The organism is Saccharophagus sp. K07, assembly GCF_014336955.1.
Taxonomy (GTDB): Bacteria; Pseudomonadota; Gammaproteobacteria; order Pseudomonadales; family Cellvibrionaceae; genus UBA5868.
Genome location: NZ_QRAI01000007.1, coordinates 1 through 115,343, shown reverse-complemented (window position 1 = coordinate 115,343; position 115,343 = coordinate 1). Strand labels below are relative to the sequence as shown.

Sequence of the window (115,343 nt, the reverse complement as noted above, 5' to 3'; positions counted from 1 at the left end):
TAACGCTGCCGTCGCCATGCCATTCGCCCTGCACGTCGGCGTCCTGCGCGAGCATATGACTGTCGATGCCCATCACCGCCAAGACTTTTTCCGATGGGAAGTCCTGCAGCTGCAAATAACCTTTGAGGTCAAAATTGGCTTCGTCGCGCGGGTTGCCATCGCCCTCAATGACAAGATGGAACGCCTGCTCGCCTTCGTCCACCGCAAAAGCGGTTTCTAGGCGGTGGAAGGTAGCGTCGTTTTCCAGGCGGATATGGGGAACGGAAATATCGGTGGTCAGACCGCTGCGGAACAGGAGTTTCAAATGGGTTTGCGCCAGCTCCACCCGCCGGCCGAACAAAAATATATCCATAGGATCGGTGATGCGGTCCTTGTCATCTTCTGCTTTTTCTTCGTCGAGCCGGCGCGCCAGTCCCTGAACCCACCAACGCCCGGACTCGTTTTGCTCCAGGGTGGCATCCAGGCCTCGAAAGCGAATCCGCCGGAAGCCCAGCCTCCAATCGCGCATAGTGGCAAGCAGGCTTACCTCGGCGTTGGCGCTATCGGCACTGAAAACCAATTGACCTTCCGCATTGCGCACGGACACGCCGGTAAAAGTCACGCGCGGGCGCAAGCCGGTCCACTCAGCGCGGATATGGTCTATGCCCACCTGCACCCCCAGGCGGGATGACAGTTGCTGCTCCACCTCGGACCTGTAGTCATCCAGCATGGGGAACACAGTGCGCCCCAACTGCACCACCACCGCCAGGGTAATGATCAGAAACAGGGCTGATCCCCAGACGGTGCGAGCCCAGAAGCTCAGATGACGTTTAACCCAACGCACTACCGCACCTCAGGAACTGGAATCAATAAAAACGGGAGGTGCATATGGGGTTTCACACCAAAATAATGTCGTACTGCTCCTGGTTATAGATGGTCTCAACCTGGAATTGAATAGTGCGCCCGATAAACGCTTCAAGATCGGCCACATTGGCGGACTCTTCATCCAACAGCCGGTCGATTACCACCTGCGAGGCGAGCACCAAAAAGGTAGACGCATCATAGGTACGCGCCTCGCGCAGAATCTCGCGGAAGATTTCATAGCAGACGGTTTCCGGTGACTTTAACCGACCGCGACCGCGGCAGACCGGGCATGGCTCGCACAAAATCTGTTCGAGCGATTCCCGCGTGCGCTTGCGCGTCATCTCTACCAGCCCCAGCGCCGATACTCCGTTAATGGTGGTTTTAGCGCGGTCTTTCTCCAGCGCCTTTTCCAAAGTACGCAAGACCTGGCGCTGGTGTTCCGGGTCGGTCATATCGATAAAGTCGATGATGATGATGCCGCCCAGATTGCGCAGGCGGAGCTGGCGGGCAATCGCCGCAGCTGCCTCCAGGTTGGTCTTGAAAATGGTCTCTTCGAGATTGCGATGGCCGACAAATGCACCTGTGTTGACGTCGATGGTGCACATGGCTTCGGTCTGCTCGATGATCAAATAGCCGCCGGATTTCAGCACCACCTTGGTATCCAGCGCCCGGCGCAATTCTTCTTCGACACCATAGATATCAAACAGTGGCCGCTCGCCCGGGTAATGCTCAATGCGCCCGCCGATCTCCGGCGCATAGTGTTTGGCGAAACTCGCCATGCGCTGAAAAGACTCGCGCGAATCGATTCGCACCTTCTGAATTTGCGGCCGCATCAGGTCGCGCACCGTGCGCATAAACAGCGGCAGATCCTCATAAATGATGGCCGGCGCTTTGGCGGCTTTGATCTTGTCCGCCAGGTCGTGCCACAGCTTGTAGACAAAGGGGATATCCGCGCGCAGTTCCTCTTCGGTCACACCCTCCGCCACTGTGCGCACAATAAATCCGCCTTTGTATTGGTCGGCGTATTCGGCCGCGAGCTTCTCCACCAGCTTGCGCAGACGCTCGCGTTCTTCCTCGTCCTCAATGCGGTTGGAGACGCCTATATGGTCGGTCTGCGGCATATAAACCAAATAGCGTGCCGAAACGGACAGATGCGTCGTCAGGCGCGCGCCTTTGTTGCCGATCGGGTCCTTGGTCACCTGCACCAGCAGCGACTGGCCTTCATGCACCAGCGAGCGAATATCCTCCACTTCGGTGGTGCGCTCTTCCATACCGTTTTTGTTGAGCGGCGCTATATCCGCCGCGTGAATAAAACCGGCGCGCTCCTGACCTATATCAACAAACGCCGCCTGCATGCCGGGCAATACGCGCACCACTTTGCCGAGATAAATATTGCCGACATAACCTTTGCGTTTGACACGCTCAATGTAGATTTCCTGTACGACGCCATTTTCGATCAAGGCCGCGCGGGTTTCCGTCGGACCGAAGTTGACCAGGATTTCATCACTCATGCTCTGCTCCACACCAAATCGGCACCTGGAATTCCGCCAGCAGCGCCTGTGTCTCCGTCAACGGCAAGCCGACCACATTGCTGTAGCTGCCCGCCAAATGCGCAACAAATACCGCACCGTAACCTTGAATACCATAGCTGCCCGCTTTATCCCGCGGTTCGCCGGTCGTCCAATAGAGTTCCGCCTCCTCCGGACTGATAGCGCGAAAACGGACTTCACTGGTCACCGTCTCCACGCGGAAACGCTCGCCTTGGCAGACGGCTATGCCAGTGATCACCATATGAACATTGCCCGACAAGTCCGCCAACATAGCCAGGGCATGTCCACGATCGCACGGTTTTTCCAGAATACGGCCCTGGTGCACAACCACCGTATCCGCGCCCAACACCGGAAGGTCCGGTCTTAACTTTGAGCCAGCGCGGGATTTGGCCAGAGCCAAACGGCGGACATATTGTTCGGCGGTTTCACTGGGTTCAGGCACTTCCGGCACATCAACGCGAATCACTTCAAAGCGAACACCTATCTGGCGCAGAAGCTCCTGGCGACGGGGGGATTGGGAGGCAAGCAAAAGGTCGGGCGGCGACATGGTAGTTCTCTTTATCTTTATGCAGGGACGAAGCCCAAGTTATACAGAGGCAGTGCCAAGGATATACAGGGACAATGCCAGGATATACAGGGCCGTCGGAACGAAGCTCAAACGATTGTTATAGACATTAAGAGCTGGCTTCCATTCGCACCCGATGCGTCAGAAAGCTCTATGACGCCGCAACAAGAGGAACATCAACAGTACCAGCAAAGGCCAGCAAACTGCCGATACAAACGCCGAGATCACCATATAACGTGCTGGCGCGGCGTATCCAGATAATCCTTGAACCCAATTGACAAACAACTGGTGGATACCGACAAAAATAAAGATCCAGAAGGTCTGCTGGCTGATGGAGTAAGAGCGCAAACGCCGGTAGGACATCAGACTGATATAAGCAACCAAAGCCAGCGCCAGGGCGTGCCCACCCCAAACGCCATCTTCCACCAAATCCTGCAGCAAACCCACACACCAGGCTATACCAACCCCGATCTGGTGAGGGCTGTGCATAATCCAGTAAATCACCAACAGGCAGAGCAGCTCAGGTCGGTAGACTGACAAATTGGGCGACAAGGGATAAACCGCCGCCAGTAAAGCCACCAGCAGGCTGAACAGCATCACAAAAATGAGCGGCATAGGATTCGGCATTTCAGTTGCCGCTGGCAGGCGCTGCGGGCTCGTCCTGCATGCTGTGACGATCGAATACGAGCAGAACATGGCGGTTGCGGTTCAACTCCGCCATGGGGCGCGCCGTGACTGTGGCGAAGGGTTTGCCCGGATCGTGAGTGACTTTTTCCACCTGCGCCACCGGATAGCCAGGCGGGAAACGCTGGCCTAAACCGGAGGTGACCAGCAGATCACCTTCCTGAATATCCATAGTGCTGGAGACAAACCGCAGCTGCAATTCAAACAGGTTGCCCTGGCCTTCCGCCACCAGCCTTATGCCGTTGCGATTGATCTGCACCGGCAGCGCGTGGCTGGAATCGGTGATCAGCAGCACCCGGCCTGTATGTTTGCCGACTTCCACCACCTGCCCCACCAGACCATAGGCATCCACCACCGGTTGGCCAATGTACACGCCATCCGCCGTGCCGCGGTTGATCATTACCTTATGTTTCATAGGGTCGGGCGAAACACCGATCAACTCGGCGACCAGGACGCGGTCTTCAATGGTATCGGCGGAATTGAGCAGTTGGCGCAGGCGGGTGTTTTCGGCGGTGAGGGCGGCCATTTGCTGGAGTTTGCGCTTTAACACCAGAACTTCGGTGCGCAGTGCGCGGTTTTCTTCCTGCAGATCGACTTTGGAAGCCAAGCGATCCTGCGACCACCGGCCTATGTCGCCCGGGATGTCTGCCAGCCAATAGATGGGGACGGTCACATCCACGAGACGCTGGCGCACGCCATCCAACCAGGTGGTCTTGCTATAGATCAGCGCGATCGCCAAGGCGAGCAGCGCCAACACCGTGAGTCTAGCTCCCGGTGATGGACCCTTGGCAAACATCGGTTTGATAGGAAGACCTCAACGAACAGGGTGGATCAATAATGTAAATGGATGGCTCGGCTATCCATGAGTTCCATTGCCTTACCGCCGCCGCGGGCGACGCAGGTCAAGGGGTCTTCCGCAACCAGCACTGGCAGGCCGGTTTCCTCCATCAACAGGCGGTCGATATCGCGCAGCAGCGCGCCGCCGCCAGTGAGGACGATGCCGCTTTCGGCAATATCAGAGGCCAATTCTGGGGGAGATTGTTCGAGAGTACTTTTAACCGCCTGGACGATACCGGACAGGGGTTCTTGCAGAGCTTCGAGGACTTCGTCGCTGTTCAGGGTGAAACTGCGCGGCACCCCTTCGGCGAGGTTGCGACCGCGCACATCAATTTCCAACACTTCGCTGCCAGCGTAGGCACAGCCGATTTCTTTCTTGATGCGTTCCGCCGTCGCGTCGCCAATAACGGTGCCATATTTGCGGCGCACGTAATTCACAATTGCTTCATCGAAACGATCGCCGCCGATGCGAACTGAATCGGACAACACAACACCATTCAAGGAAATAATGGCAATTTCAGTGGTGCCGCCGCCTATGTCCACCACCATGGAGCCGGTCGCTTCTGCCACTTTCAAACCCGCACCTATGGCTGCCGCCATAGGCTCTTCGATCAAACGCACTTCACGCGCACCAGCGCCGAAGGCCGATTCACGAATTGCGCGTTTTTCTACTTCAGTCGATAAACAGGGCACGCAGACCAATACGCGCGGACTTGGTTGAAACCAGCTGTTTTCATGCACTTTGCGAATGAAATGCTGGAGCATTTTTTCGGTGACCTGGAAGTCGGCGATTACGCCATCTTTTAACGGGCGAATTGCCGTGATATTTCCCGGTGTACGACCCAGCATACGTTTTGCCGCCATGCCGACAGCTTCTACTGATTTTTGGCCGTTGTGATTGCGGATAGCGACGACGGAGGGTTCGTTGAGAACAATGCCGCGTTCGCGGACATAGATGAGGGTGTTGGCGGTACCGAGGTCAATAGAGAGATCGTTGGAAAAAATTCCGCGCAGACGCTTTAGCATAGTGGTGGAAAAACCTTATTTAGATGTCAACCCGGTGAGCGGGCGAATATTCCGCTGGCAGCTGTGTTTATGTAGGAAAACAATGCGGAATCGTAAATCGTGGCACTCTAGCAATGCCGGGGATTTAGAGCAAGGCGCAAATGTGGTAACTTAGCGCGCCTCGCAAATCCTTCACATTATAGATGAATTTAGGTGCGGCCACCGCGCGAATGCGCGCCGGGGTAACGCACGGGAGACCTTCTGTGGACCGTTCCGAAATTGAAAAACTTGCGCATTTGGCGCGACTGGAAATTCGCCCCGAAGAAATCGACGAAGTCGCCACTCGTATCAGCAACGTGCTCGCTCTGGTGGACCAACTGCAGGCACTCGATACCGGCAATGTTGCCCCTATGGCCCACCCACTCGATGCAGTGCAACGCCTGCGCGCCGACGAAGTGAGTGAACCCAATCGCCGCGATGAATTTCTCGCGATTGCACCCGCCACGGAAAATGGCCTTTACCTCGTCCCCAAAGTCATCGATTAATTTTTCTCGCGGAAAAACCGCAGCGGATATTCGACTCATGCATAACCTCACCATTGCCCAGATGATCCGGGAGCTGCGTCAAAAAACGTTCTCCAGCGTGGAATTGACGGAACATTTTCTGGCTCGCATCGAGCGACTCGACAGCAATTACAACAGCTTTGTTACAGTTACCCGCGAGCAAGCGCTGCAGCAGGCCAGACAGGCCGATGCGCGTTTAGCGGCAGGCAACGCTCCAGCTCTGTGCGGCATTCCCCTCGCCCACAAAGATATTTTCTGCACCACCGGCGTGCGCACCAGCTGTGGCTCCAAAATGCTGGACAATTTTGTCCCGCCTTACGACGCCACCATCGTGGAAAATTACCTGCGCGACGGCGTAGTCATGTTGGGCAAAACCAATATGGATGAATTTGCGATGGGTTCATCCAACGAGACCAGCTACTACGGTCCGGTGAAAAATCCCTGGGCACTGAATTGCGTACCCGGCGGTTCTTCCGGCGGCTCTGCCGCCAGCGTTGCGGCGCGCATCACGCCTGCAGCGACCGCCTCCGACACCGGCGGCTCCATTCGCCAGCCTGCCAGCCTGTGCGGTATCACCGGCATTAAACCCACTTACGGCCGCGTTTCCCGCTGGGGCATGATCGCCTTTGCCTCGAGCCTCGATCAGGCAGGCTTGATGACCCGCACCGCCGAAGACGCAGCTCTGTTGCTGAACACCATGGCGAGCTTCGACGCCAAGGACTCCACCTGCGTCGATGAACCCATTCCGGATTACACCGCGACACTGAATGAATCCTTGAGCGGGTTAAGAATCGGTGTGCCGAAAGAATATTTTGGCGAAGGCTTAAACGAAGGAACCGCGCGCGCTGTTGAAGACGCGATCAAAACCTTCGAAAAACTCGGCGCTTCTGTACATTCCGTCAGCCTGCCGCACAGCCATATCGCAGTGCCTGCCTATTATGTGATCGCACCTGCCGAGTGTTCCGCCAACCTCAGCCGTTTTGACGGTGTGCGTTACGGTTACCGCTGCGCCAATCCGCAGAGCCTGGAAGATCTCTACAAGCGTTCACGCAGTGAAGGTTTTGGTGAAGAGGTAAAACGCCGCATCATGGTCGGCTGTTATGCGCTTTCCGCAGGCTATTACGACGCTTATTACGCGAAGGCGCAAAAAGCCCGCCGCTTGATCAAACAGGATTTCGTCGACGCCTTCAAAACCGTCGATGTGATCATGGGACCGACCGCGCCATCACCGGCGTTTGAGTTCGGCGCCAAGAGCAAAGACCCGGTCGCCATGTATCTGGAAGATATCTATACCATCGCCACCAACTTGGCGGGCCTGCCGGGCATGTCGATCCCCTGCGGTCTGGTCGATGACAAACCTGTGGGACTGCAAATCATCGGCAATTATTTTGCCGAGGCGCGCATGCTGAACATCGCGCATCAGTTCCAGCAAAACACCCAATTTCACGATCTGGCGCCCGCCGGTATTTAAAAAGGTACATACAAAATGGAATGGGAAACCGTCATAGGTCTCGAAGTCCACGTACAGCTGGCGACCCGCTCGAAAATTTTTTCCGGTTCCAGCACAGCATTCGGCGCTGAGCCCAACACTCAGGCCTGCGCGATCGACTTGGCAATGCCCGGCACCCTGCCGACCGTCAATGCCGAAGCGTTTCGCATGGCCACCATGTTCGGTCTGGCGATCAATGCTGAAATCAACCGCCGCTCCATCTTCGAGCGCAAAAATTATTTCTACCCCGATCTGCCGAAGGGCTATCAGACCACTCAGTTGGCCAGTCCCATAGTCGGTGCAGGCTATCTGGATCTGACTCTCTCCAACGGGGAAACCAAACGCGTACGCATTCATCACGCTCACCTGGAAGAGGACGCGGGCAAATCTCTGCACGAAGACTTCCACGGCATGTCGGGCATCGACCTCAATCGCGCTGGCACACCTTTGATCGAAGTGGTAACCGAGCCAGATATGCGCTCCGCCGAAGAAGCTGTGGCCTTTGCCAAAAAGCTGCACGGCCTGGTGACCTCTCTCGGCATCTGCGACGGCGATATGTCACAGGGCTCCATGCGCTTTGACGTCAACATCTCCGTGCGCCCCAAAGGCCAGGAAAAACTCGGCACGCGCACCGAGACCAAAAACCTCAACTCCTTCAAATTCATGGAAGAAGCGATCGAGCTGGAAATCGAACGGCAGATCGATGTGCTGGAATCCGGCGGCAAGATCGTGCAGGAAACCCGTCTGTACAACGGCGACACCAAAAAAGCGCGCTCCATGCGCACCAAGGAAGATTCCAACGATTACCGCTACTTCCCCTGCCCGGATCTACTGCCGGTGGTATTGGACGATGCCTTTATCGAAGACGTGCGCCGGCAAATGCCAGAGCTGCCAGAAGCCAAACGCGCGCGTTATATCGCCGAACTGGGCCTGCCCGAATATGACGCCAGCATTCTGAGCAGCGACGCTGCGACAGCAGCTTATTTCGAGGAAGCCGCACAACTGTCCGGCAAACCAAAACTGGCCGCCAACTGGGTGATGGTGGAACTCGCCGCGCAACTGAACCGCCAGGAACTGACGATTCAGCAGTCGCCCATCAGCGCTGCCGCCTTAGCCGGTCTGATCCGCCGTCTGGACGATGGCACTATCTCCAGCAAGATGGCGAAAATCGTGTTCGAAGCCATGTGGAATGGCGAAGGTGACGCCGACACGGTTATCGAAACCAAAGGTTTGAAACAGGTGTCCGACACTGGAGCGCTGGAGAAAATCGTTGACGACATCATCGCCAACAATCCCCAGCAGGTGGCCAATTACCGCAGCGCTGCGGAAGACAAACGGCCGAAGATGCTCGGGTTCTTTGTCGGCCAGGCGATGAAAGCCTCCAAAGGCCAGGCGAACCCGCAAGAATTGAACAGGATTTTGCTGGAGAAACTGGGGGGGTGACCCCTCCCAACCTCCCCTTGCCTAGCCCTTTACACCGAGGAGAGGGCTGGGGCGGGGTAAACTCTCCACATCCATTTTGCCGATACAGGAATATTTATGAGCCTGAAAAAAGACAAAGCCAAAGTTCTCGGCGAGCATTTTGACGATGATCGCATTCGCACATTTCTCCATGTCGAACCTTACGGAAATCTCGACCCGGATTACTGCGCGCTGGAAAAAGCCTACCGCGGCATGAATGCGGAAAACTTCGCGACCTTTATTCGCTTTTTTGTCGAGGAAGGGCGCAATATCAACGCCTCCAACGGCGAAGGCAAAACCTTTTTGCAGGTGATCAAATCTCATCGCCATGCCGAAGAATATGTAGAAGCGCTGGAAGCTGCTGGCGCTAAAGACGAGGGCGCCGTCTGACGCCCTCATGCATCACGAGCTGCCCCGCAATAGCCCGATCTCCGGCGTCCATTATTTTCTCCGCGGTTTGCGCTTGGTTTTCCATCCGCAACTGCGCCTGTTTGTTCTAGTCCCGCTCGCTATCAATATCGCCCTGTTTATTATTCTCACCACCCTGCTGGTGCAGTACTTCGACGAATTGACCAATTGGCAAATACCGCTGCCGGAAATTCTCCAATTTTTGGAAAAAACTCTTAAATGGGTCGCGTGGTTTTTGATTGTGGTGGTGGTGCTGATTGGCTACGGCTACTCCTTCAATATCATCACCAATATTTTGGCCGCGCCCTTTTACGGCCTGTTAGCGCAAAAAACCGAAGAATTGGTAACAGGGCAAAAATTGCCGGATGAATCGTTGTTGCTGATGATTCTGCGCACCGTTGTGCGGGAAATAAGAAAACTGGTTTATTTTTTAACGCGCGGCCTTTTTATTTTTTTGGTGATGCTGCTGCTCGGCCTGACATTTTTTTTGAATTTTCTGGTACCTATAGTCGGCACTCTGTGGAGCGCCTGGTCCATGTCGATTCAATACGTGGACTACGCTGCGGACAACCATAAAACGGATTTTGGTCTTTTACGGCGAATTCTGCGCAAACGTCGCTACAGCAGCGTTAGTTTTGGCGGTGTGGTATTGGGCTGCAGCATGATCCCGGTTTTGAACATTATCGCCATGCCGGCAGCGGTTATTGGCGGTACTTTATTTTGGGTGAATGAAGTAAAAGGATTGCAGGTGACTCGGCCACCTGCAGAAAATAAAAAATAAGCTCAGCGACGCGACCGGCGTTTATTATGCCCACCGGAATGATGCGGGCGCCCGCTATTGCGACGATCTTCCGCGTGCTGGGCCTGCAACGCCAATTGCTGCTCCGCCGGAATGGGCTTTAACAAGTTTTCCGGCGGTTGTTCGCAGCGAATCGAGCGCCCGAGCAACGCCTCGATCGCCGGCAGACGAAATGCATCGTCCTCACAGGCAAAACTGATGGACGTCCCGTGACTGCCTGCGCGCCCGGTGCGACCGATGCGGTGCACATAATCTTCCGGCTCTTCCGGCAAGGTGTAATTCACTACATGCGATACGTCGTTGATGTGAATGCCGCGCCCTGCAACATCAGTTGCGACTAACACTTTCAGCTGACCATTTTTAAAAGCGTCCAGCGTTTTAACGCGCTTGTTCTGATCGATTTCACCCGACAGCAAACCCACTTTAAAACCGAGGCTGCGCAAGGCGCCGTGGAGTTTGCGGCATTGATCGCGACGATTCGCAAATACCATCATGCTGTCGACATTGGTCTGCTGCAAAAGATTAAACAGCATGGTGTCTTTTTCATCTGCGGACGCGAGATAAATATGCTGTTCCACCGTTTCCGTCGCCACACTGGTCGGCTCGATCTCCACGCGCGCAGGCTCGAACATCCACTGATCCGCCAGATTCAATACATCGGAAGAAAATGTTGCGGAAAACATCAGCGTCTGGCGATTTTCCCGTCGCGGTGTCAAACGCACTATGCGGCGCACCTGCGGAATAAATCCCATATCCAACATACGGTCCGCTTCATCGATAACCAAAATTTCGACCTGATCCAAAAATACGTCGTTGCTATCGCAAAAATCGATCAGGCGGCCGGGAGTTGCCACCAGAATATCCACCAGCTCGCGCTGTAACTGGGTGCGCTGCTTGCCGTAATCCATGCCGCCCACCAGGGTATGGATATGCAAATCGGTAAAGCGGGTCAGCGCTTTAGCGTCTTCGGCAATCTGCAAAACCAGCTCGCGTGTGGGCGCCAATACCAATGCGCGCGCTTCACCGGCATAACGAGGGCCTTTGATGGGGTTTTTCAGCAGATCTTCGATCACGCTAATCAAAAACGCGGCTGTTTTGCCGGTGCCTGTCTGGGCGCGTCCCAATACATCGTGACCGGCCAAGCTATAAGGCAGTGATTGCGCTTGAATGGGGGAGCAGTAGCGAAAACCGAGTTCTTGAATTGCCCGCATCACCGGGGCCGAGAGGGGGAAGTCGTGAAAACGTATTTTGCCCTGGGCGGGCGGGACTTCGAATTGCTCGATGTGCCAATCTTGGGCATCTGCAGGAGAGTGTTGTTTCTTCAAATGATCTTCCAGTACTTGTGTGTCAACGGTGGGTTCAGGTTGAACCTGTCCAATAAACGCGCAGTTTAGCACGATGTCGCGGCCTGTCTGCACAATCAATAACAGCAAGCGATATCAGGTGGCAAGTAATACTTGTGGCACCCAACTTAACAGGTGTGTCGCCATATCCAGCAAGCCCCGGTTTTGCCCGGTTTCATCTTTCTCAAAGCAAGCTATGATGCCGCATCCGGCGAATCGCCGAGACTTTTGCGTATTCCGACTACACTAATAGTAGCTATAACAATTTAGCCAGAAGCTATAACAACAATTTAGCGAGTAGCTATAACCATTAGCACTATAAAAATAGCGGACGGGTTCTGAAGTCTCGACACCAGCCAGAACTCTCCACCGTCAGCGCCCGATAACAAGATTTTGAATCGACCCTTAATGGAGGAAACCATGAACCGCGCTTCGTCATCATTAAATCTATTAAAAAATCCTCTATACACGGCAATTTCCCTTATTTGCGCAAGCAGCGTCGCCCTGGCGCAGACCAGCGAACCTAAAATTCTTGAAGAAGTTCTGGTGACCTCTCAAAAACGTGTTCAAACCCTACAGGAAGTTCCGATTTCTGTCGCCGCAGTAACCGGCGAAAAAATCGAACGCATGGGCATCGAAAATCTAGAAGACCTGACCGCTTACGTTCCCAATATCCATTTCACCGAAACCGGCCTGAGCACGCAGATGCGTATTCGCGGTATAGGTTCCGATAACAGCCAGGGATTTGAACAATCCGTCGGTGTTTACAAAGACGGCATTTATCACAGCCGTGCGCAACTGTTCCGCGCACCGATTTTTGATGTGGAGCGCGTGGAAGTCATGCGCGGACCGCAAGGCACTCTATTCGGCAAAAACGCCATTGCGGGCGCTCTGGATATTATTACTGCCAGACCGACGAATGAATTCGAAGGCCAAATCACCGCAGGTTACGAAACCGAATTTAAGACCAAGGAAGTTAATGGATATATCTCCGGCCCGCTGAGCGACAACTTACAAGGTCGCATCGCCGTGCGTTATTACGACGACCCGGGTTTTATGTTTAACACCACAAAAAATCGCGACGAACCCGACAGCGAAGAAAAATCCGTGCGAGGATCTCTGGCCTGGCAACCCAATGACAAATGGGACATATTGCTGGTTGCAGAACATAATAAGTTTGATGTTCAGGGGCGGGCGATCGAAATTACCCAGGATGTCGCTTCCATTTCTACCACCCCACCCCCAGGTGGTGTTGGCGGTCTCACTTTCCAGCAAATATTAGGAGCTAGCTTTGGCGCCAGCATCGATAGCGAAGCGGACTATAGACGCCAAATCAACTCCCCTGAGATCAGCAACAATAAAATCGATTCACTGACACTCCGTGCTGACTACCACTTGGGTGACTACACCATCACCTCTTTGACGGGCGGACTGCGCTTTGAATACGATGAAAATTGCGATTGTGATTTTACGCCAGTCGATTTCTTCAGTTTGGATATGTACGAAGACTACAAGCAATTTAGTCAGGAAATTCGTATTGCTTCACCAGAAGATAGAGCCGTAACCTGGATTGCTGGAGCCTTCTATCAAACTTACGATCAAAGTTTTGACGACGACTTCAATATTCCGCTCACCAGTCCGCTACAAGTATTAGTCAGAGACCGAGCAATACCTGCCTATCAAGTACAGTTCCCATTCCTGCAATATTCACCCCGCTTTGGTGGCAGCCAAGTTGCAAGACGCTTTAATCAAAGCTCGGATATTTGGGCGATATTTGCTGAAGCCACTTGGCGAGCTACTGATCGGTTGTCTTTGACATTAGGCGCGCGCTTTACCGAAGAGGACAAAGACGCAGACAAAACTATTAATGTGCTGGATATTGCGACAGGCGACATTATTAACGATACAGATCTTGCCAATATCTTCGCCATTATTTTCCTTACCGATACCGAACAAGGTACTGGCCACAACGTCAGAGGATCCAGAAGCGAATCGGCGTTTACACCGGCGTTTACCATCACCTTTGATGTCAATGACGACATCATGACTTACGCCAAAATCTCCAAAGGATTTAAAGCCGGCGGTTTCGACCCGCGCACCAACAAAGCATCTCGCTTTGAATTTGAGGAAGAAAAAGTTACTGCCATCGAACTCGGCAGCAAAATGCGCTTCCTCGACGGTCGCAGCGAGATGAACGTCGCCGTTTTCCATATGGATTACGAAGACCTGCAAGTCAGCCAATTTGACGGCGCAGTAGGATTTAATATCGGTAATGCGAACAGCACTATTGTTCAAGGTATTGAAATCGACGGCCGAGTACAGTTAACCAATAATTTATTGGGAACCTACGGCGTTGCTATCCTCGACTTCGAATACGACGATTTCACCAACGGCAACTGCTATTTCGGTCAACAACCAGATTCCACCGTCGGCAATGATAAATTCTGTGATTACACTGGCCTACGCGGCGTTTATACACCGGAAGTTACCATCAACGCAGGCTTGCAATACATTCAGCCTATAGGCTCCTTGGAATTGGCCGCCTCATTGGACGCACAGTGGGTTGATAAACAGCAAGTGCACGTCAACTTGGATCCGCGCGGCGAAATTGACTCCTACACCATGTTGGATGCACGCCTCGCATTGGAAGCAGAAAATTGGGTAATCGCATTACTTGGCAAAAACTTGCTGGATGAAGAAATTATTTCCTACTCCGCCAACGTACCGCTGAGCGAAACCTTCTTCCAAACCAACACTTACTACAGTTTTTTGCGTAGACCACGCACGATTGCTGTGGAGGCGACTTATAGATTTTAATTAGATCGCTTACAAAAAAGAAAAGGGGCAACGAGGTGCCCCTTTTTTATTTCACAATGAAAGGACTAGGTTTTCCGCTCCAAGTCACATAAAGGCCCCTGACCGCCCGGGTCCCAGCTACGTGCAATAAAGCTCGTTCTGAAATCTCTGCTGATCGTTTTTCCACAGGGTCATCAGATTTATTCAAAGCGAAATCCAAAGGCATCACACCGTCACGAACACCTACCAAAAAGACCACTTTAAACTCCAATCCTTTTACGCGATGCATATTCGCCAAGCGAACTCCTGGTATCTTAGAGTCATCGGAAGATTCTCGACTCAGATTGTGAACAACATGGCTACGATGAGTTAGCTCATGGGAGACAGTCTTAACTTGGCTGATCGTTCTTCCTACTACACAAATATCCTGAGATTCCAAACCTTGTTGTAATAGTCGTTCAATCTCATCTACAACCCAAACCGCTTCTTCTTGCTCATTCTCAAAACCTTTTAACACCGGAATATCGCCGTTAACGAGCGATCTATAGCCGACCGTGGTATCACTACCATCATCCATATCGTCAATACTTACTCCCTCTAAAATTGCCGTCGCAAATCGTCTAATTTGTTCAGTCGTCCGATAGTTGATACGCAACTTGCGGCCGCGACCACGGATATTAATACCGCATTTCCCCAGTGATGACTTACGACCATAGATTCGCTGGTGTCCGTCGCCGACGATCATCAAATCCTCGGGTTGTGCATCAACCAAGCTACGCAATAGTCGCAAGGTTTCTTCACCAAAATCCTGCGCTTCATCCACGATAACAGCGCGATATGGAGGCGTTTTTTGTATCAACAAATCAAGTGCCGCAAAAGTCGCATCGGGTAATGTCACGATATTGGCTTGATGCATTTGCAAACGCATTTCTTCAAAAATCGGCCAGACTTTAGCTCTTTGCTGCCGTGATAAAGGCACTCCCCTGCCGATCCGGCTGGCTTTGAAATAATCCATTTGCGAAAGTACCCGCTGCGGCAAAATCACCCGCTCCCATTCGTCTTGATAAAAACTATCTGGCAGCTCTAATGAGCCATCCTGCAACGCCAAGGCTTTTTGCCAACACCTCTCATAATCATCCATATCGCTGTAAACAATGCGTACATTCTGCTTTTCTCGTTTCAAGAAGCGCATAACCCAAGCATCAATATTGGCAACTTCAATTTTCTTCATCTGCTCTGGTGTGCAGATTTTTCGGAGATTGAATTCAATATCCGATGCCAAATTTCGAGTGAAGGTAGTCAGTAATAATTTTTCACCGGGCTTGAGAACCTGTTTTACCAAATAACGAGCGCGGTGCATGGCGACCACGGTTTTCCCCGTACCTGCCCCACCCAGCACGCGTACTGGCCCATTCCAAGAGCGTTCGACCAAACGCCGCTGCGTGGGATGAAGAAACACTCGCCACTGGGAGAGTGGTGCCTCCAGCATCTGCTTGAGTTCCAGCTCGTCCGTCACCACCGTAAAGCGCCGTTGAGTTGGCACCCGCGCAAGGGCAACGGCAATATCTTCCGGGTCTATCGCTACACCATCCGGCACGGCGTATTCTTGCATTACCTCCTCCAAGGGAATGCCGTCTGCCAAAAAACTCAACGCCTCGAATGCTTCTACAGGCAATTGCGCTTTAATGGCCTCTAATTCGGCCATGGAGGCCAGAGCTTTTACCTTAGATAAAAGCTCCTCCGGTACACCGAGGCGTAAGAATTCCCGATCTCGCAAAGTAAGTAGGGCCTGCGCTTCTTGCAATACCGCTGTAGGTTCCGCAGTAGGGGTTCCAACCACAACTTCGTAAAGTTGTAGCGTGCCCGTTTCTGGGTTGATCTGGCATTTATGACGCCGGGCCCAGTCGTAAGCATCATCATGCTTATCCACCCACATCAATAAATAAACATTACCTTTTTCGGGCTTTAGCACAATGCCCCGATATTCCTGATCTATACGAACAGATCTATACCCTGGATTGGCGGCATCATTGATTTTTTCGTAGTTTATGCCAGATGCCTGTGGGTTGTTGCGAAACTTGCTAACAAACTCCTGCACCTTCTTTTGTTTTGCTCGAGGAATATCCGCGAACGCATTAAAGAAGTCCTGGGATATTGCTACTTGTATTTCACTCATGCAAAGACTCCATTTCCAATCATTTCTTTAATGGCGTTTACCATACGATCATTCGCTTCAACCATTCGCCAGCCTTCAAGCTCGATGGTGACAGGTCCATTGATAACTGCCACTTTCGCCTGTTGCCAGCACAACTCCACCAAATCTCCGCTATACACCACCTCGCCGTCCTCTGTCGTCAAGTCCATACCCACTTCAGGCTCAGGAATATCCATGGCGGCCAGTTCCCTCAGCCATTGAATATCAATCACAGAAAGCTCAAATACCGTCTTCCATTTGTCTACTGACCCGCTGGCAACTGAGGTTACTCCTTTTAATGAATACAGCGCCGCGTACATTTGCTCCATTTGCCCATTGGCTATGGATTGACGTGTGGCCATGGAAAAGCCTGGTAAAAATTGCAACTGATTCACCGCGTGCCAGAATCCTCGCCATGCAGTTTTATAGCTCTGGCTAAGAGTGGTGTCCCAGTCATCAAAACAAAGATGCAATACGGTCTGGGAGAGCATATCGGCAAGGCGCCCGGTTCGAATCGCGGTCATAGGTAAAACCACCGCCAACTCTACTACACCAGGTGAATTACCCAGAGCATCCATAAAGCCGCCTGGAATCTGCGTATCCGCATCCAAGTTCAACTTATCCCGCACCGCAGCCGGTGCATTTTCCATCAGCTCATACACCATTTTCTGCCGCAACGCACTGTCCTGCATTGCTGTCGGCACAGTCGCCGTTAATGCGCGAAACAAGGCGCGCTGTGCAAATAAGCCTTGTGCATTCCCCGGATTGCGTAAAAGCTTGTCTAACCACGCCAAACTTCCCAGGGGGTGTGCCATAGAGTGCTCAGCAGCAGAAGCCCATTGTTGTGTATTCGCCGCACCGTCATACAGCTTTGCCATTGCTGCCTGCATCAAACCATCCAAACGCATTAAATCGAGATCGTGCGCAGGCGCAGTCTTTCCAGACTGTGGCAAATCATCCCAGTTCAAGGAGTAGACCCAATATTTCCCGCTGAGCAACAACGCGGACCGTTTGCAAACATCATCCGCCACTATGTCGTGGTGATATTGCAAACCATCCAAATAAACCGCGATAGGCCGATAAATATTTGCATCTTCTTCGCGAGCAGGTGTTAACAGAACATCAACCGCAGTCTGCAACACCACCCCCTGTTCTGGCCCCAGATTCACCTGATGTTCCACCAACCAAGAAACGGGTTTGCCTTCCTCCCCCGGCAAACTGAGCAGAGCGCCCGACTTGCCCCGGATCAATCGCGGTGTCATGCGTGCACCAGGTAGCTGCGCTAAAGCATCGAGAAATTTCTGCTCCAATTTGCTTTCTATTAGAACGTTAGTGGAAATTGAATTCAGCTCAGCAACAGGCTCAAATTGTTCTCGCTGGGCCAAAATATCAGCCAACAATTCCGCAGCAGCATGACGGGAAATAGAGGGCATATTGCGGCTATCGCGATAGGCCAAAATGCACTTGTAACAACCATCACGATTTTCATCTTCTATACAAGTGCAAGTGGTGAGTTTATGCCATGCGCTATGCAAAACGCCGAAAAGGTTCTCCGGCGCACGCATCAACTCTTTTAAATAGCCAGTTCCACCAGGTATGCGGTCGTAAATCACCAGATAAATTCGCTCACCACTGTCTGTGGTTGGTGGCTCGCGCATATCAGTCACTTCCAAATGCTGCACATTGCCGTGAAAGTACACTCGCAAACCCAAATTTAACGCTGCAATAAATGAATGCAGTTTCTCATCTGAATAGGCCACCTCACTTAAAGGCAACAGAATACGCACCGCCTCGGATTCCAATTCCCGATACAGATACAGACTCGAGAAAAAATCCTCCTGCGTCGCGAGCCCTGGATTTTTGAATAGTTTGCAGGTATACGCATGCGGCTTTTCGTTGCGCCGCTCTTTTTGAACCTGTCCGCAATGCCGGCAAACATGGAACCCCGCACGCGGCATTTCTCTCCCAGCCACCGCAAAATTATGTAAATCACCTCCGATCGGACCGAAATTGACTTCGCGCAAAATTGTCCTCTGCAAATATTCAAAACCAAAGGGTAGAGTTTCGCTTTTCAGGCGATAGCCGCCCTGACCTGCACCGGCGGGAATACTTACCAACATTTGCCGATTGAAAAACTTCGGCTCGCGCTGCTCAGAGGAATCGTCAATGCGGTTTTTATAATCATCGACAGTGGAATAAACTTGGCGCAACTTCAGCACACGATGTTTCTGTCCGCTGTCCGCCCATTGCGGACTACCACATTTAGGGCAAGCACTGTGCTTGTCAGCAATATCCACCCGCTCCGTGTACTGGCAGCGGTCGCAAAAACGCCAGTCTTCGGATTCCGATAATTGCAGATCAATCTGGTCGATCTCCATTTCATGACTAATCGCATAAAACCGACTTTCCGGTGCCAACTCGCTCAACGCTGTTTGCGCCGGGCGCTGAAATATATAGGGAATTTTCTGGTAGGCGCTCTCGCCGTTTTGCACTGTTTGACGCGGCTTACGCCGCAAAATCACCGAGCGCAGAGTTACGCCTTCTTCAGGGAAGGCATAATTGGGCAGCAAACCTTCATCCGTGAAGAAATTGAGCACAGACTGAGAGTTCATGCTGTAAACCAAACTCGTCAGCGCATTGCGTTCGCGCTCCAATTCATCTTTTTTCGCACGCGTAGCTTCATCATCGGGCGCAGTCTGGTAGCCAGCTAATCCCGCATTGAGCTGCTTGATCTTTTGTAAAATCACCACTCGCTCTTTCGCCAGCTCTTGCAAACGGTTGATCAGCCGGCGCGCCAGGGTCTTTTCCCCCCGATCATGAATAAATTGCGCCAGATGATCCCGCGCATTTTCGTCCAACCCGTGAAATAGCCGTAAAAAACCGGAGAGTAATTCGCTGCGGTTGCGACTGATAAAACCGAGCAGCGTATGGGGAAACTGCTCCAGGCGTGCGTGTTCCACCGCATCCAACACTTTGCGCATTTGCGCCGGAATGGCCGATTCACCTATGCCCGTGGCAGTCCACCGGTCAAAACAATAGGCGGTCAGCTGCCGCTCCAGAACGGCGGTGGCTTTTAAAAATACACCGGGCGTATGTACGCTTCCGGCCATCATTTCCATTGGGTCTTCGTAAAAATATAAATCGTGGTTTTGACCATTCGCCACCGTCACTGCCAATGCATTGCCATCGCGCCGGCCTGCCCGCCCAATACGCTGCAAATAATTGGCTTGGGCAGGTGGGACCGAGCACAGAAATACCGACGACAACTCGCCTATATCAATACCCATCTCCAAGGTGGGTGTGGCCGACAAACAATTGATATGCCAAGGCTCTTTGCCATTGATAAAGGAATGCTCGACCGCTTCCCGCTCTTCTCGTGGTAATAATCCTGTGTGTTCGTGCGGGGCTAGGCGGCGCGGTTCGGTGATGCCGTAGTCGCGGGTAGGCGCAGATGTCACTGTCTGTTGCAAACTGCCACGGCAGTGCCTGCGTAAACACGGCATCCCGGCGAAATGGCGGGCCAGTTCAGGGCTAGTATTGAGACTGTGACGACAGTGATCGCAGGCAATTGTTGAGAGGTTTTTCTCCAGCAAAAGACGATTGGGATTGAGCATCCACAAGGGTTCGCCGCTCGCCTCTTTTTCCACCAGCCAGCCGGCACGAGTGAAATGCTTTAGCAACAATTGAAAAACTTGTCGTGAATCAGCGGCAGCGAAAATAGACTCGACAGCCAAGGTCTTTTTCAACCAATCGGTGGACCAAGTTTCCGTTCCGTTGGCGACCAACGCCTCAAAGTTTGTGGTCAAATGATTGAGTGTGACAGCTGCCGGCGGTCTTTGGGAGCGTCCAAAATTCGCCATCCAGGGAATTTTATTTAGCAGAAATTCATTCCCTTTGTTGCCCAAATAACCATCCAAAACCGAATCATAGATGGCGCCAATTTTGCGCAGATGGTGTAGCCATCCCAATACAAAATAAATAAATGCAGTATCACTCACCTCCCGCAGCTGCCCCAACTCTTCCCGGCATTGCGCAGCGACTTTTGCGATATCCGCCATCAGCGGCTGTGTATCCCAAACCGTTACCGCTACACCTGTGCGTTCCAGGGAACGTCCAATGGCACTGCGCCGACCGAATTCGGCTATACACTCCCACGCCAAACGCTTATGCACCATATCCGGTAATTCACTGCTGGCAGGCAGCGTGCCTTGCTCCACTAATTGGTGGTAATCCGAATGCCATTCTAGGTTGGGAGGAATAAATAAACCGCAGAATTTCCGGTCATCGCCGATCAGATCGCGCCAGCTCCCCGGCATCAAATCCGCCATTTCCCGTAGGCTTAACGATACCGATTGTTTTTGCAGCCAATGCACCATGGCTTGGCGCACCACCTGCCGCCAAGTATTGGCACCGAGAAAACCCGCCCTGTGAGCCGCGTCCTGAACTGAATCAGAAAATGCAATAAGTTTGTAATCATCGTTATAAGGTGTGGCGAATAGCCGCGCAGTCATAACGCTAATCAGCGTTGCGGCGCGATACCCCAAAATGGTCATAGAGTCGCGGGCGCCGCACTCCGGGCAATTATGGTGGCACTGAATGCGTTCGTTTTTCCTGTCCGGACTCACAATATCCGGCATCCATATTTCTATCAGCGCGTCGCCGCTGCATTCCACGCAGCTTATGGATTGCGTCGCGGGCTGTAGGCGCAGACATTTAACGCATAATTTACGGGTTTGCACGGAGCCCGCTTTTTCGTTGGCGCTGCGGGGCACCAATAAATGACATTGGGGCGAATGACTAAACCAAGCCTGATAAAACCTTTGCAGATCCGCCTTGGCATGGTTATCGCCCGCAGCCACCACTGTACCCCAACCAGCCAGGTTACATTCGCGGCAATGCAACAATGGTAATTGCAAAGGCTCTTCCAAGCTTTTTAAGTCGTCAGCAAACCTCAAATGCGGCACACCGCCGGACTTAGGTACCTCGCAGACCAGTCGGCGCAATTCCCGCAGCCATAACTGCTGCCTTACATTCAGCAGCGGATTGCACCATTCCTTGGGGTCTTTATTATCTTTGTCCTTCCACACCCGCGCCACCGCCACCAGCGACAGTAAGCTGCTCAATAAAGGGATCACCTGGGCGGAATTAGATAACCCCAGATGCTGTTGCCATCGTTCGGCAATAGAATTGATTTCGACCAAAGTATCGGCCGCGCGAATCAACTGGTGAAAAGCCTCATGGCGATGTAAGAGTTCCCCCAGCTCGACCGCAGCCTCTGCCCGAATAAAAGCGTCTTTGGCATCCAACTCGGGGAGGGTAGCCACCTCCTCTGCAAACCAAAGGCGAGTTTGGTGAAATAGATAATCTTCCTGCGTCTGATATTGACCGGGATCCAGACGCCGATCGTCCGCCTGTGGCCAATGAAAATAGATAATCTGGTTTTTCCTCGCGATGCGCTCCTCTGGCGTTTTACCTAGCAAATATTCATCAGCGGAGAGGCGGTCTTCGGTAATGATGGCCGCATCATTAAATGGCGTAGCGAAAACGTCGCTCGCGTAGCGCAACAATTCACTGGCGGAATCCGCTCCAATAGTGGCAGAAGTGCCCACGCAGGCCAGCTCCGGACCCACTTGCAAACGGTCGCGCAGGCGGCGAATCAAACACGCCAAATCCGTACCCTGGGCACCGTCAAACGTATGTAACTCGTCCACCACCAAGTAACGCAACATACCGGGCGTGTTGTAGCGCCACAGGGGCTGATCGATGGGGCGAATCAGCAAAAAATCCAACATTTTGTAGTTGGTCAGAAGTATGTCTGGAGGGTTTTTACGCAAGGTCTTTTTGCAAGTGATGACATTCTCTGGGCCCATGGCCGTTTCAGCTTCACCCTCATCCCCACCCACAAACAAGCCCACGGTCAGTTTGGTATCCAGCTTTGCCACAGCCTTGGCAAAGCGCTTGGCCTGGTCCGTCGCCAACGCATTCATGGGGTAAATCACGATGGTTTTGATGCCCTGTACGCGCCGGTTTAAACAATCATCCAGTACCGGGAACATAAAACATTCGGTTTTACCGGAGCCGGTACCTGTGGCCACCAATGTGGATTGCGGCATTTCCGCGGCTAAACGCTGAAATGCCAATAACTGATGTTGATAAGGCGTAAAAGGCAAACGCAATTTGCGAAAGGGCAAAGTGCCACTTTGAGCTTGGCGAAAAGGTAACTTGATATCCAAATAAGGGCCTTTGAATAAGGCGCCTGGGCGATTAATTAAATCCTCAATTAAGGCATGCGCACCTGCTGGCGCATTTTCCGTCTGCTGAAAAAGGCGTCGCAATAGGGAATGCACTGCGCAAAAACTGGCTGACGGCCTCACGCATCTCGTTGGCGACTAATGTGGGCAGCATTTTATTTTTCCGTTGTTATTTTGTTTTTAATTAAGTGCGATTGAGAAGTTGATTTAACACCGTCTCCAATTTATCAACTGCCTCCGCATGCCGCGCTTCTGGCATTTTTGCCAGGTTTTGCAACTTCCAGCGCACGGCTGGCAGGGCTTCAACATCCTTTAAAGGTAGCAGGCTCCAGTTGGGCTGCATGCGCTTGAAGGACAGCAGAAATTCTGCGTCCTGCTGGGTTATATGTTGGCGGATGGTATCCATCAACCGCTCGCGGGTCTGCTCCAATAATTCAAATGGAAAATCCTGGCGAACCATGCCCTTAAATTCCGCAGTAAAAGACTGCTCCATAGGCTTCCAGCGCGGGCAAAGCACCTCGCTCAAAGGGCGTGGATGGCCGAGCAAATACACCAGAAAGCCAAGAAAAATGTCTCGACTGAATTCTTTCGCGTCCAGCAATTGCAGCACATCAAACCAGTCGCGCGGGTGCTGGCGATCCAAAGCCGCACAAATCTTTCCTCCGTAGAGATCTGCCAGGGATACCACAGGCATTTCAGCGAAGCCGTATTCCTCCTCCACAACATCCACCACTCGGCGCAACTCTGGAGGATGTAATGTGCCGCGTAATACGGGTGATATTTCTATTTTGATTCGGCTGGTGCCATTGCTAACCCACACGCGCAATTCATCCGCACGGTTGGTCTGACGTTGAGCCGCAAAGCCCAATTGTTTGTGAATGGCTGCAGCTATGCGGTCGAGCGCTGCAGCACATGCAGACAGAGTTTCTGCACGAGGAAGAACCTGCGTAAACGCTAAATCGATATCCACCGATAATCGCGGCATGGGGCGTACAAACAAATTGATGGCCGTACCGCCTTTTAACGCAAATTGCTTTTCCTGCGCCACAAGGGGCAGCACCTGAACCAATAACTGCACTTGCGCTTGATAACGCGGATCAATCGCCATGGGTAAATCGCTCCGGCACCGTAATAAGAAACTCATTATCGAGTTTACCGCCAGGAATCAACTGGCGTTTACCCTTGCCTAAATCCAGGTGTGTTTTATCGAGATGCGCATACCAGGCATGCCCGCTACAACGGGCCAGCAACAAAAACACTCTTTTTAAACGAATAGAGCGGCAAGCTTGCAGCAACGCTTGCAGGCGCTTAGGCCTGAGGTTCACCAAGCCATTGAAAGTATCGACAACGGAATCGCTGAACAATAATTCATTGGGCAGCACATGCAGCCATTCCAGAATCGCCATTTCCGGGCAGGAGATGTGGATCTGGTAATCCCTGCCGGGCGGTGAATAGGGCACAAAAAGTCGGCCATCCGGCTGCACCACCGTCGCCTGGCTAACCTGAAGGTCCACCCCCCAATCTCTGCTGGAAAACCATTTGGCCAAGCGCCGACCGGGTTGACCGAACAAATAAAGACGCTCCCGGCCCAACATCAGATAGTGGCTGTATCCGGCCAAATGCAGCGCTGTCAGGCCACCGGGCCAAAACGATAGGTCCGGCGGTGATTCGTCATATTGCAAACCCGCTACGCCCCCCTCCCAGGTCAACCTATCGCCCGGTCGGGCATAAGCTCCCCCGCCCAGCCGTAGCAAGTTGCCCCGCGCAGCATTTTTACCCGCCGCCCGACTCGAAAGCCCCGCCGAATCAAGCCAAGCCTGCGTAACAACGGCGCCGACAGGCCATTTTTGTAGAGCTTGGTTTATTTTCGTCACTTTTACGGCCTTTCATGGACCAAAATTGAATTCAAAATAAACCACAATCGGTTTATCTGCAATGCAAAAACAGTCCATTTTGGAGGATTATTGCTGCTAAACTAAACCCGAGAGCACCGCTTGTTGATCCATCTGTCGATTACTGCCCAGTCTGTGCTGGCATTTAAGCGTGCATCTAATGGTTGTATTGAAACCTCCGTATGATTTCCAGGCGCTCCGTCTCTGATATCAAACACGCAAACGGGCTGCTTTTGCGATAAAAGTCCATTTCCTCTCCTTGCTTGCAGATCAGATCCGCAATTTCCAGGGTGGACAGACCGTCTATAAGCTGCTGCCATTTACCGGCCCAGCCTTCGGCTTGGGTGCCGGGCATGCCGAGCCAATGATTGAGCACAGCATGTACTTCAGCGATGCGCTCGGGTTGCGTGCGCAAAATCTCTGCCGCCTTTTCATGAAAGGCATAGGTTCTTAAATCCGGGATATGGGGTTCTCTTGACATACCGCGCTCCGATTTATGTCAGACCTTCTTTGATTTTCGTCAACGCTTCCGCAGCCGTGCATAAAATAAAATCTCGACCTCTACTTATATGCTCTCCGCAGAAAAACTCCAAACCTTGCGGATGGGATAGGCCCATTCCCGCTGCGTCATAATCCTGGAATTCGAGCCAATCCCCATCGTCCGCTGCTGCGGGAATTTTTCCGCAAATACAACACACTGCTGGCGTCATCTTTAAACCGTGGTCCATTATTTTTTATCGTTCTTGAGAAGTTTCATTATCTTTCTTCGCTCTTCCGGCGTGTATTCTTCCAACTCATCAGGGAATAGCTCCGCATCGGTTTTGTCAAAGTTTTTAATATCGCCAAAAATCGGGCCGCGCTCATCAAAATCAGCCGGTTTATAGTTATCGCCAAATGTATCGTCCATATGTTTCTTTGCCCGGGATTTGAGCCATTCTTTGAATTCGGGCGAGTCTACTGGAGGTCTGTCTGGCTTTTTATCAGTCATATCAAATCCATGTAGCAATAATCGCCACGTTCGTTGTAGGAAAATCCGCGCTTATTGCGAAGTGCCGGCGGCAAGCCTTCTTGAGCTGCTTCAAGGGAAGTTTGCCGAAGAGAGGCATAAAGGCATTTGACTTGTTCGTAAGGTATTTTCTTTATCGCAGTCATTTTCCGTCCTTTCATTTTTAAATCTGTAGATTCTACGCTGACGTGAACACCCGCCAAGCAATCGCATAATCCTCCTCGCGATCCGGGCGGAAGAATGGGGCTTTGTATTCGATGGTGCGTTGTACCGGGCCGCCGGGCAGGGTGTCGTCCATAAAGGTTTTGGTCACTGTGCCTTCGGTCATATGCTGAATATCTTCCCATCCCAGGGCAATTTGCTGTTCATTGCGGGTGGGGGATTGAATGCCGTAGTAAATACCTTGCGCAAGGTCGGATTTTCGCGCTTTGCGGGGCAGGCCGACGCCGACTAGGCCTTTGCTGGGGGTAAAAACAATTCGGCCATTTTGGTCGTACCAGGTATCGGCTTCGTATTGGCGCATAACTGGGAATTGCATGCGGTAGATAGTGAGCAGTTCATCCAGTGTTAGACCGAGGGCTTGGGCAACCAGAACATCAATTTCCAGCAGGGCTTGGCGGCGGCTGTAGTCGGTGCGTAGGGCGTTATTGCGCTGCCATTCTGAGGTGAGATTTTGGAAAAAATTTTGGGGTAAAACGGCAGTGCCAGGATGAAGTTCTCGACCATTTATACGCTGCGTAAATTGAGTAATGGTCCACTTTTGATCTTGAAAGTCTTTTTGCCAGTTAGCTTGCCAAAATTCAGCGTAGTGCTTTGTCAGACAGTTGAGAGACAAAAGTCTTGCGACGCCGGAAAGATACCGATCACCTTCACTTAACAAGGGAATCAGCCGCGAACTTCCTGAAGTAAAATCTGCTTGCCCTGTCGATTTCACTAAAAAATCGAAGCTAATGGATGTGCTTACCAATAAAGCATTTGCAAGGGTCCTAGTGTCTTTAAATGATGATGTTTGCACAGTAAATATGTGGGAGACGTTCTTCGGCAAAAGCACCGGGATTAGTGTTCGTTCTCCAGATTGACTTAAACGCTTACGCAACCCCAACCGATAATACTCCGTCACCCTCTTCGGCTCAGTTTCTCCCTCTCCTATCCAAGGCACTCTCGGTGTACGAGCGCGATAGGTGTCGGGATCGCAGGCGGGGATATAGTTGGTGCGCGGGAGATAGTCGTCGGGAAGAATTTCTAGATCAAGGTTATCGTAGGCTTTGTTGGTGTTACAAACCGCACGAGGAGTGTTGTAGAACGGATTACCGACAAAAAAATGAGGACCTGAAAGAATCCACTCATCGGGCGACACTGGGAATTGGGTTTCGCGTTTTATGGTTCCATCATTTTGAGCATTAACTTCATTCCAATGCTGGGTTGAATAATATTCACCTTTTAGATTTTCTAATCGCTTCGGTTGCTTGGCGAACTTCTCCAGCACTTTCATGAGCTGCACCGCATGCAAAGCCGGCAGCCTCGCCTCCAGCGCAGGAGTGCCAGCTTCATCATACAATCTGGCAAATAGTGCCAATTCGTTTTCCGTAATTTTGACAATACGATCTGCATGCCCCTCAAAGTTCCACTTAACCTTCACCCTGCCATCCGGCAGCTCGATCTCTTCTTTTATGCCAGGAACAATCCCAGATCCGTCATGCGCAAACGAAGAGTCCAATGTTTGTGGAATAAATAAATTAGACACATGAACAAATTTTGGAACACCCCTTGGACCATAGACATTTATGCTGAACAACGTTTGATTGTGCACATCTGAAAACAGTTTCGTTTCATTTATAAATTGAAAATGCGCCCTCAGCCTCGGATAAACTTCCCGCCGAAACACTCCTCCATTCGGATCATCATAAACCCCCTCCGGATGCAAAAATCCGCTAACACCTTTTTCACTGCTATTGGCCCAAGCGCGCGGCAAAAAACATTTATAAAGATTGGTCTGCACACCTTTTAGTTGCGGGTAATTACACAAAGCATTCAAAAAATTCTGCGTCCCCTCACTCTCCTCAAACTCTTCCGTCCAACCATTCTTTAATTCCGGAATTCGCTCAAAGGTCTCATCCCGCAGTTTGGCCAATTGTGGAGCGGACATTTTGCGGATTACAAAGCGGGGCTCGTAGTCGCCCAGCACATCGCCGCTGCTCCATTCCACTTTTAGCCATGGCGGATTTCCTAAAATCAAATCGAAGCCGCCGCGCTCGCGGAAAATATCGGCAAACACCAGTTCCCAATGGAAGAATTTGCGTTTGCGAGCGATAAGGTCGACTTGTTTAAGGCGCGGGAAGGCGGCAAACAAAATATTGAGATTGACCACGCCGTTCTGGCTGACAAAGCGTTTGCCCTCCTCCGGGTTTTGCTCGCCGAACAGGTTAAGGCTTTGGCCGGGGCGTTCGGTTTGTATGGTGTCGCCGAGCAGTAGATTTTCCAGGTCCATCAGCCATTCTTCCCGGTCGGGCAAGTCGCTTGCACTGCCGATGGGCCAGAACCACAAGGCGCACCAATAATCCATCACCAGCTTTAAACGTCGGTAGGCGCTGGTATTTTCCAATTGGTTGAGGCGCAGTTCCTGCTCCAAGGCGGTGTCTTTAAACTGCAGGCTGGTGCGCTCCCCTTTAGCTTCGCGGCCGAAAATAGCGTAGGGGTCCGTTGTCCGATGGCGCAGGCGTGCCAGGCTCTCGGCGTGTTCGTCCCACAATTGGGCGATGCGCTGGCTGAGTTTTTCCAGCCGCGCTATTTCAGTTTTATCAAAAGGTTTGGTGAATTGTTTGCGCCACTCCGCAATGGTTTTAATGGCCTGCGGGTAAAGGGCTTTTACATCCTTGTCGGTATAGTTGGCCATGTCGGAATCCGGCAGCAAAAAATGCCAGATTTGCCCTAGGCCACGGGCTTGGCCCAATGGCAAACGCTCGGGCGCGGATTTAAGCCAGCTTCCGTCTTGTTTGTTAGTCAGTTGTTCTGCGCGGAACACTTCGCGGCGGGCGCCGATCAGGGAGTTGCCGTTGTGCAATTGCAAGCCAAACCAGGGCACAAAGCGGTCGCCGCTCAACGCGTTGAGCCAGAGGGAAACTTCCGCCAGCTCCACCGCCACCAGGTTTAAGTCCACCCCGAAGACGTTGTTATCCGCCGCAGCGTTTGGAGGCCGTCTTCATTGCGGTCGAAGACTTTTTCGTCTTCGTCATAATCCGCCAGCGCGGCGGCGGAGACGAAATAGCCAGTGCCCAAGTCGTCTGCCGCTTCGCCTTTGGGTTTCACCTCATAGAGATCGTCCTTGGCGAAAAAGCCCCGGTAGCTGAGCAAGGCCTCATACACCGCGCCCAATTGGTTGATGCCCAATTGCGCATAAGAGATGCGCCCCCGGCGTTTGCGCCCTTTGGAGGGGCGGCTGAGGGACATCAATTGAATAACCCGTTGCAATAAATGATTGGGGAACCGCACGCGGTTCAGCAAGCGGGTGCGATCCGGATCGAACAGGTGGCTTTTAAGCGCAGGAAGGTTAAAGGCATCAGCGCCGGACTGGACTGCGCCATTGGCAAGCAGGTCCGCCTGAGGTGTAGATGCCGGGGTATAACCTTCGTGAATCAGGCGGAACAGCATGTTCAGGCTGTCATTGAAATAATGGCCATTGCGCTCAGCCTCGGTCGTCAGAGGCACCAACTCCAAATCGCGCAGATGCTCCAGGGAATAACCTTTTAAATAGACGCTACTGTCCACTGGCGCGTAGCCCAGCTCCGGACGGGATTCGATATAAAACAGAAACAACAGCCGGTACATATAGCGCAGGCATTCCAGGCTGAGTTCGCCCGGGTCCAGCGCCTCGCGGCCGGAATAAATGCTGCGGTTTTGCGCGCGGGCGCGCTCTTCCAACTGGCGGGAGGCTTCATTGCCCAGCAGTTCGATACATTCCCGCAGGGCGTATTTGAGGTCTTCCGATACGCTGTAGGCGTGCTTATGGGCGTTTTCGTCCAGCGTTTCCAACAGGCTCTGCCCCTGGCTGCCGAGCAAAGAATCCTTGTGAAGCAATACGCTGACCGCTTTGAGGGTTTCCGTTTCCCGACGGCTGAGCAGCTCCACCCAGTCAAAGCGCAATAACCGGTGCTGCGCGAATTTGGCGCGGTCCAGCAATAGCCATTGGCGTGGGCTGACCAACAATACCCAGCGCGGCGGCTGGGACTGGGCGAAAATCTGCTGGCTCAAGCGTTTTTGCCAGTCGGCAGCATCGTCCGCGGTGATGTCTTTCGGCAGAGGGTCATCGCTAAGGCTGGTGCACTGCTCCGGCACAATGCGGAAACTGAGCGGGTCCTGGTCCGGCTCATCACTGGCACCGTGCAGGGATTCGATCATCCACAACAAGGGTTCACCTTGTGCGCTAAGCAATTCGCCCAGCAGCGGCACCGGGGTGCCATCTTCCAGAATTTTTAAGTGTGGGTGGTTGGGCAGCTCGAATATTTGCAGTAGCCTTCCCGTCAAATTGCGGCTCGCCTGTACCCGCTCCAGCGTTTTGCGCAGGCGCTCGCTCTCCTCCAGCCGTTGCAAGATTTCCCGGGCCTGACTCGCCAACTGGTTGGCCGGCGTGCGATAACCGGTGTAGCGCGTTGCGCCTTCTGGAATATCTCCCTTAGCCGCTTCCCGAGCGTTGTTTTCTTTTTGCTGCCATGCCTCCAATATTTGGCGAATATCGCCGCTGAAAATCTCGGAGAGGTAGTGGTCTGAATAAAATTCGTTTTCGTTAAGAAGACCGTAAAACGCCATGATTACGCTTCCTGTCCGGTGAATATCGCCAAAATTTGCAAGTATGGGTCGTCTTCCATCGCCTGGGTGTTATCCAGCCAGTTTTGGTAGTCGTTAAATATGCGATCGATGTGTTGTTGGCGCTCGTCGCGGCGGCGGGTTTTAATTGCGTCGGGTTGATCCGAACGAGCGAATTCCAAATCCAATTGGCTCTGGTGCTGTTTTTTTAATTCAGCCAAACGCTGCCGCTGGCCTTCCAGCGTGGATTTGCGTTCGGCTTCGAATGCCGCTTTCAGGGCGCGCAAATGTCGATAGGCATCGTCCACCGCCTGAGGCAGCAGCGCCTTCAAAGATTGTTTGTCACCCGGCACTCCGCGATTGCGCAATTGCCCAGGGCGCAATTGCAGCTCGTTCTGCAATTCCTGCCAGCTCAGGCGGGCGATGATATTGCCGGCGCGAATGCGTATACCAAAACAATCCTGCACCAAGACATGACCGCGCCGGCTGGGGAAACCGCCATGAACCAAGACGATGTGTTCATCTGCGGCCAATAAATTCTGCACCCGCACCACGGGTGCGGCGTGACGGCCAAACGCATTGAGCGCCCGATCTGCCAGCCATTCCATCACCGGATGCAGCGCCCAGAGAAAATGCACATTAGGCCATGCAGCATCTTCTTCCTGACGGGTGCGGCGGATCTCTTCATCAATGCGTTTTTTATCGGGCGTCAGCAGAAAACGGTCGTGTTCAGGGCGGACTTCGCGCGGCAAAAAATTAAGCCGTTGTTTCAGGCTGGGCGGCGCGGTAATGGCAAAGATATCGCCTTCAATGGAGGCATCCAATTTTTCCCTTCGCTCAGCAAACCACTGCAGCGCCGCGCGCGCGTATTCCAAACCATTGGCAAATACACGGGGCAACTCCTGTACAGCTTTCGCTGGGTTATTCACCGGAGGCACGGGGATAAATTTATCCAGCGGATTTTCACTTTGCGTCGCTTGTTGGTTTAATAGGGCAGCAAATTCTGCAGCGAAGTCGAAGCCTGTGTTCTGTTCAATGGCTTCCGCGACTTTTTCCTCTTCGGCGGCCTGATCAAATACACCGAGAAATTCCGAGGGATCGCCGATGTTTTTGCCCGCTTGTTCATCCTTTTCAATCAGCACTTCGAGAATGCGCATATCGCCGCGCACTTTAGGATGGGAACTTTCGGTCAGCAAATAGCGAATTTGTGGCTGCCGGGTTTGACCATAGCGATCAATACGACCATTGCGCTGCTGGAATACCATTAATGACCAGGGAATATCGAAATGCACCATGCGATGGCTGAGGTGATGAAGATTAATCCCTTCGGACGCCACATCGGAACAAATCAGCAAACGCAATGGACTTTCGCGGCGATTGAACTGCTCCACTACATCCATTAATTCCTTGTCCCGCATATCGCCGCGCATTACTGCGTATTGGTTTTCCTTTAATTGCAGGTCTGCTGGTAAATTGGCTGCTAGAAATTGCAGCGTTTTTAGGCTCTCGGTAAAAATAACCAGGCGATCTTCTGGATCTTTTGGGGTCCATTGCAGATCTTGCGTCAATTGCGTTTTCAGCAATTGATATTTGCTGAAATATTCAGGCGTGATGGCGCGCAGTGATAAACGCAGATCTTCCAGCGTATCTATATCTTCCAACAGTGTGGTGCGTAGCTCTTCGTCGCGAGTTTTTTGCAAGCGCTTCTGCAAACGCTCGATACGGTTCTCCACCGTCGATAAGCAAGCAGCGGGACTGGAAAATAAGGCTTTTTCCAAGGTGGTGCGGAATAACTGGCCGGCGCCCTGCCCTCGACCATCGAGATTGTGGAAGGAAACTTCCATCAGCCGTTGATAAGCAGCTTCTTCCACCGACGTGGCAGGCGTTTTAACGACTTGGATTTGCCGCTCTGGAAAACTGCCCTGCAATTGGTCGCGCACATCTTTTTAAAGCGCCGGATCACCAGGCCTTTATCTCGATAATCCTGCTGTGCATAGTCTTTAGGACTGGCGATGGCAGTTGGGTCCAGCATATTGACCAGACTCGCAAAGCTTTCTGCCCGACCATCGTGCGGTGTGGCGGATAACATGATCAAAGTATCCGACCGTGTAGCCAATAACTTCGCCAAACGAGAACGCTGGGAATGGGTGCCCCGCTCAGCCACATTGTGGGCTTCGTCGATAATGATGATGTCCCAATAGGCACGCTCAAGATGATGACGGTACTCAATATCCTGTTTGAGGGTATCGATGGAAATAATCGAGCGATCAAAATAGAGAAACGGATTGTGATTGGCCGGAATGCGATTGCGCACACGTTGAAGACCAACGGAACCCAAACGCACCAGAGGAATCGTAAAGCGATTCCAAAATTCCTGCTGAAATTGGGTGAGCATGGATTTCACCGCCAGCACCAAAATCCGCTTGCCGCGGCCGCGGGCAATTAATTCGCTAACCAGTATCCCTGCTTCGAGTGTTTTACCGAGACCGACCGCATCCGCAATCAAAATTCTTTGCCGGGGTTTTGCCTTAGCGCTTGCAGCGTTGGATCCAACTGGTAAGGCAGTTGGTCAATGGCGGCACGTTGTCCCACGTGGATTCGCTCGTCCGACGGCGCCGTTTTGCGCAAAACAGATTCGATATAGAGCAAACTCGCACCGTAGTTACTGGAGGAATCTTCCACCAGCTCCGTGTCTTTGGGGTCGAGCACACGGATGGATTCTTCAAGCTTGCTAAGGAAAAGCGCCTCTTTTCCCTGAACCAACTCAGACAAACCCTCACAAGTTAATAGATATCCACCATCTGAGCTATAATCAACACGCTTAAGGCGCCATTCCGCGTCACGAATTTCCAGGCGTGCTCCCGGTGCGTAATGTGGTTGCATTTTTATTCCGTTGAATTTTATTTTGAAATAAATTTCAGAAAATTTAGGGCGAAATCCAGACGTATTCTCGAAATTTCGTTATAGCAGTGCACTAACGGCTTGCACACACCGCACAATGACTATCCCTCTTCAACTTCAACTCCCGCCATTTCCCCTGAAAAGCATCATAGAGCTGAATTCTCCCCGTGAGCGGCTCGCCAAATCCGGCAATTAATTTAATGGCTTCCACCGCCTGAATTGCGCCGATTACGCCGACCAAGGGTGAGAGCACGCCGCTTTGGGCGCAGGTTTCGCCTTCGCCACCGGTGACGTCGTACAGGCAGGCGTAACAGGGGCTTTCGGGATTGCGGAAGTCGAAGGTGGTGATTTGGCCTTCCAGGCGGATGGCGGCGCCGGAGACCAGGGGTTTCTTGTGTTGGACGCAGGCTTGGTTGATGGCTTTGCGGGTGAGGAAATTGTCGGTGCAGTCGAGCACCACATCAACGGATGCGACCAGTTCGCTTAATTCAGGCTCTTCTAATACGTGTGGAATTTGCTGCACTTCAACATGCGAATTTAACAATTGTATGGCGCGTGCGGCGGATTCGACTTTGAGAAGTCCGATGGTTTGTTGATGGTGAATAACCTGACGCTGCAGATTGGATAATTCCACATGGTCGTGATCGGCGAGCACTAATTTTCCGACACCCGCAGCAGCAAGATATTGCGCAGCAGGAGCGCCGAGACCGCCGAGGCCGACAATTAAAACGCTCGCATTGGCCAGCGCCAATTGGCCGTCCACATCAATTTGCGGTAGCAAAATATGGCGGCTGTAGCGGAGAAGTTCGTCGTCATTAAAAGCTGTTTTGCTCATAGCCATCGACCTCCGCTAACGCGTTCATTACCGCCGCAATCTTTGCGGCTGAAAATGGCGGAAAACCCGCGCTCGCGCAATAATTCTCTGACCGCTTCAGCCTGCTGCCAGCCGTGTTCCAACAACAACCAACCACCTTGCACTAAATAAGTGGGCGCGCCAGTTATTATCTGACGAATATCCGCAAGTCCGTCTTCCTGTGCAACCAACGCTGAACGCGGTTCAAAACGTAAATCGCCCTGCACCAGATGCGGATCGTCCTGAGCAATATAGGGTGGATTGCTGACGATTAAATGGAAATTCCCATCGACTTCCGACCACCAATCACTGCGACGAATTTCCACATTGTCACAGCCCAATTTCTGGCGATTGCGTTCCGCGAGCGCGACTGCTCCCGGCATTACATCAGTCGCCAGCACTTGCGCGCGCGACAGTTCGGAAGCGAGCGCCAAGGCAATTGCGCCAGTACCTGTGCCTAAATCCAAAATGCGCGGCGCTTCTTCAATTCCGCTTAATAATTCCAAGCCGATTTCTACCAGCAATTCTGTGTCTGGTCGGGGAATTAGCGTATCCGGTGTGACTTCCAATTCGAAGGTCCAAAAACCGCGATGCTGAAGAATATGGGCGACCGGTTCGCCCGCCAGGCGGCGGTTGAACCAGTTGTTGAACAGCTCGGCCTGCTCGTCCGTCAGGGGACGCTCGGACCAAGTGTAGAGATAAGTGCGGTCGCGCCCGAGGATTTCTGCTAACAGCAATTCCACATCGAGCTTGGGGGTTTCGCTATGGATTAATTGATGTGCTTGAAGTAATGCCTCGGCAATTGTCATCACTCAGAAAGCGCCGCCAGTTGGTCTGTCTGATATTCGTTGATTAAGGGTTGGATCACATCGTCCAAATCGCCTTCCATGACTTCTTCCAGCTTGTACAAAGTCAGGTTGATACGGTGATCGGTTACGCGACCCTGCGGATAGTTGTAGGTGCGAATACGCTCCGAGCGGTCGCCACTGCCCACCAAACTTTTACGCTCGCTGGCCTGTTCCTGTGCCGCTTTTTCTTCTGCCATGTTATTAAGTTTGGTTGCCAACAAGGCCATGGCTTTGGAGCGGTTTTTATGTTGCGAACGCTCCTCCTGACATTCCACCACAATACCCGTGGGGATGTGGGTAATACGAATCGCGGAGTCGGTTTTGTTGACGTGCTGACCACCGGCACCGCTCGCTCTATAGGTGTCGATGCGCAAATCCGCTTTATTGATAGCGATTTCTTCGCTCTCATCCGCTTCTGCCATCACCGCCACTGTACATGCAGATGTGTGAATACGACCCTGGGATTCGGTTTCCGGTACACGCTGCACGCGGTGCGCACCGGATTCGAACTTCAAACGTGCATATACTCCGTCGCCGACAACGCGGCTGATAATTTCTTTATAGCCGCCGTGTTCGCCGGGACTTTCAGAAATAATTTCCACCCGCCAGCGCTGTGATTCCGCATAGCGCGAATACATGCGAAATAAATCGCCGGCGAAAATCGCCGCTTCATCTCCACCTGTGCCCGCACGAATTTCCAAGTAAACGTTTTTGTTATCGCGCGGATCTTTGGGCAACAATAATTTTTGCAATTCCAATTCGAGTTCGGCGAAACGGCCTTCGTTGGTTTCGATTTCTTCCCGCGCCATTTCGCGCAATTCCGCATCGCCTTCTCGTAATAATTGACGAGCTTCTTCCAGATGACTTTTGATGCGGCGGTAGTCTTTGAAACAATTCACCACCGGTTCGAGCTCGGCATATTCTTTCGAGAGCTCGCGAAACCGATTCTGATTGGCAATGGTCTCTGCATCACTTAGCAAAGCCCCCACTTCGACATATCGCTCTTGCAGGGACTCCAGCTTTTCTAAAATGGACGACTTCATGAATTCTCGCTTTTATCGATGTCTCGGGGCGCAGAATTTTCGCCGCCGGCTATATCCAACTCAAACAAACGGTGCATGCTGGCAATTAAATCGTAATCTCCCGCAATACTCGCTTTTTTAAGTTGCTGAGTTGGTTTGTGCATAATTTTGTTGGTGAGATTGCGAGCGAATTGTTGCAGTACTTCTTGCGGATCGGCGCCGCTTTGCAACAAGCGCTGCGCTTTGGCCAATTCCACATCACGCAATTCTTCCATGCTCTGACGAAATACTTTTACCGTGGCTACAGCATCCTGCGCACGCAAATCTTCCGCGAAACTGTTAACGCCTTCTTCGATGATTTCTTCGGCGATTTTTGCCGCCTGCTCGCGCGACCGCATATTTTCGTCGATCACGTCGCGCAGATCATCCACGGTGTACAGGTAAACGTCGCTTAGTTCCGCCACCTGCGCTTCTATATCCCGCGGCACCGCAATATCCACCATAAACATGGGTTTATGGCGGCGTTTTTTCAGAGCAGCTTCAACCGCGCCTTTACCGAGAATTGGCAATTGGCTGGCGGTGGAGGAAATGACGATATCCGCCCGGTGCAAATGTTCTGGAATATCCGCCAGCAAAATGGCTTCGCCATCAAATTGTTTGGCCAGCTCAACCGCGTTTACCAAAGTGCGGTTGGCCACTATGATCTTTTTTAATCCCTGCTGGCTGAGATGACGAGCGACGAGCTCGATGGTTTCCCCCGCGCCGATCAACATTGCCGTGTCTTTTTTCAGATCCGAAAAGATCTGCTGCGCCAAGGAAACCGCAGCGTAGGCCACCGAAACCGGATTTTCCCCGATCGCCGTTTCAGAGCGCACGCGCTTGGCGATGGAGAAGACTTTGTGAAAGGTCGCGTGCAACTGCGATCCCAAACTGCCAGCGTCATTGGCGACCGCATAAGCCGACTTCATCTGGCCGAGAATCTGCGGCTCGCCCAGCACCAATGAATCGAGACCGCTCGCCACTTTCATCATATGGCGGGCTGCTTCAAGCCCTACGTAGCTGTAATGGCAGGAGGTCAAGCGCGCCGCATCGGTTTGGTGGAACTGTGCCAGCCATTCCAACAGCGCCACACAATCTGTGCCGTCCAACTCGGCATAGATTTCCGTGCGGTTACAGGTGGATAGAATCGCCGCCTCGCGCACCTTGGCATTTTGTCGCACGCTTTCCAATGCCTGCTGCATCTGCTCCGGCGCAAAAGCGACGGCTTCGCGCACCTCCACCGGTGCCGTATTGTGATTGATACCAAAGGCGATCAGGGTCATACCGGGTAATTTACTGCCTGCGTGCGACTAAACCGTGCATTGTCTTGTTTACGTATACCACTGGCAAGTAGGGTTGTGATGAACCTGAAGACAGGTCTCGAGTCTTAGTCCGCATCGCACTCCACATTGCAGCCCCCGAGTTTGGCTTTCGTCACCCTCCGGTTTACGAAATTCAACGCCCTGCTCGGGGCAATTGGATTATAGTTTTTCTTGGGAGGCCGCCTGATTGGCGCCAATTCGTCCACCTAGTGAACCCGCAAGATGCCCATGCCTCGCCAACATTGTTCTGCAAGTCCGTCCTTACACGCTGCTCTTTTGGGCAGACGGTTGCGCTTGAGACTTGCCCTAGCTGGTCTGGCGCTTATTGCCGGGTGCGCCAGCAACCCTGCGAAAAAGGCCGAAGAACCATTAGCGCCTGCCGAGCCAGCCGCTCCCGCCTATGTTGAAGACCGCCCCTTCAGCAGTGATTCGCTCTACGCTCTATTGGTGGCCGAAATTGCCGGAGAACGCCAGCGTTTCGATGTGATGCTGGCCAATTATGTGCAACAGGCAGAAGCCACCAACGATCCGGGGGTGACTTCGCGCGCAGCACGCTTAGCCCGTTATTTGAATGCTCACGACGCAGCCCTTGCCATGGCGCGCCATTGGCTGAGCCTGGAACCGGACAGCCTGGAGGCCCACTTCATTGCCGCCGCAGAGCTGGTGCAAAACGGCGGCCTAATGGAAGCGGTTCCACATGCGGAATTTCTCCTGCAACACAATGAAGTATCCGGTCTCGATGCCATAGCCGCCCAGGCGCAGCAAATCAACGACCCCGCCCTATCAGCCAAACTGCTCACCGAATACGAGCGCCTGCTGAAGGAAAACCCCGGCCAACCGGCCTTGATGATCGGCGCAAGCCTGCTGTACCAAAGCCTGGATCAACTGGAACCAGCCCTGAGCTACGCCCAGGCGGCGAGTAAACTTCTGCCAGAGGATTTTCAAGCTGCAGCTCAGGAAACCCGCGTTCTGCAACAAATGGGACGCCATGAACAAGCGCGCCTAAAACTCAGTGAACTGGTCGATCGCAACCCCGACAACGCTCATCTGCGGCTGCAATATGCCCGCACATTATTGAAGACCGATCTTCCAGCGGCGCAGAAACAGTTCGAACAGCTTTTAGAACTAGCGCCCGGCGATGAAGACCTGACGCTGACCATCGCGCTGATTGAGTTGGAAAGAGACCAGCTCGAACCCGCCAAACAACGCCTGCAAGCCCTGCTCGGCTCCCGCCACCGCTCAACGGCCCACTATTACCTGGGGCGCATATCAGCGGCGGAGGACGACAAGGTCTCCGCCATGGATCATTTCCGCCAAGTTGAGCCCGGCAGCGATTACCTGCCCGCGCTGGCGCAACTCGCCGACCTGATGATCGAAACCGGCGCGCAACAACAAGCCATTGAACTGGTGCGGCAAAAACGTGAACAGACGCCGGCCAACAAGGCAGACCAAAAAGAAGGCCTTTATTTGCTCGAAGCCCAGGTACTATCCCGGCAAAACCTGCTGGCGGAAGCCCTGACGCCATTGCATCAAGGTTTGGCACAACATCCTGAATCCACCAAACTTCTCTACGCCCGGGCCATGTTGTTTACTCAATTGGATGACTTGCCCAGGGCAGAAGCGGACTTCAAAAAGATATTTGAGCTCGCACCAGATCATGCCGCCGCCCTCAACGCCTTCGGCTATACCTTGGCGGACCGCACTGACCGACTAGAGGAAGCTTACAAATACATCCGCGAAGCCTATCGCTTGGCACCGGACGATCCAGCGGTCATCGACAGCCTCGGCTGGATCGAATACCGGCGCGGCAACCACGAAGCCGCCATCAAGAATTTGCGCAACGCCATGGAATTGATGCCCGATCCCGAGATAGCTGCACACCTGGGAGAAGTTCTGTGGGTGGTGGGCAACAAAAAAGAAGCGCAACAAGTGTGGCAACGCGGCTTGCATCTGCAACCGGACAGCCCGATCATTCTCAACACCATTAAACGCCTGCAAGCTCGCCAGTGAGACGCAGGCGCCGCTGCGGATCCCCTTGAATGACCAATCCCCTGCTGCGCCTATGGGCGCCTGTTCTCGCTCTGTTCCTGCTGACGGCTTGCGAAACCACTCCGCGCAAGGCAACCGGCGGCGCCTTGCAAGAGAGCCATCTCTACACGATCGACACATGGTCAGCGGAAGGCAAAATTTCCCTGCAGATGGGCAATGAGCGCGAGACAGCTTCCTTTAACTGGTCGCAAGAGCACGACAACTATTCCGTCCACCTCTTCGGCCCCTTCGGCCAAGGCGCAACCTGGCTGCGCAAAACGCCGAGCGGAGTCACACTGGAAAACGCCAAGACGGGCGTGCATCGCGCCAAAACCGCCGAAGCCCTGATGAAAGAGGTACTGGGCTGGCAAGTGCCAGTTTCCAACCTGCAATTCTGGTTGCGCGGCCTGCCCGCCAAGCGCCCGAAACCCTCCTACCTGCAGAGGGATGAAGCAGGACTTATCACCGAACTCCGCCAGGAAGGATGGGAAGTGGCTTACAGCAAACACCAATTTTTCGATGGTTGGTGGCTGCCGGGCAAAATCGTGGCGCAACACGGCGAGTTGCGTTTGACCATCGCCCTTAAAAACTGGCGCCTACCACCTTCACCGATTCAAGCTCCCTGATTGGATAGAGACCTCTATGACGCTGGTATTGCCTTGCCCTGCCAAGCTCAATTTGTTTTTGCTGATTACCGGTCGCAGGCCGGACGGCTACCACAATCTCCAGACTCTATTTCAACTGCTCGACTACGGTGATGACCTGCAGCTCGACATAGACCCCTCGGGCGCCATTACCCTGACGCCGGACTTTGCCGATATCCCCGCAGACCAAAATCTGGTTGTCCGTGCAGCCAAGTTATTGCAACAAACCACTGACTGCCGACTCGGCGCGCGCATGCACCTTGTCAAACGCCTGCCCATGGGCGGAGGTATCGGCGGCGGCAGCAGCGACGCCGCCACCGCACTCGTTGGCCTTAACCATTTATGGCAAACAGGACTGAATGAAGATCAACTGGCGGAACTGGGACGTCAGCTGGGCGCCGACATTCCGGTATTCGTGCGCGGTAAAAGCGCCTGGGCGGAAGGAGTTGGTGAGCAGTTGCAACCACTGGAGCTGCCGGTTAAGTGGTATGTCGTGCTCGCGCCTAACTGCTCTGTTTCCACTCGTGAAATTTTTTCCAACGAGGGTTTGACAAGGAATTCAAAGGGCATTACAGTACGCGCCTTCCTTGAGGAGGGCGGGAAAAATGACTGCCAGAAGGTAGTCGAAGAACTCTTCCCGCAAGTTAAGGATGCGGTTGATTGGCTAGGTCGTTTTGGACCTGCGCAAATGACGGGAACAGGGGCTTGCGTATTTGCACCCTTTGAGACTGAAGAAGAAGCGCGGGATGTTTTCGCCAAACGACCGACACAGTTGAACGGCTTTGTTGCCAAAGGTGTTAACGAATCGCCACTGCATCAACGCCTCCTAAAATAGCGTTGTCCCTGGGGTGTCGCCAAGCGGTAAGGCAGCGGGTTTTGATCCCGCCATTCGGAGGTTCGAATCCTTCCACCCCAGCCATCTCGTTAAGATTCGCCACACCCTTCACTGACTCTCTCCTCGCTCATTTATGAAAGTGATTCGATTAGAGGTGTCTCGTGGCGGACTTAATGGTCTTCTCCGGTAACTCCAACCCGGAACTCGCAGAAAAAGTCGTCGATAGACTCAATATTCCCCTGGGTGATGCCTCTGTGGAGCGCTTCTCCGACGGCGAAATCAATGTCGAAATCAACGAGAACGTGCGCGGTCGCGACGTCTTCGTGATTCAGTCCACCTGCAATCCCACCAACGACCACATCATGGAATTGCTCCTGATGGTCGATGCACTGCGCCGTGCATCCGCCGGTCGCATCACCGCTGTTGTCCCCTATTTCGGTTACGCCCGCCAGGACCGCCGCGTGCGTTCGGCGCGCGTTCCCATCAGCGCCAAAATCGTTGCGGACATGATGGCTTCAGTCGGCGTCGACCGTATGCTGACCGTCGACCTGCACTCCGAACAGATCCAGGGCTTTTTCGACATTCCCGTGGATAACGTCTATGGTTCACCGGTGCTTCTGGCGGATATAGAACAGCGCCATTTTGAAGACCTGATCGTAGTATCTCCTGACATAGGCGGCGTGGTACGTGCACGCGCGGTTGCCAAACAGCTGGATATAGACTTGGCGATCATCGACAAACGCCGTCCGGCGAAGAACGTCGCCGAAGTGATGAACTTGATCGGTGAAGTGGAAAACCGCACCTGCTTGCTGGTGGACGACATGGTGGATACGGCTGGCACTCTGTGTAACGCCGCCAACGCGTTGAAAGCGCACGGCGCCAAAAAAGTTGTGGCCTACTGTACGCACCCCATTCTCTCCGGCCCAGCTCTTGATCGACTGCAAAATTCTCATCTGGATGAATTGGTGGTGACCGATTCCATCCCGTTAAGCCCTGAAGCGAGCGCCTGCAACCGCATCCGCCGTTTGACCTTGGCGCCAATGCTGGCCGAGGCTATGCGCCGCATCAGCAATGAAGAATCCTTGAGCGCAATGTTTCGCTCATGATGACCGGAGTGCTTCGGCACTCCATTTAAACCGCCGGTTCACCGGCTTTTATCAACCCCGCTGATCTTCTGGTCGCGGAGACTGCGGGATTAAAAGAGGACATATCCATGTCTACCGACTTTCAATTGAACGCCAAAGTGCGAGATGTTGCAGGGAAAGGTGCGAGCCGCCGCCTGCGCCGTCTCGCTAACGAAGTACCCGGCATCGTCTACGGTGACGGCAAAGCCCCACTCAACATCAGCATCAATCAACACGAGTTGCTCCGCAACTTGGAAAACGAAGCGTTCTATTCACACGTGATCTCTCTGAATGTCGACGGCAAAACTGAAAGCGTCATTCTGAAAGATCTGCAACGCCACCCATCCAAAGCGCAACTCCTGCACGCAGATTTCTTGCGCGTTTCCAAAACCAAGAAAATCGTTGTCAGCGTACCTCTGCACTTCATCAATGAAGACACTTGTAAGGGTGTCAAACTCGGCGGCGGCAGCATCGCTCACAACCTGACTCAGCTGGAAATTTCCTGCTTGGCTTCAGATCTGCCTGAGTACATCGAAGTTGACCTGGCAGATGTTGATGTTGGCCAGATCCTGCACATCTCTGACCTGAAACTGCCCAAAGGCGTTGAGTCTGTGGCCCTGAGCCACGGTGCCGACCACGACCTGCCTGTGGTCAGCGTCAACAAAGCCAAAGGCGGCGAAGAAGAAGCACCCAGTGCTTAATTCTTCCCCGGTTGTTACTGACGCAGCATGAAATCAACGCCAGTACAACTGATCGTGGGCCTGGGCAATCCAGGCCCCGAATACTCCCAAACACGCCATAATGCCGGCCAGGATCTGGTCGAACACCTAGCTCGCCAGCACAATATTTCTCTGACTCCCACGCCCAAATTTTTTGGTTATAGCGGACGCGGTTCCATTGCCGGACAGGATGTACGCCTTTTGATCCCGACAACCTATATGAATCGCAGCGGCCAAGCGGTGGGAGCACTTGCGCAGTTTTATCGCATTCCGCCGGAAGCGATTCTGGTCGCCCACGACGAACTCGATTTGCCGCCCGGCGTAGCCCGCTTCAAATTCAGCGGTGGCCACGGCGGTCACAACGGCTTGCGCGATATCATCAGCGCCCTGGGCAACAACAAGGATTTTGCCCGTATACGCATCGGCATCGGCCATCCAGGTAACGCCAAGATGGTGGCGGATTACGTATTGAAAAAAGCCCCCGCTGCCGAGCATGATCAAATTCAACAAGGTATTGAGCGCAGCCTCTCCGTCATGCGTGATATCGTCACCGGCGACTGGGAGCGAGCAATGCGCACCTTACACACTCAATAAATCTGATACGAGACTTCTACTATGGGTTTCAAATGCGGCATAGTGGGCCTGCCGAACGTCGGCAAATCCACTCTTTTCAACGCGCTTACCCAATCCGGAATAGCGGCGGAAAATTTCCCGTTCTGCACTATCGAACCCAATGCCGGTGTGGTCCCGATGCCCGACCCACGCCTGGACGCGCTGGCGGAAATCGTCAAACCAGAACGCGTAGTGCCGACCACCATGGAGTTTGTCGATATCGCGGGTCTGGTGGCTGGCGCCTCCAAAGGTGAAGGACTGGGCAATAAATTCCTCGCCAATATTCGCGAAACTGAAGCTATCGCCCACGTGGTGCGCTGCTTCCAGGACGACAACGTGATTCACGTAGCCAATAAGGTCGATCCCGCAGCGGATATTGAAATCATCAACACTGAACTTGCGCTCGCGGATCTGGAAACGGTCGACAAAGCGCTCCTGCGTTACAGCAAAGCAGCAAAAGGTCAGGACAAACACGCGCTGGCAATGAAAAGCCTGCTGGAAAAAATCCAGCCGCACTTGAACGAAGCCAAACCACTGCGTTCATTCGGCTTGAACAGCGAAGAATTGCTCCTGCTGCGCGAGCTGAATCTGCTCACCGTCAAACCGACCATGTATATCGCGAATGTGGCGGAAGACGGCTTCACCAATAATCCGCTTCTGGCGGCAGTGGAAAAAATTGCTGCCGAAGAAAAAGCCGTGGTAGTTCCTATCTGCAATAAATTGGAAAGTGAAATCGCCGAGCTGGACGACAGCGAAAAAGCCGATTTTCTCGCGGAAATGGGTATGGACGAGCCAGGGCTGAACCGCGTGATTCGTGCGGGTTACGGACTCTTGGGTTTACAAACCTATTTCACCGCAGGCGTAAAAGAAGTCCGCGCCTGGACCATTCCTGTGGGCGCAACCGCCCCCAAAGCCGCATCCGTGATTCACACGGATTTTGAAAAAGGATTTATCCGCGCCGAAGTGATCGCCTATGAAGACTTTGTGAAATACAAAGGCGAAGCTGGTGCCAAAGACGCGGGCAAATGGCGCTTGGAAGGAAAAGACTACATTGTGCAGGATGGCGATGTAATGCACTTCCGCTTTAACGTCTGATGAAATCTCCGTGTCAGCATCCGGCTTTAAATCGGATGCTGACGAAACTACGTCATCTGAAATTCACGAAATAAGTGGCAGCGACGAAACCTGCCATTAATAGAAAAAATAATAAATCCGCTTTTATAGAAACCCATCCATACTTTTTAACGATGATCGATGTCACCACGTGACCAACCAGATATGCAAGCCCTGGTGCGATCAACAAACCGTACAATCCTGCCAATTTAAATCCGGCGACCAATAAAATCACATTCGCAACCGCAATCACCCCGGTGCTGAAAAAATTTTCTTTACTCTGCCCTATCGACAGCAATGCATTTTGATAAAACATCGGCAGGGTTCGCATTGCACCGACAAGCGCCATAACAGCCAGTATAGGACCTGCCATGGCATAACGGTCGTCATACAGAATGGCAACAACGACATTGGCCAACACCGACAAAAAACCAAATAAAGGCACCGTGGTGAGAATAGCGACAGATCGAATGCGCGACAGCATTGCGGGAAATTGGTCAGGTTGATCGCGATGCACGCGAGAAAGCGTTGGAAATACTACGGCGCCTAAATAACGCACCACCAACTCCCCTGCAATCCACGCCAATGTTCCGGAGATGGCAATCATGGCAAGTGATTCAGTGGAAACCATGGCACCCTCAATAGCGCGCATGCCCTGCCCGGTAAAATAAGTAAATACCGTACTCCAAAAAATCCACTGACCAAAGCGAAATAATTTCCGGACATATTTTGAGTCCAGCAAGAAACTATGCTTGTGACCGCGAAATACTTTATGCCCCATCACCACATCAAGGACGCAGCCAAACACAGCACCGATCGCCAGCGCCCATACGGATTGATAAAAATAAGCGAGCACTGCGGTGACTATGAGCGATGTTAGCTGCCCAAATGTTCGCATGATCATCAACTTTTTATAGTTGATATCACGTTCGGCCAGGATGATATTGATGGATTGAAATCCCATGATAATGGCGGTAGAAGCGACGGCACATAAAAGGCCCAATAAAAGCGGCTCTTTATAAAATACTGACGCGGGATAAGCGATAAGACAAACAACAGCAGCGACACAGAAGCCGCGAATAATCTGTAAGGTCCAGGCAGTATTAAGAAAGCGCGGGTCGTCCGTATCTTGTGATTGGATAACACTAGGCCTGATACCAATATCACTGAACATTTGTACGCCAGCCATAAAAGCATAGACAATTGCCATCAAGCCAAAGGCTTCAGGATAGAGAATTCGAGTGAGCACCAAATTGCTCAGCAGCTGAAAACTTTTTTGTACTCCAAAACCAAAAATTACCCAGAAGCTTCCCGAAACGGATTTCTTATTCTTCAATGAATGGAATCGTTCTCGCAGCTTGGAAATCATAGAAGTAAAAACCAACACATGGTGGAGCCGCATCATAGCAGATGCACGCGCTCATCAAACATGAAGATGAGTAATGCGTTATCAACTGAATCAAGATGCTATAGTCGCGCTCCAATTTTTTGGAATTAATCTTATGCTTCCGCTCGCTGTTTGGGGACTTGCATTCGGACAGGCATTATTGGTGACTGGCAGCATTTTGTTGATTTCAGTCGTCGCACTTATTGGTCACCAGCTTGCATCCGATTCCAGCCTGGCGACACTACCTGTCGCCATACAATTTATCGGACTTATGGCAGCCACTTTACCTGCCGCACAGCTGATGCGGATTTTTGGCCGCAAGATTGGCTTCAGCCTCGGCAATAGCGTAGGCATAGGCGGCGGGATATTGGCATGCGTGGCAATTAATCAGGAAAGTTTCACCCTCTTTTGCATGGGAAATCTGCTGCTGGGTGTTGCCATAGGTGTAGGCCAGCAATACCGTTTCGCTGCATCAGAAGCATGTTTACCACCAGATCGTCCGCGCGCAATCAGTTTGGTTATGGCAGGAGGAGTCGTCGCCGCCATTCTAGGACCCAATCTCGCTATCTGGTCCAATCACTTTTGGCCTACTCCACCATTTTTGGGAGCATTTATTGTTCTCGTCATTCTCTATGGGATAAATCTGCTTCTAATCGCAGTCCTACCGCTGCCCCCTCCCAACACCGAAGAACGCTCCGGCTCCACGCGGCCCTACAAGCAGTTGCTGCGCACCCCAAAATTGATCACCGCGGTGGCGGCTGGCGCCATTGGCTATGGCGTCATGATTTTGGTGATGACAGCAACGCCGCTGGCGATGCACGAACATCATCACGACTTTTCCGCTACCGCCAGAGTCATCCAGTGGCACGTGCTCGGGATGTTTCTGCCTTCATTTATTACCGGCCGCCTTATCAGCCGCTGGGGAGAAATTGCGATTATCCAGTGCGGCGCCACCTTGCTGGCAATTAGCGCATTGATTGCACAAATCGGCCCTGGTTACTGGGAGTTTTGGTGCGCGCTGGTTGCACTGGGGATAGGTTGGAACTTCACTTTTATCGGCGCAACCTCTCTGCTCACCGCCACCTACCAACCAGCGGAAAAAGCGAAGGTGCAAGGAATGAACGACTTTTTAGTGTTTGGCTTTTCCGCTGCGGGAAGTTTGTTGGCGGGGCAGATGCATACCCATTTGGGGTGGCAAACGCTCAACTTGGGCATGATACCGGCGATTGCCTTGACCATGTTATTGGTGTGGTACAGCAGCCGAACCAATAAGCTCAGCTCAATCAAGTAGAAGAGCGCGCGAGCTCGTAAGTAGCATCCAGCTCTTGAATATCCACTTCAAAGCCGTTGAGATCGCCCTTATCTGCCACCACCATGGCGAATGGAATATTCAGCGGATCGGCGTACTCTTTTGCCCCTACGACAAATCGATCCGCCGCAACGATTGCAAGCAGAAATCCATCAGATGCCATTGCCGCCAAGCCGTGCAGCAATCCGCTGCCTTCCACCCCCGCAACACAGCGGGCGTCCTTTAATTCATAGACCAACTCGTCAACGCTCATTTTGCTCGGATCAACGATGCTAAATCCGCGTTGCTGCGCCCATTCGATGCAGGCCTGCTCGTTGGCCAGAACCCGCGCCTGCCCGGAGCGGCCACGAACCACAAATACATCGTGCCCACTTTTACGTCCTCGCGAAGCTCGGACTCGATCGCGCAGTTTTCGATAGCGCGCGGCTTTTTCCGGCGAATGCCCCCAGTCATCGATCACAACCAATTCATCAAAGGACGCCCGTACGACTTCCTGATATTGCAGCTGAAATAATTCGATGTAGCGAGCCGCGTGCCCGTAAGCGGGTGTTCTCACCATGGAGAAGGGTTGCTCACCCAGCTCTTCTGCCAACAATACTCGAGAAGTGTTTTCAAACAGCCAGTCGCCAAAATACAGCAGCCCCTGACGAGTCGATGTCAGCATTCCGCGACGTACGCGGGTGAGTGACTTTCCAAGAGAACGCTTGAATTCCTCCGCAATGCCTACCCCCAGCAGGGACTCCCGTTTTCCGCCACCATAAATCGTAGCTTGCTCTATTCGCGCGTTCGCCAATACATATAGGGTTGTAGCCAAATGAACTATGGGCCCGCCCAGGGCTATACCCTTCTGATAGTCCATGGTTGAGGTGGGCATAGTGGCACGCGCACGGTCGATCTGTCCGGGAAGCATGATCCCCGCAGGTCTGACGCCAGTCCTTTCAGGAGTCAGAATCTGAGAGTGGACGGCTTGCACATTCAAACGCAAAGCGACGTCTCGTTGTAACAGACGCCCCAATACACACTGCCAACGGGGATCGAGCATCACCACACCTGGTTACATCTTGTAAGGCATTGGCCCCAAATAATCTTTTTTGCCCAGATCGACGCCGTTATGCCGCAGAATGGAATAGGCCGTTGTGACATGAAAATAAATATTAGGAATGGCGTGCTGAATGGCGAATTCAAGACCAGTCAGATATTTTCCTTCCCAACGAGGTTGGGAAATAGTTCGCTCCTCCGCTCCCTGAAAATCCTCGGGAGAAAATCCAGCCAAATATTCACGAACAGACTCGATGCGCTTCAACAGCTCATCCAGGGTCGTTTCGGTATCGGGGTGAACAGGCGCACTTTCCACTTTTCCTGTCAGGCGTGCGACACCCAACTTTGCCGTGTCACAAGCGATTTGCACTTGGCGAATCAAATGAAATTGATCCGGAGCCAAGCGGGAATTTAACAGCACTGTCACATCAATTTTTTTTGCATCGGCAAATGCGGCCCCCTTCTGCAGGATGGCACTCAGGTTGCCCAACATTTTGCTGAATTGCACAACGGTTAAATCGTAGAGCATAGGTACTCCTAAGTTGCACAGAAAAACAGGGGCTGCACTATGACATTCTTATGCAAGGAAACATAGTGATGTATGCACAGAAATGAACAGTACACCCCCGACATTATTCATATCACTGAGCGCGCTTGAGTAACGAATCTTTTAAGCGATCCTTAGCGCTGGATGTAGCGTCGGACAGTTTTGCGCTCAGCATTTCCTGGATGTTCTGCTGAACACCTTCCAGTTCAGACTCCTGTTGCGTTAATGCCGTGAGCCACTCGGGATGGGCACCCAGTTGTTCGCTCAATTTATTATCCAATTGTCCGCGCAACTGTTTTTCCAAATCGGCAATTTTGGTTCTGGCTTCGCCGAGAATAGCCTCACCGATTACCCGATCGAGCGACGAGCGCACGCTAATATCTGGCTTGCTGAGCAAACCATGGGCGGCAATTTGCAGCGGAATCTGGTCTTGGCGATCCAAAACCTCAACCAGCTGTTGCATATATCGATTATTGGAGGGCGCAAACTTCGGTTGCCGCAATAACACTTGCGCTTGCTGTGTGAGCTGATTGTTATGCAGATTGAGCTCCCCCGCTGACATCAACATCCCTTGAGTGAGACTCAAGGCTGTGTCACCGCTGCCAAGGGCAACCGGCTCCAGCGCGAGACCATCCAGACGCCAACTCAAATTAGTCACCATCTCTTCCAAGATGGCGAAATCCCCATTCACTTCCAGCGCAACCAGACGTGGAAGCTCCGCCACACTCAAATGAAAGCGGGTTTCCGTATTAATAATGGAATGCTGGGTTGTAATATTTTGGAATTGAACCACCGCATCACCGCCGCCGATCAACCAATGCACACGCGCATTTTTGATCCAAAAATCCGGATAGGGCTGATTGGGCAACGGCAATATGCGATTTGGCAAAGTGGGCTCCGGCTCTTCAACCGTCTCAGTACCCGAACCGATTTGCTCCGGGATATAGGGTTTGACTAAACGATACAAGCTCTCCAGCTGGGCAATTTTGCTACCCCAAAAATCTCCCAACAAAATCTGGCTCAAGGGCGCCAATCCCCCTTCACTCAGATTGGCCAATTGCTGGATCCGCTGCCAATCGTCCGCACTTGCCGCACGCAGCCTGCCAACTGACAATCGGAGATCTTCGCGCATTTGCGCCAATTCTTGTTGCACCTGACCGACGTTATCGCGCTCCTGTTTCAGCCTGTCCTGCAATTCTTTGAGCTGCTGGGTTTTTCTCGCCAAATCGGCAGCATCTTCAACTTTGCTTTCAGTCAGTTCTTTAATTTGCCGTTGAATATCCTCAAGCGTTTCCTTTTTCGGCAAACGCGCTTTCAGGTTTTCCACTGCCTGTCTCTGCGCGGCAATTTTGTCCTGCAATTCTTTGCCTAATTGAGTGCTTTGCAGATTCACCCGCGCCATCAACTCGTTTGCATCCGGCAAATCCAACTTGAGCACACTCTCAAGATCAATCGGCTCTGCCGTATCAGTGCTTTCACTGCGATACACCTTTCCAGGACGTTTTCTTGCGGAACCAAAAGCGAGGCCATCAAGCGATAAATCCTTTACCACGTAATAGCCCAAAAGCGCTGGCCACAACTCTAGCTCTGCGTTGGCTTTGGTAAAACTCACACTATTGTGAGTCGGCTGATGTTTGTCGGTGATCTGCAGATCATCGATTCGAACAGCAAGGGGCGCCAAACTTACGGAGACGCCTTTGATATTCACCTCGGCGCCAACGGCTTTTTCGAGGGTGTAAACCATGCTGAGACGAATCGCAAAACCCAAAAATACGTAGACCAAGACAAAGACGGTTGCGAGCAGAGCGATAAAAACGAGCAAACCAGATTTACGGATCATGCGTCTAACCTCAGTTCAATTTTTCGTAGATCTGGACCAGCTTGCTGGCCTTCAATGCTTGCACCACTTTCCATTTCTTGATCTTCTCCATCACCGTTCCGCGGTATTGCTTTACCAATACAGTGGTCAACCAAGCCACCGGAATCAATAAAATCATTCCCACTACAAATGCCCCCAATACCAGGGTGTGGTGCAAATGTAATAACTGAAGTGGTTCCGCCGCCAGCAATTGCAGCAATGCGGGATCCTGGGCTTGCTGCCAAGTAAATGCCTCAAGAGCGTCGCCAAAGATCAACATCAAGCCACCGGACACCCCCCAAACCAGCAAAAATGTCGACAGATTGACCGTAAATAGACATACCACCAGCAGAATGAGAACAGTGAGAAGTCCAAACGGCAGCAACCCGGCGAGCAGTCCAAGACCGACAGCCCAGCCGATTTGCCATGGTGAGTCCTCGGAATTCAGAACTTTGAGAATCTTCGCAAGTATGGTCAGCATAGAGAATCCTTGTTGATCACAAGTTGAGTGGCACATATGACCACCATTAAACGCAGCAGGCTTGATACCTCAAGTAATCCCATTTGGTCAACGCCATACCCCCCTCCCCCTTTCGCATTGCTCACTAGCCAGCCCCATGTCGAGTTGCCCATCCCGGCACAACCATGTCATTACTTAAATCGCCCCGAGGTACCGACAACGGATAGTCGTCACAAAACCGATAGGTGATAACGAGAAAAGCTATACAGCCCATGTGAAGTTTTATGAGAATTGAGAATTCCGCAGAGTAGGTGTTGCAGATACGCAACGCCCTAAACGTCGTGAAGAAAGTGCACAAAACAAAATAAAATTGTTTAGCTTATTCGCGAACTATTAAAGTGCAATTAAATGCATGGAGGCACAGAAATGAATCATTTGATGGACCACCACTTCAATCTCACCCTATCTCGTTCAAAAATTAAATCAAAACCATTTATTTTGTATGGCTTTGGCCAATTAAACCCATCCTATTTGAACCTCAATCAACATCTTTAATGCCTGTTTTTTACGGCGCAATTTTCAACACATTTCGCCGACTTATATTTTTTGTTTCTAAAAAACCAAATTATATGGATATAAAACATGTTTTTTATTTCTATTTATTTCTGACTGTCGCGTAAATCCTATTTTTTCCGATTAAAACTTTTTGCATGGCAGCAAGTTTTTCCGATAAAACGACGTGTGAAACTTAGCAACTTGTCGTCATACTTTTCCTTCCATCACACCCCAACCAAACAGAGGTATCTAAAATGTTGTCAACCGCACCGACCACTAGCTCTTCCATTGATCTTGCGTCTAACAAGGATATTTTTCCAAACCAGGAGGAAAGACCTCAATATCACAGCATTCGAGCATATGGCCCACTTTTAGATTCTGTATATGCACTCAGATATCAAAGTTATAGTGCCGAAAAATACATTGAAGAAAATGAATCAAAACGATTTATGGATGAATATGATTCGCAACCAAATTGCACCTCTTATTTGACCTATTACGGAAATAAAATAATTGGCTCCATCAGGTTATGCGCTTATCGCCCTGGAGAAGAATGGAATATTCCCGTGATGAAAATATATGAAAAGGAAATTGCCGCAGAGGTCGGAATGGATAAAACCTTTATAGAAGCAAACCGCTTTGTCGTTCACCCAGACTTCCAACGCAAAGGCGGCATACAAGCACGCTTCAGTATTTATAAGAACATCATTACCGAAGCCGACAGAGTCAATGCGGATTGCGTTTTGGCCGCGGTTCGCGAAGAACATGTCAGGTTTTACCGAATGGTGAACTTTGCGCCAATTTCCGAACTGAAGGCTTACCGTGGGTTAAAGTTTAAGACTATACTCATGGCTTGCTTCGATCTTGATCAAAGCCGAGAATTTGTCTTAAACCAAACCGATAATAGAGCACAGGCGAAGCATGACTCTTTACCTCATAATCGCCGCGGTCGACTTTCTGATCGGGCTATTGGCGCTATCTAGGAAGGCCCAAAAAGGTGTCATTGCCCTGGCGCTGGTTTCCTTCGGCGCCTGCCTTTGGTCAGTAGAACTATTTTTATTGACTTATATTGAGGACAGGGACGTCCTCAATCCGTGGTTTCATCTCACTCGTCTTGGCGTGTTTTTAATCCCGCCGTCGCTTGCTTTATTAGTTTGGCAATTAGTGGCCTCACGATCGCAATATTTCAAATCCACAGTTGTCATCCCTGGCTTCATATTGGCGGGAATTTTATTTGTTTTAAATAATTCCGTGATGCCGTCCACGCTCAAGGAGACAACAACCGGCTATTTGCCAGAAGTGGATACTGTCTATTACGGATTTATTTCCTGCTTCCTGCTGTGCTTGATCGGTTCAATAGTATTTACAGCGAAAATTTTCCGCTCTGCAGCAACCCGTGACAAACAACGAATTCAATGGCTGCTGATCACCCTCAGCATCAGCTTTGTGTGCGGTCTTCTCAGTCTGATGCTGGTGGCATACGACTTCTATTTATCAAAATTCATCGGCGCCTCGACCAACATCATCTTTATGTTGTTGCTCTTCTATTCGACCGTCGCCCACCATTTGATGGATTTCAAACTGGCCGTGAGCTTGGCTGTGTCACGCATGCTGCTGGTTGTCTTCCTCGCCTGCCTTTATTTCGCCACAGTTCCGACAATCATCAATATTTCTGGCGAGTCCAGTAAATTTGTTCTGCTGTTCGCGCTGTTCATGATCACACTGGAACTTTATCCGCGAACTCTCAAATGGCTCGAGCCGAATGCCCGCCGCCTGCTGGCCTCCCAGACCTACGATTATCAGAAGGTAGTAGACGAAATTCGCGATAATCTGCGCAGTTGTAATGATCTGACCCAGCTATCCCAACTTCTGAACTACGTGTTTTACAACGTGTTGCGCGTCAAGGAATACCATCTGTGCCGCATGGACGACCAGGACGGATCAATGCACAGCGCCATCTCCATTTCGCACAACCAAAAATCCATCCAGCTCGGCAAAGAATTATTAGCCCATAGCGGACAGCGCTCTCCCGTGATTATGGTGGATGAGACCCAGGCCGACATTCGGGAAAAATTGGCCGCGCTCTCTGCCGCTTGTTTTTTTCCGGTATTTTGGGAAGGCAAATTATTGGCGATCGTTCTGATTGGCCGCCCCATCTCATCTTCCTTTTTCCGCTACGACGACATCCGTCTGATGGAGTGGATGGTGACCGAACTCGCGCAAACCCTGCACCGCATAGCCATGCTGGAAAAACTGCATCAGGAAATGGCCGATGCGAAGAAAAAGTTGTCGCTGCTGAATGTCATGAATATCTATCATCACGACATCAAAGCCCCTCTCTCTATTATTGATGGTGTGGTGTCCAACGATCTGTACGACGAAGAAAAGCGGCGACAGGTTATTCTCGAACAGGTCGCCTGGGGTTCGCACCTCATAACAACTATGGCGCAACTGCTCAAAGGCGGTCGGAAAATTAAAGTCGAGAGCTTATCGCTGGAGCAGGTGCTCAACGACTGCGCCTTGGTTTTTGGTCGCACCATTCCCAATCTGCGCCGCAATTTTGGAGGCGTTCCGGATATCAAAGGCGACCCGGAAGATCTCAAGATCCTGTTTATCAACGTGTTGAAAAATGCTTACGAAGCCTGCCGGCCAGGTTCTGAGCTGGATATAGAGGTGAATACCTGGGCTGATGCAGACTACGCCTATGTTTCCATCACGGACAATGGTGTCGGCATGTCAGATACGCAGCTGGGGCACCTTTGGGAAGGTTTGGAGAGCACTAAAAAAGGCGGCAATGGCATAGGACTGCAGACGATCAAACGGATTGCTGACGAGCATGGCGCCTCAATTCAGGTGAAGAGCGCTCCAGATCAGGGCACAACCTTCACCTTCCGCTTCCCTTTGCAGCGTTAACGCCATTTACGCTTCTGAATAACTCGCCGGCGCCAATTGCTCCAACAACTCTACGAGCTTTGCCTTGGAAAAGGGTTTGTCCAGCGCGCCATCCACGCCCAACTCCTCCAGCTCATCGGGCGCGAGTGGCATATTGGAAACCAGGATAACGGGTATACGACGGGATCCAGCGCGCAGCGACCGGGCAAAACTTTTTGCATCCATTCCAGGCACCACCAAATCCAAAAGAATCAAATCAAAAGACTGGGCCGAATACAGTTCCAGCGCTTCAGTCAAACTACTCGCAATGCTGAGTTCGTAGTCATTCCCCAATTGTTTCCGCGCAATTTCCTGATGGATCAGCTCGTCCTCCACCAAGAGAATTTTTCGCACCCGACCTGCGGCCAGCTTTTGTTCTGGATTGGCTCGCGGCACGCTCTGCGCTTGCCGCACCAGGATCGACGAAAAGCCTTGGATCGCTTGGCGTATTTTGTGAATGTCGGCGTCAAGCGCCGCTGGCAAACCGGCCAGCACTTGCAGCTTATCGACACTAGGTAATTTTGCCTGGTTTTCACAATAGGACAGAACCGCGGGCAGATAAGTGGACAAAACCTGCAGATTGAGTTGCAAGGTAGCCAAGGGCGTCGCTATGTCGTGTACAAGCGCACGACCGGCTGAGTCGAGGCTTTGTGTTGAATCAGAATCTTGCACCGAACCCGGGCTTTGCGCTGAACCAGAGTCGACACTCGTTGCAGCTTGATCATCGGACATAAGGGTCTCCCGCACGCTCTCAACCAACGCGTACTGCTGAATGGTTAACAGAGGCGCGAGTGTATAGCGCAAGAGCTCCGCCAGAAAAGTATGTCGAATGCCACTCAGCCTTTTTCTGATGCTAAGACCATTGGCGTTCTTTTAAAGAGGTCACGCTTTTCAACAGCGACAATTGCCAGCATTCAAACAAACCAATAAGATGCATATAAAATACATCTTTATATGGCACGAGGAATCAACATGAGTTTATATGAGCGAATTGGCGGAGAACCCGCTGTAGATGCAGCAGTCGATATTTTTTATCGCAAAGTTCTCGCAGATGATCGCATCTGCCATTTCTTTGATACGGTCGATATGGACAAGCAGGCGGCCAAACAAAAAGCCTTTTTAACCATGGTATTTGGCGGTCCGAATCATTATTCCGGCAAAGATTTGCGCGAAGGCCACAAACATATGGCGCTCACTGAAATTCATTTTGATGCCGTCATCGAGAATCTTGCGGCTACACTACAGGAATTAGGAGTCGCCGCAGAGGATATTCAAGAAATCGCTGCTATCGCCAATAGCGTTAAAAATGATGTGTTAAATCGCTGACCCTGTTCGAATTAGCGCACCGCAAATTCGCGTTTACGGTTTCTCACCAACTCTAAGAAGTATTTTTTATGGTCGAAATCCGCTTCGGTGAACACACAGTTTTGCTAAATGAAGGCGAATCGGTTCTCGACGGTTGCCTGCGCAATGGTCTGCACATTCCCCACGGATGTAAAAGTGGCGCATGCCAAAGCTGTATGCTGATTGCTGATGAAGGAAATATTCCCGTAACGGCGCAAAAAGGTTTAAAAAATACCGAGAAGGACTTGCGCTATTTTTTAAGTTGTCAGTGCATTCCGCAAAATACTCTACATATACGCCAGGCAAATCAAATGCAAGATATTCAACACAGCCGGGTTTTGGCTCACGGCTTAATAAATAAAACTGTCTTGCAACTGCGACTCGAACCAGTCTTCACTTACAAACCCGGCCAATATTTGAATATTTGGCAAAAAGTGGACAATGAAAAAACCGAATGCGTTCGCAGTTATTCAATCGCGAGCGTGCCGGAGATCGATGATTTTATTGAACTGCATATCAAAATCATCGACTCCGGAAAATTTAGCCAATGGGCAAAAAACCATTTGCGCATCGGCGATACGCTCCAGCTACAAGGTCCGCTCGGCCAGTGTTTTTATGCTGCGGAAAATCCTGAGCAGCCCTTACTGCTGATTGGCGTTGGCACAGGCTTAGCCCCACTGATTGGCATAGCGCGGGACGCATTGCAAAAAGGGCACTCAGGCAAAATTGATCTGATACATGCCGCCCGCGAGGCGCACAGTTTTTATTTGCAAAATGAGCTGGGTAATCTCGTGCGGGATTATCCTCAATTCAACATCACTTATGTGTGCCAAGCTGATGATCAGACCGCCGCCTCCGCTTCGCCATACCGAGTTAATGGAGACGTTTATGCCTACGTCAAACAGCATTTTCCTTCCACAAAAGGCATGAAAGTCTATGTGTGCGGGGCGGCGTCATTCGTGCGCAAAATAAGCAAACAAGTCTTCCTGAGCGGCGCTTCCAGCCGCGATATACACGCAGACTCCTTCCTGCCGTGCAGTTGAACAAGTCTCATATTACTCGCCGCCGCCTTGCCTAGCGGGCGAGGCTAGGCTAACTTACCCCTTTTCGAGCGCTGACTCCGCTCGCCCTTTTTCTCTCGCGACGCACCGAGGATATTGCATGAGTTTTTCCCTAAGTGGGCGCCAATTTCCCGCCACTCGTTTAAGACGTAATCGTTTCAGTGAATTTTCCCGTCGGTTGGTAAGAGAAACCTCATTGTCCGCCAGCGATTTTATTTTTCCCGTTTTCGTAATCGAAGGCTCTAATCAGCGTGAGCCTATTGCCTCAATGCCGGGCATCGAGCGCGTTTCTATCGATGAATTAAAAAGAGAAGTCGAGGAATTACTCGAATTAGGCGTGCCTGCAATCGCACTCTTTCCGAAAATCGATGCAGCACTGAAAACACCAGATGGTTCCGCCGCATTTAATCCCGCTGGCTTGGTGCCACGCGCGGTGCAAGCGATTAAGGACAACTTTCCAGAAATGGGGATTATCTGTGACGGCGCGCTCGACCCCTACACAACACACGGTCAGGACGGCATTATCGACGACAGCGGTTACGTATTAAACGACCCTACTGTCGAAGCCCTGCGCAAACAAGCTTTAGTGTGCGCGCAAGCCGGCGCAGACGTAATTGCACCGTCCGACATGATGGACGGGCGCGTCGGCGCTATTCGCCAGGAACTGGATCAGCACGGCCTGATCAACACGCAAATCATGGCCTACTCCGCCAAATACGCCTCGTCCTATTACGGTCCCTTCCGCGACGCGGTAGGATCTGCTGCGAATCTGGGGAAAAGCAATAAATTCAATTATCAAATGGACCCCGCCAACAGCGATGAAGCCTTGCAGGAAATTGCGCTTGATCTGCACGAAGGCGCCGATATGGTAATGGTGAAACCCGGCATGCCCTATCTCGATATAGTGCACAGAGTCAAACAAACCTTTGGTGTACCTACGTTTGTTTATCAGGTCAGCGGGGAATATTCGATGCACAAGCTGGCAATCGAAAAGGGATATCTCTCTCCCGATGTAATGCTGGAATCCTTGCTGTGCATCAAACGTGCAGGAGCCAATGGCATTTTGACTTACTTCGCTAAAGACGCCGCCAAACTGTTAAAACAAAATTCGTAAAATCTTTCTCACCTAACGCGCCCCAACTAAGCGGGCGCTCACTCTCAACAAAAGCTACGCTTTTCAAAACCAAGCTCGTCTAAAACTACTTTTTTGTTAAAAATTAGTGTCACCTGACGATCGTTGTTTTCATCTGTCACCACTATCTTCAGTTAAATTCGATATATTCCCACTTTCACCAATTCAAACCTCGGTTATAATCGCACGCGGTTATTAACTAGTTATATTCGACCATTTTAATTATGACCAACTAACGTTCGACTCTATGTTGCTCTTTCAAGACAATCTACCATCCACCTCGGTTGCCAGTCTAAGCAAGGGCATGTGGTATGTCTTTAATGATGGAAACAATACGATTCGTGCTTGGGGCTCGAGCTGGACTGGGTTGGAAAGGGTCTACTTCAACGATGATCTGATCGCTCGCAGCAATCATTTTAAACGGCTCGAGCAGATTATTTTCGAACGGGACGGTCATCAATATCGCATTCAGTGCTCAAGCACGAGCATACAAAAATGGCAGGTACGCTGTACCCTTTGGCGGGACGATCAAAAGATCGCTTCGCTTAAATGCAAAAGACGTAAAGTCTTTAACATACGTCCCTCCCTCGCACACCTTCTCGCAGGCATTATGGTCGGCATCCTCGGCGGACTGTTGGATACCCCGGCCATTTTCGGCATTTTATTTATTGTCATCTCCATTATCGTCACTCTGGTTACTACCATGAAAACCAGCGACTTTGTCATAGAGCAGGACTCTCCCATTACCGATCTTCATTAAAATCCGCAAAATTGCTCTTTCCATCCACAAGCGAAGCAAATTCGTTTTATCTTGCCGAATTTTAAAAAAATCCGTGGCATTCAATTTGCTAAAAACGGATTCGTTATGCTGCTTTTATTTTTTGGTGCGTAAAAATTTGTTTTACGCGTTTTACCTGTAAAGGCTACATATAAATCTTGTACGAATTACAGAAGCCGGGAGGCACCTATGATAAAAATACTATCCTCAATGGCGCTTTTATCTCTGTTCGCCATCACTACAGCGTGTTCATCCGTAAAACCACCCAATAGTTTGGCCACCCAGGCACGCGAGCGAATCATTCAAGCAGAAAGTATCGGTGCGGATCAGGAAGCTCCGCTAGAACTGCGCGAAGCCAGCCAATATTTATCCGACGCTGAAGCCTCTATGCAGCGAAATCGCCATGAAGAAGCCCAGCTTCTGTTGGAAAAATCTCTGATTACTTCCGAGCTTGCTATAGCCCGCACTAATTCTCAAAAAGCTCAACAAGCAGCGGCACAAATTGAAAAAGATCTGGATTTATTGCGGCGGGAATCCACGCCCAATACTCAATCAAATTCTACTTTTGAAAATTAATGAGCGAGGGCCTGCATATGCGTAAATTTATAATGACATCGCTTTTGATTCCCGCGTTTTTATTTGGCTGCGCAAGCACTCCGAGAGATAACAGCCAAATCAGCAGTTTGCAGCAGCAGATTGACCAATTGGATACCAATCCCGAGGGTAAACAATACGCGCCGGTTGCCGTTCGCCAAGCGCAGGAATCGCTGGATAAATTGAAAACTTTGGCAAACAAAGGTTCGAAGAGTGATGAATATCAGCATCAACTTTTCGTGACAGAAAAACAAATTGAAATTGCCAGAGAAACCATCAACCAAAAACAAGCGGAAGAAGTGGTCGCAACAGCGGAATTACGCCGCAAAGATATTCTTTTACAAGCTGAGCAGCAGCAATCCGAACAAGCGCGCAGTTTAGCGGCGTCCATGGCCGGGCGCGCGCAAGCTTTGGAGCAACAAGTCAGCGATCTTCAAGCTCAAGAAACGGACCGCGGACTGGTGCTAACGCTAGGCGCAGTTTTATTTGAAACTGGGAAAGCGACGCTGCAGGAAGGCGGCCGGCGCACAGTCACCAAAATTGCGGAATTCCTTAACCAATATCCTGAACGCAATATTTTGATTGAAGGATTTACGGATAGCACTGGCTCTGAGGACTTTAACCAACGCTTGTCCGAACAGCGCGCGGAGGCAGTTAAGGAACTGCTGGTATTAAATGGTGTTGAGGCCAACCGCATCGAAGTACAGGGTCACGGCGAGGCCTATCCAGTAGCGAGCAATGAGAACGCCGCTGGACGCCAGCAAAACCGCCGGGTCGAGATTGTCATCGGTAAAGAAAACGGTGCGCGCGTATCTGATCGAGCTGACGAGTTTTAATCATGTTACTGTGTGCCAGTTCTACTGGCACACAGCCTTCCACCCCTTCCGAAAATGTGACCATTTACTGAAAATCGGTCACCGTCTTACGTCTCGTCTACAATTCTTATAATTGCCGCTAACCAAGCGCTTTGCTATCGCAGATAATTGCGCACAGCATAATAACCAGAGCGAAACCCCGCCAGGAGCATAGTCATGCGCCGGTTTATTGCCATTTTGATCAGCCTTAGCCTTATCTCCATCGCCTGTACCGCCTGCGGTGGAAAGAAGAAGAACGTCGGCCTGGATGAAGATCTTTCTAATATCCACCCCTATATCGTTAACAGTCCATACGCAGGTGTACTTAAAAAGTGCGTTACTGCTGCTCCGTATCAATCATGCACTCTTAACGAACTCCCCCCGCTCGGCATGCTCAGCTCACCTCCCGACCTAGACGACATCATGGGACGAGTGGTGGTTTCCCATAACTGGATGGGAAAGCGGTTTAAAGATGTCTTGGAGGATATGCCGGACGACCTTTATTACCTGTTTGGGGCATTAACTGCCGTTGTGATAGACGATGATATACGCCCCTCCTATTACAACCCGAGAACAGGCGCCATCTACCTGGACCCTGGATACCTTTGGCTCAGTGAAACAGAGCGCTCAGTCATCAATCCAAAAGAAGATTTTCGCGGTGAGTACATTCGGCGCATGGCTTACCAACCAGTCTGGCGTTACACCGGCGGCCCAAAGGCAACAAAACGCACGCTGCAGACGATTAAATTGGATATGGCGCAGCTGCTGTTTCATGAGTTGGCCCATGCAAATGATATTTTTCCGCCCGCGACATATGCATCCGTCGATCCATCACTACGCATAGAGGTGGTTATAGATCGCCTCTACGACGACTTTCCGTCGACCCAGCTGCTCACACACGCCCCGCTTCAATCCACCATGATGTATCACCTGGCCGGGATCCTCTATCGCGGTAATAACGCCAGCTCTACTGACCGGGCTATTACTGCAGAGCAAGTGGGAGCTTACTTCGAGCCAGATGGAAGCAATGACGACTACAACTATTCCTCGCAATACGAAGATGTCGCCATGCTGTTTGAAGAAGCCATGATGAAACGGCATTTCAATCTGGACCGCGATGTCGGCTTCGTCAATGCCACCAACTCACCTTACTGCAATGACTACATCCTCGGCTGGGGCATGCGCAACCGGCTCGGTGTGGAGAAAGTGAAACAGCGCGCCCGCTGGGTTGTTGCCCAATTACTCCCAGCGGAAAGTAATTACGACGAGTGGTTCGATTCACTGCCCGAAGCCCGCGCGCTTCCGACCGGAGTGGGCTGGTGTGACAGCGAAAAATCGCTTGATGTCGTTATGGAAAAGAGCTTCCACACGGAAAGCGAGCCTGAGTTGATCGACCCACGTCACCTGCTGCCCGCCGGACACTTATTAAACATGCCCTAATTTGCGAGGGCCCTGCCCTCGCTTTTGATCCCGCTCCCTTTTGCAACTTTCGTTACTAACGCAATTTCTAATAACCATCCGTCGGCATTTTCAAATTTAATAGACCTAAATATCACAACAAAGCTTGCCACTGACTCAGCTTCGCCATTACCCTTGCTGAATTCCGGACCGGGAGGGTCCGGTGTGGGCGGGCCCTCCCGGTGCATCGTTATATATTGCACCCCGCAAGAGCTGTTGCACATGCGTTACACATCCATTCTCGAGACTATCGGTAATACCCCCTGCGTTCGCTTACAAAAAATCGGGCCGCAACACATTAATCTTTTTGTCAAAATTGAATCTTTCAACCCTACCGCATCGGTAAAAGACCGCACAGCGTACGGGATTATTGAGCACGCAGAAAAAATCGGGGCTTTATTGCCCGGCCAAACCGTCGTCGAAGCGACCAGCGGAAATGCGGGAATTGGTTTGGCAATGGTGTGCGCACAAAAAGGCTATCCGCTCGTGGTGGTGATGCCAGAAAATTTCAGCGTTGAACGCCGCAAATTAATTCGTTTTTTCGGCGCTCGCGTAGTGCTCACTCCCGCTGGACATAAAGGCTCGGGCGCGCTGGCTAAAGCCCAGGAGCTGGCAGAACGCCACGGCTGGTTTTATTGCCGGCAATTCGATAACGACGCTAATACCAATATTCACGCGCGCACAACGGCGAAAGAAATCCTGCAGGATTTCAGCGATATGCCGCTGGATTATTGGGTTTCGGGTTATGGATCCGGCGGCACCCTCAAGGGTGTCGCACAAATGCTGAAGCACCACAGCCCTAAAACAAAAGTTGTGGTCTGCGAGCCCAACAACGCGCAACTGCTCGCCACCATTGGCGAACACTCTCGTTTTACCAGCCCGCCGCAGAGCAACTCCCATTTTCAGCCGCATTTAATGCAAGGCTGGACGCCGGATTTTGTATCGCGTCTCACAGAAGATGCTCAGCGTGAAGGCTGTATTGATCAATTACTTCCTGTCGATGGTAATCGCGCCATTCAGTTATGCCGGGATTTGGCGCAAAAAGAAGGAATTCTTACCGGTATCAGCGGCGGAGCCACTTTAGCTGGTGCATTGCAAATTGCAGAAGAAGCGGAACCCGGCAGCAATATTTTGTGCATGTTGCCCGACACTGCCGAGCGTTACATCACTACGCCGCTGTTTGATGAAATTGGTGCAGAAATGAATGGCGAAGAGCGCGAAATATCTGAGTCCACCCCCAATTTCCGCTTCGATGCCCCGCCAACTCCACTGCCTGTGATGGAAGTGGATGAGCAGGAGCCGCTGATTACCGAAATTACCCAGCAAATGTTGCATCAGATTATTAACAATCCCAAACGCCCCGTTGTTATGTTTGGTTTGGAATGGTGCGAATTTTCCTGGTCAGTACGGAAACTCTTTAAAAAACTTTGCATTCCATTTCATTCCGTGGATTTGGATTCCAGTTCTTATCAAAACTGTGGTCTCGGAAAAAAATTAAAAGCCACCTTAATTTCCCAGACCAATTGCAGTACTTTGCCGCAGATTTTTGTTGGTGGAGAATTTTTAGGGGGCTGTATTGAACTGTTTGATGCCGTCAACAATCGCAGCTTTTATCGCAAATTAGATAAAGCCGGCATAACTTTTAATAAAGTTATTGATATAGACCCCTACACTCTTCTGCCCGGCTGGATGCACGGCTCACGCCTGGATTAAATTTTTGCAAACGTAACGAGGCCAGTTAATTTCCGCGTATATAGCGAGTTTAAATAAAATTCCTCACTGAACTTCGCAATTAATTTGGCCTCCAATAAGCAAAGAAATTAAATCATCTATACTTATTCCAGAAAACGGACCTTACCCTGTTAACGGCAGCGATGCCGTCCAATTAACGACCCGCAGCATTTAAACGCCCGGGAGGTCATTATGTCCGTCTCTAAAAATGATATAGAAACATTGAGAGAACTCATTCAGACGCTCAACGACGGCGTGGAGTTTTATCGCGCTGCGGTTGAAAAATCTGAATCGGCTGATCACCGTCTTATTTTTCAGCGAGTCATTCGCGCCCGTGTCGCAGCTCTGGACTATTTACAGCCTTATATGGTGCAAGAAGAAGGTTCGCCGGAATTTGGCCATACCTTTGGTAGTGTTCTACACAAAATGTATCCGGATATTTTGTACGGTTTGAATACCGACAAGGACAAAACTCTCATCCAACAGCTGGAAGTTGTTGAGGACGAAACCTTAAAAGCCATGCGCAAAGCACTGCATAACATCGAATCCCCCATGCTGAAATCCGTTATTTTGGACCTCTACCCTCGCCTTAACCGCTGCCATAACGATGTCTGGCGGCTCGACAAAGCCTGCTGAACCGCCTATCGTTTATTTGTTTCGTTTCGCTGTTTTTATTACTTTTTAAGCTGTTTTTATGCTGTTCGAACTTCTGTTGCCTGCTCGCAAGGGCGGGCTTTTTATTCGTTATACGTCGGCGGTTGTCCTTTTGTTGGTTTTCGCAGCATTAACGGCATGTGCCACCCATGGCGCATCAATCAGCCCGGTGGAGCGACACGGGCAACTTGCGGTGCTCGGCAATCGCATTGTCAATCAGCATAAACATCCGGTCTCCCTTGCCGGTCCCAGTCTGTTTTGGGCAAACAAAGGTTGGCAAGGGGATTTATTTTTTCACCCTAAAACTGTTGCCTACCTAAAAGAAGAATGGCGGGCTTCCATTATTCGCATTCCTGTAGGAGTCGAAACCAACGGCGGCATATTGCACGATTGGGACGGCCGCATGGAGAAAATAAAAACGGTTATAGATGCCGCAATTCTCCACGGGCTATATGTGATCATCGACTGGCATAGCCATTTTGCCGAAGAAAATCCGGACGCAGCGCTGCGGTTTTTCCGCGAGATCGCGCAAGCTTACGGAAACTATCCCAATATCATCTACGAAATTTACAACGAGCCTTTGGATGACACAGATTGGAGCACTGTCATAAAACCTTATGCCGAGTCTGTGATTGCTGCGATTCGCGAGCACGATCCGGACAATATCATTGTGGTGGGAACACAAACCTGGTCGCAGGACGTCGACAAAGCGGCCAATGATCCCATCACCGGATTTTCCAATATCGCCTACGCATTGCATTTTTATGCGGGTACTCACAAACAAGAATTGCGCAATAAAGCCATGTATGCGCTGAATAAAGGATTGGCGTTGATGGTGACCGAATGGGGAACCGTGGACGCAGATGCCGATGGTAAAGTGGCCAAGGAAGAAACGCTGCGCTGGATGGATTTTCTGCAGCAAAACCAACTGTCCCATTGCAGCTGGGCTTTTAACAATAAAGCCGAAGGCGCATCCATCTTGGCCCCCGACACAGACCCCGCTGGCCCCTGGTCGGATTGGGACCTGACTGAATCCGGATTATTGGTGAAGGATATTATTCGCCGCTGGTAGTTTTGAATTAGTCGCGCTTTTGACAGCGATAAAAATTACTGTCCGCTACCCGGTGGTATTGACCGATCATTCCGCGTATCTTTACCGCGTTCTATTCTCACCACCGCCCCGGCACCAGTGGCACACACTCAGTTATTCCATCCGTTAGGAGACTCGCATGGCTACCGTTACCCTCAAAGGCAATCAATTAGAAACCGTCGGGGAACTTCCCAAAGTCGGTTCCCCCGCACCTGGTTTTACCTTGGTTAAACACGATCTTTCTGAAGTGTCCTTGCAAGATTACAAAGGAAAAAAACTGGTTTTGAATATTTTCCCGTCCATTGATACAGGTGTCTGCGCTACGTCCGTGCGCACCTTCAATCAAAAAGCGGCTGATTTGCAAAATACGGAAGTACTGTGCGTTTCCATGGATTTACCCTTTGCACTGGGACGTTTTTGCGGAGCGGAAGGTATCAATAATGTCAGCACCGCTTCAGGTTTTCGCTCCAGCTTTGGCAAGGATTACGGTTTGACGTTTTCCACCGGACCGCTGAAAGGTCTTTATTCGCGCAGCATTGTCGTCATAGACGAAAACGGCAAAGTGAAATACACGGAGCAGGTCGCAGAAACAGCGCAAGAGCCCAATTACGACGCCGCTTTGGCAGCGCTGTAATTTTGTAGAAAAAGGACAAATCGAATACGGAAGAAGATCCGGCGCTGAGCGCCGGATCAAAAAATCAGCGCAACTCGCTGGCACGCTCTTTTAACATTTCCTGGCGGAAAAATTCTCCCTGTTCCGACAGAGTGTAATTCCAGTCCTTGATCATCACCGGCGACCACTCAGCATCAAACACCCAAATGGTGTAGGAAATGCCTTTGTTGCGCATAAATTCCATGATGTTGGGGCCGTAAGTGCCGTCGTTATTAATAACGGGTATGTGTGCACCGTAATCCGTTTCTTTCGCCCAACCCAGCTCGGTTGCAATCATCGGGTAAGAGTCAGCCACATAACCCCAGGTTTTTTCCCACATGGCAAAGAAATTTTCTTTGCTGGGAATTTTGGGTTTGGCTTTTTGCGGATAGGGGTGCACGGCGTAAGCCACACCTTCACGCCGAATAGGCGCATCGGCAACCGGTGTTAAATCGTAGGCCCAGTTATAACCGGCGACTAATGGAATCGCATTGGGGTTATAGGCATAAATCAGATCGATATAGCCTTCGAGCAATTCACGCCATGTCTCCCAAGACCATTTGCCAAGTGAACCTGGGCCTGTCCCCATGTAGTCATGAGTCGGCTCGTTAAAGATTTCGTAGACCGCAACGGTGGGTACATTTTTGTAGCGCAGCGAAATTCTGCGCCAGAAATCGGCGGTTTCCTGGCGCGTCGTTTCATACATGACGTGCTGATACATCTCGCTTTCCAAATTGCCGATGCTGTGCCAATCGATAATCAAATACATATCGAGACTGTTAGCCCAGCGCACCGCTTCGTCCAGGCGCGCCATAAACCACTCACTGCCGTGCGTGCGCCATGAGAGCGGATGAATCGGGATGCGGACGGTATTGGAACCCAGGCGGTGAACTTCTTCGAACAGCGCTTTATTCCAACGCTTTTGGGCACTCAATTTCCCCGGGTCGGCAATATTCACGCCGCGGAAAATAAAAGGTCTGCCGTTTTCAGTCACAAAGCCTTTGCCTTTTACTTTGATCAGGCTTTGTTTTTTCTCCAGCGTGGCAGGGTTGAATGACTGCGGATAAGGGATATTCCACCATTCATCTGCGGACGCTTGTACAGCGGTAAAGCCGTGATTCTGTCCGGTGACCTGCGCAGATGCAGGTTCGCCAGTGCTGGCGCAGGCAGACAACAATAGATGCAGCGCAAGAATAGCGAGCCCCTTTGTCAGTAGAGGAATAATTATTTTCATCATTTCGTTCCTATTTATTTTTTAGGCGGTGCGAAGCGCGCCTATAGGTAGGGTCAGTCACCGGAACCAACCCCTATAGAAAACGGCCATAGCGGACGGACGAGCATAGCCAAGCCCCACAGACCAATCGGGCAAGAGAAGTTCAACCGTCTTCAAACCCTCATGCCTCGGCAGGCTAGTTGACGCGGACTTATAGTCTAAACGTCAAACACCTGCTTGGCGGGCAATTTAACAAAACAATACTCTGGTTGCCATGTTTAACCGTCGGAACCTACCCCGAGCCGAGGAATAGTGGCGCAAAATATCCGGAAGACGTAACGCCAGCCATCTATAGTGAATATCGGGTTCTAAAGGTTTTGCGCTTATAGCGGTGCGAAGCACATAGCGCTGCTTAATGCGCATTGAATGGTTTGGTGAGTCTAGAGTGAATATTGTTCTTGGCATTGTTGTCGTCATTGGCTGCATCCTTGGCGGCTTCGTCATGCACGGGGGTAATGTCCTCGCCCTGTTTCAACCCAATGAAGTTTTAATTATTGGTGGCGCCGCATTCGGAGCCATGATTATCTCCAATCCTTTATCCATTACCTTCGGTGTCATCAAATCCGCTGGCGCACTGCTGACTCCCTCCAAATACACCAAGGTCCTGTATCTCAATCTGTTGAATTTGATGTATGACCTGCTCAATAAAGCGCGCCGGGAAGGACTGATGGCTATGGAGGCAGATATTGACGATCCGGCTGCCAGTCCGATTTTCAGCCAGTACCCTGAATTGTTAAAGCATGAAGAGGGGATCGAATTTATTTGTGATTACCTGCGCATCATGATCAGCGGCAGCATGGCAACTCATGAGCTTGAAGCTCTGATTGACCAGGAATTGGAAGCCCACCACCAGGAAACCGCACAGATTCCTAACGCTATTTCCAAGGTTGCAGATGGTTTACCGGGGTTTGGGATCGTCGCTGCCGTACTCGGGATCGTGATCACCATGGGCAAACTCGGCGGGCCGCCGGACCAGCTCGGGCATTCAGTAGCTGCAGCGCTGGTGGGAACTCTGTTGGGGATTTTGTTTGCCTACGGCTTTGTCGGCCCTTTCTCCGCCTATCTCGAACATAAAAACCGGGATGAAGCCCGCTTTTACGAGTGCATCAAAGCCTGTTTTATCGCCTCCATGAACGGCATGCCGCCGCAGCTGGCGGTGGAATTTGGCCGCAAAGTATTGTTCCACAGTGTGCGCCCGACCTTCGCCGAATTAGAAGAGCAATACCGTGGCAAAAGGTAAACCGGGACAAGGCGAGCAGCCGATCATCGTTATCCGGAAAAAGAAAGGACACGCACACGGACATCACGGTGGCTCCTGGAAAGTGGCGCTCGCCGATTTTATGACCGCCATGATGGCGTTCTTCCTGCTGCTCTGGCTGCTGGAAACCGCCACCCCCAAAGAATTGCAAGCTATTGCCGGTTATTTCCAGGCACCCGCCAGCCGCCATGTGCTCGGCCCCGGCGGTGCCGATGCCGCGGCGATCGAGCTAAAAGCGCCCATGGAAGAAAACCCGCAAATGGTTACCGACCAATCGAGTCCGCTGGACTCCGCCGGTATTCTGGGGGACACGCCGGACAATATGGATGAGGAAAGTCGCCGTGAAGAGGCGGCTCTGGCAGAAGTGGAGCGGCAGCAGCTGGAAGCCTTGGAAGAGCAGCTGCGCGACGAGGTCAATAACACCGCCTCGGCGCTCAATGTGCTCAAAGATCAGATTCGCATGGAGCTGACCGAACTCGGGTTGAGCATTCAGATCATCGATAAAGAGCGGCGCAATATGTTCGATGAAGGCAGCGCGATCTTAAAGCCCTACTCCGAGGACGCGCTTTACGCCCTCGCCCCCATCATCAACAAGGTACCTAATTCCATCAGCATAGTCGGCCACACGGACGCCAAGCCTTACAGCGCCGGCTCGCGCTATACCAACTGGGAGTTGTCGACCGACCGGGCGAACAGCGCGCGGCGTGCACTGCTGGAAGGGCTTTATCCCGAACAAAAAGTTGTCGCCGTTCAAGGCATGGCCGCCATAGCCCCACTGGTGCCAGAAAAGCCGCTGGATCCCAGCAATCGGCGTATCGCCATCATAGTGCTGAAAAAAGCCGTGGAAGAGGCTATGCGGAAAGTCGATCCTACCGTTGGTCAACACCTGTTGCCGAGCAAACCGCGGGTGATGAGCGAATTGGAAATCGAGCAGGCGATAGAGCGCGAACGCGCCAATGCGCCGCGCTCGAAGTAAAGGCCGTTTAATCGCGGAAATTGGTGAATTGGAAGGGCTGACCCAGTTTGGCCTCACGCACCAGAGCGATGGTCGCCTGTAACTCATCCCGGCTTTTGCCGCTGACCCGCACCTGATCCCCCTGAATGGACGGCTGTACTTTGAGCTTGCTGTCCTTGATCAACTTGCTCAGCTTTTTCGCCACTTCCTGGTCAATCCCCTGCTTGAACTTAACAGCGATACTGTAGGTTTTACCAGAGTGGACCACTTCACCCACATCCATGGTGTCCACATCCACATTGCGCTTGAGCAGCTTGTTGCGCAGTATGTCGAGCATTTGTTGTAACTGAAAATCCGCTTCTGCGGTCAGTTTGGTCTCATCCTTGGTCCACTCGAATTTCGCTTCGACACCGCGGAAATCAAATCGCGTCTCCAGCTCGCGCTGCGCGTTCTCCACCGCGTTACGCACTTCCTGCATATCCACTTCGGACACTATGTCGAATGACGGCATGGCAATGACCTCCTAATGAAATGAGCCGGCAAAAGCGCGCTAGTGTAACAAACCTGCGTTTACCTGGGACTCCGTCAGAATTGCGAGGAGGCGGTGATCACCCACTGGAACTTGTCGACGTATTGTTTATCCGCCAGCGGGAAGGCGAGGTCCATATGGAGCACTTTGCCGGTTTTGGCCTTGCTGGAGCCGAGTCGCAAACCTATGCCGACGTTGCTGAGATGAGTTGCCTCGGAGTATCCGGCGCCCCTGGCACGCCCGGCATCCAGGTAAACCACTCCGCCCATACGCAGCAGGTTGAACAGGTGGATATTGGAAATGTAACGGCGTTCTATGCGAAACACGTAGCGGCGATCGCCGCGCTGATAATCCACCGGGTAACCGCGCATGTCATAGCCGCCGCCGGTGGTTAACTCGCGGTGCTCGGCCAGTTGGTGTCCCTGGTCGTAGCGCAGTTGGATATACCAGCGGTTTTTGTCGCCCATCAGATAGTGATAGCCGATATCACCGCCCCATAAACGTTCATCCGGCATAGCGCTGCTGTCGTAATAACGGCCTGTGGCATAGGCCTGAAATTGCAGCAGATGCTGGTCGCCCACACCCAGCAGATCGCTGTAGCTGAGGTCATACTGGACAAAATCCTCGTCATTTCCCAACCATCCGCCGCCGTGGCCAAGGCGTAATTTCAAATCCTTACCCGTGGCTATATCTTCCGTCTGATGCAACAAATACAAATTGCGGTAAACCGCAAACTGGTTTTCTACATACTGATACTGTAACCAGACGTACTTGAGATTCTCATTGGGCGGCAATTCCCCTTGCGTATCCTCCACGGGACGGAAGACCTGGCGATCCTGGGTTATCCCGAACCACAGGCGTTGTGCATGGGTGTTGTGGCGGTCGAACGCCCAACCGAGATAGGTTTCGTGATACTGCTCCTGCAATTTGTATTCGTTGATCTCCTGATCGCGGTAGCGAATGGTTTCCTCTTGCGTCAGATCCCAATGGGTCGTCCCCATCGCCCATACGGTTTGCACCGAGTAGAACGGCTGCTCGAAAGCCAACTGCGTCTGCTGGCCGTCGCTGGTATCCGCAAAGCCCAGCTTGGCAGCAAAGCGGGAATTGAACAGGTGGGGGGTATAAAGACCAATGGATGTACTGGAGCGGTCGCGATCTTTGTCATATCCAATCGTGAGGGCCGTACCAGTCCCGAACAGGTTTTCCTCACTAAAACCAAAGCCGTGCTGGTTTTCGCCCCCTTCCCTGCCCACCGACACCTGCGGCTCCAAAGTCCAGATATCCCGAGTGACCACCAGCAAGGCGACGCTGTCGCCGCAATCGGCGTCCACCTGGATGTAGGCGTCGCCCAGATAGGGGCGTTTGCGGAGTAAGCGCTCCGATTCGGCGAGGATGTCTACATCCAGCGGATCACCCGGTTTAAACAGCAATTGCGGCGCTATAACGCTCGGGCGCGTATTGATATGCAGCCAGTTAAAGAATCGATAAAGGGTATTGTTTTCGCGCGGGTCACTGGTATCAAAAACATCTTTGGCATTGAAGCGAATGGAGGCAATGGTTTTGCCCGCATAGCGGCGATAGTCGGCCCGCAAAGGAGTTTCGGACGCCTCATCCAGGGCGCAGGCGTCCTGGCGCACTTCGGCTTGCTCATCCTGCGCTGCCACCCCCAGGCTGGCGCCCAGGCAAAAAAATCCGAACAAAAGTGAGCTTTTGAATTTTTTACCAGCCAACAGAACGCGCTGAGACCCGGAGAATAATCCGGCGAGCTGTTTCACCATCTGAACCGCTCCTGCTCCATGCTCCTCCGTTCTGCTGATACTCATGAAATGCCTTTGTCTATCGCGCTCAAGCGCTATTTTTGTTGTGCATTCCATGCATTTTACGTACGCGGCCGGAGCAACTTGCATTGCCGGTGCAGTTGCGCCTACAGTCCAGCCCACCATGGGCAAAGAGGATCGATTATGCGCCTGCAGAACTTCCTAAGTCGCGTAGAACAAGCGGGCAATCGCCTACCAGCTCCCACCTTGTTGTTTATATACCTCACCGCAGCGGTGCTCCTGCTGTCCGCTGTCGCACATTGGCTCGCTCTCGCCGCGACCCACCCCGTTACCGGAGCAGTCATCCCCGCGGTCAATCTGTTGAGCCGGGAAGGCCTGGACCGCATTCTAAGCAGTACAGTCACCAACTTTACCCAATTTGCCCCCGTAGGTACGGTCCTGGTCGCCGTTTTGGGCATTGGCATAGCCGAGCATTCCGGACTGCTGGGCGCCGCCCTGCGCGCCACTGTACTGCGCGCGCCGCGCAGCCTACTCACCTTTATGGTGGTGTTGTGCGGCGTCTTGTCCAGCATTGCCCAGGACGCCGGTTACGTCATTCTGGTGCCGCTTGCAGCCATTCTCTTCCACGCGGCGGGACGACATCCCTTAGTGGGTATCGCCGCCGCCTTTGCCGGAGTTTCAGGCGGCTACAGCGCCAATCTGCTGATCACCCCCACCGATGCCATTCTCGCCGGCATCAGCACCGAAGCTGCCCAGCTGACCACCCCCGGTTACCGGGTGAACGCGGCTGGTAATTATTACTTTATGGCCGCCTCTACCCTGTTTATCTCACTAGTTGGCACCTGGGTAACCCACAAAATCGTTGCGCCTCGCTTTACACAGTATGGCGCAAAAACTTGTGATCAGGGTTCACCCGAGGCAAGGGTTCCGCCAAGTATTACTGAACATTCTCTACTTCCTGAAGAAATCAAAGGACTCTGGTCTGTTGCTTTATTTAGCCTCGCCATTTTTGTGCTCCTGGCAATAGGTTTTATTCCGGAGCACGGATTTTTCCGCCACCGCGAAACCGGACAAATTCTGCAATCCCCTTTTATGAGCGGCATAGTCACAGTGGTCTCCTTATACGCTGCCCTCGCCGGAATTTTGTTTGGCAAAGTGAGCGGCCGCTACAAACAAGCCGGCGATTTTGTTGCCGGTATGGAACAACATATGGCAACCATGGCGGGTTATTTGGTGTTGATGTTTTTTGCAGCGCAATTTGTTAGTTATTTTGCGTGGAGCAATTTGGGCAGCATTATCGCCATCAGTGGTGCAAGCGTTTTACAACAGCTGCAAATGCCGGTCGCGGTAACCCTGGTGCTGTTTATTTTGTTAACCGCGTTTATCAATCTTTTTATCGGCAGCGCATCAGCGAAATGGGCATTGATCGCGCCCATTTTCGTTCCTATGTTACTGCTCGCTGGGATTTCGCCAGAGGCGACTCAGGTTGCCTATCGAATTGGTGACAGCAGCACCAATATCATCACACCCTTGATGCCCTATTTCGGGGTGATAGTCGCATTTGCCCAGAAATATCAAAAAGACATAGGCGTTGGTTCTGTGATCGCTATGATGCTGCCGTACAGTATGGCCTTTTTAATTTTGTGGTCATGCTTGCTTGCCGTGTGGATATTGTTCGGATTACCGCTTGGACCAGGAGCGGAGATTCTGTTGCAACCCTAAAAATCATAAGAATAAGGTAATGACACACTCACTCGAAAATTCTAAACCGCAAAATAATGTCGAGATTTTTTACAAATTATTTCGATAGCGCTGTTTTTGAAGTCGCACATTGAAAGCGTTTGCAGTCACAAAGGTATGTGATCAATTGCAAACCGACGACTGACCTTTTTTGCAACAAATCTTTACTTTAAACTGCTCGCACCCTATTGCCTTTCTCTAAAGCGGGAACCCAACTTAGAGCTCGGGAAAACCATTGCTGGTTGGCTATATTTAACGAGTCGCTGGAAACAGCTCTGGCCAATATACCAGTACAAAAAAGGGACAAAAAAAGAGGCACCACATAACAAGCCCCTCAAAATAACGAAGACAGGTTTTTGCGAGATCCGACACCCACGTGGGTCGGAAGACATTAGACCTTAGAGAAGAATCTTGCGAATGATTGACGTCAGCCATCTGACCCGATTGATGGAAAATCGGGGAGTCGCGCGAAAATCTGAACTTATCGGCGTTAGTGATGCAGAAATCCAGTCTCTGGAAAATCACTTCAGTTTGACCTTCCCCGCCAGTTACCGTGAATTTCTCCGCAGCTTTGGCCGCTCCGCCGGGTTTTTATCCCCGTGGATGGCAATCTATTTTGATGATCTTAAGGAAATTCGCGAACAATTCGACTGTCTGGTAGCCGCCGGCAATTTGAAATTCCATCTGCCGGAAAATGCTTTGTTGATTGCCAATTGGGAGTCGGTGTTCGATTTTATTGTGTGCAATGAGACCGCAGATCCCCCGGTTTATCGCATCGATATCTATCAGACAGATCGCGCCAACCTGCGCATTTATGCGGAGAGTTACAGCGAGTATTTGCAGAATATGATTGAGACGGCGGACGCCAGCGCATTGCCGAGCGATTTTTTTGAAGACGAAACGGTCGAAGCTCTAAACGACACGATTCATTATTGATTTTCGAACCAAGCGCGGTGGCCCGCACCGCGCCAAGTTGTTTTATACACTTTTAAAACTGATCTTCTTGCAACGCCATCAGCGTGCCACTGTCCCGCTGCAAACTGGCAAACAATCCCTCAATACGCGGCAGCAAATGCGCAAAATAAAATTGTGCGGTTTTGATTTTGCCATCGGTAAATGGCGACGCGTCTGCACGACTGGCGACGCAGGCCATGCGCGCCCAGAGGTAGGCGTAACTGACATGGCCGAGCAAATGCAGATATTCCACCGCAGCTGCGCCTATATCACAGGGATTTTGCGCGGAACGCGTAATCACAACTTGAGTTATTTCGCCCAATTTAACCACAGCATCACGCAGCGCTGCGGTTAATCCCAATGAATCCAAGGTGTCCCGCTCGGTATCCATAAATTCATTGATTTCCAGCAGATATTCCGCCAGCAATGCGCCGCCGCAGGCAACGGTTTTGCGGCCCATCAGATCCATCGCCTGAATGCCATTGGTACCTTCATAAATTTGCGTGATACGAATATCGCGCACAAATTGCTCCTGCCCCCATTCGCGAATATAACCGTGCCCGCCAAACACTTGCTGACACGCCACCGCCGCTTCAAAAGCCATATCGCTGATAAAGGCTTTGGCAACCGGAGTCAAAAGGGCTATGCGATTTTCCGCCAATTTTTTGCGCGCCGGATCGTCGGTGAATTTGGCGATATCCAGCCATTGGGCAGCGTAAACATAAAATGCGCGCCCGCCTTCGTTATAGGCTTTAGCGGTCAATAACATGCGGCGCACATCCGGATGAACCAGTAGTGGATCTGCTTCACCCGCGGGATTTTGCACACCGGTTGGGCTGCGGCTCTGTATACGTTCGCGCGCGTATTCCACCGCGTTTTGGTAGGCCCACTGCGCCGTTCCCAACGCTTGAATGCCGACCACAACGCGCTCGTAATTCATCATGGTGAACATGCAGGCAAGGCCCTGATTCACTTCCCCGACCAGCCAGCCCTGCGCGCCGTCAAAGTTCATCACGCAGGTCGCCGAGCCTTTAATCCCCATTTTCTTTTCCAGCGCGCCACAACTCAGAGCGTTGCGCGCTCCTATAGCACCATCCGGCGTGGGGATAAATTTGGGCACCAAAAACAGGGAAATGCCTTTGGTACCGGCAGGGGCATTGGGAAGTTTGGCGAGCACCAGGTGGACGATATTTTCCGCCATATCGTGCTCGCCCCAGGTGATAAAAATCTTGGTGCCATAGAGCTTGTAAGTGCCGTCGCTCTGAGGTTCGGCGCGGGTGCGGATCATGCCGAGATCAGTCCCGGCGTGAGGCTCGGTCAAATCCATAGCGCCAGACCACTCGCCGCTGTACATCTTGGGCAGATACAAGGATTTGAGGGATTCGTCGCCGTGGGCGTCCAGCGCCAGACAGGCGCCGGCGGTCAGCATAGGCGCGAGTCCGAAGGACATACAGGCGCCCTGCAGCATCTCTTCCACAGCGGACACCAGGGATTTGGGCATGCCCATGCCGCCGTATTCCGGGTTGCCGCCCAGCGCGCCCCAACCGCCTTCGTTATACACACGATAGGCGTCGCGGAAGCCAGGCGGCGTGGTCACCCCTTCGGCCGACCACTGACAGCCGACTTCATCTCCCTCCTGATTCAGGGGGGCAATGACTTCCTCGCAGATTTTTGCGGCCTCCCCGAGCGCCGCCTCAGCGGTGTCTTCGTCCAGCTCATTCAAGCGCGCCAGGGAGCGCCATAAGTCGGCGGATTTGAGAACGTCGAACAGTACAAACCGCATGTCTTGCAGAGGTGCTCGATAGTCGGCCATGCCAAACCTCCAATGCTTTTTATGTATTCAGCTTTTTATGTCTTCATTATGTACAGAGGCTAATTCCGGTGAGAGAGTGCCCTGTCCTGCTACAGCGGCATTTACTTGTACACCGCTTGCGCTTGTATCACCGCACTTGCTCGCCACGGATCATGTCAGCTTTATCCATAGTGAGCGCGCAAACAAGCGAGCACTTCCAAACGCGGAATAAGCCATTTCACATCCGAATCAGGGAAAAGTCGAGCCATCACTTAAAGCTAGTTCAAACGGGCGTTTTTTTCCGATGGTGAATCCCCCTGACTTCAGGCATGTGTGCTGAACAAAGTGCCAGGTCGCTGGTTTGCCAGGGTGGAGAACAGACGGGAGTGAAGTTGGGGAACAGCACCGGATGACATCAGATCTGGCGCAGTTTCCGGAGCCTCGGCCAGCGCAGTTTTGGCAGCAGATTCGGACGAAGATGATTGTGTTTCGCTTACCTCTTCCTCCTCTTCGGGATTTTTTTCCTGGCGAGCCCGGGCAATTTCCGCCCGCGCTTCCACTTCCATGCGCATGGCCATAGCCGCAACCTGCCGATCCTGTGGTGATGGCTCCGCGGGCGCGAGCGCTGCCCGGCGAATGATTTGCGCCTTGCGCAGAGTCGCTTCAGGAGTCGCTTCTTCGCTGGTGCTGATGGGAACTTCGCCGGCGACGGCGTAATTCACACCGTTGGGACCGCGTTCAAATTCATATACAGCCGCACCTGCGTACTGACCGCCCACGGCCATATGCGCCTGCTCATGGGCGCGCACTTCGCGGTCGCGCGCCGACAAGGTTTTGATTTCTGCCTGGATTTCCTGCTCTTCGCGCGCCTGGCGCAAGCGCTCGGCGGACTGGGATTCCGCCACTTTACGCAACGGCTCCTGGCCGTCTTTGTCTGGCAAAGCGGTCGTCGAAGCTGGCGCGACGGGTGAGGATGAATCTGCTAATGAATGGTCCTGCTCCCGGCGGGAGGACAGTGTCGAGCCACCGGGATATGAGGGATAAATACTCGCAGAACCTATGTTCATGGGGCGCCGAGCTGGCGGTTTCCGTCAGGAAAGATCGTCGATCAATCGGCCAAGCGTTTCATTGGCAGCGGTCACGACATTGGCCGAGGCATCGAACACCAACTGCTGCTGGCGCTGTTCGAGCAAGGCTTCGGTCACATCGACTGTGTCGGAACGGTAAGGACCTGCCGTTTTGGCGCTGGCCGCCCCCGCTTCAACGGTATTAGTGGCATTGAGATCGTCTACCGCCGTACCGGCATTGGAACGCGGCGCTGAACCTGTGGCTCCGCCGGGATTGAGTGTGGACGCATCAGTGGGAACACCAGCCCGAGCGATTTCGTGGGCTGTCTGCAACATTTTCTTCTGACTTTGCTGCATGCCCGCCAGACCTTCGTTCATAGCGGAGTTGATCAGCATTGTGGATCTCCCGGCTTTCGCCTGGGCGGCCGCTCTGTGCACATCGGAAATTTAAAACGCGGACGCTTGATAAAAGTTTAGGTAAACCAACGCGCCGCGTCTGGTCACTCGTCGGCAGCGGCGCGGACTTTAATATCGATTGGGCGCAAAATTCGGCTTTTTATGCCTGCATCCATTTGGCTGGTTTCGGACTCAATTTTCCGCTTGCAAACGCTATAAATCGCGCGTGCAAAATTTGACGCTCACAAGAGTCTCGCCAATAAAAAAGAAAGATTTCGCCGGCCCTACGTCATAAGACAATTGATTGCTCACACTTAAAAAATATTGGTGTGCAATGATTGGTGCGCAGACAAACCACACCGCTAATGAGACCAGCAGAATTTTTTGTTTGCGAGGTGTAGTCAGGATTGCCAGGAGCGGTAATCCAGAAATGGATGCCGCCCCCAGGAACCAAAAAGACGATGTATCTATATTCACGCCGGGGGAGCAGTTTCTCATAGCGTGTAGCCATGAATTTATGTCACTTGCTCCCCAGGCGGTAATCAACAGCCCAAGCAAGGCAAAAAGCGATAAAACCGTTACAGCTTGAAATCGACTCATCCGTAAAGACCAAGAGTAAAAACCGCCGCATCAGCGGCAGTTTTTATTGGAAGTCTGCGTCAAAACCCGGCGGCCGTTGCGGTAGTCGACTTTGTAGCAGTGCCCGTCAGTCCAGATATAGCGGCCATCATCCCGGTGTTTATGGTCATGGCCGTGTTGGTTGCGCCATTGATCGATTTGTTGGGCGCGGCGATCGAGTTCGCGGCTGCGTTGATCAAATTCGCGATTCAAACGATCGCGTTCACGGTTTAAGCGTTCACGTTCACGGTTGAGTTCTGCGCGACGTTCGTTGGCAACACGGGCGCGATACTGGTGATCGCCATGGCGACTATTGTTTTGCCACTGATCAATTTCACGATTGCGTTGATCCAATTCGCGCATTTTGCGATCAAATTCGCGATGCATTTTTTCGCGCTCGCGATTGAGTGCATCGCGTTCACGTTGAATTTGTGTGTGTTCTTTTTGCGCCCAATTTGCGTCGCGGCGAATATCCAACCCGTATGCCTGCCCGGCCATTGTGACGAACAACACAACCGCCATGACTTTCCAGGCCGCACGGAAAAAATCACTGCCGCCGAGTTTTTGCAGGTTGTTTTGGTTTTGGCTGTTCATTTCCTTACCCTCTTTTTTGTTCTGTTAGGCGCAGATTAAAGGCGCCAAACTGAACGTTTCCTTAAAAATTTTGCAGATGGATCAGGTTTGTAAACGAACTACTGGCACAATTCAAAATCCACCGTCGCCAGCAAAGCTCCATTGATTTGTAAGGCAATACGATGAATCCCCGGATAATAGGCGCGTGTAGTCACTTTTTTCAGCGAATGATTTTTCAGCAAATTAAGTCTTTCGCCGGGCTGAAGTTGAAGATTTTTCCATTTGAAAATTTTGGGACTTAATTCACCATTTGCACGCCGGTAGTACACCGCGTAATCAATCACTAGAGTCTGTGGCTTTTTATGGGTTGATCGCAAAGTGAGCGACAGCGGCAGCGATTCACCAACCTTTGGCCGGGGATTTCCCAGGGAAAAATCCTCTAATACAAGATTTTTCTTCACCTCATTCGCAGAGGTATAACCGAGCGCTGCCAGAATTTGCGGATCGCCTTTTTTTACCAGCGTGCGGCACGCATGGCGCAACATACGCTGGCGTTCGGGACTGCCGCTGGCATACCAGGATTGCATCACTTCACAAATCAATTGCGGGTGATCCTTGGCAATATCGTTTAAATGGTTGGCGACCGAGCGCCGTACATAATCCGCTGGATCGTCGCGCAATTTTTCCAGCACAGGCAGCGCAGGTCGCGGATCGGCAATCAACGCAGGTATTTGTTGTCCCCAGGGTAAACGTGGGCGCAAACCTTCGGATGCCAAACGGCGCACGTGATAATTTTTCGAGGATGCCCAGCGCTGGATATGTTTTAAGGAGCGTTTTAAATCCGCGTTAATAAAATGGCGCACGGCAAATTCCGCAGTAAAACGTCGGGTCATTTGCTGGAGTGCGTCCATGGACTCATCGAAATATTCCGTACCGCGACGCGCGACATAATCTGTCATTGGCATAATCGCCCAGCCGCGCACCCCTTGCGCATCCATTTTCAACCCGCGCAAATCCACGTCATCTTCCGGGTGCAACGCGGCAAGCAAAACCTCTCTGGCTTGTAAAAAATCCTCGGGCAAATACTTTTCCAAGGCTGCAGTAATTTGTAATGAACGTTGCTTGAGTTCGAGCGCATCAAAATCCTGACTGGCGACGCGAATAAATCCTTTGTTATCGAAGGGACGCCACCGCTTTTGTAAGTGAGCACCCAGTTGCTCGATCAGCGGCAGATTAAAAAGATTTTTAAAGGGCTCTGGCATAAACCTTCCTTAACATTGGTATAAGACCCTAAACCCTGTTATTCCGGGCCGTCTTCTGAAGAACGAATCCATAACAGCGGCGAGCTTAGACTATTTCGGGGCTTAGACTACACTGAAATAAAACCCGCCAACCTTGTCACGAATCTTTATGTCGTTCTGCAGAAGCCCATGATCCGTGCGCACAGTCGCCATACGGCCGATCACCGCTTGTTAGCCAAATCCCTGGTGATCTTGGTGCTTTGGCTCTTGTGGGCAGTCTCCGCGGTGGCGTTGGAGATGCGTTTCGACCGTCTGCAATTGGATGAAAACCTGCGCAATGAAGGGGTTGGAGCCATCAAGGCCATAGCCCAGGACCGCATCGGCTTTATCTGGATTGCCGCCGAATATGGCCTCGTGCGCTATGACGGCAAAGAGTTTACCCGCTATTCCGCCGACCCCAATAATCCCCGCGCCCTGTCGAGCAATTACATCAATGACTTGCTGGTCGACCGGGAGGGACAGGTGTGGGTGGCAACGGAAAAGGGACTGAATGCGTTCCGCCATCGCACCAACGACTTCGACGTGCTGCTACCCCACACCGGGCGCTCCGCCAACAGCCGGGTAGCCGCTATGGCGGTGGATCTCGACAACAATCTGATTCTGGCGCGGGACGATGGCATTTCCGTGGTCAGCCCGCAGCGCGATCAGGTAGAGCACTTCGATATACCGCAGCGCGATTACACCAACGTGGTCAGCGTGCAAACCGTATTCGTCGACAGCACCGGTACAATCTGGATCGGCACCAAAGGCTCCGGGGCTGGACAGTTCGATCCCAGCAGCAAAAAATTCCAGTTTTTCCGCCGCGATCGTGATAATCCCGCCTCCATTATCAGCGACCACATTATCTCCATCGGGGAAGACAAAAATGGCAACCTCTGGTTTGGTGGTGTCAGTGGTGGTTTGAGTCGCTTAGCGCGCGGCGATACTGTTTTTCGCAATTATATTTATGACCCCACCGATCCCACTTCCATTTCGGACAACACCATCTGGGATATTTACAGCGATAGTCGCGGCAATATCTGGTTTGCCACCGACCACAGCGGTCTTGCACGTTATAACCCCAAAACCGACGGATTTGATTACATTCGCCACCAGCCTTACAACAGCAATAGTTTAAGCACCAACCAGATCCGCACATTGTTTGAAGATATTCAAGGCAATCTTTGGGTAGGGCTGTTTCCCAACGGGGTCAATTATTACAACCGCTCCAGCGAACAATTCGTCAATTACCAGCACCAACCCGACAATCCCGCAAGTTTAAGCCACAGCGCCGTATTAAGTTTTTTTGAAAGTCATGACGGCACTTTATGGGTTGGCACAGAAGAAGGATTAAATGCTTTCGACCGCTCCAGCGGATTATTCCGCCGCTATTTACGCAATCCAAATAATCCGCGCGCGCTGCAAGCCAACCCGATTTTAGCGATTACGGAAGACCGGCACGGTGAATTGTGGGTGGGCACTTGGTCTGGTGGTGTGCACAAAATGGATGCCAAAACCGGCGATTTTGTGCAGTACAAACATAACGAACGAGATTCCGCCAGTCTGAATAACAATATTGTCTGGGCCATAGTGCAGGATAAACGCGGACGCCTTTGGTTAGGCACGGAAGGTGGCGGATTAAATCTTTACGACGAAGAAACCGACAGTTTCCGCCATTTCCGCCACAACCCAACCAATCCTGCGACCATTAACAGTGATTACATCTGGACCATGATGGTCGACAGTCAGGGATATATCTGGATTGGCACTACAGCCGGGCTTTCTCGTTTCGACCCGGAAGCAATGCAATTTGAAAATTTCCGCGAGAACATCGTATTTCCCGCAGAACGGGTGCGCAGCTTTTTGGAGGATCAACGCGGCCGCATCTGGATCGGCACACAAGACGATGGCTTTTACATTTTTGATCCGTCCACCACACAATTTATCCACTACGGCAGCCAGACCGAATTACCTGCGTTATATGTCACCGGTTTTGTCGAGGATCACAAAGGCATGGTGTGGGCGAGCACCACCAACGGTCTGGTGCAAATCAATCCCGACACTATGAACATGACGCTTTACAACAAAAGCCATGGATTGGTCGGCAATAATTTCAACCGCGAAGCCAATTTTATCGACACCGACGGCACTATTTATTTTGGTGGTACCGATGGATTTTCCGCTTTCCACCCAGACAATTTACAATTGGAAATTCGCCACCTGCCGATGGTGATTACCAATATCCGCATTTTTAACAAAACTCCACCTATAGGTACAGACGACTCACCGCTGCAAGAATCGCCCTGGTTGACCAAAAGCATCACTCTGAATCACACCCACAATATGTTTTCCTTCGAATTTTCTGCGCTGGAATACCGGCCCGGACTGCATCAGGAATATGCTTATCAAATGGTGGGTTTTGACAAAGACTGGATTTATATAGGTCCTGAGCGCAGCGCCACCTTTACCAACCTCAACCCGGGACGTTACGTATTTAAAGTGCGCACCGGCCACAACGGTGAATGGCGTAAAGAAATTGCACAAATCAAAGTCACAATTTTGCCTGCGCCCTGGAAAACGCCTTGGGCCTACGTACTTTATGGATTATTGGCATTGGCACTGATCTCACTGATCGCTAATACCAAAGTCAAACAATTGCAATTGGCCAGCGAACGGGAAATCAACCGTGAGCTGAAAAACCTCAACAATATTAAAGACTCGTTTCTTGCCAATACATCACACGAATTGCGCACACCACTCAATGGCATTATCGGCATAGCGGAAAATCTCTCCGATCATTTTGCTGGCAAAGACGAATACGCCGCGCATCATTTGCATTTGATTGCCTCTAGCGGTAAACGTCTGGCAAACCTGATCAACGATATTCTCGATTATTCGAAACTGGCCAACCGCAATTTGGAGCTGTACCAAAAACCGGTGGATATGCATTCATTGACTCATACGGTGTTTACATTACTTGCGCCTCTAGCAGCTAACAAACCCGTAGAGTTGATCAATGAAATCAGCGCAGATGCGCCTTTGGTTATTGCGGACGAAAACCGCCTGCAACAAATTCTGATCAACCTGGTGGGCAACGGCATCAAATATTCCGATAAAGGCAGTGTGCGCGTCGGCATGACAGTGCAGGATAAAACCGCGGAAATTCACGTCGCAGACTCCGGCATTGGCATTCCGCCAGATCAATTCGACAAAATTTTTGAAGCCTTCAGCCAAATTCAAAGCTCCAATTCCCGCCAATACGGCGGCACTGGGCTCGGCCTTGCTATCACCCGCCAATTGGTCGAACTGCACGGTGGGCAGATTCGCTGTGAAAACAATCCTGGTGGTGGCTCGCGTTTTATTTTTACCCTCGCTCTTGCAGGCGAACAAAGCCGCCGCGATCCATATACCCCAACACAGCATTTTGAAAAAACGCCCAGCAGCGACCCTAAACGTCTGCACGAAACCTTTGGTTCTGGCGAGAAAAAACTGGCAAAACCGCGTAATGCCGAGGACCAAACCATATTGGTGGTAGACGATGATCCGGTAAACCGCATGGTTCTCCAGGGCATGCTGAAATTACACGATTATCAGGTGTTGGAAGCGGAAAACGGTATGCAGGCCATCGAAATGATGCAACAAAATCCGCATATCAATCTGATTATTATGGATGTGATGATGCCCCATATGACTGGGCACGAGGCCTGCCGAGAAATTCGTAAAACCCATTCTTTTGATACTTTGCCGATTTTATTTTTAACCGCCAAGAAAAACGTCGACGAAGATATTGAGGAATGTTTTGCATCGGGCGGTAATGATTACCTGACCAAGCCCGTATCCAAACGCGACCTGCTGCCGCGCGTGGCCAATCATTTGCGTATCGCTGGCATTATCAAAAAATTTCGCAGCGATCAAGCTCCCTCCTGACCGCTGCTGATCAATCCCTCGCTACAGCGACAAATTAAAAATTCCCACCAGACCAATCACAATCAAATAAATCGCTACAATGTAGTTCAGCAACTTCGGCATCAACAGAATCAAAATTCCGGCGATCAAGGAAATCAAAGGCATCAGTTGCAGATGAATCGTCATGTATTGCTCCTCCTAATTAAAAAATAAATTTTGCACTTAGTATAGACATTGGTATTCGTGCCACAATAGTGGCTTTGGGTTTTGGCTTGCGTCTGCCAACTCACATAGCGTAGCGCAAGTCCAATGCTTTACCGGAGTTTTTACATGCCGCAGCGCACCGTTTTAATTGCTCTTTCGTTTATCGCCTTTACCAGCCTGGGATTGCCCGATGGTTTGCTTGGCGTGTCCTGGCCGTCCATACGGCAGGACTTTGATGTTCCTTTGGATAATCTCGGTCTGGTGATTGCCATAGCCACCGCCGGATATTTGTGCGCAAGTTTTTGCAGTGGCATGGTGTTGCGCATTCTGCCCCTGGGAACCGTGTTGGCGCTGTCCACCTTTGCCGCCTCTTTTGCGCTACTGGGTTTCGCCTTTGCACCTTATTGGTGGGTCATTCTGATTTTGAGTTTTATTGCCGGGCTCGGTGGCGGCGCGATTGATGCGGGATTAAATTCCTACGGTGCCAAACACTTCACGCCACGCGCGCTTAATTGGATGCATGCGTTTTTCGGTTTGGGTACTACCACCGGACCTATGATTGTGACAGCAGTATTAGGCTCCGGCATGATCTGGCGAGTGAGTTATGTGATTGTCGGCCTGGCGCAACTTGCCCTTGCGATTACCTTTTTTGTTACCCGTCGCTATTGGCAACAAGAACCAAGTGCCGAAGATTCTTCGCAAACAACATCGCATGCCCCAACACTTGAGACCCTACGCCGCCCCGTTGTGTGGTTCGGTATGTTGATGTTCTTTTTTTATTGTGGTGTTGAATTGGCCACGGCGCAGTGGAGCTATTCCGTACTGACACTCGGTCGCGGCGTACCCGCCACCACCGCCGGTTTTATTGTGAGTTTATATTGGGGCAGCCTGATGGTAGGGCGAATTTTATTTGGTTTTATCGCCAACCGTGTGCCACTGATCGCAACCCTGCGTCTATGCATTATCGGCAGCATTATAGGCGCCCTGCTGTTTTGGCTCGATTTATCCCTGGCCTTTAGCGTGATAGGTCTGATGATGATCGGCTTTTTCTTTGCGCCGATTTTTGCCTCTTTGATCAGCCTTACCCCAAAACGGGTTGGCGAAGACCACGCCAATAGTGCAATTGGATTTCAGGTAGCCGCTGCCGCGTTAGGAGCTGCGTCCTTGACGGGACTTGCTGGTATTCTCGCTCGCATTTTGGGTCTGGAAATTATCGGCCTTGCCATTTTTGTCGCTGCGATTCTGCTGTTGGTTTTTTACGAAGCCTTTATGCACTCGGGCAAACGGCGCTAAACCATATCCTTTACCAATTTGGCCAATACCCCAAGCGCTTTTTGCGCTTGGCTGCTCCAGGGTATTGCACAGTTGATTCGCATAAACGACGCATAGTCATTGTGGCTTAAGGAAAAAATCGAACCCGGCGCTATGCTGATATTTTTTTCCAATGCACGCGCCTGCAAAACGCGCGAATCCACGTTTTTCGGCAGTTGCACCCACAAAATAAATCCGCCTTCCGGACGACTGACCCGGGTGCCGGAAGGAAATAAACTCAAAATGCTCTGAGTATACTGCGCAATCAGTGTCTGGTAATCGCGCCGCAATTTGCGCAAATGACGTTCGTAATTACCGGATTTGAGATACAGCGCCAACGCATCCTCCATCAACGCCGAAACACCGGAAGAGCGGGCGGTTTTATGCAGGATAATATCCGATGCATATTTTTTGCTGCAGGCATAACCTACGCGCAGCGCTGGGCTGATGGATTTTGAAAACGACCCGCACAAAATCACCGTATCGTCATTATCAAAGGTTTTTAACGGCAGCGGGCGAACCCCATTAAAACCAAGATCACCGTAGACATCGTCTTCGATAATCACGACACCGTATTCCTGTGCCAATTTTACCAGTGCCTTTTTATCCTCATCGGACACGAGTGTCCCCAAGGGGTTGGAATAATTCGCCACGGTAATTAACGCTTTGATTTTGCCGTTGGATTTTTGCCAAGCTTTTTCAAAACGGTCTGGCGTCAAACCTCTTTCCGCATCCAAAGGAATTTCCAGAATTTTGTATCCGAGCGAACGTACCAACTGCAAAATGCCGAAATAACCCGGCGTTTCCACCGCCACCACTTCACCCGGCGCCGCCACCGAACTCAACGCCATGCCCAATGCATCGATTGCACCCGCCGTAGTGACATAAGCGTCCGCTATCGCACGCACGCCCATAGCGCTGTAACGTTTGGCCAATTGTTGGCGCAACTCCAAGGAACCGGGCGGAAAACGGTATTCGCCAATAATTGCCGGTTCATCACGCATCACCTGCGCAATGCAACGAGCCACGGCTTTATTCGGATAAAAATCGGGCAAGGGCGTCGCAGCGCCAAAAGGAAATACCCGCAGATCATGTGCCGCTTGCCGCAGGGCATAAATCAAATCATCGGCTGCAAAACTGACGGGTTTAACAAAACCGGGGGCGACTTTGGGAACACTCAATAACGGCACAGAAACACTCGCCACATAAAATCCTGAACGATCCTTCGCCTCAATTACACCCCGGCTGCGCAATAATTCATAAGCTTCCACAACAGTAGCGGGGCTGACATTTTCCGCGCGACTCATCGCCCGAATGGACGGCAATTTTTCTCCCGCCAGCCAAATACCGTTGCGAATCGACTCTTCAATGGTGGCCGCCAGCCTCTCATAGCGCGTCATTTCTTCCCGCGCAAAATGCTCATTGACGGTCTTTGCAACTTTAATGTTCATGGCGTCACTCACTTGGCGTAATTTGCTAACCCGCTATTGGACAGTCTTCCGGGGAGAACCAGGGTGGGACGTCTCACATCCAATCTGTACTGGTCAAAATCCATTTTATCTGTATCTGTATTGGTCACACAATCCAATATAGCCTAAGCATCACTTGGATAGAGGTTTCTGAGGATTGTTATGAATATCCTGCTCGGCATATTTTGCGTGGTTTTATTTAGCCTTACCGTACCATTTACTCGCATTGCAGCATTGGAAGTTGCGCCGGAAATGGTTGCCGTATCGCGGTTATTTATTGCCGGATTAATTTGTCTGGCATTAATCATGCGCGACCGCTGGATTCCGCCGAGAGAAATCTGGCGGCCTTTATTATTAACGTCTTTCGGCGCAGTCCTGGGTTTCGGCTCCCTAATGGCATTTGCCCTGCACCTTGTACCGGGCAGCCACGGAGCACTCGCACTGGCCGCCCTGCCTGCTGCAACCGCAGCTTATGCCTGCTTGCGCGACCGCATTAATCCGGGCAGTCAATTCTGGTTATTTGTCATTGTCGGAACACTGCTGAGCTTTTCGTTTTTCTTTTTTAGCTCCAGTGGAAAATTTTCCAGTGGCGATTTGCTTCTCGGCCTTGCCGTTATAAGCGCTGCATTTGGCTATGTAGAAGGCGCACGCTTGAGTCGCCACTACGGCGGAATTCGCGTAATGAGCTGGGCTGTGTTTTTAACTCTGCCAATTACCTTTTTAATTATCGTCAGCATGAATTTTGGAGAACTGGGCAATATCTACCGACCACAATTGCAAAACCTAAGCGCCATAGGCTGGCTCTCCCTCGCCTATTTAGCATTAATCAGCCAATCCGGCGGCATGTTCCTCTGGTACCACGCCCTGGCCAAAGGCCCAATGGAAAAAATCGCCATGACACAATTATTACAACCCTTCTTCACCCTACTCGCCGCAATATTTTTATTGCGCGAGCACATACATCCAGTGGCTTGGTTGATTGCATTGTTAGTGGGATTGTGCGTTGTGGGAGCAAATAGAGCCAAAGGAAACTCGCAAAAAACAGCCTAAGCGATAAGATTTTTTTGCTGGGTGAGTTAGCTTTTTATTAATTTGCACGGCTTGTCTGTTTATAAACAACACCTCGTAAACTTGCTTACTGTTTGAAACAGCATAGGTTGAGCCTCACGTTACAGCGGTTTATCCCCGCATTCGCGGGGAACACAGAGGCAGAGCGATTAGTTTGTGTTTGTTTTTCGGTTAATCCCCGCATTCGCGGGGAACACGTGGTTAGCGACGTTATTAATCGGCGCGTTTACGGTTAATCCCCGCATTCGCGGGGAACACTGTGCCGACAGACACTAGATATTTAAACCGTCCGGTTAATCCCCGCATTCGCGGGGAACACCACATTCATCTAAAACTAAAAGACCAAATTTACGGTTAATCCCCGCATTCGCGGGGAACACGCAGTGGTACACCTCTGTTTTTCGCGATGATGCGGTTAATCCCCGCATTCGCGGGGAACACATTTTTTTCATAAACGGAACCGGACACAGTTACGGTTAATCCCCGCATTCGCGGGGAACACGGTTTTAGATGAACAAAAATCAGGAGAAGGATCGGTTAATCCCCGCATTCGCGGGGAACACGAGCTGACCAAAGATCAGGAAAATCGTTACATCGGTTAATCCCCGCATTCGCGGGGAACACGCCCTAGCTTTTGGGCAACATGCGCGACATAACGGTTAATCCCCGCATTCGCGGGGAACACGCACCACGCCGACAAATTCCTCGACGTCATGGCCGGTTAATCCCCGCATTCGCGGGGAACACATATTCCCAGGCAGAACGCATTCACACCTTATCGGTTAATCCCCGCATTCGCGGGGAACACTACGCCGGCCGCCTTGCGGGCTTCCCACCAGCCGGTTAATCCCCGCATTCGCGGGGAACACGCTTTTTATTGCAATAATGTCTATTCCTGATTCGGTTAATCCCCGCATTCGCGGGGAACACCTCATACACCGTTTTAAAAACTGCTGGAAGAACGGTTAATCCCCGCATTCGCGGGGAACACGGCAATTGCGGATTTTTTACCAAGCTCAAAGGCGGTTAATCCCCGCATTCGCGGGGAACACGGAGTGGCCGGATATTGACGGCGAGGATCTCGACGGTTAATCCCCGCATTCGCGGGGAACACCGCTTAAACCGCTTCTTGTCCTGCTCAGGGAGCGGTTAATCCCCGCATTCGCGGGGAACACACCTACTGATATATTGGTAGTTACGTGAAGCTCGGTTAATCCCCGCATTCGCGGGGAACACTTTGATTGAGTAAGTTTAGGCGCTCAACAATCCGGTTAATCCCCGCATTCGCGGGGAACACATCTTCACAAAGCCCAGTCTCACTTGAACGGACGGTTAATCCCCGCATTCGCGGGGAACACTTGGTGGGCAACTATGGATACTCTCGCATGAGCGGTTAATCCCCGCATTCGCGGGGAACACAATAGGAGAAAGACTATGAAAATTCAAAAAAACGGTTAATCCCCGCATTCGCGGGGAACACTCGGCATCGGTCCAGAGTTTGGCGTCACGCGCCGGTTAATCCCCGCATTCGCGGGGAACACAATCGGTGACGGATCGGAACCCTGAAAATCCGCGGTTAATCCCCGCATTCGCGGGGAACACGCCGACCGCCCCCAGCAGTGCGGCACAAATCTCGGTTAATCCCCGCATTCGCGGGGAACACGCATTTTTGGTCGGAACGTAGAGAACGGGGTTCGGTTAATCCCCGCATTCGCGGGGAACACGCCAAAGAATTCAGCAACAAGAAAAAATGCGTCGGTTAATCCCCGCATTCGCGGGGAACACATAGCGCGTTGAAGAACCAATGCCACACCTAGCGGTTAATCCCCGCATTCGCGGGGAACACATCTGTTTTTACTGCAAACGGATCTCCAATATCGGTTAATCCCCGCATTCGCGGGGAACACTTTAAAATCATTATCGGTTCGCGTTTGTATTGCGGTTAATCCCCGCATTCGCGGGGAACACATTCATCAAAAAGAATTAGCGGAATTTATACGCGGTTAATCCCCGCATTCGCGGGGAACACCGCGCCGTGGCTGATATTCCATAACGATTCCCCGGTTAATCCCCGCATTCGCGGGGAACACGTGTTTTAAAACTGTAGCGGAAAGTACTACCGCGGTTAATCCCCGCATTCGCGGGGAACACTAGTGGTGGAATCGCGGGGAAAAAGCTCTACGCGGTTAATCCCCGCATTCGCGGGGAACACATCTAAAGGCACGGGCGAACGCTGAGAGCAACCGGTTAATCCCCGCATTCGCGGGGAACACTTTTTATTTTAATTTTCGGTTAGTTCAAAATCCGGTTAATCCCCGCATTCGCGGGGAACACATTTGTTCATCTAATCACCCCTTCCGCACTCGGCGGTTAATCCCCGCATTCGCGGGGAACACGCAGAAGTGATTGCAGCAGTAGTGACGGCAGTCGGTTAATCCCCGCATTCGCGGGGAACACATATCCGAAGCCAGTCGAAAAACATTAGAAGCCGGTTAATCCCCGCATTCGCGGGGAACACACTAGCCAACGTCCGTTTAAGCATGAAGGCAGCGGTTAATCCCCGCATTCGCGGGGAACACATCGCCGCCAGCCGCATCGTAGCGGCATGATACGGTTAATCCCCGCATTCGCGGGGAACACCTTTTCTGAAATCTGCAATATAGTCTAATTTGCGGTTAATCCCCGCATTCGCGGGGAACACATTCGGCGGCCGTGAACTGGATAGTCGCCGCGCGGTTAATCCCCGCATTCGCGGGGAACACTCGTGCCCTCTATGTCCGCTATGACAAGCCATCGGTTAATCCCCGCATTCGCGGGGAACACATTCGGCGGCCGTGAACTGGATAGTCGCCGCGCGGTTAATCCCCGCATTCGCGGGGAACACCATCATCCACAGTCGCGCAACTTCACCAGAAACGGTTAATCCCCGCATTCGCGGGGAACACGAGCGCACGCCGTCATATGCCACCCGGAATCCCGGTTAATCCCCGCATTCGCGGGGAACACCGTTCACGTTGACGACTGTCATGTGTGATAACCGGTTAATCCCCGCATTCGCGGGGAACACTTCTTTTTTGATTCCGTTTATTATTGCGAAAACGGTTAATCCCCGCATTCGCGGGGAACACTGGGAATGGGGTTAAATGTTTATGTGGCAATTCGGTTAATCCCCGCATTCGCGGGGAACACTCTAATTGTAAACGTATGTTTTTAAAGAGCAATTTTCGTTACAAAAAATCTACGGGAATTTATGGAGCGGGAATATCAGGTTTGAAGCTCACTAGACGCATGCCGTCCATATCGACTGGTTCGCGCCGGTTTGAGCCATAGGTCACAAAATCGAATCCTGATTCTGTGTTGGTGGACCAAGCCATTACTACGTTTCCACCCTCTGCCATCGCGTTAATCTGCTCCCAGATCATTTCTCGGACCCGTCGGCTTACATCTCCGATGTATACACCCGCTCGTACTTCCAGTAACCAAACCGCTAAGCGCCCCCGCAAACGCGGAGGAACGGCTTCTGTTACAACCATCAACATCGCCATGATCAACCGCTCCTGTGACCACTATCACCGATGCTCGGTGGCTCTGGAATGGCGGGGGGTTGAGAGTCTTCTGGTGGCGGTGGAGGCTGAATTTCACCTGCTGCTAACACCTCTTCGATTAAAGGGATAAGACGCGATAACAAATTTGACGAGCGAAAAACATCGCGACATGCAATGCGCACTTCACGATCTGGAGAACGAGGTGATTTTTTTGCAATTTGAAACGCGACCGGAACCACTGTCTCAAATTTAACAATGTCCGCAATATCGTAAACAAACGACAATGGTTTTCCGGAATGAATAAATCCAATTGCAGGGGCATAACCCGCAGCCAACACAGCCGCCTCGGTGACTCCATATAAACATGACGTTGCTGCGCTCAAACACTGATTAATGACGTCACCTTTTTCCCAATCATTTACGTCGTATTTTCTTCCCTTCCAATTGACGTCGTATTGCTGCGCCATCAATTCATAGGTTTTTCGAACCCGGGCACCTTCTATCCCGCGCAATTGATCAATACTGCGTTTTGCCGGTGCCGGCTCACCAAAGCGCAACTCAAACATTTTCCGCACGACTTTCAAACGCAGTTCTTCATCAAGCGCCAATTGAGCTTGATAGAGCAACTTATCAGACCGCGCACCTCCTGGCTGACCAGACGCGTATAAACGCACACCCGCCTCTCCCACCCAAATTAAAAGGGTGCCAACTTGTGCAGCCAGTTTAATCGCGGCATGTGATACTCGCGTACCGGGTTCCAGCATAATGCAAGTTACCGAACCGACCGGAATATGTGTGCGGATTCCAGTCTGGTCGATCATCACAAATGCGCCATCCAGCACATCGATTTGACCGTACTGAAGAAAAATCATGGAATTCCGGTCTTTAATTGGAATAGGTTTGAGCGGAGGCGGCGGTGTGTCATTCATGGGCGAGCTCCAAAATGTCGGCGATCAATTGCTCACTCAAAAAAATATCCCGAGCTGCGCAGTGTCCGCCACCAGCAAAGTTTCATTTGTTAAATTGATCGAGTTCATCACGCAGTTCATCCTTGGTGTAATTCGCCACCGGAATTTGGTTTTCCGCCAGCTTGTCCATCATTTCAGAAGCCGAAAGCCCCGCCAGGCGCGCAGCCTGCGCCAGACTGACTTTTTGTTCCTCGAACAGATGCAAGGCCACCGCGAGTCGCACACCCGATTTCAACAGAACCTCGTCAAACGGTACGGCAACCGGCTGCCCATGTTTGGTCACCAGGGACAAATGCCCGGCTTCCGCCTCCCGGATGAGCTCACCCGTGCGGTTGCGCAGGTCGCGGATGGTAAACATCTCCATAATCACCTCAATTGTGCCGACAAGTGTGGGCACACACTGCCCACAAGCTGGTCACTCAAGCAGCCTCTCAAGCACGCCGAATCAGCATAAGCCCACAGCCAAAGGCTTTGGATGGCCCAAGTCCGTTGCCCAGCATGTCCACAAGCTTCTGCGGCTCTATAACTTTTAATACACCTTCATAGTCCATGGAGCTAAAGCCGGCATCGCGTCCTTTCTCCGGCAGTGCATTCCAGCGATAGCCTGTCGCCTGTACGTTTTGCAATTCGTACCCATGCTTCTCACCGCGTTTTGCCAGCCATGCCACTGCGGCTGACTGTATCGCGTCCTCAAGATGAGCCGATAATTTTTCTTCTCCTGATTTGCCGGCAAAATCAGTGTGATTCAGTAGCCTTTGCCTTAACGCTTTCTTTTCTCCACCCACGTCTAAGTTTCGTTCAGCACACGCCTGCTGAAGCCAAGCTCTCTGCGCATTCATTACGACATCATGCCTTTGAGATTTTTTATCAGGACCGAGTTTTTTGGCGACGGTGGGATTGGCGCGCAACCGAAATAAGAGCTGATCACCTGCTTTCAATATTGGCGTATAAGGTTTAGTCGTGATGGTAAAGATAGGGCTTGTCGACTTGGGCTCAGTGTTGGACACCACATAATAAATAGGTAAAGCACGAGACCTGGCCATTTGCTCCTGAGCATTTTCTTCGCGAAATAAAAATCGCTCGTTATTGCTGAAGAGGTCCCAAAGCAGGCGGTGAATTCCGTAGCTGCGGTCGCGCAATAACAGGCCCAGTTGCGATTGCTCAGAAATGGCATCCGTCAATTCGATTCGAGATAAATACATCAGCCGATCCTCCGCTCAGTCGTCCATAAATATTCCTGACGCGGCTCAAACTGCCAGCGTTTTCGCGATAAGGGCATATCGTAACGAGAAAGCCTTTGCACCGAAGATTTATCCATATTGGTATCCATCGGAAAAAACTCCTCCATATCACCTTCCCAATAGAATCGCACCAACTTATCCTGCGGCAACCAGCGGCTATCGCTGGCCCACTCGGGAGTGGGTTTAAGCACTGGTTTGACTTCGTAATTTTCCAGAGCACCGTGAAAATTATCCGCTTGAATAACCAAGGGATTCAGCGGAGCTGCGAGAGCACAGGCTTTTCGTCCCAAATAAAGATGAAATTTGGGCTTCATCAGCGCATCAGCAAGATTCGTTAATGAATAAAGTGCACCATCCAATGCGCGAACCGCGACCAACGCATCCGCATCCGAGCGATATTCCCGCGAGGATAACACCGTACCCAGACGATCCCGCCCGGTGACAATTTCATCGCGACGGGTTCTGTAACGAAATTTGCCAGCAGAATCGGGGGCCTGAGCCGTGTGGTAATCCCGCAATAGCCAACCAGATCGCCGCACTTTAACCGCCTGTAAATAGCACTTGGATAAATTGTGATGCACCGATTCTTCCTCCCTGCGAATACCCAGCGCCGCTGCCAACAGCCCTGTGATAGCCGACTTGGATGGATAGTCCGCGCTGTGGCGGGATTCACCTATGGCAATTTCTCCCCAACTGGCCATAGGTCCGTAAAGGCGAAAAACGAGATAGTCCATAATTCACCTCTACTGCACAGCGAAATCGAGCAGTTCCGTCATTTTGCCCGCGCCCGCAAACGCATTCAGCGAATAGGAACTATCAACGCACGGACCATAGACTTCATCGAAATTGGCCGCCTGCTTTTCCAGTGCTGCAACAGCCTCGTGTGCGTAATCTTCACTGTTTTTACCCAGGGGTTTGAGAAAGGCAACTGACAATGAGCGCGGCTGCTGACTGCCCAACTCCGCGCGTACATAAGAGGCATAGGCGCGGCTGCCAAAGCTGTTCTGTTTGCCTTGCGGCGCTACCTTTACAGCGGCCTCTGTCAACGCGCGGATTGCTTTATCCGCCAGCGCTTTATTCCCACCTAAATTTTCTACCAGTAGCTCCCGATTGATACAGATATAGGAATAAAACAGTCCGGCAGCAAAGCCGGTTTCACCGATATGCGCCGCACCGGCATCTTCACTGTGATCGTTCAAATCATCCACTGCCGTAAAATAATCGTCTTCGATCACAACACCGTGCACGGAGATAGCATGTGCTACTTGGCACGCAGCTTCTACATTATGTTCCGGCTTGGACGCGAGCATCCGACCAAACATGGCAATATCGACAGCCGTGTCGTCTTTACGGAGAAAATTCAGCTCATCGTCGTTAGGTGCGCGTTGCTCGGCTATCAACTTATTTGTAAGGTCATCTATGCCTGCTTGCTCAGCCGGACTTATGTGCACTAATTGCTCGATTTCGAGCTCGTCTCCCTCTTTTTTCAATTTTCCAAATTGGCTGGCAATTTTCTGCGCCCATTCTTTTGCTTTCTTTTCTGGTATTCCAGCCGCAGTGAGTTTTTTGAAAACTTCGCTACCCAATCGTTTGGTGCGGGTTCCCACATGCCCCTCCAGTGCCTCTTTAAATAATTCCGACGTTCTCCACGTGCGCTTTAGACTTTGCGAAGACACACGCAGTCGGTCCACGCCGCCCATCTTGGCCGTTTTGGGCCTACCCAGGTCGTCGCGATTGAGGTTTGCCGGCGGGTAAGAGGTCAACAAATGCAGTTGCAAAAATCGGCTCATAAAATTCTCCGTAATTAATTAGCTGTGATTTTGGATGTGATGATTGTGAATGCGAATCAGTCTTTCATCTGCATGTAGTAATCGCTGGCCCAGCGCACGGCGAGGCGCTGCTGTGGTTTACTGGACGGCCCATAACGAAATTCTGTTAGCCAAAGCAAGATATCCTCTGTCAGCAGAACTACGTTGGCGCGGCTCCCCAGTAACTGTATGGCCCGACAAAGACGCGTAAAAAAGTCCTGCGGTGTCCGACTTTTCTGCAACTGCTGAAAGCGCAATTCGCTCATCGCCGCTTTGCTTCCGCCCTCCTTCGGCGTCGCCAGACTTTTTGCCAGAGTCGCGCGCTCATCGGAAATATCCGTTTTTACTCGCGCCAAAACCGCAGCGACCATAGCGAGATCCGACAAAGGCACATCTTCAATCCAAGCTTTAGGTAAAACCTGGAGAAAGTGCGCGAATGCGGGCGTCAGCAAAATGTCATCCGGCGATTGTGCTCGGCGAAGTTGGGCACGATCGCCACGGTTGTCATCCAGCGAGAGCCACCAACGACGCAAACATTCCGCGTCACCCTGATTCAACTTTCCTCGCTTCATTTCACGCCACCTCCTTTGTTGATTTGGCTTTGTCATGCAGTTTTTTGATTGATTTCGCTTTATTAAGATTGGTGTCCAGAAATCGTCTGGCCTTTACTACCCGCTTCAAATCCATATCTTCCGCCTCTCCCTCAAGGGACCAGTGGTCAAATAAATCCAGGCAATTTCTCCTTAATGTCTGCAACCATTCCTGGGCAACAGCCGCGGGCATAGCCCGTGTATCCGCCGGAAGCTGCGCCAATCTGTGCAACTGCTGATAGAAATCGGCTTCTGTCGCCTGCCAGAAGGATTGATCGATCATTGAGGTATCGCCCTTGGCATCCTTGGGTCGGCTGAACCACGCAGCTTTTATCTGAGAGCGCAATTCTTTTACCGCGTCTTTTGAGGAGGCAATCAGGTCGCCGACAAAACTAAAAAAAACTTCGCGATATTCCTGATCTACCGAAACAACCGGCAGGTGATGCTCGTACCAGCAGCGGGCTTTCATATTGTCCATGTCGTAGCCGAAGCACCAAAGGCCGATATTTTGGTCATCGGATAGATAGCGGGATTTTTGTTCAAGAAAGCTCTGAATACTAACAGCAGCTTGATCGCCGTTATTTTCGTCTTTCCAAACAAAACCCAGCCAATGTCGGTACCCTAACCCGCCCTGCTGCCCCTTTAGACTGAGCGGCGGTGCCTGATGTTTAGGATCGTATCTATAGGGCGTCAATGGGTGGACCCACGGCCCCTCATAATTCATTCCGTAATTTTTCGTGCGGAAGTGTGTAAGCAAATGAGCACATTCTTCACCACACAGAGTACATATCCCCGAATCGTTACCGGGCTCAAGCCGAATACGACGCGGCATACACCAATAAACATGAAGCCAATTAATAGATGCGTCATTCGGTAAAAGCGCACTGCCGGGTTTATCCGAAACGCGCGTTGGAGCGCACCAGGAAAACACCTTGGGAGTCGCAGACAGGCATGCCGGAGCCGCCTCCTCAACCGTCAATACATTCAGCCATAATTTTTGCCAAAGATTGGCAGTACGGTTTTCAGGCCTTAGCAAAGTCGTCATAGGGCCGCCACCTCTCAAGCCAACCCTATGACCCACACCACCTGATGGAGCATTGGTTTGCAAAGTAAAAAGTGCTATCGCTGCGCAGCTGTCGCAAATGCCTTCTACAGCTCCTGCCTTGATGAAGTGATCGAGATTATCTTTGATCGTTTTTCCTCCCGGCGCCTCAATCAGCAACGCGGCAATGTCTTTCTGCTCACCTTCCGGCATCTGAAAATCCTGCAGAAAAGCGATTCCATCGGGATTAATCAATTCAAATGCATCCGAAATTTTTTTGAGTCGGGCGCGTAACTCCTCACCATCCGGTACCACCTGCCATTTCTCAGCCCACTCCCGAGCATCCTCAGGCGGAACGACTGTTTGTAACAGACCAATCAGAAATTGATACAAAGCCCCCTGAAAATCCGGTCGCGGCGCGGCGATTTCCATTACCGGGTTCTGCTGCTCCGCAATCTGCCAGGGCGCGATTTTTTCTCTAGCCCCATCGGCGCGAATGATGGGAATCCAGGGATCGGTGATCAGGTTCATCTGTGCTCCTTCTCCTCATGCGAGTTTCATAACCAAGACAATGGCAAAAACCAATACCAAAGCAATCAAAGCGCTGCCTGACGGCGAAAGCTTGTTCAAGCTTTCGAAAAGTTGATTTAGCCAATCCACAAAGCACCCCCATTGCCGAGACGTGACAGCAGTGTATTGGCCATTAATCGACCAGTCAAATAATTTTTAAAGCATGTAGGTCTATGTAATTTATTTAGGATCCTTTGATGATGTATGCTGCACACTCTCCGCGCTGGCGGAGATCAACCGCATGTCGGTCTCTGTTATAGGCCATCATCGACACGTTCCCCGCTCTGCGGGGCAACCCAGCCACCCTGCCGTTCGTATAGGTGGCTGGTTTCTCTCACTAGAGGCATTAGCTCAACCCAACGCAATGCCGGCTCCTGCTCTTTCAGTTGAGTCAGGGACTCGTTTAGAGCTGCCGGTATTAAATGACTCGCCTGCTCCCACTCCCGGCGCGGCACGCTCAGTTGGCTGAGCGCCCACGCGTGATGCCCGCTGGCATAGGGAGCCCATTTGCCCTTCTGCTCCCGGAGCAATACAACCGTCACGGAATCGTCTCCCAAGCGGGTGGGAATGCGAACATCCTCGTCCCAACCGCCACTTTCGCGTGCGCTGGCGCGACTGTAGCCTCTGTCGAGCTTTAAACAATTGAAGGCGCCCAGACTGGCTTTGGCCTTCTGTTCGGCTTCTGCTTCCGCAGTGGCTTGCTCTAAGGGTTCCGGAATCCTTGACTGAGCCTCTTCACCGTAAACACCCTCTATTAGTCGACGAGCGTCCTGCGGCATGCGAAAGCCACCGCTACCACAGAGCAGATCCATCGTCAGCCATAATTGTCCGACATTGGTATAAACGGCTTGGCTGCCTGGAAGCACTTGTTTGAGCCAATTTTTATCCGTCACCTCGCCAGGATCAGGCGAGACAATATGCAAACAAGGCGGTGAGCGTGCGTCCTTTGCTCCCATATCGGCATTCACGGAGCCGTCTTTACCACGAATATGACGCTGGAGACGGCCCGCCCGCTGGATCAGAAGATCCATAGGAGCGAGGTCGCTGATCATTACATCGAAATCCAGGTCCAGGCTTTGCTCCACCACCTGAGTGGCGATCAGCACCCGCCCCAACCGCTCCGGGGCACAGGAATTTTTGCCAAACACATTCAACACTTCTTTTTCAATTTCCTGCCGATCCACCATGGCATAGCGACTGTGAAACAGACTGATTTTATCGACTGGTACGCTGCCGCTTTCGCACAATAATTGATACGCCCGGCGCGCATCCGCCACTGTATTGCGTATCCAGCAAATACATTGGCCTTCGCTTGCAACAGCTTTTATGAGTTCGACAGCGGCATTTTCATTATCCAGGCGATTTACAACTACCGTTCGCTCCACAGAAGCACGAGTGTCTACCGGTGTTTCTATCAAACCCTCTGCGCCCAATTGCGTTACCCACGGATACCCCGCGCCGGGATTTAAATCCGATTTAGGTATTTCTGCTCCAGCAGAAAATGCGTCTGCTAACTGCTGGCGAAAATTCGCCGGGAGTGTTGCGGATAACAGAATCGAACTTCCGCCCTGGGCGGCATGCGCCTGTATAAGAGCGGCAAGCAGGCTTCTCATATAGGGATCAAACGCGTGAACTTCGTCCACCAATAAAACTTTTTTCCTCAATCCAAGCAATCGCAAGGATTGATGGCGGGCTGGCAGAATTCCGAGCAGCGCCTGATCAATAGTGCCAACGCCGACATCAGCCAATAGCGCTTTTTTCCGGCTATCTGCCAGCCATTGATTGCAATAAGCGCTCGCCGATAAATCCTGCTTGTCATAATTACGATCACTGCTTTGTTCCGACAACAGCACGGTCTCCATAAATTTTTCGGACAACTCGCGCGCGCCATGCGCCAAAACAAGGGATGGCCTGTATTCATCAGAAAAGAGATTGCGATAACTCTCCGCCATACGTTGATACATGGCATTCGCGGTGGCCATAGTAGGAAGCCCGACGTAAACTCCATTCGCCAAACCTGCCGATAGCAGCCTGTGCACCAGTACCATTGCGGCTTCTGTTTTGCCCGCGCCTGTTACATCTTCAAGAATAAAAAGTTGCGCGGATGTCGCCAATTTTGTTTTGTGTGCATACTCTTGTAATGGTGTTGCTGTTTTAACAAACGGAAATTGCTGACGAATGGATTCAAACGGATTGATGGACCGCTCACCAACTCCACTCATCGCTAGCGCTTTTTCTGCGCCTTTCAACGCGAATTCAGTCCAGTAGCGCTCCAGCGAAATGGGATCGGATTTATAGGGAAAGGCAAGCTGATTAGACCCCAACCAGTCCGCCAGAACAGCAACTCCCGCTAGCTGCCAGGATGCCTGTTTGAATTTTTTTGGATCAATAGACGTGAGAACCGCAAGGTCAGGGCACCACTTTTGTTTCACTTCATTAAAAAATTGCTCCGCTGCCTGCTCATCCTCCTGCAACAAATGCCGCTTCACTGTCGCATTTTGCGGCGGTTGGCCGTGGTGACCGCAAACAATTTCAAGCCAGTCATCAAGCAAAATAGATATATCGAGAGAAAGCCCCACCTTTTTTCTCAATACTTGCAACCATAGGGCGTGCCCCAATGAGTCATGGCGAACGTCGTAACAGAATTGGCCATCGAAGGGTACGAGAACATCTGAAAGATTCTGCGCGAGATTTTGGAAAGCTCGGCAAAATTTGCCTAAATCATGGAGCGCCAAACAAAAGGTAAAAAAACTCCGTAGCCAATTAACATCAACATTCAACTCATTGGCTAAATCTTTACAGAGCGACTTTGTCGGGTCGAGCAAGAGATAACCGGCTGCCGCAACATCGAGATTGTGATAGGGAAGTAGGTGGTAGTCAGGCCCCTCCGCATCGGGGGATTTCTTGGCCTTGCCCCAATACCTGTAATAAGGCTCCATGAGCGCATCCTTTATTCGTCGTGAATATGCTAAAGACTAGCGCCATCTCACCAAAGCGCAACACTGTACATATTTACACGTAAAGTTTCTTTACAGGTCTTCCTGATCGCTATCACCTTGCTAAAAACTCAAAAGCGCAAATATCAACACTCGTGCAATATCAAATCACCAAAACCCAACCCAAATCACACCACCTTGCTGAAACCCACCTCAAATAATGCTATAACTGCGCCCCCCCACTCAGCAAGGTGAGTCTTGCATGAAACTCTCGCTCCAGAAGCTCAGCCAGATTTTTCTGATCAAAGGCATGATCATGTTTTTGATCAGTTATTTTTCGTTTGATTTTGAGAATTTGATTTTGAATTTTTTGATGTACGCGGTTTTATCTGTAGGATTTCTTTTGAATTTTATTGCGGTGATTACGAGGAAATAGGCGCGGCGACAAATACAGGAGGGAAAGAGCCTGCGCACTGGGGCGCAGGCCGGAAGTGATTTATTTGATGCGGAAGATGACTTTGATTTCCTGGCTGACGGTAATTTCGCGGGGTGGGAACATAATAGTGTCGTAGGCACCACCTCCTGCTGCCATACGCATCATCATAACTTTTTCTCCGGGTCCATAGCTGCCAAATAATTCTTCAAATCCAGCGCCCCTGGTAATGGCATACACGGAGTGTATTTTGGTTCCCAGGGCTCTCGCCATTTGCTCAGCTTTTTCGCGCGCATTCTGCCCTGCCAATAAGGTCAATTCGGATTCCAATTCGGTTCTTGTGGAAAGATCAAACTGCGCTTGTACGCCGGATACATTATTGGTCGCAATGATGTCGCCGATAATTTCGGAATATTTCGCCAGATTATTGAGTTTGATGGTCATGGAGCGCGAAATATCGTAGCCGAGAATTTCCAGCTGGTTATATTCACTGTCGCGTTTGCGCGCGGTGCTTTTGTTGATATCCGTTGCCTCGATTTGTTCGGTGCTAACGCCGTGTTTAATTAATACTTCTGTTACGGCTGTGGTGGTGAGATTAACGGTTTTAAGCGCTTGATCGGAATCTTTGTGGAAAGCGGTAATGGTTAGATGAATAGTGGCGATATCCGGTGTGATTTTTTTCTCTGCCTTTCCGTCAGAAACCACAAAGGGAAAGTCCGGTAATGCGGCAGCGGATACCCAGGTAGACATCAGACAGGTTAGCAGTAACGCAGCGATTCTTTTCATGCGGTTTCTCCGGCGCTGATAAATTTAAAGGAAACACCACTAGATGGTAGTGGGAACATCTCAAAGCAGCTTAATGCAATGATTTTGCGATGAATGTGCGGCCAATAATACTATTGGCCGCTGAATCGATTATGAATGGTCTGACGGTTTATTGCGCTTTGATGGATTGCGGCGGTTGGTTGAGCTGTTCCGGACGGGGACCAAATTGAATCGGCACATCGCCAATGTTGGCACCGTGTGGCGTTGGGTCAACTCCACGGAACCAGGGCGCTGCGACTGTATAGGTATTAAAGGTGGTAGTTTTGCGGAAATCTTCGTGCGCCTGATTCAACGGGAAGTCGTCGCCGGTGCCGCGCAGAGCAAACCACTGCACAAATACACCGTTGTTGCCTTCTTCAAACCCGTTGAGTTCTTCCACATAACCTAAACGGTTGGTGGAAAAAATCGCCAGGAGCGGCGCGTCGGGATGGCCGAGGTGAATTTCGTAATAGGCGGAGCCTTTTGAGTCTTTAAAATCGGCGCCGATTTTGCGCGGGTGCTGAACCAAGTCGTGATAGACGGTTTTACCCAATTGCACGGTTTGATCGAGGATGGTGGTAATTTCCGGCAGGTATGCAGCGCTGCGCACGGTAATGGAATAGAGGCCGACATCCCCGTCTTCGTCCGTTACAGCCTGCACGAAATATTCAGGTTTTACGTACAGATATTCGGTATAGGTGTAATCTTCTTTTAATTTTTTCGGCGTGCCATGGCGTTGCACCACCATCATTTCGCGGGAAACTTCGCGCGTAGCAGTGTGTGTCGGCTCACCCAATAAATCATTGAAGTGGCCGATTTTGACATCAATTTTCAGGTCGTTGAGTGTTTGCGTCAGATCCTGGCTTTTTTCTGCGGAAACAGCTTGTGCAGCTTGCGTTTCCGGTTGCGCGCCGGAAGTTTCTTTTTTGCTACAGGCAGTACCCAATACGGTGAGCAGCGCAAGTAACGGAAGAGATCGATTTTTTTTCAGGTGAGATGCAAAGTTGGTGAGAGTTTTATTAGTCATATTTATTTAAGTCTAGTTATTGATGAAACACTTAAAAGCTATCGCAAAAATGCCTGCGCCGGCGGATTTTGGGATGGCTTTTAGTTATGCCCTTCGGGCAAGCCCGGCCCCATCGGAGTTCCGATACGCCAAAGCTGGCAAGTGTGCCCCGATATGCCATATGTGAGCAATCCTAGCAGGTACAGGTTCACTCTGACCGCGCACCATTCCCACCGTTCTGTGACTTGGTTGGCTCAATCAAACAGCCAGGGCTTGAGATCATCTCGATTGACCAGAACCAACTGTTGCGCCTCCGGGGTGCCGTCGAGCATTTTGGTGTTGACCTGCATTTCCTTCAGCAAGTAGTTCACCAGACAGGCCTTGGTGGAGATATGCAGCTGTCCACCAACCATTTGATAGTCGTTTTCCAGCACCTCCCGCTGCTCGGGGGTCAGGCGGGGGTCAGGCGCGAGGATGAGGGTGATCTGGGTGTTCCAGGCAGTGTCGTGCTCGATAGGGTGTTCAGTGCGGTCCAGCAGGGTCGGAACCCCGCGAAAACGGCTGAGGACGAAATCGCGGTAGCCCTGGCTCTTCTCGCACCAGGCGCGCAAGTGCCAGCGCAGACCGGTGTTGACGAAGGTGTGGGGGGCTATGATGCGCCCCTCGCGATTGGGGTTGCTGAGCGAGACGTAATCCACCTCCACCCGCAAGCGTTGACGCGTGGCGGCCACTAGAACTCGCATCAGCTCCGGCGACACCTTGCGCGGCGGCAGGCGCAGGGCGAGGTTGGACAATTTGGCACTGGGCGCAGAGATAGGGGCCGGCGCCGCCGATGGATGCTGCATCCAGTTGAGGTATTCCGCTACGTCATCGCTGATGAAGTGGCGCTGAAACTCTGGTTTGGGCAGATAGGCTTTGATCGAGGGGTCGTAAGTCAGATTGGTGGGCGCTTGCGCACTATAGGCATTGAGATCCGCACTGCTCTGCTGTCGGGATAACCCGAAATGATGGATAAGACTGGTGGTATTCACCCGCCCTTCCCAATAAGCCAGCAATTCAATCAGCCAGAAGCGTTTGTTGAACTCCATAACGAGAGCACCCTTGTGGTTCGCCGCGCGAGACGCCACTTTATCACCCTCGGAGACAAGTGAATATCTGCGACAGCGCTTTCGCTCAAACCACTGTCACATCCCTTTTTGATTCACATCAAACGAAATTCACCTGTGCACGAAATAAAAATTTCGTCCCTTGAAAAAAGATTTTTCGTTCTTATTCAATAATTGCCAGGAGATGTCACATGAGCTCCGCTTGGCAAATCCATTGTTTATTACGTATTGCTCAATAGGAGGATATGTTATGAACACGATTGATTTATCACCCCTCTATCGCAATAGCATCGGCTTTGACCGGTTAGCTTCGTTGATCGACAGCGCCTTGCGCTCTGATTCCGTTACCTCCGGCTATCCGCCTTACAACATCGAAATGTTGGGAGAAAACCGTTATGCCATTACGCTGGCAGTGGCGGGTTTTGACGAAAGTGAATTGGACATCACAACGGAAAAAGGCGTTTTAACCGTACGCGGCAAAAAAGCCAAGGAGGAAGAACGCCATTATCTCCACCAAGGCATTGCCAACCGCGCGTTTGAACGCAAATTCAATCTCGCCGACTACGTCGAGGTAACGGGCGCGGATCTCAATAATGGCTTGCTGACAATTCGCCTTGTGAAAGAAGTTCCAGATGCAATGAAACCGCGCAGAATTTCCATTAACCAAGGCAACGCGGACAGCGGCAAAGTTATTGAGCACCGCAGCGACAGCAGCGTTACTGAGAGCGAACATGTGAGCGAAAAGGTCGCTTAAAACAAGCTTCGCCTGCGCCGGGTTATACCCGGTGCCTTTTAACGGTTGCACGAAGTGCAAATCGATTTTATCGGTTGATCACGTAACAGGAGTAAAGCCATGAATTTGCAAAAATTAAATCCCTGGAACTGGTTCAAACACGAAGAAAAAGCAGCGCAGGTACCGGTCAGTCGCGAAACGAATTCCCCAGTGGTCGGCGGGCAATATTTTCCCTCGTCCTACCATCCGATATTTCAATTGCACCAGGAAATTGACCGGCTGTTTGATGCGGCTTTCAGCAATTTTGGTTTTCCGACTCGGCGGCTATTCGACTCCGAATTTTTTAATAACGCCAGCAACGGCACCTGGCTGAAGCCCAATGTGGATATCGCCGGTGATGACAAAAAATACGAAATCACACTGGACCTTCCAGGCCTGACAGAAAAAGATATTTCTGTGGAAGTGCGCGGCGATATTCTGGTAGTCCGCGGCGAAAAACAAGAGACGGTCGACGAGCGCAGCGATAAGAAGTTTTATCGCGTAGAACGGCGTTACGGTACATTTGAACGCACCCTGTCTCTACCGGATGACGCTGTCGCCGATGACATCCGGGCCACCTTGAAAGACGGTGTTTTACGTCTCGAAATCCCACGCCGTGAAACGGCGGAAAATCAACATGTAAAACGCATTCCCATTCAGCATTAATGTGCGCTTTTGTGCATTGTGCTCCGACCATATCCGCCCTTGAGGGCGGATATTTTTGATTCCTCTATGAGATAACTGCGCATGGAGTACAAAGATTATTACGCGATTTTGGGAGTCGACCGCACGGCGGATCAAGATACGATTAAGCGAGCGTATCGCAAACTCGCCCGCAAATATCATCCGGATGTCAGTAAAGAAACCGACGCCGAGGCGAAATTTAAAGAACTGAACGAGGCCTACGAGGTTCTTAAAGATCCGGAAAAACGCGCGGCTTACGATCAGCTTGGCAACAACTGGCAGGCCGGTCAGGATTTCCGCCCACCACCGGGATGGGATCAAGGCTTTGAATTTCACGGCGGCGGTTATACCGAAGTGGATCCAGCGGAATTTTCCGATTTTTTTGAATCCTTATTCGGCAGAAGTTTTGGCCAAGGCCGTCAGCATTTTTATGGCGCAGGCAAACGCAAAGGCGAAAATGTCCACGCGAAAATTCAAATTGATATTACGGATTCCTACCAGGGCGCCAGCCGCACCATCTCTCTCAAACATACCGAGTTAGGTCCCGGTGGAAGGCCCGAAATCCGCGAACGCAATATTCAGGTCAAAATTCCCAAAGGCATAGCTCCAGGACAACAAATTCGCTTGGCAGGCCAGGGCGAACAGGGTATTGGCGGTGCGGAAGCAGGTGATTTATATCTGGAAGTGGAATTTAAACCTCATCCGCTTTATCACGCGGAAGGAAAAACCGTTTATCTGGATTTGCCGATCGCTCCGTGGGAGGCAGCGCTGGGCGCTACTGTACGAGCCCCGACTCCCGCTGGCGCTATTGATCTGAAAATTCCGCCCAACTCGCACGCGGGACAAAAACTGCGCTTGAAAGGTCGCGGTCTGCCAGCAAAAGAGCCGGGCGATTTATATGTCGTGCTGCAAATTGCCCTGCCTCCAGCCAACTCCGAAGCCGCCAAAGACGCTTATCGGCAGATGGAAAAAGCATTTAAATTTGCGCCCCGCGCCGGGCTGGGAGTGTAACCATGAGTGGAAATGGAGCGAACGACTACGATCTGCTGGACGAAGAGTTTCGCCTGACACTCGCCGATCTGTGCCGGGCATGCCATATATCCGCAGAACAAGTGCTGGCGCTGGTGGATGAAGGCGTACTGGAGCCGGAAGGCAGTGCACCGAACCAATGGCGCTTCCACTGCGTCAGCATCCGCCGCGTGCGCCGCGCCTACCGTCTTACGCAAGATCTGGGCGTCAACCTCGCCGGCGCTGCACTGGCGCTGGATTTATTGGATGAAATTGAGCAATTGCGCGCGCGGCTAAGGCGAATGGAAAGGGAGAGTCATTATTAAAAATGGTCCATGGCGTCAGCTAATGCCGCTAACCATTTTTTATAAGCATATTCCGTGAAATGTACACCGTCGTATGTGATCTGTTCAGAAAATGATTCCTCATCGCGCAGGAGAATTTCTCCAACATCAATAATGTTGCAATTAGGACATTGACTGTTTTGCGCGATGAATTGATTGAGAATCTCAATATTCTGCAAATCCAAGTCGGGTCGGCCAAAAAGTTGTGTGTTGATATCTGGCAGCAGATTGACAATGATTTTTGCCGTCGGCCAGCGGCTTTGCAGATCAGTCAGCAGTTGAGGGTAATAAGTCATAAACTCGCGAATATACCGCGAGTCCTGCTCTGCGCGGATCACCTCAACCGTGCCGAATGCAATGACGACATATTCCGGCGATTCGGTAGGCAGCTGCGTCATATTCCAGCGCGAAAGAAATTCGTGCACTGTGTGGCCACGTTTTGCGCAATTCACTACAGTTGCGTCGTTCAATGGCCAGTGAAAGTCATGTAAAAGGCTGTTTCCCAGCAGCCAAATATTCCTAGCCCCTGCCTGGTGAGAGATATGACAATCCAGGGCGGTGAGGCTGTCTTTATCCTTGCGCGATGCTCCAATAAACAATGCAATTACACTGACTGCCACGACTAGGCCAATCGTTGCAATTGCGATTTTTGTTGAAAATTTTTTACCCCAAATAGATGTCACAACTCACCGAACAAATTGCCTGCCGACAAGGTTTGCAGCTTGCGCTCAACCAACTGTTGGATCACAAAATCCGGCTGCACTTGGTCCACCAAGGCTTCATCCAACTTATATCCCCAAACAAAAATGGCTTCTTCAAATGCCGATCCCAAAGATGGCACCATTCCCACACCGAAAGAGTCCATAAAAATTAATGCTTTGAGACCGTTTGCTTTACCACCGGAGCAGCGCACAGATTTGAACCTGAGAGGATCGGTTTGCCGCCCGAGGAAAGGTGTTCCATTGTCCATAACACAGGTCGCCGTAAGCAGTTCATTCGGCAAGGTCCAGCCGTCATCCAAAATCCATTCCTGCAAACCGATCATGCGCGCCAAATCGCCGGCTTTGTCGGGCGAATAATTCACCGGACGAATATTGCCTTCGAATGGGACTTGCAAATCCCGCAGTAGTTCTGCAACAGCAATACCTGCACCAAACTCATTCCAGTGCGTATCGGTTCTAAAAAATGGAGTGGCGTCAGGAAAATTTTCAATTGCCGTTAATATGGCTTCCAATGGATAGGTTATTTCAACTGAAGAACCACTCAATACCGAGAAAATCTGCTGCAAGCGCGATTGTTTATGGACACGATGATTGACCCACAACGGAAGCTTTTCCGCGTATACATCATGTTTATTAGGCGCAACAAGCACGTGATAGCGAATTCCTTTTTGCTTTAATCGTTTTGTCACCGCAATAAAATGGCGGCGCCAAGCTGTAAGTTCCTCTTTGGAAAAAGGGGAAATTCGCTGATGATAATGGATTGCTTCATCATCTCCCAAAAACAGGAATCCGCCAGCCCCGGAAATAACACTGGTGTAAGGCATCGATGAAAAAATTTCGGTTTTTACCATGCCGTTAAGGGCGATAAACTGGTCTTTGACTGCATAACGCTGTTTGATGTAAAAGCGAGTGTCCGCAGCAAAGCGCCCTATTCCACTTTCCAGCACTGGGGTTCGGGCAATCCCTTCCGCTCGCGGGCTATCCGGCCCGGTAAAAATATCAAAAAGCGTTGCAATTGCGGGAATGGCTAATAACACCAGGGCGAGAATTGCTCCAACAAAACCTGTATTTCTCTGCATGCGCATATCAGAACCGGAAATAAATAAATGGCGAATAAGACGCAGCACCGGCGGCCACAATGGATAAACCGAAAACTGCAGCGACAAATCCCGAGTAGGCATAACCACTCAGCGACATGAGGGGGGACTTTGTCATACGCTCACGTAGCCAATTGCCAACCGGCATGGCAAAAATTGCGGCAATCACCAGGGTAAAAAATACATAACCGTTGATAAAGCGTTCAACAGGATATAAAAGCGCGGTTTCCCCCGCCCCTGGAATGAACATCAAACGCAAAAAGGTCCAAGTCTGCTCAAAGGTTTCTGCGCGAAAAGGTACCCAGCCGATCATCACAATCAACAAAAGGTAGGCGTGGGCAAAAAAGCGCGGAATTCTGGCAAGAATGGCCGACAAGCCTAGTCGTTCCATTACAAGGAACACTCCGTAATACGCGCCCCAGAGAATAAAGTTCCACGAGGCCCCGTGCCAAAAACCGCAGATCAAAAAAACCAAAAATAAATTGCAGTAATTGCGTAATGCTCCGACCCGATTGCCGCCGAGCGGGATATAAAGGTAATCGCGGAACCAACGTGACAATGTCATATGCCACCGCCGCCAGAATTCCGTTACGGACGTCGCGATATATGGAAAATTGAAATTCTCCGGAAATTTAAAGCCGAAAATCCGTCCCAACCCTATGGCCATATCGGAGTAGGCAGAAAAATCGAAAAATATTTGAAAGCTGTAACAAATAACCCCCACCCAAACCAACGGAGTAGACAGGCCATCGAGAGGGACAGCAAAAATCTGGTCAGCCACCAATCCGAGAGGATCGGCAATCAATACCTTTTTCGCAAGACCAACCACAAATCTTTCCACCCCGGCAGTAAAGTCCGATTTTGTTGCCTTACGATCCATCAATTCCTTTTCTATTTCGCTATAGCGCACAATGGGGCCGGCGATAAGCTGGGGAAAGAGAGATATGAACAACGCCATTTTGATCGGATCGCGTTGCGCGGACACTTCTCTTCGATAGACATCGATCAGATAGCTGACCGCCTGAAAAACGTAAAACGAAATTCCAATGGGTAGGTGAATGGAGCGGGTGTAATTGAGAGCGGCGGCGTTGTCGGTGATATTGGAAGCAAAGAAAAATGCATATTTAAAATACGCCAGAACAGCAATATTAAACGCGACACCAAACTGCGTCAGGCGCAATCGCCACGGGTTTTCTGCCGCTCTATCGATCCCGATCGCCATAAAGTAGTTAAAGACGATCATTGCCAGGATAACGAGCAGAAAAAGCTCCTCGCCCCAGGCATAAAAAACCAGACTGACAAGCAACAAATAGAGATTTTTGATCTTCCACGGCGCCAGGAAATAGAACGCCACTGTCAATGGAAAGAAAAAGAACAAAAACGTCGGCTCAGAAAAAACCATACGAGTCCCTCGAAGGTTTAATTCCAAAAAATTAGGTTAGAGCCAGAGATCCGAACAAAACTGCAGCTCCGGTGACCTCACCGACCGCGTTGGAGATTGGTGCTACGGGCGGCGCCCTTGAAAATAGCAGCCGGCATCATACCGCAAGGCAATTAACATCCGCACGCACTAGTTTTTGGCGGACACATATCCGATTTACGCGTGCGATTTGTAATTTTTTAACCGCCGGACCATCTCCATTCGAGAATGGTTTACGTCTTTCTTCTTCTCGGGGAGAATAGCCAACTTTTGTCCCGTCCCCCGGTCCAAGCGACACCCATCGGCGGGCGTTTTCGACCATTGAGAGGAGTTTTCCGAATGCGATCTCGTAAAGAATTAGCCAATGCCATACGCGCATTGAGTATGGATGCCGTGCAAAAAGCCAAAAGCGGCCACCCAGGCGCCCCTATGGGAATGGCCGATATCGCAGAAGTGCTGTGGAATGACTTTATGGTCCACAACCCGGCCAACCCCAAATGGCCCAACCGCGACCGCTTCGTTATGTCCAACGGCCACGGCTCCATGTTGGTTTATTCCCTTCTGCACCTCACCGGCTACGACCTGCCGATGGAAGAACTCAAGCAGTTCCGCCAACTGCACTCCAAAACCCCTGGCCACCCTGAATACGGCTACGCTCCCGGCATCGAAACCACCACTGGTCCGCTCGGCCAGGGCATCAGCAACGCCGTGGGTATGGCGCTGGCGGAGAAGATTCTCGCCGCGCAATTCAACCGTGACGGCCACGAGATCGTCGACCACTACACTTACTGCTTCCTGGGCGACGGCTGCATGATGGAAGGTATCTCCCACGAAGCTTGCTCCCTGGCGGGCACTCTGGGACTGGGCAAGTTGATCGCGTTCTACGATGACAACGGCATCTCCATCGACGGTCATGTGGAAGGCTGGTTTACCGACAACACCCCGAAGCGCTTTGAAGCCTACGGCTGGCATGTAATCCCCGGCGTTGACGGCCACGACAGCGACGCCATCAAGCGCGCTATCGAAGCGGCACGTGACGTGAAAGACCGTCCCACCCTGATCTGCTGCAAAACCATTATCGGTTACGGCTCACCCAACAAATCCGGCAGCCACGACAGCCACGGTTCGCCGCTCGGTGACGCCGAAGTCGCTGCAACTCGTGAATACCTGAAATGGGTTCACGTTCCTTTCGAAATCCCCGAGCACATCTACGCCGGTTGGGATGCAAAAGAAGCGGGCAAAGCTGCGGAAGAAGCCTGGAACGACAAGTTCGCCGCCTACCGCGCTGCCTATCCAGAACTGGCTGCTGAATTCGAGCGCCGCGTGATCAAAGGCGAATTGCCAGCCGAATTCGCCGCTAAAGCGGAAGAGTTCATTCGCGAATGCCAGGCCAAAGGCGAAAAAATCGCCACGCGTAAAGCGTCACAAAACGCTATAGCCGCTTACGGCAAGCTGCTGCCCGAACTCTTGGGCGGTTCCGCTGACCTCGCAGGTTCCAACCTGACCTTGTGGTCCGGCTCCAAGCCCGTCACCAAAGAAGATGCCAGCGGCAACTACATCTATTACGGTGTGCGCGAATTCGGCATGAGCGGCATCATGAACGGCTTGGCGCTGCACGGCGGTTTTATCAACTACGGCGCGACCTTCCTGATGTTTATGGAATACGCGCGCAACGCCGTGCGTATGTCTGCATTGATGGGTATTCAGAACATCTTCGTCTACACCCACGACTCCATCGGTCAGGGTGAAGACGGTCCTACTCACCAGCCGATCGAACAGCTCGCCAACCTGCGTATGACGCCTAACCTGCATACCTGGCGCCCGTGTGACGCAGCGGAAACCGCAGTTGCCTGGAAAGCCGCTCTGGAGCGCCGCAACGGTCCCAGCGCCCTGGTGTTCACCCGTCAGAACGTCGACCCCATCAGCCGCACCGACGAACAACTGGCCAATATCGCCAAAGGTGGTTACATCCTGCGCGACAGCGACGGCACACCAGATCTGATCCTGATTGCCACTGGTTCCGAAGTGGGTATCACCGTTAAAGCAGCGGAACAGCTCGCCGCCGAAGGCGTAAAAGTTCGCGTGGTCTCCATGCCGAGCACTTCCGTATTCGACGAGCAGGACGCCGCTTACCGCGAAGCCGTTCTGCCTCTGGAAGTTACTGCACGCGTTGCCGTGGAAACTGCCCATGCGGACTACTGGTACAAATATGTCGGCTTCGACGGCCGCACAGTGGCCATGACCACCTTCGGCGAATCCGCTCCTGGAGAAGTTCTCATGGACTATTTCGGTTTCACTGTGGAGAATATCGTCAACACAGCCAAGGAGCTGCTCGACTAACCCGTCCGCAGCTGACACATCTGAAGCTTTCCTTGCCGCCCCTTTTTGGGGCGGCCTTCTTTTATAACCACTTCTTTTCTGGAGTACGCCAATGAACGTCAAGCTGATGTCGGATTTGGATCTGAAAGGTAAACGTGTTCTGATCCGTGAAGACCTGAACGTCCCCATCATGGATGGCAAGATCACCTCAGACGTGCGCATCCGCGCCGCCCTGCCCACCATCGAACTCGCTCTTAAAGCCGGCGCCAAAGTGATCGTAATGTCCCACCTGGGCCGTCCCACCGAAGGCAATTACGAAGAGCAGTACTCCCTCAAACCTGTTGCCGCTTACCTCAGCCAATTGCTGGGCAAAGAAGTCCCCGTCGAGCGCGACTGGAAAAACGGCCTGAATCTGAACGATGGCGACCTGGTACTCCTGGAAAACGTGCGCTTCAACCTGGGCGAAACCTCTGATGACGAAGGCTTGGCCAAGGCTTACGCCAACCTGTGTGACATCTTCGTAATGGACGCCTTCGGCACCGCGCACCGCGCTCAAGCCTCCACCCACGGTGTTGCCAAATTCGCCCCTGTCGCCTGCGCCGGCCCATTGCTCGCCAGCGAATTGGAAGCTCTGGAAAAAGCCCTGGCTAAACCAGAACGCCCGATGGTGGCTTTGGTTGGCGGCTCCAAAGTATCCAGCAAATTGCTGGTATTAGACGCTCTGTCAAAAATCGCCGACGTACTGGTTGTCGGCGGTGGTATTTCCAACACCTTCGTCGCCTCTGCCGGCAACGAAGTGGGCAATTCACTGTTCGAAAAAGATTTGATTCCGGAAGCTCAACGCTTGCGTGCAGCAACTCAAGTGATTTTTGCCGAAGACGTGACCGTTACTAAAGTCGGTTTCAAAGACTGGAAAAACGATTCACCCACCCAGGTGAAAAAAGTCAACGAAATCGCCGCGGACGAAGAAATCATCGACTACGGCCCGCAGACCGCAGCCAAAGTTGCTGAAATTCTGAAGAACGCCAAAACCATTTTGTGGAACGGCCCCTGCGGCGTATTTGAATTCGACGCCTTTGCCAAAGGCACCGAAACCGTCGCTCGCGCAATTGCCGAAAGTGATGCGTTCTCCATCGCTGGCGGCGGCGACACTCTCGCCGCGATCGATAAATACGGCCTCGCCGATAAAATCTCCTACATCTCCACCGGCGGCGGCGCGTTTTTGGAATACGTGGAAGGTAAAACACTTCCTTCCGTGCAGATTTTGGAATCGCGCGCTAAGGAAGATTGATAGCGCTAATAAAAAGGCCCACCTAATGGTGGGCCTTTTTATATATTGCCCATTTGTTGGTCGAACATCCGGCAAAGATCCCGTAAAATTCTGCCCTCGAATCAGCAAGGGGCACTCCAAGTGGAATCCAAACCACCTGTGCTCTGGAAATTACATAGCAAAGGACCCTGTATCATGACCTTAGACAAATCCCTTCTAATCTCAAAACCCAACTGCGGCAAACAAATCTATTTCGCTCCCTCGGAAGCCGAAAACGCCGCCCTCCTAAAACGCGCCGCTCGGGAAGGCTATTACTACGCCGTCCTGGCATTAAAGCAACTGGAATCCCTCGCATCAGGCCCCTGTGGCAAACATAACGTCTATATTCCCAACTACAACGACGTAAAGGCCCACTCGTTCCAGATGTTCCACATCTACCTCCCCGGCATAAGAGCCACCGTGGAACGGCGATCTAATGATCGTTATGTGGTTTCCAAGTTGGAGTTGAGTGATGGGTATAAGGCGATTGATAAGGAAAGTCGTAAGCCGGGGATTTATTCAATTACCCAGCCTAATGACAGGGCTCCAGTTACCGTAAATTATAAGAAGAATGGTCGAATTACTTCACAAGACGGTCGCATAGTTGTCATTGCAGACACGAATCATGACGGCGTAGAGAACGCCGCACAGATAGGTAAAAAGTGTCTTACTGAAGCACTAGGGCTCCTAGGCAAACACACTCGCGAATTTGACCTGTTATATTCGCCAGCCAAAACTCGACTAGGCCGACGACAATTTGATCCCCTAGCAATTACAGACGGCTACGCCTTTTCCAGTCTATTAGCTAACGCTATGACCCAGATCCAAAATAAAAAAGATCTTGTCTGGTTCGCAGAGCGAGGCGGTTCAGCAATTTTTTCACAAGCCATGGAAATAGCTTTACGAAATAACGTTTCATTTGAAGGGATGAACCATCTAGCTCACCTCTACAAACCCACTACCAGCCCCATCCAGGCCGCCAAGTTCGCTCACGCACTAGGGTTTACTCTGGGAGACAACTTTACAACGCTCGGCGGGTTTCAACCGAGAGTTGCGGCCAGCAGCCTCATGGTGAATGCTCTTCGTGTAAAAAATGCAGCGGACGAATATTCACTGAAGGATTACGGCAAAGATCTCGCCAAAGGCGCAATGGATGGCGTTGCCGTTGGCGGTGTTGCAGTGCTCGGAGCCAGCTTGGCACTACCTGGAGTTCCAGCGATTGGGGCGGTAGGAACGACCTTGAGCTGCATCGGGGCGCTGCACTTGCTGTACAAAAAAAGCCGAAATCGCAATTAATCGGAAGGATATTTCGATATGCTGGATTGGATACGCTATTTTCCTCTGACATTGCGCTATAGCAGTGAACCAGTAACCCCCCAGGGGCCTTACTTTCCCTGGATGCTAAAACACAAATGGCAATTCAGAGATTCATACTTTCACCTCCGATGCCCCATTGCAAATCCCGTAAT

At 51.5% G+C, this 115,343-nt stretch carries 96 protein-coding genes, 1 tRNA gene and 1 CRISPR repeat array (1 of these 98 running past the window's edge); of the genes, 43 read left to right on the top strand and 54 right to left on the bottom strand.

Annotation, left to right across the window (positions count from 1 at the left end; genetic code table 11):
• From DWB84_RS17465 to DWB84_RS17440, 6 genes are all read right to left on the bottom strand, one after another.
• Positions 1-823 carry the 5' end (the start) of a YhdP family protein gene (locus DWB84_RS17465; RefSeq protein ID WP_187411097.1) on the bottom strand. It extends 3,209 nt beyond the left edge of the window, so 823 of the gene's 4,032 nt are visible here — the first part of the coding sequence; the start codon lies at positions 821-823; its stop codon lies beyond the left edge, outside the window.
• Between the two features lie 52 nt (positions 824-875).
• The gene (rng, locus tag DWB84_RS17460) at positions 876-2,354 is read right to left on the bottom strand and encodes a ribonuclease G (RefSeq protein WP_187411096.1); all 1,479 of its coding nucleotides are present in this window, start codon (positions 2,352-2,354) and stop codon (positions 876-878) included.
• Positions 2,347-2,940 carry a nucleoside triphosphate pyrophosphatase gene (locus tag DWB84_RS17455; RefSeq protein ID WP_187411095.1) on the bottom strand — a complete coding sequence of 198 codons (594 nt, stop codon included), beginning with the start codon at positions 2,938-2,940 and terminating at the stop codon, positions 2,347-2,349. Before DWB84_RS17455 ends, rng begins: the two co-directional genes overlap by 8 nt.
• Before the next feature lie 159 nt (positions 2,941-3,099).
• Positions 3,100-3,573 carry a rod shape-determining protein MreD gene (gene mreD / locus DWB84_RS17450; RefSeq protein WP_255429051.1) on the bottom strand — a complete coding sequence of 158 codons (474 nt, stop codon included), beginning with the start codon at positions 3,571-3,573 and terminating at the stop codon, positions 3,100-3,102.
• Between the two features lie 13 nt (positions 3,574-3,586).
• Positions 3,587-4,438 (bottom strand): rod shape-determining protein MreC, encoded by an 852-nt coding sequence (gene mreC, locus DWB84_RS17445; RefSeq protein WP_187411093.1) that lies wholly within the window; start codon positions 4,436-4,438, stop codon positions 3,587-3,589.
• A gap of 35 nt (positions 4,439-4,473) precedes the next feature.
• Complete coding sequence (locus tag DWB84_RS17440) at positions 4,474-5,505, bottom strand: rod shape-determining protein (RefSeq protein ID WP_187411092.1); 1,032 nt, start codon at positions 5,503-5,505, stop codon at positions 4,474-4,476.
• Positions 5,506-5,714: 209 nt separating this feature from the next.
• Between DWB84_RS17440 and gatC the strand changes: the two genes are divergently transcribed.
• The 5 genes from gatC (at position 5,715) to cysZ (ending at position 10,186) form a co-directional block, all read left to right on the top strand.
• Positions 5,715-6,029 carry an Asp-tRNA(Asn)/Glu-tRNA(Gln) amidotransferase subunit GatC gene (gene gatC / locus DWB84_RS17435; protein ID WP_222868263.1) on the top strand — a complete coding sequence of 105 codons (315 nt, stop codon included), beginning with the start codon at positions 5,715-5,717 and terminating at the stop codon, positions 6,027-6,029.
• 37 nt (positions 6,030-6,066) lie between these two features.
• A complete protein-coding gene (gatA, locus tag DWB84_RS17430; RefSeq protein WP_187411090.1) occupies positions 6,067-7,518 on the top strand; it encodes an Asp-tRNA(Asn)/Glu-tRNA(Gln) amidotransferase subunit GatA in 1,452 nt (483 codons plus the stop codon).
• A 15-nt stretch (positions 7,519-7,533) separates the two neighbouring features.
• Complete coding sequence (gene gatB / locus DWB84_RS17425; protein ID WP_187411089.1) at positions 7,534-8,979, top strand: Asp-tRNA(Asn)/Glu-tRNA(Gln) amidotransferase subunit GatB; 1,446 nt, start codon at positions 7,534-7,536, stop codon at positions 8,977-8,979.
• A 96-nt stretch (positions 8,980-9,075) separates the two neighbouring features.
• Positions 9,076-9,387 carry a PA4642 family protein gene (locus tag DWB84_RS17420; RefSeq protein WP_187411088.1) on the top strand — a complete coding sequence of 104 codons (312 nt, stop codon included), beginning with the start codon at positions 9,076-9,078 and terminating at the stop codon, positions 9,385-9,387.
• 7 nt (positions 9,388-9,394) lie between these two features.
• Positions 9,395-10,186: a sulfate transporter CysZ gene (gene cysZ / locus DWB84_RS17415; RefSeq protein ID WP_187411087.1), complete on the top strand. Its 792-nt coding sequence runs from the start codon at positions 9,395-9,397 to the stop codon at positions 10,184-10,186.
• A 2-nt stretch (positions 10,187-10,188) separates the two neighbouring features.
• Here cysZ and rhlB read toward each other — a convergent pair whose 3' ends face one another.
• The gene (gene rhlB / locus DWB84_RS17410; RefSeq protein WP_255429050.1) at positions 10,189-11,529 is read right to left on the bottom strand and encodes an ATP-dependent RNA helicase RhlB; all 1,341 of its coding nucleotides are present in this window, start codon (positions 11,527-11,529) and stop codon (positions 10,189-10,191) included.
• A 438-nt stretch (positions 11,530-11,967) separates the two neighbouring features.
• On the opposite strand from rhlB, the gene DWB84_RS17405 reads away from it, so the two are divergent.
• Positions 11,968-14,364 (top strand): TonB-dependent receptor, encoded by a 2,397-nt coding sequence (locus tag DWB84_RS17405; RefSeq protein WP_187411086.1) that lies wholly within the window; start codon positions 11,968-11,970, stop codon positions 14,362-14,364.
• A gap of 46 nt (positions 14,365-14,410) precedes the next feature.
• On the opposite strand, the gene DWB84_RS17400 is transcribed toward DWB84_RS17405, so the two are convergent.
• The 16 genes from DWB84_RS17400 to hemA all read right to left on the bottom strand — a co-directional run bounded on the left by DWB84_RS17400 (position 14,411) and on the right by hemA (position 37,432).
• Positions 14,411-16,519 carry a UvrD-helicase domain-containing protein gene (locus tag DWB84_RS17400; protein ID WP_187411085.1) on the bottom strand — a complete coding sequence of 703 codons (2,109 nt, stop codon included), beginning with the start codon at positions 16,517-16,519 and terminating at the stop codon, positions 14,411-14,413.
• The gene (locus DWB84_RS17395; RefSeq protein ID WP_187411084.1) at positions 16,516-22,872 is read right to left on the bottom strand and encodes a DEAD/DEAH box helicase; all 6,357 of its coding nucleotides are present in this window, start codon (positions 22,870-22,872) and stop codon (positions 16,516-16,518) included. The genes DWB84_RS17400 and DWB84_RS17395 overlap by 4 nt, the downstream gene beginning before the upstream one ends.
• Positions 22,873-22,972: 100 nt before the next feature.
• Complete coding sequence (locus DWB84_RS17390; RefSeq protein ID WP_187411083.1) at positions 22,973-23,896, bottom strand: nucleotidyl transferase AbiEii/AbiGii toxin family protein; 924 nt, start codon at positions 23,894-23,896, stop codon at positions 22,973-22,975.
• Positions 23,886-24,662 carry a type IV toxin-antitoxin system AbiEi family antitoxin domain-containing protein gene (locus DWB84_RS19445; protein ID WP_187411082.1) on the bottom strand — a complete coding sequence of 259 codons (777 nt, stop codon included), beginning with the start codon at positions 24,660-24,662 and terminating at the stop codon, positions 23,886-23,888. Before DWB84_RS19445 ends, DWB84_RS17390 begins: the two co-directional genes overlap by 11 nt.
• A gap of 175 nt (positions 24,663-24,837) precedes the next feature.
• Positions 24,838-25,161 carry a hypothetical protein gene (locus DWB84_RS17380; RefSeq protein WP_187411081.1) on the bottom strand — a complete coding sequence of 108 codons (324 nt, stop codon included), beginning with the start codon at positions 25,159-25,161 and terminating at the stop codon, positions 24,838-24,840.
• Positions 25,162-25,407: 246 nt separating this feature from the next.
• The gene (locus DWB84_RS17375; protein ID WP_222868257.1) at positions 25,408-25,668 is read right to left on the bottom strand and encodes a hypothetical protein; all 261 of its coding nucleotides are present in this window, start codon (positions 25,666-25,668) and stop codon (positions 25,408-25,410) included.
• Complete coding sequence (locus DWB84_RS17370) at positions 25,665-25,832, bottom strand: hypothetical protein (RefSeq protein ID WP_187411080.1); 168 nt, start codon at positions 25,830-25,832, stop codon at positions 25,665-25,667. Before DWB84_RS17370 ends, DWB84_RS17375 begins: the two co-directional genes overlap by 4 nt.
• 32 nt (positions 25,833-25,864) lie before the next feature.
• On the bottom strand, positions 25,865-28,843 hold the full coding sequence (locus DWB84_RS18930; RefSeq protein ID WP_222868256.1) for a hypothetical protein: 2,979 nt from the start codon (positions 28,841-28,843) through the stop codon (positions 25,865-25,867).
• The gene (locus DWB84_RS18925) at positions 28,834-30,489 is read right to left on the bottom strand and encodes a hypothetical protein (RefSeq protein WP_222868255.1); all 1,656 of its coding nucleotides are present in this window, start codon (positions 30,487-30,489) and stop codon (positions 28,834-28,836) included. Before DWB84_RS18925 ends, DWB84_RS18930 begins: the two co-directional genes overlap by 10 nt.
• Positions 30,490-30,491: 2 nt before the next feature.
• Positions 30,492-32,426, bottom strand: coding sequence for a helicase-related protein (locus tag DWB84_RS17360; RefSeq protein ID WP_222868254.1), 1,935 nt, complete (start codon positions 32,424-32,426; stop codon positions 30,492-30,494).
• Positions 32,330-32,992 carry a DEAD/DEAH box helicase gene (locus DWB84_RS18920; protein WP_222868253.1) on the bottom strand — a complete coding sequence of 221 codons (663 nt, stop codon included), beginning with the start codon at positions 32,990-32,992 and terminating at the stop codon, positions 32,330-32,332. Before DWB84_RS18920 ends, DWB84_RS17360 begins: the two co-directional genes overlap by 97 nt.
• Positions 32,989-33,369, bottom strand: coding sequence for a hypothetical protein (locus DWB84_RS18915; protein WP_222868252.1), 381 nt, complete (start codon positions 33,367-33,369; stop codon positions 32,989-32,991). The genes DWB84_RS18920 and DWB84_RS18915 overlap by 4 nt, the downstream gene beginning before the upstream one ends.
• Positions 33,370-33,460: 91 nt before the next feature.
• The gene (gene moeB, locus DWB84_RS17355) at positions 33,461-34,222 is read right to left on the bottom strand and encodes a molybdopterin-synthase adenylyltransferase MoeB (RefSeq protein WP_187411079.1); all 762 of its coding nucleotides are present in this window, start codon (positions 34,220-34,222) and stop codon (positions 33,461-33,463) included.
• Positions 34,219-35,052: a peptide chain release factor N(5)-glutamine methyltransferase gene (gene prmC, locus DWB84_RS17350; RefSeq protein ID WP_370589743.1), complete on the bottom strand. Its 834-nt coding sequence runs from the start codon at positions 35,050-35,052 to the stop codon at positions 34,219-34,221. Before prmC ends, moeB begins: the two co-directional genes overlap by 4 nt.
• Positions 35,049-36,131, bottom strand: a complete 1,083-nt coding sequence (prfA, locus tag DWB84_RS17345) for a peptide chain release factor 1 (protein ID WP_187411078.1) — start codon at positions 36,129-36,131, stop codon at positions 35,049-35,051. Before prfA ends, prmC begins: the two co-directional genes overlap by 4 nt.
• Positions 36,128-37,432, bottom strand: coding sequence for a glutamyl-tRNA reductase (gene hemA, locus DWB84_RS17340; RefSeq protein ID WP_187411077.1), 1,305 nt, complete (start codon positions 37,430-37,432; stop codon positions 36,128-36,130). The genes prfA and hemA overlap by 4 nt, the downstream gene beginning before the upstream one ends.
• A gap of 333 nt (positions 37,433-37,765) precedes the next feature.
• Here hemA and DWB84_RS17335 point away from each other — a divergent pair, with 333 nt between their 5' ends.
• The 8 genes from DWB84_RS17335 (at position 37,766) to ychF (ending at position 44,528) form a co-directional block, all read left to right on the top strand.
• Positions 37,766-39,481, top strand: coding sequence for a tetratricopeptide repeat protein (locus DWB84_RS17335; RefSeq protein WP_187411076.1), 1,716 nt, complete (start codon positions 37,766-37,768; stop codon positions 39,479-39,481).
• Positions 39,482-39,510: 29 nt separating this feature from the next.
• Positions 39,511-40,125, top strand: coding sequence for a lipoprotein insertase outer membrane protein LolB (lolB, locus tag DWB84_RS17330; RefSeq protein WP_187411075.1), 615 nt, complete (start codon positions 39,511-39,513; stop codon positions 40,123-40,125).
• Between the two features lie 16 nt (positions 40,126-40,141).
• Positions 40,142-40,978, top strand: coding sequence for a 4-(cytidine 5'-diphospho)-2-C-methyl-D-erythritol kinase (gene ispE, locus DWB84_RS17325; RefSeq protein WP_187411074.1), 837 nt, complete (start codon positions 40,142-40,144; stop codon positions 40,976-40,978).
• 9 nt (positions 40,979-40,987) lie between these two features.
• Positions 40,988-41,062: transfer RNA gene (locus tag DWB84_RS17320), tRNA-Gln, on the top strand.
• Positions 41,063-41,151: 89 nt separating this feature from the next.
• A complete protein-coding gene (locus tag DWB84_RS17315) occupies positions 41,152-42,084 on the top strand; it encodes a ribose-phosphate pyrophosphokinase (RefSeq protein WP_222868262.1) in 933 nt (310 codons plus the stop codon).
• Positions 42,085-42,191: 107 nt separating this feature from the next.
• Complete coding sequence (locus DWB84_RS17310; protein ID WP_187411072.1) at positions 42,192-42,803, top strand: 50S ribosomal protein L25/general stress protein Ctc; 612 nt, start codon at positions 42,192-42,194, stop codon at positions 42,801-42,803.
• A gap of 27 nt (positions 42,804-42,830) precedes the next feature.
• A complete protein-coding gene (gene pth, locus DWB84_RS17305; RefSeq protein WP_187411071.1) occupies positions 42,831-43,415 on the top strand; it encodes an aminoacyl-tRNA hydrolase in 585 nt (194 codons plus the stop codon).
• 21 nt (positions 43,416-43,436) lie between these two features.
• On the top strand, positions 43,437-44,528 hold the full coding sequence (ychF, locus tag DWB84_RS17300; RefSeq protein WP_187411070.1) for a redox-regulated ATPase YchF: 1,092 nt from the start codon (positions 43,437-43,439) through the stop codon (positions 44,526-44,528).
• A 52-nt stretch (positions 44,529-44,580) separates the two neighbouring features.
• Here the strand turns inward: ychF and DWB84_RS17295 are convergent, their stop codons facing one another.
• Positions 44,581-45,915 (bottom strand): oligosaccharide flippase family protein, encoded by a 1,335-nt coding sequence (locus DWB84_RS17295; RefSeq protein WP_187411069.1) that lies wholly within the window; start codon positions 45,913-45,915, stop codon positions 44,581-44,583.
• A gap of 133 nt (positions 45,916-46,048) precedes the next feature.
• On the opposite strand from DWB84_RS17295, the gene DWB84_RS17290 reads away from it, so the two are divergent.
• Entirely contained in the window at positions 46,049-47,224 is a 1,176-nt protein-coding gene (locus tag DWB84_RS17290) for an MFS transporter (protein ID WP_187411068.1), read from the top strand.
• Here DWB84_RS17290 and DWB84_RS17285 read toward each other — a convergent pair.
• The 4 genes from DWB84_RS17285 to DWB84_RS17270 all read right to left on the bottom strand — a co-directional run bounded on the left by DWB84_RS17285 (position 47,217) and on the right by DWB84_RS17270 (position 51,166).
• A complete protein-coding gene (locus DWB84_RS17285; protein WP_187411067.1) occupies positions 47,217-48,284 on the bottom strand; it encodes a glycosyltransferase 61 family protein in 1,068 nt (355 codons plus the stop codon). The two genes, DWB84_RS17290 and DWB84_RS17285, sit on opposite strands and share 8 nt — an antisense overlap.
• 12 nt (positions 48,285-48,296) lie before the next feature.
• Positions 48,297-48,809, bottom strand: coding sequence for a DUF1993 family protein (locus DWB84_RS17280; RefSeq protein WP_187411066.1), 513 nt, complete (start codon positions 48,807-48,809; stop codon positions 48,297-48,299).
• Positions 48,810-48,921: 112 nt separating this feature from the next.
• Positions 48,922-50,667, bottom strand: coding sequence for a TIGR03545 family protein (locus tag DWB84_RS17275; RefSeq protein WP_187411065.1), 1,746 nt, complete (start codon positions 50,665-50,667; stop codon positions 48,922-48,924).
• 10 nt (positions 50,668-50,677) lie between these two features.
• Positions 50,678-51,166, bottom strand: a complete 489-nt coding sequence (locus DWB84_RS17270) for a TIGR03546 family protein (RefSeq protein ID WP_187411064.1) — start codon at positions 51,164-51,166, stop codon at positions 50,678-50,680.
• Positions 51,167-51,954: 788 nt separating this feature from the next.
• On the opposite strand from DWB84_RS17270, the gene DWB84_RS17265 reads away from it, so the two are divergent.
• Positions 51,955-52,683: a GNAT family N-acetyltransferase gene (locus DWB84_RS17265; RefSeq protein ID WP_187411063.1), complete on the top strand. Its 729-nt coding sequence runs from the start codon at positions 51,955-51,957 to the stop codon at positions 52,681-52,683.
• Positions 52,622-54,613, top strand: coding sequence for a sensor histidine kinase (locus DWB84_RS17260; RefSeq protein WP_187411062.1), 1,992 nt, complete (start codon positions 52,622-52,624; stop codon positions 54,611-54,613). Before DWB84_RS17265 ends, DWB84_RS17260 begins: the two co-directional genes overlap by 62 nt.
• Positions 54,614-54,619: 6 nt before the next feature.
• Here the strand turns inward: DWB84_RS17260 and DWB84_RS17255 are convergent, their stop codons facing one another.
• Positions 54,620-55,363, bottom strand: a complete 744-nt coding sequence (locus DWB84_RS17255) for a response regulator (RefSeq protein ID WP_187411061.1) — start codon at positions 55,361-55,363, stop codon at positions 54,620-54,622.
• Positions 55,364-55,603: 240 nt separating this feature from the next.
• On the opposite strand from DWB84_RS17255, the gene DWB84_RS17250 reads away from it, so the two are divergent.
• The 11 genes from DWB84_RS17250 to tpx all read left to right on the top strand — a co-directional run bounded on the left by DWB84_RS17250 (position 55,604) and on the right by tpx (position 65,961).
• Positions 55,604-55,957, top strand: a complete 354-nt coding sequence (locus DWB84_RS17250; RefSeq protein ID WP_222868251.1) for a group 1 truncated hemoglobin — start codon at positions 55,604-55,606, stop codon at positions 55,955-55,957.
• A 68-nt stretch (positions 55,958-56,025) separates the two neighbouring features.
• On the top strand, positions 56,026-57,018 hold the full coding sequence (locus DWB84_RS17245) for an FAD-binding oxidoreductase (RefSeq protein WP_187411060.1): 993 nt from the start codon (positions 56,026-56,028) through the stop codon (positions 57,016-57,018).
• A gap of 118 nt (positions 57,019-57,136) precedes the next feature.
• Positions 57,137-58,150: a porphobilinogen synthase gene (gene hemB, locus DWB84_RS17240; protein WP_187411059.1), complete on the top strand. Its 1,014-nt coding sequence runs from the start codon at positions 57,137-57,139 to the stop codon at positions 58,148-58,150.
• A 265-nt stretch (positions 58,151-58,415) separates the two neighbouring features.
• Positions 58,416-58,928 carry a hypothetical protein gene (locus DWB84_RS17235; protein WP_187411058.1) on the top strand — a complete coding sequence of 171 codons (513 nt, stop codon included), beginning with the start codon at positions 58,416-58,418 and terminating at the stop codon, positions 58,926-58,928.
• A 207-nt stretch (positions 58,929-59,135) separates the two neighbouring features.
• Positions 59,136-59,522 (top strand): DUF4398 domain-containing protein, encoded by a 387-nt coding sequence (locus DWB84_RS17230; RefSeq protein WP_187411057.1) that lies wholly within the window; start codon positions 59,136-59,138, stop codon positions 59,520-59,522.
• A gap of 17 nt (positions 59,523-59,539) precedes the next feature.
• The gene (locus DWB84_RS17225; protein WP_187411056.1) at positions 59,540-60,376 is read left to right on the top strand and encodes an OmpA family protein; all 837 of its coding nucleotides are present in this window, start codon (positions 59,540-59,542) and stop codon (positions 60,374-60,376) included.
• 195 nt (positions 60,377-60,571) lie between these two features.
• Positions 60,572-61,834 carry a hypothetical protein gene (locus DWB84_RS17220; RefSeq protein ID WP_187411055.1) on the top strand — a complete coding sequence of 421 codons (1,263 nt, stop codon included), beginning with the start codon at positions 60,572-60,574 and terminating at the stop codon, positions 61,832-61,834.
• 240 nt (positions 61,835-62,074) lie between these two features.
• Positions 62,075-63,565, top strand: a complete 1,491-nt coding sequence (locus DWB84_RS17215; protein ID WP_370589742.1) for a pyridoxal-phosphate dependent enzyme — start codon at positions 62,075-62,077, stop codon at positions 63,563-63,565.
• Between the two features lie 210 nt (positions 63,566-63,775).
• Entirely contained in the window at positions 63,776-64,219 is a 444-nt protein-coding gene (locus DWB84_RS17210) for a PA2169 family four-helix-bundle protein (RefSeq protein ID WP_187411054.1), read from the top strand.
• 58 nt (positions 64,220-64,277) lie between these two features.
• Positions 64,278-65,309, top strand: coding sequence for a glycoside hydrolase family 5 protein (locus tag DWB84_RS17205; protein WP_187411053.1), 1,032 nt, complete (start codon positions 64,278-64,280; stop codon positions 65,307-65,309).
• A 157-nt stretch (positions 65,310-65,466) separates the two neighbouring features.
• On the top strand, positions 65,467-65,961 hold the full coding sequence (tpx, locus tag DWB84_RS17200) for a thiol peroxidase (protein ID WP_187411052.1): 495 nt from the start codon (positions 65,467-65,469) through the stop codon (positions 65,959-65,961).
• 64 nt (positions 65,962-66,025) lie between these two features.
• On the opposite strand, the gene DWB84_RS17195 is transcribed toward tpx, so the two are convergent.
• Positions 66,026-67,216 carry a glycoside hydrolase family 5 protein gene (locus tag DWB84_RS17195; RefSeq protein WP_255429048.1) on the bottom strand — a complete coding sequence of 397 codons (1,191 nt, stop codon included), beginning with the start codon at positions 67,214-67,216 and terminating at the stop codon, positions 66,026-66,028.
• Between the two features lie 421 nt (positions 67,217-67,637).
• Here DWB84_RS17195 and motA point away from each other — a divergent pair, with 421 nt between their 5' ends.
• Both motA and motB read left to right on the top strand, forming a co-directional pair.
• Positions 67,638-68,492 (top strand): flagellar motor stator protein MotA, encoded by an 855-nt coding sequence (gene motA / locus DWB84_RS17190; protein ID WP_187411051.1) that lies wholly within the window; start codon positions 67,638-67,640, stop codon positions 68,490-68,492.
• Complete coding sequence (gene motB, locus DWB84_RS17185) at positions 68,479-69,486, top strand: flagellar motor protein MotB (RefSeq protein WP_187411050.1); 1,008 nt, start codon at positions 68,479-68,481, stop codon at positions 69,484-69,486. Before motA ends, motB begins: the two co-directional genes overlap by 14 nt.
• A 7-nt stretch (positions 69,487-69,493) precedes the next feature.
• Here motB and DWB84_RS17180 read toward each other — a convergent pair whose 3' ends face one another.
• Together DWB84_RS17180 and DWB84_RS17175 are read right to left on the bottom strand one after the other, a co-directional pair.
• Entirely contained in the window at positions 69,494-69,976 is a 483-nt protein-coding gene (locus tag DWB84_RS17180; RefSeq protein WP_187411049.1) for a YajQ family cyclic di-GMP-binding protein, read from the bottom strand.
• 74 nt (positions 69,977-70,050) lie between these two features.
• Positions 70,051-71,817: a hypothetical protein gene (locus DWB84_RS17175; RefSeq protein ID WP_187411048.1), complete on the bottom strand. Its 1,767-nt coding sequence runs from the start codon at positions 71,815-71,817 to the stop codon at positions 70,051-70,053.
• Positions 71,818-71,955: 138 nt separating this feature from the next.
• On the opposite strand from DWB84_RS17175, the gene DWB84_RS17170 reads away from it, so the two are divergent.
• Both DWB84_RS17170 and DWB84_RS17165 read left to right on the top strand, forming a co-directional pair.
• A complete protein-coding gene (locus DWB84_RS17170; RefSeq protein WP_187411047.1) occupies positions 71,956-73,494 on the top strand; it encodes an AbgT family transporter in 1,539 nt (512 codons plus the stop codon).
• A 435-nt stretch (positions 73,495-73,929) separates the two neighbouring features.
• Positions 73,930-74,448 carry an SMI1/KNR4 family protein gene (locus DWB84_RS17165; RefSeq protein ID WP_187411046.1) on the top strand — a complete coding sequence of 173 codons (519 nt, stop codon included), beginning with the start codon at positions 73,930-73,932 and terminating at the stop codon, positions 74,446-74,448.
• Between the two features lie 52 nt (positions 74,449-74,500).
• Here DWB84_RS17165 and DWB84_RS17160 read toward each other — a convergent pair whose 3' ends face one another.
• From DWB84_RS17160 to DWB84_RS17140, 5 genes are all read right to left on the bottom strand, one after another.
• Complete coding sequence (locus tag DWB84_RS17160; RefSeq protein ID WP_187411045.1) at positions 74,501-76,279, bottom strand: acyl-CoA dehydrogenase C-terminal domain-containing protein; 1,779 nt, start codon at positions 76,277-76,279, stop codon at positions 74,501-74,503.
• Positions 76,280-76,581: 302 nt separating this feature from the next.
• Entirely contained in the window at positions 76,582-77,325 is a 744-nt protein-coding gene (locus tag DWB84_RS17155) for a putative metalloprotease CJM1_0395 family protein (RefSeq protein ID WP_187411044.1), read from the bottom strand.
• Between the two features lie 24 nt (positions 77,326-77,349).
• Entirely contained in the window at positions 77,350-77,721 is a 372-nt protein-coding gene (locus DWB84_RS17150) for a hypothetical protein (protein ID WP_187411043.1), read from the bottom strand.
• A 630-nt stretch (positions 77,722-78,351) separates the two neighbouring features.
• Positions 78,352-78,933 carry a hypothetical protein gene (locus DWB84_RS17145; protein ID WP_187411042.1) on the bottom strand — a complete coding sequence of 194 codons (582 nt, stop codon included), beginning with the start codon at positions 78,931-78,933 and terminating at the stop codon, positions 78,352-78,354.
• Positions 78,934-79,031: 98 nt separating this feature from the next.
• Positions 79,032-80,174 carry a DNA alkylation repair protein gene (locus DWB84_RS17140; protein WP_187411041.1) on the bottom strand — a complete coding sequence of 381 codons (1,143 nt, stop codon included), beginning with the start codon at positions 80,172-80,174 and terminating at the stop codon, positions 79,032-79,034.
• Positions 80,175-80,342: 168 nt separating this feature from the next.
• On the opposite strand from DWB84_RS17140, the gene DWB84_RS17135 reads away from it, so the two are divergent.
• The gene (locus DWB84_RS17135; RefSeq protein WP_187411040.1) at positions 80,343-84,119 is read left to right on the top strand and encodes a hybrid sensor histidine kinase/response regulator; all 3,777 of its coding nucleotides are present in this window, start codon (positions 80,343-80,345) and stop codon (positions 84,117-84,119) included.
• 21 nt (positions 84,120-84,140) lie between these two features.
• Here the strand turns inward: DWB84_RS17135 and DWB84_RS17130 are convergent, their stop codons facing one another.
• Positions 84,141-84,284: a DUF3096 domain-containing protein gene (locus tag DWB84_RS17130; RefSeq protein ID WP_187411039.1), complete on the bottom strand. Its 144-nt coding sequence runs from the start codon at positions 84,282-84,284 to the stop codon at positions 84,141-84,143.
• A 144-nt stretch (positions 84,285-84,428) separates the two neighbouring features.
• Here DWB84_RS17130 and DWB84_RS17125 point away from each other — a divergent pair, with 144 nt between their 5' ends.
• Positions 84,429-85,595, top strand: coding sequence for a sugar MFS transporter (locus DWB84_RS17125; RefSeq protein ID WP_187411038.1), 1,167 nt, complete (start codon positions 84,429-84,431; stop codon positions 85,593-85,595).
• Here the strand turns inward: DWB84_RS17125 and DWB84_RS17120 are convergent.
• Positions 85,592-87,064 carry a PLP-dependent aminotransferase family protein gene (locus tag DWB84_RS17120; RefSeq protein ID WP_187411037.1) on the bottom strand — a complete coding sequence of 491 codons (1,473 nt, stop codon included), beginning with the start codon at positions 87,062-87,064 and terminating at the stop codon, positions 85,592-85,594. The two genes, DWB84_RS17125 and DWB84_RS17120, sit on opposite strands and share 4 nt — an antisense overlap.
• A 180-nt stretch (positions 87,065-87,244) precedes the next feature.
• Between DWB84_RS17120 and DWB84_RS17115 the strand changes: the two genes are divergently transcribed.
• The gene (locus DWB84_RS17115; RefSeq protein ID WP_187411036.1) at positions 87,245-88,132 is read left to right on the top strand and encodes a DMT family transporter; all 888 of its coding nucleotides are present in this window, start codon (positions 87,245-87,247) and stop codon (positions 88,130-88,132) included.
• A gap of 125 nt (positions 88,133-88,257) precedes the next feature.
• Positions 88,258-91,339: a CRISPR direct-repeat array (repeat unit 29 nt; unit sequence CGGTTAATCCCCGCATTCGCGGGGAACAC).
• 59 nt (positions 91,340-91,398) lie between these two features.
• Here DWB84_RS17115 and cas2e read toward each other — a convergent pair.
• The 9 genes from cas2e to cas3 form a co-directional block, all read right to left on the bottom strand.
• Positions 91,399-91,695: a type I-E CRISPR-associated endoribonuclease Cas2e gene (gene cas2e / locus DWB84_RS17110; RefSeq protein ID WP_187411035.1), complete on the bottom strand. Its 297-nt coding sequence runs from the start codon at positions 91,693-91,695 to the stop codon at positions 91,399-91,401.
• 2 nt (positions 91,696-91,697) lie between these two features.
• Positions 91,698-92,624, bottom strand: coding sequence for a type I-E CRISPR-associated endonuclease Cas1e (cas1e, locus tag DWB84_RS17105; protein ID WP_187411034.1), 927 nt, complete (start codon positions 92,622-92,624; stop codon positions 91,698-91,700).
• 82 nt (positions 92,625-92,706) lie between these two features.
• Positions 92,707-93,060 (bottom strand): type II toxin-antitoxin system prevent-host-death family antitoxin, encoded by a 354-nt coding sequence (locus DWB84_RS17100; RefSeq protein ID WP_222868248.1) that lies wholly within the window; start codon positions 93,058-93,060, stop codon positions 92,707-92,709.
• 34 nt (positions 93,061-93,094) lie between these two features.
• Positions 93,095-93,865 (bottom strand): type I-E CRISPR-associated protein Cas6/Cse3/CasE, encoded by a 771-nt coding sequence (gene cas6e, locus DWB84_RS17095; RefSeq protein WP_187411033.1) that lies wholly within the window; start codon positions 93,863-93,865, stop codon positions 93,095-93,097.
• Positions 93,865-94,638 (bottom strand): type I-E CRISPR-associated protein Cas5/CasD, encoded by a 774-nt coding sequence (gene cas5e / locus DWB84_RS17090; protein ID WP_187411032.1) that lies wholly within the window; start codon positions 94,636-94,638, stop codon positions 93,865-93,867. The genes cas6e and cas5e overlap by 1 nt, the downstream gene beginning before the upstream one ends.
• 9 nt (positions 94,639-94,647) lie before the next feature.
• Complete coding sequence (gene cas7e, locus DWB84_RS17085; protein ID WP_187411031.1) at positions 94,648-95,694, bottom strand: type I-E CRISPR-associated protein Cas7/Cse4/CasC; 1,047 nt, start codon at positions 95,692-95,694, stop codon at positions 94,648-94,650.
• 56 nt (positions 95,695-95,750) lie between these two features.
• A complete protein-coding gene (gene casB / locus DWB84_RS17080; RefSeq protein ID WP_187411030.1) occupies positions 95,751-96,284 on the bottom strand; it encodes a type I-E CRISPR-associated protein Cse2/CasB in 534 nt (177 codons plus the stop codon).
• 1 nt (position 96,285) lies between these two features.
• On the bottom strand, positions 96,286-97,875 hold the full coding sequence (casA, locus tag DWB84_RS17075) for a type I-E CRISPR-associated protein Cse1/CasA (protein WP_187411029.1): 1,590 nt from the start codon (positions 97,873-97,875) through the stop codon (positions 96,286-96,288).
• Between the two features lie 293 nt (positions 97,876-98,168).
• Positions 98,169-100,853, bottom strand: coding sequence for a CRISPR-associated helicase Cas3' (gene cas3, locus DWB84_RS17070; RefSeq protein WP_187411028.1), 2,685 nt, complete (start codon positions 100,851-100,853; stop codon positions 98,169-98,171).
• 259 nt (positions 100,854-101,112) lie between these two features.
• Here cas3 and DWB84_RS17065 point away from each other — a divergent pair, with 259 nt between their 5' ends.
• Positions 101,113-101,286 carry a hypothetical protein gene (locus tag DWB84_RS17065; RefSeq protein WP_187411027.1) on the top strand — a complete coding sequence of 58 codons (174 nt, stop codon included), beginning with the start codon at positions 101,113-101,115 and terminating at the stop codon, positions 101,284-101,286.
• A 60-nt stretch (positions 101,287-101,346) separates the two neighbouring features.
• Here the strand turns inward: DWB84_RS17065 and DWB84_RS17060 are convergent, their stop codons facing one another.
• The 3 genes from DWB84_RS17060 to DWB84_RS17050 all read right to left on the bottom strand — a co-directional run bounded on the left by DWB84_RS17060 (position 101,347) and on the right by DWB84_RS17050 (position 104,181).
• Positions 101,347-102,069 carry an SIMPL domain-containing protein gene (locus DWB84_RS17060; RefSeq protein WP_187411026.1) on the bottom strand — a complete coding sequence of 241 codons (723 nt, stop codon included), beginning with the start codon at positions 102,067-102,069 and terminating at the stop codon, positions 101,347-101,349.
• Between the two features lie 148 nt (positions 102,070-102,217).
• Complete coding sequence (locus DWB84_RS17055) at positions 102,218-103,114, bottom strand: ETEC_3214 domain-containing protein (RefSeq protein ID WP_187411025.1); 897 nt, start codon at positions 103,112-103,114, stop codon at positions 102,218-102,220.
• Between the two features lie 233 nt (positions 103,115-103,347).
• A complete protein-coding gene (locus DWB84_RS17050) occupies positions 103,348-104,181 on the bottom strand; it encodes a YafY family protein (protein WP_187411024.1) in 834 nt (277 codons plus the stop codon).
• A 268-nt stretch (positions 104,182-104,449) separates the two neighbouring features.
• Between DWB84_RS17050 and DWB84_RS17045 the strand changes: the two genes are divergently transcribed.
• From DWB84_RS17045 to DWB84_RS17030, 4 genes are all read left to right on the top strand, one after another.
• Positions 104,450-104,953: an Hsp20 family protein gene (locus tag DWB84_RS17045; protein WP_187411023.1), complete on the top strand. Its 504-nt coding sequence runs from the start codon at positions 104,450-104,452 to the stop codon at positions 104,951-104,953.
• Between the two features lie 99 nt (positions 104,954-105,052).
• Positions 105,053-105,637: an Hsp20/alpha crystallin family protein gene (locus DWB84_RS17040; protein ID WP_187411022.1), complete on the top strand. Its 585-nt coding sequence runs from the start codon at positions 105,053-105,055 to the stop codon at positions 105,635-105,637.
• Positions 105,638-105,718: 81 nt separating this feature from the next.
• Entirely contained in the window at positions 105,719-106,666 is a 948-nt protein-coding gene (locus DWB84_RS17035) for a DnaJ C-terminal domain-containing protein (RefSeq protein ID WP_187411021.1), read from the top strand.
• Positions 106,667-106,668: 2 nt separating this feature from the next.
• On the top strand, positions 106,669-106,989 hold the full coding sequence (locus DWB84_RS17030; RefSeq protein ID WP_187411020.1) for a chaperone modulator CbpM: 321 nt from the start codon (positions 106,669-106,671) through the stop codon (positions 106,987-106,989).
• Here DWB84_RS17030 and DWB84_RS17025 read toward each other — a convergent pair.
• From DWB84_RS17025 to DWB84_RS17015, 3 genes are read right to left on the bottom strand one after another with little or no spacing between them, the layout of a single operon-like run.
• Positions 106,986-107,627, bottom strand: coding sequence for an SGNH/GDSL hydrolase family protein (locus tag DWB84_RS17025; protein WP_187411019.1), 642 nt, complete (start codon positions 107,625-107,627; stop codon positions 106,986-106,988). The two genes, DWB84_RS17030 and DWB84_RS17025, sit on opposite strands and share 4 nt — an antisense overlap.
• Before the next feature lie 59 nt (positions 107,628-107,686).
• A complete protein-coding gene (locus DWB84_RS17020) occupies positions 107,687-108,910 on the bottom strand; it encodes a hypothetical protein (protein WP_187411018.1) in 1,224 nt (407 codons plus the stop codon).
• Positions 108,816-110,228 (bottom strand): MBOAT family protein, encoded by a 1,413-nt coding sequence (locus DWB84_RS17015; protein WP_187411017.1) that lies wholly within the window; start codon positions 110,226-110,228, stop codon positions 108,816-108,818. The genes DWB84_RS17020 and DWB84_RS17015 overlap by 95 nt, the downstream gene beginning before the upstream one ends.
• Before the next feature lie 357 nt (positions 110,229-110,585).
• Between DWB84_RS17015 and tkt the strand changes: the two genes are divergently transcribed.
• From tkt to DWB84_RS17000, 3 genes are all read left to right on the top strand, one after another.
• Complete coding sequence (gene tkt / locus DWB84_RS17010; RefSeq protein ID WP_187411016.1) at positions 110,586-112,586, top strand: transketolase; 2,001 nt, start codon at positions 110,586-110,588, stop codon at positions 112,584-112,586.
• Between the two features lie 91 nt (positions 112,587-112,677).
• The gene (locus DWB84_RS17005; protein WP_187411015.1) at positions 112,678-113,856 is read left to right on the top strand and encodes a phosphoglycerate kinase; all 1,179 of its coding nucleotides are present in this window, start codon (positions 112,678-112,680) and stop codon (positions 113,854-113,856) included.
• Positions 113,857-114,030: 174 nt separating this feature from the next.
• Positions 114,031-115,170 (top strand): hypothetical protein, encoded by a 1,140-nt coding sequence (locus DWB84_RS17000; RefSeq protein WP_187411014.1) that lies wholly within the window; start codon positions 114,031-114,033, stop codon positions 115,168-115,170.
• The last annotated feature ends 173 nt before the right edge of the window (positions 115,171-115,343 follow it).

Coding starts and splice junctions, on each gene's coding strand:
- DWB84_RS17125 (WP_187411038.1), top strand. CDS start 84,429: ATGCCGCAGCGCACCGTTTTAATTGCTCTTTCGTTTATCGCCTTTACC.
- tkt (WP_187411016.1), top strand. CDS start 110,586: ATGCGATCTCGTAAAGAATTAGCCAATGCCATACGCGCATTGAGTATG.
- DWB84_RS17015 (WP_187411017.1), bottom strand. CDS start 110,228: ATGGTTTTTTCTGAGCCGACGTTTTTGTTCTTTTTCTTTCCATTGACA.
- DWB84_RS17245 (WP_187411060.1), top strand. CDS start 56,026: ATGGTCGAAATCCGCTTCGGTGAACACACAGTTTTGCTAAATGAAGGC.
- pth (WP_187411071.1), top strand. CDS start 42,831: ATGAAATCAACGCCAGTACAACTGATCGTGGGCCTGGGCAATCCAGGC.
- DWB84_RS17050 (WP_187411024.1), bottom strand. CDS start 104,181: ATGGAGTTCAACAAACGCTTCTGGCTGATTGAATTGCTGGCTTATTGG.
- hemA (WP_187411077.1), bottom strand. CDS start 37,432: ATGACCCTGATCGCCTTTGGTATCAATCACAATACGGCACCGGTGGAG.
- DWB84_RS17175 (WP_187411048.1), bottom strand. CDS start 71,817: ATGAGTATCAGCAGAACGGAGGAGCATGGAGCAGGAGCGGTTCAGATG.
- DWB84_RS17205 (WP_187411053.1), top strand. CDS start 64,278: ATGCTGTTCGAACTTCTGTTGCCTGCTCGCAAGGGCGGGCTTTTTATT.
- DWB84_RS17260 (WP_187411062.1), top strand. CDS start 52,622: ATGACTCTTTACCTCATAATCGCCGCGGTCGACTTTCTGATCGGGCTA.
- moeB (WP_187411079.1), bottom strand. CDS start 34,222: ATGAGCAAAACAGCTTTTAATGACGACGAACTTCTCCGCTACAGCCGC.
- DWB84_RS17035 (WP_187411021.1), top strand. CDS start 105,719: ATGGAGTACAAAGATTATTACGCGATTTTGGGAGTCGACCGCACGGCG.
- rng (WP_187411096.1), bottom strand. CDS start 2,354: ATGAGTGATGAAATCCTGGTCAACTTCGGTCCGACGGAAACCCGCGCG.
- gatC (WP_222868263.1), top strand. CDS start 5,715: ATGCGCGCCGGGGTAACGCACGGGAGACCTTCTGTGGACCGTTCCGAA.
- DWB84_RS17265 (WP_187411063.1), top strand. CDS start 51,955: ATGTTGTCAACCGCACCGACCACTAGCTCTTCCATTGATCTTGCGTCT.
- DWB84_RS17215 (WP_370589742.1), top strand. CDS start 62,075: ATGCGTTACACATCCATTCTCGAGACTATCGGTAATACCCCCTGCGTT.
- DWB84_RS17285 (WP_187411067.1), bottom strand. CDS start 48,284: ATGCTCGATCCCCGTTGGCAGTGTGTATTGGGGCGTCTGTTACAACGA.
- DWB84_RS17135 (WP_187411040.1), top strand. CDS start 80,343: ATGATCCGTGCGCACAGTCGCCATACGGCCGATCACCGCTTGTTAGCC.
- DWB84_RS17020 (WP_187411018.1), bottom strand. CDS start 108,910: ATGCCTACTCGGGATTTGTCGCTGCAGTTTTCGGTTTATCCATTGTGG.
- DWB84_RS17030 (WP_187411020.1), top strand. CDS start 106,669: ATGAGTGGAAATGGAGCGAACGACTACGATCTGCTGGACGAAGAGTTT.
- DWB84_RS17270 (WP_187411064.1), bottom strand. CDS start 51,166: ATGCTGACCATACTTGCGAAGATTCTCAAAGTTCTGAATTCCGAGGAC.
- cas1e (WP_187411034.1), bottom strand. CDS start 92,624: ATGAATGACACACCGCCGCCTCCGCTCAAACCTATTCCAATTAAAGAC.
- DWB84_RS17040 (WP_187411022.1), top strand. CDS start 105,053: ATGAATTTGCAAAAATTAAATCCCTGGAACTGGTTCAAACACGAAGAA.
- DWB84_RS17380 (WP_187411081.1), bottom strand. CDS start 25,161: ATGTCAAGAGAACCCCATATCCCGGATTTAAGAACCTATGCCTTTCAT.
- DWB84_RS17225 (WP_187411056.1), top strand. CDS start 59,540: ATGCGTAAATTTATAATGACATCGCTTTTGATTCCCGCGTTTTTATTT.
- cysZ (WP_187411087.1), top strand. CDS start 9,395: ATGCATCACGAGCTGCCCCGCAATAGCCCGATCTCCGGCGTCCATTAT.
- DWB84_RS17115 (WP_187411036.1), top strand. CDS start 87,245: ATGAATATCCTGCTCGGCATATTTTGCGTGGTTTTATTTAGCCTTACC.
- DWB84_RS17255 (WP_187411061.1), bottom strand. CDS start 55,363: ATGTCCGATGATCAAGCTGCAACGAGTGTCGACTCTGGTTCAGCGCAA.
- DWB84_RS17165 (WP_187411046.1), top strand. CDS start 73,930: ATGATTGACGTCAGCCATCTGACCCGATTGATGGAAAATCGGGGAGTC.
- hemB (WP_187411059.1), top strand. CDS start 57,137: ATGAGTTTTTCCCTAAGTGGGCGCCAATTTCCCGCCACTCGTTTAAGA.
- DWB84_RS17455 (WP_187411095.1), bottom strand. CDS start 2,940: ATGTCGCCGCCCGACCTTTTGCTTGCCTCCCAATCCCCCCGTCGCCAG.
- DWB84_RS17295 (WP_187411069.1), bottom strand. CDS start 45,915: ATGATTTCCAAGCTGCGAGAACGATTCCATTCATTGAAGAATAAGAAA.
- DWB84_RS17290 (WP_187411068.1), top strand. CDS start 46,049: ATGCTTCCGCTCGCTGTTTGGGGACTTGCATTCGGACAGGCATTATTG.
- DWB84_RS17130 (WP_187411039.1), bottom strand. CDS start 84,284: ATGACGATTCATCTGCAACTGATGCCTTTGATTTCCTTGATCGCCGGA.
- cas3 (WP_187411028.1), bottom strand. CDS start 100,853: ATGGAGCCTTATTACAGGTATTGGGGCAAGGCCAAGAAATCCCCCGAT.
- DWB84_RS17045 (WP_187411023.1), top strand. CDS start 104,450: ATGAACACGATTGATTTATCACCCCTCTATCGCAATAGCATCGGCTTT.
- DWB84_RS17155 (WP_187411044.1), bottom strand. CDS start 77,325: ATGAACATAGGTTCTGCGAGTATTTATCCCTCATATCCCGGTGGCTCG.
- cas5e (WP_187411032.1), bottom strand. CDS start 94,638: ATGGACTATCTCGTTTTTCGCCTTTACGGACCTATGGCCAGTTGGGGA.
- DWB84_RS17220 (WP_187411055.1), top strand. CDS start 60,572: ATGCGCCGGTTTATTGCCATTTTGATCAGCCTTAGCCTTATCTCCATC.
- DWB84_RS17145 (WP_187411042.1), bottom strand. CDS start 78,933: ATGAACAGCCAAAACCAAAACAACCTGCAAAAACTCGGCGGCAGTGAT.
- gatB (WP_187411089.1), top strand. CDS start 7,534: ATGGAATGGGAAACCGTCATAGGTCTCGAAGTCCACGTACAGCTGGCG.
- DWB84_RS17195 (WP_255429048.1), bottom strand. CDS start 67,216: ATGATGAAAATAATTATTCCTCTACTGACAAAGGGGCTCGCTATTCTT.
- DWB84_RS17405 (WP_187411086.1), top strand. CDS start 11,968: ATGAACCGCGCTTCGTCATCATTAAATCTATTAAAAAATCCTCTATAC.
- DWB84_RS17420 (WP_187411088.1), top strand. CDS start 9,076: ATGAGCCTGAAAAAAGACAAAGCCAAAGTTCTCGGCGAGCATTTTGAC.
- ispE (WP_187411074.1), top strand. CDS start 40,142: ATGACGCTGGTATTGCCTTGCCCTGCCAAGCTCAATTTGTTTTTGCTG.
- casB (WP_187411030.1), bottom strand. CDS start 96,284: ATGAAGCGAGGAAAGTTGAATCAGGGTGACGCGGAATGTTTGCGTCGT.
- DWB84_RS17310 (WP_187411072.1), top strand. CDS start 42,192: ATGTCTACCGACTTTCAATTGAACGCCAAAGTGCGAGATGTTGCAGGG.
- DWB84_RS17120 (WP_187411037.1), bottom strand. CDS start 87,064: ATGAACATTAAAGTTGCAAAGACCGTCAATGAGCATTTTGCGCGGGAA.
- DWB84_RS17370 (WP_187411080.1), bottom strand. CDS start 25,832: ATGACTGCGATAAAGAAAATACCTTACGAACAAGTCAAATGCCTTTAT.
- DWB84_RS17280 (WP_187411066.1), bottom strand. CDS start 48,809: ATGCTCTACGATTTAACCGTTGTGCAATTCAGCAAAATGTTGGGCAAC.
- DWB84_RS17235 (WP_187411058.1), top strand. CDS start 58,416: ATGTTGCTCTTTCAAGACAATCTACCATCCACCTCGGTTGCCAGTCTA.
- DWB84_RS17160 (WP_187411045.1), bottom strand. CDS start 76,279: ATGGCCGACTATCGAGCACCTCTGCAAGACATGCGGTTTGTACTGTTC.
- DWB84_RS17150 (WP_187411043.1), bottom strand. CDS start 77,721: ATGCTGATCAACTCCGCTATGAACGAAGGTCTGGCGGGCATGCAGCAA.
- DWB84_RS17275 (WP_187411065.1), bottom strand. CDS start 50,667: ATGATCCGTAAATCTGGTTTGCTCGTTTTTATCGCTCTGCTCGCAACC.
- casA (WP_187411029.1), bottom strand. CDS start 97,875: ATGAACCTGATCACCGATCCCTGGATTCCCATCATTCGCGCCGATGGG.
- DWB84_RS17315 (WP_222868262.1), top strand. CDS start 41,152: ATGGTCTTCTCCGGTAACTCCAACCCGGAACTCGCAGAAAAAGTCGTC.
- mreC (WP_187411093.1), bottom strand. CDS start 4,438: ATGTTTGCCAAGGGTCCATCACCGGGAGCTAGACTCACGGTGTTGGCG.
- DWB84_RS17390 (WP_187411083.1), bottom strand. CDS start 23,896: ATGGCGATTGATCCGCGTTATCAAGCGCAAGTGCAGTTATTGGTTCAG.
- cas7e (WP_187411031.1), bottom strand. CDS start 95,694: ATGAGCCGATTTTTGCAACTGCATTTGTTGACCTCTTACCCGCCGGCA.
- DWB84_RS18925 (WP_222868255.1), bottom strand. CDS start 30,489: ATGGCGTTTTACGGTCTTCTTAACGAAAACGAATTTTATTCAGACCAC.
- DWB84_RS17440 (WP_187411092.1), bottom strand. CDS start 5,505: ATGCTAAAGCGTCTGCGCGGAATTTTTTCCAACGATCTCTCTATTGAC.
- DWB84_RS17055 (WP_187411025.1), bottom strand. CDS start 103,114: ATGACTAATAAAACTCTCACCAACTTTGCATCTCACCTGAAAAAAAAT.
- DWB84_RS17140 (WP_187411041.1), bottom strand. CDS start 80,174: ATGCCAGAGCCCTTTAAAAATCTTTTTAATCTGCCGCTGATCGAGCAA.
- DWB84_RS17250 (WP_222868251.1), top strand. CDS start 55,604: ATGAGTTTATATGAGCGAATTGGCGGAGAACCCGCTGTAGATGCAGCA.
- mreD (WP_255429051.1), bottom strand. CDS start 3,573: ATGCCGCTCATTTTTGTGATGCTGTTCAGCCTGCTGGTGGCTTTACTG.
- gatA (WP_187411090.1), top strand. CDS start 6,067: ATGCATAACCTCACCATTGCCCAGATGATCCGGGAGCTGCGTCAAAAA.
- DWB84_RS17170 (WP_187411047.1), top strand. CDS start 71,956: ATGCGCCTGCAGAACTTCCTAAGTCGCGTAGAACAAGCGGGCAATCGC.
- ychF (WP_187411070.1), top strand. CDS start 43,437: ATGGGTTTCAAATGCGGCATAGTGGGCCTGCCGAACGTCGGCAAATCC.
- DWB84_RS17180 (WP_187411049.1), bottom strand. CDS start 69,976: ATGCCGTCATTCGACATAGTGTCCGAAGTGGATATGCAGGAAGTGCGT.
- cas6e (WP_187411033.1), bottom strand. CDS start 93,865: ATGTATTTATCTCGAATCGAATTGACGGATGCCATTTCTGAGCAATCG.
- DWB84_RS17005 (WP_187411015.1), top strand. CDS start 112,678: ATGAACGTCAAGCTGATGTCGGATTTGGATCTGAAAGGTAAACGTGTT.
- DWB84_RS17230 (WP_187411057.1), top strand. CDS start 59,136: ATGATAAAAATACTATCCTCAATGGCGCTTTTATCTCTGTTCGCCATC.
- tpx (WP_187411052.1), top strand. CDS start 65,467: ATGGCTACCGTTACCCTCAAAGGCAATCAATTAGAAACCGTCGGGGAA.
- DWB84_RS17210 (WP_187411054.1), top strand. CDS start 63,776: ATGTCCGTCTCTAAAAATGATATAGAAACATTGAGAGAACTCATTCAG.
- DWB84_RS17400 (WP_187411085.1), bottom strand. CDS start 16,519: ATGAGTGAAATACAAGTAGCAATATCCCAGGACTTCTTTAATGCGTTC.
- prfA (WP_187411078.1), bottom strand. CDS start 36,131: ATGAAGTCGTCCATTTTAGAAAAGCTGGAGTCCCTGCAAGAGCGATAT.
- DWB84_RS17065 (WP_187411027.1), top strand. CDS start 101,113: ATGAAACTCTCGCTCCAGAAGCTCAGCCAGATTTTTCTGATCAAAGGC.
- DWB84_RS17060 (WP_187411026.1), bottom strand. CDS start 102,069: ATGAAAAGAATCGCTGCGTTACTGCTAACCTGTCTGATGTCTACCTGG.
- DWB84_RS17000 (WP_187411014.1), top strand. CDS start 114,031: ATGACCTTAGACAAATCCCTTCTAATCTCAAAACCCAACTGCGGCAAA.
- DWB84_RS18915 (WP_222868252.1), bottom strand. CDS start 33,369: ATGCAACCACATTACGCACCGGGAGCACGCCTGGAAATTCGTGACGCG.
- lolB (WP_187411075.1), top strand. CDS start 39,511: ATGACCAATCCCCTGCTGCGCCTATGGGCGCCTGTTCTCGCTCTGTTC.
- cas2e (WP_187411035.1), bottom strand. CDS start 91,695: ATGGCGATGTTGATGGTTGTAACAGAAGCCGTTCCTCCGCGTTTGCGG.
- DWB84_RS17375 (WP_222868257.1), bottom strand. CDS start 25,668: ATGACTGATAAAAAGCCAGACAGACCTCCAGTAGACTCGCCCGAATTC.